The organism is Paenibacillus sp. Y660, from assembly GCF_057221575.1.
In genome coordinates this window covers 1-115,343 of sequence record NZ_JBXBBJ010000013.1, presented here as the reverse complement: position 1 = coordinate 115,343, position 115,343 = coordinate 1, and the positions used below count along the sequence as shown (strand labels likewise).

The window sequence follows — 115,343 nt, the reverse complement described above, 5'->3', positions numbered from 1 at the left end:
ATCAGACAACCAAATACGGCCTTTCAACGTTCAGGAGGTTCATCGATGAGTTTGACAACTTGTAACGTACATTTCTCACAGCAGTCTAATAATATCGTATATTTGTCCAGCCCTCTGCTAAAGCATCTGAAGCTTTCAGGCAAAAAGTCGGTACACCTCAAGCTGGGCAAAGAAGTGATTACAGCTGAAATCAAGCAGCTGAACCGGCCAGGCAATCATTTGTACTTGTCGTCAGGAATAAGGCAATCGATTAAAGTGCCGAAATCCGGAAATGTATATGTGCTTAACAACGGCGACAATGAGGTTCAACTTGGACCGCTTGTCGGCATACTAAGCGATAATGGCGTTCGCTCGGAGAGCAATCCGTTTGGCGGGCGAACCAATTTCATTAAGCAGATTATCCGCACAGGGGAGCACAAAGCCTACCTTTTCGGCTTCACTCCGCATGATATCAATTGGCAGCAGGATACCGTCAACGGCTATTTCCTTGATTCGCAGGGCAGCTGGTACCGCAAGATCGTACCGCTTCCGGATGTCGTATACAACCGGCTTCCGAACCGCAAGACTGAAACCTCCGCATCGATTAATGCGCTCCGCGAGCGCTTCGTACGCCGGAAAATCCCTTTTTTCAACTGGAGCTTTTTCAATAAGGCCGACGTTTACAAGCTTCTGGATAAAGATCCTGAAGCGCTCGTTCATCTGCCGGATTCCGCTTCCGGCCCAACCATGGAACAAATAAAGGAAATGCTCGAACAGCATCAGTTTATTTATTTCAAACCAACCGCAGGCAGCCTTGGAATAGGGATATATAGGCTGACCTATCATCCAAAGCGCGGTTATTTCGCACGCTACCGCAAAGGCGGCCAAAACGTGCTGCTTCGCTTCTCGACCTTCAACAGCTTGATGCGAATGCTGCAAACGAAGCATGGCCATAACTTAAGCCACTATGTCGTCCAACAGGGGATCAGGCTCGTGGAAATCGATGGCTGTCCGCTCGATTTCCGCTTTCATATGCATAAGAACGGCAAAAATGAATGGGTACCAGCCGGCATTGGCGCAAAGAAAGCAGGCCGCGGGAGCGTAACGACGCATGTGAAAAACGGCGGCTCGCTTATGACGCCGGAGCAGGCGCTTGAGAAAACGTTCGGCGATCAGTCGGGTGTCGTCCTTGAAAAAGCGAAACAAACGGCCATTAAGCTATCAGAGGCTATCGAACGGAATTATCCGCATCGATTAGGCGAGCTGGGACTCGATATTGGTATCGATAAAGATGGGGAAATATGGATGTTTGAAGCCAATGCTAAGCCAGGCCGGTCGATTTTCAAGCATCCTGCGCTTCGCTCGGAGGGTCGGGCATCGATATCTTACATTTTTGAGCACTGCATGTACCTTAGCCGTTTTCATGGCGAAGGAGGTAACAGCTGATGGACAGCAAGCATTCAGAAGAATATGAAATAAGAGGAATGCGAGCTGGCAGGACAGTATTGGCTATTTTAACGATAGATGATGATGTTCAGCTCTTCCGAGGCAACCGCAGCAACTTCGCCGATTTGATTCGAACCGGTCAATCCATGGGGTTTATTGTCTATGTATTGACGGTAAAGAATCTGCTGCTGACAAGAAACAGCTTAAAAGGCTTCGTATTCAATGCAGAAAATGACAGCTGGCAGCAGCGTCTGCTTCCTTTCCCCGACATTATTTATAATCGGATCCCGCAGAGGGAAGATGAAGAGCTGCCTGCCGTCAGGCAAAAAATCGATGCATGCCATAAGCATCCGCATGTGAAGCTCTTTAATCCGTCCTTCTTCAACAAATGGGATCTCTTCGAATGGCTGCGGCTCTCTAAATCGACCAAACCCTATATTCCGACGACTCGCAAGCTGATTACGGTAACGGGTCTTGGCCGAATGATGCGCAAGCATTCTTATCTTTATTTAAAGCCTGAGAGCGGGAAAGCCGGCAAGGGCATCATGACGATTAATGTAGAAGCCGAAACCACGCAGCCCTATCTCTTAAAAATACAAGAAAACAAAAAGAGCGCCACCTATCAATGCTCATCGATCAATAAGCTGTGGAGCCGTATCCAGAAGCAAAGCGGAGGGGAAGCCTACATTGCCCAGCAGGGCATTGACTTGGCTTCCTTCAACGAACGAAGATTTGACCTTCGCGCGCTCGTGCAAAAAAACCAGCGCGGACAGTGGGATATTACAGGAATTGGCGCACGGATAGCCGGCGTCTCAAGCATTACTACCCATGTGCCAAGAGGCGGCATGATCGAGGACCCTGAGAAGCTGCTTGTCCATTCATTTAATGAGGAGCAGGCGCGTAAGCTGTTAATAAAAGCAAAAAACACCGCTGTGCTTATTGCCAAACAAATCGAGCGCGCCTCAGGGCAGCTCTTGGGTGAGATGTCGATGGATTTAGGTATAGACAGCCTAGGAAATATGTGGTTTTTTGAAGCAAATTCAAAACCAATGAAATTCGATGAACCCCATATTCGTCAAAAATCGTTGGAGCGCATTTTTCATTACGGAGCTTATCTGGCTAGAATGAAAACGGAAAAAGCGGGAGGCGCGTAAATTGGAGCTGGAGCTGCTTACACCAGACGTTTGGTTAATGGAGCAAAAACGACTTATCGGCTTTGCCATTCGTTTCGGGGATAAGCGGCTGGCTGTCTCTACTATTCATGCGCTTCGCAAGCTGGACAGTTCCCTGCTTAGAGAAACTCACGATGGGACGTTTGGTGCAGTTGCTGTGGTCGTTAAGCACAGCAGCCGCATCGCCGGCTTTGGCTTTGCAGAAAACGGCGGCGAGGAAGCCTGCATGGTCGTCGTTCATCCCGAAGCAAGGAGCCTTGGAATCGGGAGCGCTATCGTAAAAGCGATGATTGCGCGCCTCGGCAAGCTTACCTGCAACGTAGCAACTGACAATACAGCCAGCATGGCGCTCTGCTTCCGCCTTGGCATGTCTGCGGTATCCATGCACAGAGGACCTACAGGCAAACCGACGCTCCGATTCGTAAGAAACAACGACCATAATACAGATGCCGCGCCTAGTCCATTTATAGCAATTACAGCAATGCAAGATGGATCGAAGGAAAAGCAATGATATGCATGCATTCACCTGCCAAAGGAGCAGCGCACTCGCGCGTGCAGCCTTGCAGGTTTTTTTTCTTTCTCTCATTAGAACCCGAATGCGGCAGCTTAAGGCCCGTTACTTTGATTCGTAGCCGTTCATGCGCAAATGAGCCTTGAACATGTCGCTTGTAGAAGGCAGCTCCTCCGCTTTGGGCCATTTTTCAGTGTCCCATACGCTTGACTCTTTGAGAGCCCGCGGACAATGGATGAAGCATTCCTGTACTTCTACAACGACTGCGAGCGCAGGCGTTTTGCCGCTCCATTCCATCTGGTCGATAAGCTCGGCATTTGTCGTTAGCGTTGTCCGCCCGTTGATGCGCAGCACCTCCTGCATCCCGGGAATGACAAAGAGCATGCCGACTTGCGGATTTTCCAGCATATTCAGCAAGGAGTCGATTCTCCGATTGCCCGGCCGCTCTGGATAGATTAGACGAAAATCGTCGAGCGGCTTCACAAATCCGGCATCGCCGCCGCGAGGCGACGTATCGCAGCGACCTGCGGCATCCGACGAGGATAAGAAAAACAAGGGGGATAAGGATAAGAAGTGACGGACATGCTCCTCCATTTGCGAAACGGATTTTTTGACAACCGCTTCGTGAGGCTCTCCGACAAGCTCCTTCAATTGATCGGGAGATACAATAAGATCGGTATTCCATAACGTTTGATTCACGAATACTCTCCTCTGTCTTCCGCTCTAAGCAGCAAATTCCGATGATTATCGCTCAATCAGATCGCTTTGAAAACGGAAGTCCTTTCCTCTATTGATCCAGCAAACGAGTGAGCTCACGGAAATCGGCAATCAGCACATCTGCTTCGTCAAGCTCTGCTTTGCGTCCGTACGTCGCATATGCGCAACCGATCGTTTGCAGCCCGTTGCCCTTTCCAGCCTCGACATCCGATGAGCGGTCACCGACCATCCAAGCCGTTTTAACGCCATGATCCTTCAGCAGTCGCGCCACTAGATCAACCTTGCTTGCCGTTGCGTATTCTCCCGCGCTGTACAAACCGTCAAACAGCTCGGCAATACCTCTATGACGTGCCACACCCTTCACATATTCCTCCAGCCCGTTGCTTGCAACGAACAGCTTCACCCCGCGATCCTTCAGCCCTCGCAGCGTCTGCTCGACGTAGGGGTAGAGCTCGCCTTCACCACGCTCCAAGCCCTCAAGCTCGTATTGAAGCAGCAATTCATCGGCGCGCTTCCGCGCAGCTTCCGTACTATCCGGCATAACCTGGCGCCATATGTCCTCCAGCAGCATGCCTAAGCAGCTAAGCAAGCGCTCGACGGGCGGTGTCTCATGCTCATAAAGCCGTTCCTCCCGAAGCGTCTCGAACACGCGGTGATGAACCGGCACAAGCAGCGTATCCGTTTCAAACAACGTTCCATCCATATCAAATATTACAGCCTCAGGCACTCGAAGCTTAAGCTCGCTCATCATTGCAATCCCCCTTCAAAGTCTGCTCTTATCATACTGGAATAAGGGAAAGCATCGCAAGCTTGAAGACTGGCAATGTGCTGATAAACGAATCTCTCTGGACATTCGCATATAGACATCTATCCTTGCGGCGGTGCAAATAGCTTGGACGTTTCGCACGGAATAAATGCTACAAACAAACAAGCTCTGATCTGCGTAAGCTGACATTAACGGAAAGGAGATGATAGATAAATGACAAATGAACGTTTGGTTATAACACTGCTTGGAAGCGGCGGAGGGGTCGGCAAAGCAGTTCTGGCTCTTTTGGAGCAGGTGCTTCAAGATACGAATGCTCCGCTTCACTCAGCTCTTGCGAGCAGCAAGATCCATTGTATCGACGCAAAGCCTCTGCAGCTGGATACCGATTACATCACCTATTGTCCGCAGCTGGCTAGTCATCTCGTGCTCCATCAATTCGATTTGCAGGATACGGAAAGATTCAAGCAGCATTTGGCAGATACTGCTTCTGTTCTCGTCATTGACGCTTCTTGGGCAGATACGATAGCCATGCTGGAATGCTGCAATGAGCTTGCTATTGCATATGTGAACACCGCGCTTGAGAGCGCGGAGGTGGATCGCCGCAACGAGCTCGAAGGATTCACGCTCATCGAGCGTTATGCAAGATTCAAAGAAAGCAGAAGCAGCTTCACCAGCCTCAAAGCGATCATAGGGTCAGGCATGAATCCGGGGGTCGTTCAATGGTTTGCGATTTCGCTCATGCAGGAGCAGCCTGACAAGCTTCCGCTCGCTTGCTACATTGTAGAAACAGACAACAGCTTTTATGCCGATCGGACGATGCTGCAGCCTAATACGGTTTACAGCACTTGGTCGCCCGAATGTTATTTAGATGAAGCGATTTTAAACTATCCGATGTATGTCACCAACCACATGCCTTTATTTCTGTACAGGCAAGTCTATGAGCAAACCTTCCTTGTAAGACTAGGTCTCACGAGCTTCGAGGGCTGTCTTATGCCGCATGAAGAGGTGCTGTCGCTTGGCGAGCGCTTCCCATTCGAGCTTGGATTCATTTACAAGGTCAATGAAGTGACGACCGATATTTTGCATAGTCACTTGAACGATGCGGATGAGCTGTGGGATTGGAAGCATCAGCTGCTTGATCCAAGGGACGCGGAGCTGGAAGGCTCGGACTTGGTTGGCGTGCTGCTGGTTTACGATGATCACGAGCGCTATTTATTTAACGTAATGGAAAATAAAGAGATTTTTGAGGCGTATGGAACGAACGCAACGTATTTTCAAGTTGCATGCGGCCTCTATGGCGGCATTTGTTCCTTGCTGCTCGGAGAGGTGCCAAAAGGCGCCCACTGGGTAGATGAGCTTTCGGACGATGGGATAAAAGCATATGGCGACTATATATCTTACTTTATGAAACCGTTCGTTCGAGGCACCAATGATAGCTCCGATGGCTTGCTGCTGCAGCGTTTGCGAGAATGGAACAGCTAAAATACGTTACAAGGCTTGCGGCTGCAAGCCTTTTTTTCTCATACACGCATTCCCGAGATTAGCTTCGGCTAAACAGATAAGCCGGCAGCATGGCTATTCTCCCGATCGCATAAGGTCCGAGATAAGCACCGCTTGCCAGAAATGCTGGGTTCTCAAGCACGCGATGCACCTCTGTCATAAATACAGTGCTATGCGCAAGCGTCTCCATCACAGCATCTGCTGCAATAACAAAAAATAAAAAAGCGGCGACGACTGCTATTCCGTCTATAATTCGGCTCGCTGCTCCACTCATTCGGCTGACCCCTGCAATTAAGGCTGCTCCTATTGCCAGCGCTGCTCCAATCATTATCATCACACACCTTCACCTCTATTGTTAGGTTCGGTCATTTTCTGACGGCTTAAACATAATCTCAGCTTATGAAAAACAGCAGATGTGAATAAATAGCGAGCAACTTGTTTACATATAATAACAGATGGAATCTATTTAAATGATGGATGGAGTGGTGTCTTATGAAAAATAGCTTTAGATGGTTGAACGTCATTGGCCTCGCCGCCGTCCTTGCGGTGAATGGTCTTGCGCAGTGGCTCCCAATTAACGGCATAACGACAGGAGAGCTGTCTGCCAAGTATCCGGTGCTGATCACGCCTGCGCCTTATGCGTTCTCGATTTGGTCGATTATTTATTTGCTTCTAATCGGATTCATCGTCTATCCGTTCAGGCCGCAATCGGCTAACAGCAAAGCTATGCAAAGCATAGGTCCGTGGTTTCTAATCAGCTGTATTCTTAATATCGCTTGGATTTTCGTCTGGCACTATGAGAAACTGACGGCAAGCGTGTTCGTCATGCTTGGCCTGCTCCTATCGCTAATTGCCATTTATACCGCAGTTGGGAGAGATAAGTCTGCACCTGCCCGGGGCGAACGCTTTTTTGTGCGGCTTCCATTCAGCATATACCTTGGCTGGATTTGCACGGCAACTATTGTGAACATCTCTGTTGCTTTATATGCCGTTAAGTGGAACGGCTTCTCGCTTTCCGACATCGTTTGGACAGTTGTCATGCTGGCGGTTGCAAGCCTGCTCGCCCTCGCTATCGGCTTTAAATTTCGAGATGCTGCGATCCTTCTCGTATTTATCTGGTCATTTATTGCGATTGCCGTGAAGCAGGGCCAGCAGTCTGAGGTTGCGCTCACAGCACTGATCGGCGCGGCCGTCTTGGCGGTTGCAGCCGTCGTTATTTGGATACAAGCCTACAAAAGGAATTCGGCTGCATATTGAAAATTAGAACCGAATATGTCACACTGTGTGGTGGGTATCAGGACTAATTGCCCCTTGCAGGAAAGGACGTGACGGTTCACGTATGACAAAATGGCTGCTTCGTTCGATGACAGAATTAAGCTCGCGCAAATGGATATCCAGCATAACCGGAAAATTCGCGCAATCGGCTGCCAGCCGCCCTTTTATTTCCCGTTTCGCCAAGACATACGGCATTAAGATCGAGGAAGCAGAGAAGCCTCTTTCCCAATATATGACATTGAATGAATTTTTCACTCGTCGGCTGAAGCCCGGGCTTCGGGAGGTGCACGCAGGAGCAGATTCTCTCATAAGCCCCGTAGATGCGCTTATCACCGGTGCCGGACCGATAAACAGCGGCACGATCGTCAATGTAAAAGGTCAGGACTACACGATAGACGAACTGCTCAACCGTTCTCCGCGAACGGCTAACTATATGAACGGCTATTATATCGTCCTGTATTTAAGCCCAACGGATTATCATCGCATACATACGCCAATTAGCGGACGAATTGTGGAACGCGAGCATGTTCTTGGCAGAGTTTATCCCGTAAACGACTTTGGCCTGCGCCATATGCGCAGAGTGCTTAGCCGCAACGAGCGGCTGATTACCTATATGCAGCATTCCGCAGGGGAAACAGCTGTCGTTAAAGTCGGCGCGATGAATGTGAGCAGCATTCAATACGTACAGCCGCTGAAGCCCGATATGGCAAAAGGCGAGGAGCTCGCCTACTTCGAATTCGGCTCGACTGTCGTGCTGCTGCTGGAAGATGGAACGTTTACGCCTCGCGAAAATGGCCTGCTGGGCATGAAAGTGCGAATGGGCGAACGGCTTGGCTCCCTTCAAGGCGACTAAAATGAGCAGCAGAGCGATTACAACGCTACGCCATCGGTTATAGATCTAGAAAATAGACTTATCATGAAAAAATGGCGCTGCAGGAGTGAACTTCCTGCAACGCCATGCCGTTTTTCCTTTGCAAATATGCCTACCGAATCTCTGACGGGCTGCGGCCCGTATACTGCTTGAATTGCCGGCTGAAGAAAAAAATATCGCGATAGCCGAGCGCGTCCGCTACTTCCGTTACGTTCATGCCTGCATGCATGAGCAAATGCTGCGCTCGCTCAATTCTCGTACGAATCATATACGTTTGCACCGACATCCCGATCAGCTCCTTGAACTTCATCGAAAAATAACGGGGCGAGAGCTGTGCTCGCATCGCCAAATCCTCTACACGATGCGCAATACTCGGGTTTTGCCGAACAAAGTTGGCTACCTCGTGAATGGCCTCGGTCAGTTGATTGCTTGCCTTCTTCTCCACCGGCAGCTGCTTATCCTCTCTCAGCAAATGAATCATCAGCTGCTTTAGAACAAGCTGCGCTTCCTCCTCCGCCGCATAAGTCTGTACAAGGAACAGCCTCACATAGCGCGAAAGCATATATTCAAAATCGACAGTATCGCTAAATTGTCTATAACGATTCGGTACCGCATCGATCGCTTCGTTGATGGCAAAATGAATATAGGATAATACGAGCGGCTTCTGCGGGTTATGTGTAGCGCTTGTGTAATCGTTTGGACGGAACAGGAAGCAGCTCCCCGGTCCAACCTGATAAAGGGTGCCATTGACTTCAACTTCCCCCTCACCGCTCCATACGTAAAATAAATCAAAATTGGCCATCGGCTTCTCGCGTCTCGCCCATCTCCAGCCCGGCTCGCATACGATTTTGGCAAACGCAGGTAACAGGATGAACGAATCAGGCGAAATGTGCAGCATAGGGCAACCTCCTGTGCTAATCTATGCCGTTATCATACAACAGCACCAAACTTTTGTACAAGCTGCCCTAAAATTACGAAAAAATTTGCTTTGAGATTGGTTTGCAGCTTAAAAAAAATGTTATAATAGCACCCGACAAGCGTAAACGGCTAACGCCTAATTATACTCATTTTAAATGAATGATTTCGGAAGGATGGAATAAAGTCCATGAACCCACTTGCTCAGCAGTTAAACGAGACGTTGAAATCGGAGAGTCCAAACGTCTATGCGATGTTGTCAGCCTTAGGCAAAGCGATTTATTTCCCAAAAGAGGGCATACTCAGTCAGTCCGCCGAAGCGAAAACAAAAGCAACCAAATTTAATGCTACTATCGGTATTGCAACAGAAGGCGGACAGCCGATGCACCTTAAGGTCATCCAGGATACGCTCTCTGCCTACAATCCGAAAGATATATATGAATATGCGCCGCCTGGCGGCAAGCCCGAGCTTCGTGCTGCTTGGCGTACGAAGATGATTAAGGATAACCCTTCCCTTGCCTCCAAGAGCTTCGGCAATCCCGTTGTTACTAACGCACTGACGCATGGCCTTAGCATCGTTGCCGATTTGTTCGCAGATGCAGGCGATGCTGTCATTATTCCAAACAAAAACTGGGAAAACTACGAGCTTACTTTCGGTATCCGCCGCGGAGCGGAAATTGTAGAATACCCGCTCTATAACGACCAAACTCGTTTCAACAGCGCTGGCCTGCGCGAGGCATTGCTCGCTCAGAAGGAAAAAGGGAAAGCGATCGTCGTGCTGAACTTCCCGAACAACCCGACAGGCTATACGCCAGGACCGCAGGAGGGCGATGAAATTATCGCTGCGATTAGCGATGCGGCAGAAGCAGGAATCAATGTTGTCGTGGTAACCGACGACGCTTATTTCGGCTTGTTCTTCGAGGATTCCTTGCAGGAATCACTATTCTCCAAGCTTGCCGACCTTCACCCGCGCGTTCTTGCCGTAAAGGTGGACGGCGCAACGAAGGAAGAGTACGTATGGGGCTTCCGCGTCGGCTTTATCACATACGCTTCAGCATCGGCATCCGTTTTGACTGCGCTTGAGCAAAAAACGACTGGCATTATTCGCGCGACGATTTCCAGCGGTCCTCATCCATCGCAAACATTCGTACTGCGCGCATTGACTTCGCCTGAGTTCGAAGCTCAAAAAGCAGAGAAGTACGATATTATGAAGCGTCGCGCTAACCGCGTCAAATCTTTGCTCGACAGCGGCCGTTATGGCGATGTATGGGGCTACTATCCGTTCAATTCCGGCTACTTCATGTGCCTGAAGCTGAGCGATGTGACTGCTGAGGCGGTACGCGTTCATTTGCTGAACCAGTATGGCATCGGTACGATTGCGCTAGGCGAAACTGACCTGCGCGTTGCCTTCTCCTGCATCGAGGAAGAGAACCTCGAAGAGCTTTTCGATACGATTTTCAAATCTGTTAATGAAGTGATCGCTCAAAAGGGATAACAGGCTGGCGCCGTCCTCCGGCGACAATCTCATAGCTTCCTTCAAACTCAAAAACCCCCTAAAGCAGCTTGTCTCTCGGACGATGCTGCCGTAGGGGGTTTTTCTATCTTTAATCCTCGTCTTCGTCCATGCTGAGCTTCTTGCGCAATCGAGATGGCCGAATAGCCAAATACACAATCGCCAAACCCGCCGCTGCGAGCGCCGGCACATAAACGCCCGAGATGACTAGCGGCAAAGCAACAAATACCCAAAGCACCGCCGTACAAATCAGCATAGCCATACGGTCAACCTTTAAATATTGCAGGGTTCGCTGCTTCTCCGGCAGTGGATATACATGCTTCCAAACCGAATGGCGATGGATATGGCGCAGACCGCCAAGCTGAACGGCGATCAAGCCCATAAAAATAATAAAAGTGATAACACTGCCGTAGCCGGAAAGCGATACAGCCTCGGCAAACCAATACGTGATCAAGCAGCCGAGAAAGAGTAGACGCAAAATAATTCCGCCCATCTCCGTCCGAAACATGGATGCCGTATAGAGATAAACAAACGTATTTCGATTCGAATAGCGTATTAGGCGAAGTACCCATGTCAAATAGGATCTTTTTGAAATACTCGACGGAAGGGTCGGTACGTCAATGAATAGTCCAAAAAAAACATAATAGCGCTTGCGCGTCCTTGCTTCCTCATCAATCAGCCTCTCCCAAGGAAAACGATGTTTGCTGGGCAGACGATAAAGCAAGCGGTAAAGAGCGACAACGAGCAAAGTAAATAGTGCGGCTTGCCATACGGGACAAGTGAGCCATGCCGTAAGCAGGATGGCTGTCGCAATCCAGCGCAGCGCGCGCATAAGTCGTCTCATGCTTGGCCAAGTCATTTGCCGCTCTTTCCATGCCCCCCACACATTGCCAAACTTCAGCGCTGCTGCAATAACGGCAAGCAGCCAGCCTCCGCTTATGGCAGGACCTTGATTATAAATCGGCATGTAAAGAAGGAACACGAGTGCTGCGAGTACGAAACACGCCCTTGTAGTATAGCGGAACGAGCGTCGTAAGTAGTCTGCCATCTGCGCTTCACGCGGCATTAGAAATACGGTATCGCCTAATGCAAGCCAAGTGCGAAGCGGACTCCAGCATAATACAAGCGTTAAAGCAATAACGCCGACGGCGGCAAAGGGAAAGTTCGCCGGCATATGGCGAATCAAGTTTATGTAGCCAATAGCAGATGAGATGACGAGCAAGGACATAAAAGACGGGAAGCCGCTCTGCCCCATATAGCGAAAATAAGGCAGCGTTTCCTCGCGGAACGCTTTTGCCCTTTGCTGCCACATCTTCTCAAGCTTAGGATCAGAGGTCATTAGGCTTGGCCTCCAGTGACAAGCTTGTAGAAGGCATCCTCCAAGGAACCGCCGCGCAGATCCATCCCAGCAGCTTGCCTGACGTCCTCCAGCGTGCCTAAAGCAACTATTTTACCGTGATGCATGACGATAAACCGGTCGCAATACGTTTCGACTGTGGATAAAATATGCGAGCTCATAAGAATGGCAGCGCCCTTTCGCTTTACTTCGACTAGACGCTCAAGAAGGGAGCGAATGCCAAGCGGGTCAAGCCCTAGAAACGGCTCATCAATGATGTATAGAGGCGGCTCCGCAAGCAGCGCATTCATAATCATAACCTTCTGCTTCATGCCTTTGGATAAGTGTGAGGCAAATGCTTTGCGCTTAGGCATCATTTGAAACTGCTTCAGCAGCTCATCTTCCCGTGCTTCATACTGATCATCCTGTACACTATATGCCATACCGGTTAGGCGCAAATGCTCCTCTACCGTCAACTCATCGAACAGCACCGGCGTCTCCGGCACGTAAGCAAATGCGCCGCGATAACGGTCCGTTTCTTGCTCCAGCGTAACGCCATCAACCTTTACCTCGCCGATCTGCGGCTTCATTAAGCCAAGGATATGCTTGATCGTCGTACTTTTGCCTGCGCCGTTCAGACCGATAAGGCCTACCATTTCTCCAGCCTTCACCTCAAAGGAGATATCGTGCAGCACAGGTCTTTTTGGGCTATAGCCGCCAGTTAAACCATTTACCTGTAAAATAGGTTCCATCCTATCACCTTCAACATTACAATTTAGTTTTTGCTAGTAAACAGCATACCGAATAATTCGCTTAATATCAAAAAAAAGACATCACCATAAGTGGTGATGCCTGTTTCATCTCGTAATTATTTGAATTCAATCGATTTAGCAATGTTATTATCGCCCTTCACCTGTACATACTGACCAGCCTTCAGCAGCGAAGCATCACCGATAAGCTCAACGTTAGCATCAACGTTATAAATGAGAGTAACGGTTTGTGAGTTTTCGACGCGGGAGATCGAGATCGTCGCAAGCTTCGCTTGCGGGTTGAACGTTAGTGTATTAATATATCCAAGCTCAGAGAAGGATGTATCGACAGGAGCCGATTTCGTAACCTCAATGAAGACCACTTTATTAAGGTACGTGCGTACCAGCACTTCATCGCCTGCGCGCAATGTGCTGAGGGGCGCCTTCTTGTCATCGCGGAAAATGAATACATTCGAATCAATTGCAAGAGCCGTTTCCGTATTGTCGGCTTTTACTACCGTCAGGCTGCCATTCGCAGGAGCTGCCTTCAGCTTGCCTGTAATCGCCTGCGCGTCATGATCCGGCATTTCCGTATCCGTTCGATCAAGCAGCGCTGCCAGCTCTGCACGGGAAACCGGTTGGTTTGGACGGAATGTTTTGCCGTGCTTGTCCTCGTAGCCGGTAATGATCCCTTTCTTAAGAGCAAGGGCTACATAACCGACGGAACCTGCAGGAATTTCTTTCGCATCCTTGAAGTCCAGCTTCGTATTATTGAGAGCCTTCGCTTCATCCTCCAATTTAAGCGCTTTAACTAGAAGAATCGTCGACCACAATCTTGTTGCGTTTGCCTCCGGTTTTACTTCCGTTTCCGTTTCCGAGAACAAATCATTCTCCAGAGCGACAGCTACATAACCGACAGCCCAAGGATATTTTCTTTCAATTTTGTCAGCGTCCTTGAATTGCAGGTCCGTATTCATTTCCTCTGCCGACTCGGCTTGAGCGCGAAGACCCATCAATCTTACAGCTGCAGTCAATGTTTCAATGCGGCTGATTTTTTGATTCGGCTTAAACGTGCCATCCTCATAGCCTGTAAATACACCCTTCGACGCCAGTCGCATAATGTATTCCAGTGCCCATTTCAGGTCATCTTCATCTTCGAACTTCCATGTTACTTTAATATCATCATCTTTATCTTTCTTATCTTTCTTATCTTTCTTATCATTCTTATCATGCTTGTCCTCATGACGGCCTTTATCATCATCACGATCTCCGCCATGCCCCTTACCTTTGCCGCCATCTGCAAAAGCTGATGTTGCTCCGCCTGCAAGCATTAGCAGCGCAAGCGAGGAAATTGCTGTCTTTTTCCACATTGTTTGTTTCATTAAGAAAGCCACACTCCTTTTTTCGATTGCGGGTTTTGCCGCATTTTTTACCTTCGCCCATATGTTTCGGGTAAGGCTAATCGATTTAAGAGGGTGGCTGTCAAAAATAAATTATTTTATTGTTCCTTCTCTGCTTCTCGTTTCGCTTTCAACCATTTTGGCGCGCCTTTGTTTTTGCCTTCGCGCTTGCGCTCCACCTTCTTGGGAACGGGCTTAGCTGCTGGCTTTGGCTTTGGAGCGGCGGCGATGCCTTTAATTGCCGCTTCAGGCTTCGCTTCCTTCACTGCAGAAGGAGCCTCCTTGCGCTCGCTCGATCGTTTCGCCTGCTGTACTTCCGAGCGTTCGGCCAGCTTCGCTTCATGACGAGCCGCAAATGGGCGCGTAGCCTCTCTTAGCTCTTCCTCAGTCAGAAGCTTTCCTCTAAACATCGTCCTCTCCGACAATTCTATGCCGAGCTGCTTCCGGAATTTCTCCATAATAAACAGCTCCTGCGGCGTCACGATCGACACGACCGTACCAGCTCGTCCCATCCGGCCGGTACGACCCGCACGGTGCACATAATGGTCTGCATCTGCCGCCGGATCAAGATGAATAACGAGCGTCAGCCCTTCGATATCAAGGCCGCGGGCCGCAACATCCGTCGCAAGCAGAAGCTGGCAGCGCCCATCGCGAAAGCGTGCCAGCGTTGCTGCGCGGCGCTGCTTATCGGCATCGCCATACAACGCTTCAACGGTGAAGCCTTCATAGCTAAGCTTCGATTCCCAGTTCGAAATGTTGTCGGTATCATTGAGGAAGAGCAGCGCGGATGCCGGGTTCAGCAAACGTATAAGACGCCTTGCCGTATCGGTCTTGTCCCGTTTATCGCTGACGATATAATAATTGTCGATCGTCTGCGAAACGCGGTGCTCCGGCGTAATTTGGATGCGTTCCGGGTTTTTCATCCAGCGTCCTTCGAAGCGGGCCATTTGCTCCGGATACGTCGCGGAGAAAAATGCGATTTGCCGATCTTTCCCCACGCTGTGCAAAATAATTTCGACCTCTTTCGTCGAGCCGAGCTGGAACACCTGATCCGCTTCGTCAATAACGACGTTATTGACGTCATTCAGCCTAAGCTTGCGCAGCTTAAGAAGCTCATGTATGCGTCCGGGCGTTCCGATAACAAGCTGAGGGCGAAGCTTCAGCTTCTCTACCTGACGTTTCAGCGCCGCTCCCCCAATCAACTGCTGAACGCGTATGTTGATCGGCTCGGCATACGCTTCAGCTACGCGGACGATTTGCATGGCCAGCTCTTGCGTCGGCGCCAAAATAACCGCCTGTATCGCGTTCGAATGCGAATTCAGCTTCTGAAGCAGCGGCAGCAAGTAAGCAAGAGTCTTGCCGGTGCCCGTCTGCGATCTTGCAGAAACATTGCTGCCTCCAAGCAGAATCGGTATCGTCTCCGCCTGTACATCGGTTGGCTCAACTATTCCGTTTGCCGCAAGCTTATTCGCCAGCAGCTCATTAATGCCTATCTCATTCCAAGTATACTTGCTCATTCTTTAATCCTCTCTCATTCAAGCCTTTATTTTCGATTGATCAAGCCGCCGAATAGCAGGTCGATTGTTCGGGGCAGCAATTGATAAAGCTTTATACCGACAGCAGCCGTTTTGGGGAGGTCCAGCTCAGCCTTCCTCCGCTCAATCAGACGAACAATTCGTTTGACGACATATTCTGGCTTCATCATAAACCAATTTACATTTTTTAAGTAAGAGCCGGAAGGATCAGCCAGCGAGAAAAAAGGCGTATCGATCGGCCCCGGATTAACTGCCGACACCTGAATCCCATGCTCCCGCAGCTCCATCCGAAGCGAATTCGTAAAGCCGAGCACGGCATGCTTCGTAGCGGTATAGCTGGTCGACTTAGCGGTGCCTATTTTCCCAGCCAAGGAAGCTATATTTACAATTTGTCCACTGCCTTGCTTCACCATATGTGGAATGACAGCCTTTGTACAGCGAACGATTCCCATGTAGTTCGTATCCATCATTTTCTCAAAGCTTTCCACATTCATGTCCATAAAATACTCGAATTGGCCGTAACCCGCATTGTTCAGCAGTACATCTATTTTCCCGTATTCCGCAATGACGGCTTCTACCGTCTTCATCACCTGCTCATTATCGGTCACATCCATCTGATAGCAGGAATGCTTGCCCTTAATAGCGCTGGAAATCTCTTTAAGCTTCTGGGCGTTGCGTCCCGTCAGCACAGGGATCGCCCCGCGTTCAGCCAGCCTTATTGCGGTTAACGCTCCGATTCCGCTTGAAGCACCTGAAACAAAAATCACTTTGTCCTTTAACATCCAACATCACCCATTTACAATTTTACTTGATTGGTACTACAGACGCAAAAAAAGCTCCCTAAGGAGCCATTTCTGTGCTTAAGATGCGATTAATACTTGGATGTCAAGCTCTCCGATGCCTTCCATAATAAGCGGAATCGTTAGCGCCTTCTGCGCGGAAAAGCCCGCTGATTGAGCAGACTGGATAACCTTAGGAGGCGTAATATCGACTCTCACCCCTTGATTAAACAGCATCGTACTCGCATTTCCGCTGATCATGTTGCCAAGCTCAGAAATAGCACTCTTCACGATTTCGTCGATTTCAGAAATAACGTATCCGCCCATCATCGCAGAAACCATTTTCATCGCTACCTCTTCGCTAAGCCCGAATACAATGTCTCCGTTCATCTGTCCGTTGAGTCCAATTTGAATCCAAATATAGTTCTCTACAAACTTGATATCCTTGAGGCCTAGTTCTCCGGTCGCAGGACGTATTTGAACGACTTGCTCTATCACGATTTTTGCAGATTCAAGAAACGGATTTATGTACTCTGCCTTCATAATGAAGATACGCTCCTTTTCGACAAAATTCGCGCTTTGTCTAATTTAATTTTCATTATACTTAATTAACTAGGACAAGTATACTATAAATAAACAATATACATCTAAAGAACTATATTTTTTTATTGAAAATTGTAGAATGATGGTAGGAATGGAGGTGGCTCTTCTATGCCTAACGTATGGGCTCATTTTATATTTGGACAGCTAGTACTAGAAAAGCTTGGCGAAAGCGAGCTTCTGCAAGCCGTTGAGCAAAAAAACATATTTAATATGGGCTGCCAAGGTCCTGATTTTTTATTTTACCATCGTTTTTTCCCGTGGCAGCGCAGCTTAGCTCTTAATCGCCTCGGAACAGAAATGCATAATCAAAATTGCGGCCCTGTGCTCGTAGAAATGTTGGATTGTGTCAATGGCCGAACAGCCTGCCCTAAACATCCTGATTCCTCCATCCTATACATGCTTGGCTTTGCCCTGCATCACATTCTAGACCGGAACCTGCATCCTTACGTATTCAGCAAATCAGGCTTTCGCAAATGGGATCATCAGCGATTTGAAATTATGATGGATACCGTAATCGCAAAGAAGCTATGGGGCGTTGATACGTGGAAAAACGCTGTATGGAAGCATATCGATACGAAGGGTGCCTTTCCCCCGCCGATTGTAGACGCCTTCGAATCCGTTGCCGCAGCCTATTACGCGGAGCTGGCTCCGCATATTCGCCGCGAGGATTGGAACCAAGCCAACCGTGATTTTACGGCGGCGCAGCGATTGTTCCATGATCCGACAGGCATTCGACAAAGGCTGACCTTCGGTCAAATTGAGCCATTCGTGTACAAAAGAGGCGCGCAGCCTTTTGATGTACTAAATGAAGGGGAGCAGCCTTGGCTTGATCCGGTAGATGGCAGCACCTATCACCATATGAGTGTATGGACGCTATGGGATAATGCCATGTCCGAAGCGCTTGAAGTCATAAGCGCCATCCTTATATGGTTAAGGGCTCATGAGAGACCTCAGCATACGAAGGAAGATCGCATCCATGTCCGGCAGCTGCGTGAGGAAGCTATCGCTTTAATCGGCAACCGCTCCTATGAGACTGGCTTAGCTTGCGATTCAGGTGCCGCGATCGGCTATGCGGATACGGTTTGGGCTGATCAGCCCGGCATTACGAAGGCTCCTTAGTTGCATAAAGGAGCCTCCTATTCCTTTTTCCAACTTATACGGCTTTACTTGTCTGGCTTCTGCGATAACGAAGTCTGATCAACCGCAGCCGTTCATACAAAACATCGACTGGCTTATTAAGCTGAGAAGCTTCCGATGATCCGTATACCTGCTGCAGCACCGGCTTCAAGTACTTATCACCTACTTGCGTAAGCGCCTCCCAAACGAGCTGCTGCTCATCTTCCGGCACCTCAATAAGCGCCCTCGTAATTAACGAGTCAAGATTATAGCCCTCCAGCTCGAGCTGCTCAATCCGGTCCATCAGCTCGCGCCTTGACAGCTCCAGCTCTGCGCCCAACTGCTCAAGTGTACCGCCATCCTGGGCGGTTGTCAGAATATGTTTTTTGGCTTGCTGCCGGTCCATCTGAGCTTTATATTTGGTTTCCTTTTGTTTGTAAAGCCACTGCGTGTACGCCGAGTAATCCAGCTTCTCCTCCACCCATTGCAGTGGAAATTCCGTTTCGCGATTAGCTTCATTCGTGATCTCAAGCACTTCTAGACTATAGGAGGCGTGCTTGGAGCTTCCCCAGCCAGGTATTTGTGCGAGCTCCTCCGCAGTCTTCGGTACAAAAGCACTGATCATCCACAATATTCGATTGGTTGCAACAAGATAAGCAGACCGTTTCTCTGCCGCCGCTTTGGAACGGCGCCATTCGCGAAGCGCTTGAAAGAGCTCTTGATTGGCATGCAGCTCGCCATAGCATTGCAGCATCATTCCGAAGCTTCCTGACGAAGCGCGGCGATCATCCAGCATGCCGTCTATGAGCGGTGTATACCCTTCACCCATAACCCTTGCGATGCCATGCCGAAAGGCTATGATCATTTCCTCCCACGATATGCCTTCAAACCAGGTTTGCGGGTTGCCGCTGGCCTCTTCTCCCTCCACCCATAATACTGCCCATATGCCTTGACGCTCGCATATAGAAAGCTGCGCACTCACGATATGATGATCATTGCCAGGCTTCTCGAACGTGTTCATAAAAACGATTTGCATGTTTGCCTCAATCCTCCAATAAAGTAGATAAATTGCGAATGTATTGAACGGCCGAGGAGTGCCGGAAAACAAAAAAAAGCACCTCCTCTGCCTATGGCAAAGGAGGTGCTTTCCTCTCACGTTCAATGATTCGATTGCTTTCATGCTATCATAATGATTTCTTTATTACAAGTATTTTGTTGTTGTATAATGATTGTAATAACGGAGTGGAGGCTATACAACATGCTGTTGCCAGATTTTGATTTTATGTCCGATTCAACTGAAGAAACATCTACAAGATATGTGACATTTATCGGACCAAGCTTGAAACGCTTTGATCTTGCCATCACATCTACCAGCCGTTTCTACGGCAAAAAGCTGGTTACCGATTTGCAATTCGGTAAAACAGCCATAATCGGCCCTGATGACTTGGAAGAAGAGGGCTATCTTGAATATACGTTTAAGCTGACGGAGGAAGAAGCTGCTGAGCTCGCTCAATTCTTATACTTTGTTGTCGGAACGGTGCATTTTACCGATTAATCAGGGTACACTGAAATGGTAATACAATACCATTTCAGGAGGAGTTTACTGATGGATCGGTTTATTCATGAGAATCGCCAGCCGTATACAGATGTATCAACAGTAGAATCGCAGCGTAACGATCTAATACCGGAGGAATTCCCGGATGGTCCTTATGGCTCTGACCTGCGGATGGAATCTTTAGGCAAGAGCACCCCATGGCGTATTGACCAGCGGCCGCCAAACCGCTTCGACTATGAGAATCGAGAGCTTCATGCTGATTTGCCGCGTGACTATCCAGGAGAGGACGAGTATGGCCACACTTTTCCTGAGGTGCATGACGAACCGTAAACACAACAAGCTAAGCCCTTGGCTTTGCATGCATTATGCATGCAAAGCCAAGGGCTTTTTTTTCATTGCAAAGCTTGATTGGAATAAGCAATTATCGCACACTGCTCCATCCCACATATCATTCTTTTATGATGCTGGGTTAAGCTCCAGGTCATCCTCTTCGTCGCGATTAAACGCTTCACGATCGAATTCTCCTTCGGAGTTCGCTACAAGGAGCGCCGTAACAGTAGTTCCTGTTGCGTTAACAGCTGTACGGCCCATATCGATCAAGGATTCTACAGCTACAACAAGCGCAATACCTTCAAGCGGAAGTCCTACTGCAGTCAAGACAACAGTCGTAGAGATCGACGCCGGACCAGGCACGCCTGCAACACCGATCGAGGAGATGACACTCACGAGAACGATAAGGACATAATCCGTTGCAGAGAGCGAAATGCCATATACTTGAGATACGAATACCGATACGACAGCCGGCCATACGCCGCCGCAGCCGTTAAAGTTCATCGTCGCGCCTAGCGGAGCTACGAAGCTGGCGATTTTTGGAGACACGCGAAGTCGTTTCGTAATGACCTCAAGGTTGATTGGCAGCGTAGCAAAGCTGCTCCGCGTCGTAAAGGCTACCGCTACGGTTGGATAAGCTTTTCTAAAAAATTTCAATGGATTAACCTTCGCAACGAACGATACCAAGCCGCCGAATACGAATATAAAATGAATAATTAGCGCAATATAGCTTACTGCAATAAGCATCGCAAGCGGCTCAAGCGTTTCCCAGCCGTATCTTGCAGCCATAACCGCAATCAACGCGTATACGCCATATGGCGTGAAGCGAAGAACAAATTTAACAACTTGGTGCATAATGACTGTCGCCGATTGAATGAATGCTTTGAACGGCTGCACCGAATCTGGATTTTTCGCTCCAACCTTAACAATGGCAATGGCAATAAATAGGGCAAAAATAAGTATAGGTACTACTTTACCGTCCGCAGCATCGCTAATTGGATTGGATGGCACTTGATCTAAAATAACTTTGAAGAAGCTTGGAACCTCGCGAGCCTCAAAATTCTCAGGCTTTGTTAATTCAAATCCTGCTCCTGGGTTAATGGCCGATGCCACAAGAAGTCCGATAATGGCCGCTACCCCTGTTGTCGCTAAAAACCAGCCGATCGTCTTTACGCTAAGCTTGCGTAAAAACTCAATATTCGTAATGGAGATGATGCTGTTGATAACGAGAACAAACACGAGTGGAATTACGATCATGCGAATTAGATTGATATAAATGGAACCGATTGTGCCTACGCCCTCAGTGTCCAGCTTGAAGTTGTTAAAAATAATACCAGCTACAAGGCCAAGTCCAAGCGCAATTAGCACCCTTGTTCCGAACCCAACCCGTTTCTTGGCCAAGAAGTAAAGTCCCCCAAGCAGCACAGCCGAAACAACCAGCGTAATCCAGTTTGTTTCAAACGCTGTCAATAAATTATTTTCCATTATAAAACAACCGTCCTCTCTGTCTAATCTTATAATTGTACAGCACATATGAACTTTGAAATTAATAATAAATAATTCCGATAAAATTACTGCGCTTTACTTGGAACAATATATCATCGTTAATTAATTCGTGTCAATATCATTTTTTTCAAAACAATCATTGGAATATTCCTATTATTTGAATTACTTCGAGATACTACAATATACTCCGATAAAATTGATCTATTCATTGCTATGGCCAGCACATCAAAAAAAGACGCCCTACCACTCCAGCAATAGCTGGTTGATAGGCGTCTCTATTAATATTTATTAATCTCAAAAAGGCAGGGAACAACAAGCGCATGCTCATTCCAATTCCACTTTTAAGCTTCCACTATTTTATAATTCGGCTTTACGTTATTGAAATCTTTGTTCTCGCCGCTCACCATGAGGCCCATGCCCCAATCGAAATGGGTATTCTCCGTCGGAATATCAGCTGCATCACGGTATTGGAACAAAATATTTCTGCGCGTTCTTTCGCTTCGGTTCACATCCGAGCCATGAATGGTCAAATAGTTGAAGAACAATACATCTCCTGCTTTAGCCGGACATGGTGTTCCTGAGGAGATCGGATGCTCCTTATGATTTAGGTAATGCTTGCCCACATGCGGCAGCGGCCCCTGCAGATGTGAGCCAGGAATGACAGCTAAGCAGCCGTTCTGCTCGTCCGCATCATCAAGATGAACGCTTGCGGCCAGCATAGAATGATCGCGATGCGGAAAGTAAGGGTAATCCTGATGCATCGGGAATGCTGCGCCATTCGCTGGCGGTTTTACAAGCATTTTGGAGTGGTGGAGCTGTACATTGGGGCCGATGATTCCATTCAGCGCTGCTACCATATTCGGATGTATGACGGCACGTGTGAAGGCAGCATCATGGTAATGCACATCATGGAATCCTTTCAGCACAAGCTTCTTAAGCTGCTCAGGCGGCAGGAAATCGCCTTGCCATGCATGGTTTTGTTCGCCTTGGGCAGCTGCCGCTCGCTGGATGATCCGCTCGACTGCCGCTCTCATTTCCAGCACCTCTTGCTCATTAAATACGCCTCTTACAAGCAGGTAACCATTTTCTTTGTAAAATTTCACGTCATCGTTGACGATCATGCTCATTCTCCTTATCCTATAATTAGTTTGAATATGGTTTAATTATAGATAGGATATAGTGATTTCGTATTTGCCTGCCGACGACAACTTTTTGCACAATTACGCCATAGGAGCTGATGTTTCATATGTACAATTGGCCTAAAAGCGAAGTACGACTTAATCGCTACGCTCGCTTGCTGCAGGGCGAGAGCTTAACCATTCATGTCTATTACTGGGGGTCGGTGCAGAATCTAGCCGCAAACGCTGTACATAAGCATTCCTTTTTTGAGGTTTGTTACGTGGCTGGCGGAACGGGGATTTATGAGGAGGGGCAAATCGCTTATCCTTTGCATGAAGGTGTTCTTTTTTGCTCGCGTCCTAATATACGCCATCAAATTCGGAATGTAGACCAATTGGATTTATTGTATGCAGCCTTTGAGCTTGATGAGAAGCTGTCGAAGCCGGATGAATTCGACTTTTATAATCACGCCTTAAACACCGGGCCAATTTGGATGGAGAACCAGCAGCATTCCCCGACTGCGGAAATTTGACGCTCTTTGCTCGTTCCAAGCGACGAATGCTTCGCCGTGCCGATTGCGGTGCTTCAGCAGCTGGCACACGTCTTAATTCTTACGTTTCCTACGATCGTAGGCGGAAAGAACCGCAGCTCAGAAACCATTTTGCCCGCTTCCAATGCAGCTATTCTCATAAGCCGAGCCAAGCTGTATATACGCGATAATCTAGGAGGCGCTCTTACTTTGTCAGAGGTTGCCCGCTATATCAACGTTTCGGAGCGGCATTTGTCCAGGCTGTTCTCCCAAAGCGTGCATGAATCGTTCTCCATGCTCGTTAGACATGAGCGAATACGCGCTGCTGAGCAGCTTCTGTCGCAAACGGCTATTCCAATCAAAACCATTGCTGAGCAATGCGGCTACTCGTCGGTTCATTATTTCTCCAGAGCGTTTGCCGAAGCCAAGGGCATTCCACCGGCCGCTTTCCGGGTGGCTAGCCGCAGCAGCAGCCTCGAATAGCTGGTCATTCCTGCTCACAGATCATGAATCGTGATTTCGCTTCGAACCATAAAGCGGGCATTAATGCCAGCTTGCCCGATGCCTTTTGAAATATAATAGGCTCCGTTCTGATCGGTATGCAGCCCTTTATATATCCCTTTAACGGAAAGCGGGCCTTTGGGCTTTAACGCAAAAAAGAACGGCACGTTCAGCTGCTTGCCATGCAGATGACCGGCCATTAAATAATCGTAGGGACGCTTAATAATAAGCAGCACATTCGGGTCATGCGTGATAACAATAGTTGGCTTGCTTCTGTCGATCCCCTTGAAGGAAGGACGGATGCGGCTGTGATGCGTGCAATCATCATCAATGCCGACAAGCTGAAAATCATCAAGCACAATGTTTTCATTCCGGAGTACGAGAATGCCATGCGCCTCAAACAGATCAAGCAGCCGCTTTAGGCGCGGGAGCTCATAATCATGATTGCCAAGCACCGCATAAACAGGGATGCCGCTTCCCGCAATCACTTTAAGATAATAGCCCACGCGCGGGAGGTAACGTTCTTTGGAGGTATAATCGCCAGTGAGAAATACAAAGTCCGGCTTAGCCGCCTCAATCTCTTCCCGAATGCGCTTCGCGCTTATGCGAAGCCGGTCTACATGCAAATCACTAATTTGCAATATGCGTTTGTTGATACCGATGGAATGGGTGACCTTTTCGACTTTGAGCCACTGAGTTGGGAAGATAAGGAGCAGATATAAGAGAAGCACGAATGCTGCCAATGTTAGTATAATAGCCAAATGCGCCCTCCTGATCGGTCATTCTACTTACTTTAAGTAGTGATATTTTTGCGCTGCAATACTAAGTATATAAAAGATGCTGCTATAAAGCTACTTGGAGCTGATTGCCCAGCAGGCTGCTGAACAGTCCCTTCTTGTCCTCGGAAAGCATGAGGAAATGACCTGCCTGCACGATTTTCCCATTATCCAGTACGATAACCTGATCCGCATTCCGAATGGTTGTCAGCCGGTGGGCAATGACAATGACCGTCATCCTGCCTTTCAACCGCTCGATTGCCTCTTGAATCTTGGCCTCGTTTAAGCTGTCCAGCGCGCTGGTCGCTTCATCGAGAATAAGAATGGACGGCTTTCTTAAAATCGCTCTAGCCAAAACGAGCCTTTGCCGCTCACCGCCTGATAATCGTATGCCACGATCACCGATGACCGTATCCAAGCCTTGCGGGAGCTTGCGAGTAAATTCAGCGGCTGAGGAGAACTCCATCGCTTCCCACATTTGCGCTTCGCTTGCAAGCGGATCAATCATGAGCAAATTATCTCTAATCGTTCCATGAAAGAGAAACGGCTCCTGCGGAACATAGCTGATCGATCTTCTTAGCGACAATAGCTCTGCACCCGATAACGCCTTGCCGTCAATGAGCACTTGACCGAGCTCCGGCTTCATAAGTCCCATCATCAAATCGATCAGCGTGCTTTTGCCAGCGCCTGATTGGCCTACAATCGCGGTCATGCTGCCCGCAGCAATCTGCAAATTAATCGCTTCGAGCGTAAAGTCAGGCTGCTGCTGATCATAACGGAAATAGACCTGCCGGCATTCCAGCTGCTCCTTAAGCTTAAGCGGTGAAATATGCTCTCCGCCCAGCTCATCCACATCCATTAATTCCTTAGCCGCATTGCAATCCTCCTGGAGCTCCATTAACGCTTTGAAGGCCGGCAGCGATGAAGCAACTTGCTCCATATTCGCTTGTATTCCTGTAAAGCGTGGCCAAAGCCGTGAGAAAATAACCATTATAAGCAGCAAATAGCCGCCTTGGTTCTTAAAGAGCATCACTGAACCAAAAACAAAAACAGCGATCATTATAGCTGAAAACAGCTTGTAAAGGAGCTGCGAATTACTTCGCACCTTCGAATTTTCATACCGTTCATGCGCGATCTTCTCGGACCAATCCAGCAGCCAGCGATAGCGGGACGATTCAAGCAAATTGCTTTTTATATCCTTCATGCCGTTAAAGTGATCGGTAATGCCGGATAAATAGCTTTGCGCCAGCTCAGTCGTGGCTGTGCCTATTACTCTGGCTTGCTTAATATATCTTCTTGAGAGGAATGCTACAGCGAGTCCGCAGCATAAGACGAACAAGGTCATTTTGACCGATAAAAATAAAGCTAATCCGATTTGAATGATCGTAAAGGCAACAGAGGCGATCAGCTGCAAAAAAAGAAAGGCTCCGTTTGTGACGCGAGCAAGCTCGCCGGTTAACGAATTAATGAGATCCGTCTTCCTTCTCTTCATAAAAAAGCCCCAATTCACTTGCAGCAGCGCCTTATAAACTTCTAATCGTATTTGATTCACAAAGCCCGTATGGATTCTAATTTCCCTTAAGCTTAAATTGCGTCCAATTATGCCTTGCGCGGCAACAAGCAGAATGAATAGGGCTAAAATAATAAATAGCGCTCTTTCTTTAGGAAGCTCTTGCAGCGTTGATAACAAATGAAGACCGGGGATTGAAGCCAGCGGAATATCTACAATGCCAATTACACCAAGCAGCGGAGCTAATAATAGAATGCCTGCGCCATCCAGAAGACCAACGAGCATCATCAAGGTGAGATTGATATAGAGCACCTTCCCCCCGTAGGCATGCAGCTTTCTTGAGAAATATAATAGATGATTCATCGCTTCATCACTTTCCGTATTTAATAATGGACTACTTTGGCAAAAATGCCGGTTACCGCAAATCGATCCATCTCTTCCGCGCCTGTAACGTACAAGGAGCCGCTTCGCAGCCAGGCGTGCGCAATCAGCTTCCCCGCCTCGTCCTTCGCCGTTCCGAGATATAACGTACTGCTGATGCCTCGTCTCTCCAGCATCTTCATGCCGGCTAGCGCACGAGCCAAGCATTTGCTGTCCCAAGGCGTATGGCTGCTTGCAATTTGAATGGCGTGGCGTATATGGACAAGAGATCGTCTGCGCTCTGCAGAAGTCTCGCTCTCCGTTTCTTTCATATATTGCCCCAGCGTTGGCGCAATCTTCGAGAATGGCTGGTGGATAATTCGAATTCTGGCCCAGCCGAGGAGCAGGGTTGCTTCAATTAATAGTAGGACGGTTTTGAAATCCAAAGAAAGCAAAGCTCTCAATCTCAACATTTTTCCCATAGGCTCACCGCCTATCTATTCATGAATAAGAATAAGCCGCTCTTCTAACAGATGGGTAAGAAAGGACAGCACCTGCTCCTCGCACATTTCCTTCTCCACATCAAATTGCTGAAGGAGCCCCTCTATCACCTGCGATATCGTAACAGGCTGCTTAATCAAATCCCAAATCTGGCTTCCCATAACGCCAAGATTATAGTATTTTCCATTCTCAATGCTCAAGATGACCTTCTCTCCGCCCATATCGCTTACAATATTGTTATGATCTTGAACGACGAGTTGTTCCATCAATAAAGCTTGAATCGTAATGGCTTGGCTTTTTGTCATAGGTTATTCCTCCGATTGTATCGTTTTTAATATGAGCTCTACGAGCTGTGGTGCCGTAAAGCCTGCAGCTGGTCTTTCTAAACGATAGACTGGCAGTTGAGAAGCGAGCGAGGCTGAATGTGTAAAATGCCACCGCGTAAGTCCCATCCGTTGCACCAAAAACTGCCGATAGGTATGCTGGAACAAAATATCCAGACGCTCTAGCTTCTGAATAGGATGAATGCCAACCTCATCTGCATCCGATTCCGATTTCACAAGCTCGAACACGCCTCCCAGCGGCATAGGGCTGCTGCAGAAGTCTGCCTCAACCGGGATACAATATTTATTTTCCCTGCCGTAAATGGCACGAAGCTCCTCATTATTTACGCCGAAGGCGTCTAGGCTTTGCTGCCAAAGCTTCTGCTGGGGGTATGCCGGTATTACGAGCGGAGCTTGTTCCGAAGAGAAAGGTGACACCGCAATAACATCATCGCTAAGCAGAGGGTAGCCGCGGTTTATGAGCGCCGACGCTAACGTTGATTTCCCCGCGCCTGAATGGCCTACAAATGCATAAGCTTTGCCATTAATCGCGATAGCACTCCCATGCAAAGGATAAATGCCGCGCTGCAGAAGTACTGCACCTATACAGGTGCCAAGCACGTATAACCGGTTCAGATCCTCATCGGCTCCCTCAGCAGGAGAAATGGTGATCCGATTGCCATCTTCTATCCGAAATAACGCTGCTTCCGGCATATATACCGTAACGTTGCGTTCCTCCACCACAAAGTCGTAAGGCTCGAGTAGAACGATATCTTTCAAACAGCTATCGATAATAATCTCCAAATCGAAATGCTCAACGATTTTGTTGATTGGGGTTAGCTCAGGCAATGGCAGCTCGCTTTCAATCGCAAGCCCAAATGCGCTGTATGCCATTTTCGTCTTCGTTGCCGCCAATGTCCTCACTCCATTAATCTGTTGATAAAAGCTAGAAAGCCCTTATACACCTTATGTATAAGGGCTTCCTTCACCAATCGAATCCATAATGCCTTAGCTAGTAAAACGCGGCTTTTCAGAATTTTGGCCAGGTACGTAAGCCTCGTCTGTGAATGGACCATTTGTCGTGGAAGCCGCAGTCATATGTACATGAAGGACCTCTAGCTCAGGTTTATTCCATTGTTTTTTCGTTTGCATATCTTGTCACCTCCCTTCAATCGAATTTTTTCAAAAAGCGAAATACGATAAGGCTGCGCATTAATAATCTATAATTCGGATCAACCGCATGCCTCGGCTGTGCGCCTTCCTCAAGCCTCGACAATGCCGATCGGATTACCTTGCCATCAACAAACTCCATAAATAAGCGATCTTCGCTCATTTGCCGCAGCTCATCCTTAAAGGCTTGCCATCTGGGAAGCATGCGATGAACCCAATCTGCTCCTTGTACTCCATGCGTGCGCTGATTAAGCCTCACCTGATCAGGCAGCAGCTTATCGGTAGCACGCCTGATTAGAGCGCGATCCATCCCATTCTGGACGTACTGGCTCTCCGGCAGAGACAAGCAAAACCGAATGACCCTTGCATCATTTGTCGGGTCGCGCTTCCAGAGACCATGTCTAAGCGACAGCTTCGTTGAGAGCGTATTGCCTGCGTTCCAGTGAAATACTTCATCGAAATGGATTTTTCTTTCCTCGTACACATCCTTGGCCGCAAACCATCCGGATTGATCGATGCCATGCTCGCCAAGCCGATTAAATACATCGGTCCTCCTCGCAAATTCGGGATTGATCACCATTGGATAATGGTACGTATCCTGGGAAGGCCGCAGCTGTTCAATAAGCGGAAATGCCGCTCGGCTGACGTTAGAGAATACATGCGCTCGGCCAGAGCCGATATTAAGGCTGTACTGACGCATTTCCCGCAGCAGCCTGATCCATTTCATTTTTTTGAGCAGCGTTGCGTAATAAGGAATGGCCGATCCCCATGAGATCGATAAATTGCCTCTGCCTCCATTTAGAAGCACGCCTACTCCCTGCTTCTCTGCCTGCTCGAACATGCCTCTCATCCAGAAGGAATTCTCAAAAAACTTATAAGGCATTTCCATAATATTTAGAAATCCGTCGATCTCGGAGTAGGAATCTCTCCCTTGGAAATCGAGGTAGTGATCCTCAATCCCTCCGACATGCTCGACAGTTGATTCAATAAGCGGCCTTTCATTCGGCATCATATATTCGGCTGTGTAATCGATAAAATCGGATGTCGGAACATAGCTGAACGTATGCAGCCTTTTATCTTGCTTGCGCAGCGCCCTTGAAGCGAAGCTTACGATCGAGCCGGAATCCAGTCCGCCGCTGAGTTGTGCGCCTACTTGGCGATGCGTCCTCAGCCTTGACGTAACGGCTTGCTCGAACACCTCTTGGAACGCCTCTACATATTGATCATCCGTTTTGAATCGAACGCGCTCACAAGGTCTAAACTGATAATATCTTGCTAGGACTATCCGCTCATCCTTGATCGTAATACTATGAGAAGGCGGAAGCTGCTCGATATTGCGGTAGACTGTTGTGGAAGCATCTGCCGCGTCTACCATGCCCACGATAGCTAGAAACTCGGCTAGCCAATCTTCATTCAGCAAGTGCTCCGTTCCAGACAGCGCAAGCAGCGGCTCAATCGTTGTGCAAAAGGCGAACCGTTCCGCATTCCTGTGATAATACAAGGTGCGGCCGCCCGAGAAATCTCTAGCGCCAAACAGCTTGTGATTGCGGCGATCCCAAATCATAAATGCAAAGTCGCCAGCCAAGTATGCAGGCGCATGTTCGCCCCATTTGTCGTAAGCAAGCAAAATCAGCTCGCTATCCGACATCCGGCTCCGTCGATGCTGTTCTACCTGCAGCAGGCCAAACAGCTCTCCCCGATTGTCAATGATCGCATCCGCGGTTATGACCAGCCCTCTTTCGGAATCAACATATGGATTGCGCTCGCCCACCGACTCAGGAGTAATCCACTGGTTATGGCAGCCTAGAAATATATGATCCTCATGCCAGGCCTGAGCCGAATCGCAAGGATACTGAGATAAAGCTTCCATTAAGGAGCCGCCTTGCCTCCATGCATGACTTCCTTGATCAGTTAGAAAAATGGCTGCGATGGCGCTCATCGATTCCTCCGGCTAGATATCAAAATTGTTCGATATGAAGAACGATTTTCGAAAATCATTTGTTGAATTTAAAGTTCTTAATAGAGAACATAACTGCATATTACACCTGATATTTACCTTTGTCAACCAATATTTCAACGATATATTGCAAATAATCGCAAGGTTTTGTTCTCTATTGAAAACAACTTGTCGATTTATCGCTTCGCCATCATTTTACGTCCAACACTACTTGTTATAGAACTAAATCAAGCTGTTATTCAACCAAAAATATCCACTTATTCATGATAATAAGTGGATACTATAATAGGAAATAAAAAAATAAATCATGTTAAAGGTTACTAGCTATCGCTACTAACATTTTTTCGTTATAATAGTAATTGTCTACAACGATGTGATAACGGAGGAGTTTCTTATGATCGGAGAACGTATTCAGATGCTGCGCAAGAGAAAAGGCCTTTCCCTAACAGAGTTATCTCAACGGGCGGGCGTCGCAAAATCTTACTTAAGCTCCATTGAACGAGGGCTCCAGCAAAATCCTTCGATTCAATTTCTTGAAAAGGTAGGCGCGGTTTTAAACGTAACCGTTGAAGAATTTCTCAATAACAACGAAAAAACGGATCGCACCCCCGATCACCTTGACAATGAATGGGCTGACTTAGTTAGAGAGGCAATGGCCTCTGGCGTAAGCAAGGATCAGTTTAAAGAGTTTCTAGAATTTAATAAATGGAAAATTAAGCGCGAATAGCGCTTTTTCCGCTTTTATACAGCTGTTTCCTGAATATCATCCTTCTTGCTTTCCTCTAGGGCTAGCAGCACCTTCCTCACATCTTCCTTACTGAACCCCAAAGAACGTGCATTCATGATTAATGCTACCCACTCCATATCCAAGTCCTGATTGTCATCGGAATTTATAAGTACCATTTTCCCATGTCCCCCATTCATTTTGGGACGGTTGCACCACTGACTCCATGCGTTTAAGGTGCCCAGATACTAAACGCATTTCAACGTCTCCCTATGCTTGTCATTCACTTATATCTGTATTATAAATCACCAATTATGCGCATGCTGTCGCTTCATGTCTTACTAAAATGATAGATAAATACATTTTTTGTCGAATGTTTTCAAGCAATGTAAAATGACATAGAATTTATGTACTATACTCCGCTAGGTTTGATCAGCTAGGTTTGATCAGCTAGCTTTGAAAATGGCAATTTTCCCTATTGCGCCGCTTCTATGTACGAAGCCGCTGCCAGCTCAGACATCAAATAAGGCTCTACTTCAAAACCGTTCGGATTCGCATATTGCCACCGCCACGAGTCTCTGCACATCTCTTCAATGCCGCGAATAGCAGCCCAATCCAGTTCCTCGTTTGCCTTATGCGTATCCGCATAGCAAATCGCAATATCGCCTGGTCTGCGGTCTACAATTGTATACGGAATGCTGCGCCCGGATACCTTCTCGAATGCAGCAATCATCTCCAGCACGCTATAGCCGCGGCCGGTGCCAAGATTGAAAATATCTACGCCTGATTTAGTCATCATTTTTTTCAGTGCCTGCACATGTCCCAGCGCCAAATCGACGACATGGATATAATCCCTTACGCCAGTGCCGTCTACAGTAGGATAATCACTTCCAAAAACGTTCACTTGCGCAAGCTTCCCAACTGCTACCTGCGTGATGTAAGGCATCAGATTGTTTGGAGTGCCATTCGGATTCTCACCAATCCTTCCGCTAATGTGGGCGCCCACCGGATTAAAGTACCGCAGGATCGAAATGCCCCATTCCTCATTCGACACTGCTAAATCTTGTAAAATTTGCTCCAGCATAAGCTTTGTTCTGCCGTAAGGATTAGTCGCACCTAGCGGCGAGGCTTCTGCAATAGGAACCTGCTCCGGCAAGCCGTATACCGTTGCAGAGGAGCTAAATACTAGTTTATGCACCCCGAATTTTTTCATAACCTCACATAGTATTAAAGTGCTTGTAATATTCGTATGGTAATAGGACAATGGCAATTGAACCGATTCGCCAACAGCCTTAAGACCTGCAAAGTGAATGACCGCTTCTATCGAATGCCTGGCGAATACACCCTCCAGCCCGCCGCGATCCATGAGGTCCATTTTGTAAAACGTGAACGTTTTGTTCGTTATTTCTGCGACTCTGTTTAATGAGATGTGGCTGCTGTTGGACAGATTATCGACGATAACGACCTCATATCCCGCTTCAAGAAGCTCTATGCATGTATGACTTCCGATATAACCTGCACCGCCAGTAATTAAAATCGCCATTTCATTATCTCCTCCAAATATTCATTATAAGGAACATATAATTCTTAATTAAGAACATGCTATCAAATAAATTCCCTGCAAGACGAACAAACTGCAGGGAAGTATTTTCTTCTTCAGCTTCTAGAATTAGGCGCTCCCTAAATCCGTATTATCCTCTAACCGGATATATGGTGCCGTTCCGGTTACGGTTACTCCTCTAAATACAGACTTCGCGACGATTGCCGATTGATTATGACGCAGCCAGTTGAAGTTGAGTTTACTATTTTCAAAGTAGGAGCTCGAGATAATTGCCTTTTTCGTATTGTCAGCTTTTCCAACAGAGGCATTTATAAAGGTAGATCCCGTTACAAGTGAATTCCCGTCCATTACGATTCCTAGATTTTGAAACAGCCCGTTGCGCATAGTAACCTGCCTCGTATACTTCGCATCGTTTGAGCCAAGCTGAATATCGGTATTGCCCAAAAGCGGAGTCTTAGCCCGTATAAACTCACTATTGCTAACATGACTGCCTTCAAATCTAGCGGAGCCTTCAATGAGCGTCAATCCATTTACAATGGTCGGGCGGCCCGCATAATCTTGTGGAACCAATATCGACAGATCGTAGTTTTTTACCGTTATATTTTCTAATACAGCACCTGCAGCGAGCAGATTAAAGTTCGGGGCGAGCGTGTTATTCGGGCGCCAATCCCGCTCTACCGTTATATCTGCCAAATAGCATCTTCCGTAATTATATCGGCTGACATTAAATCCTGGTGTCCCTGCATCTGCAATGATTGCCGGCGCGCCTCCCAGCGTCTCGGAAACCTGAAAGCCGAGTGAAGTAACGTTTACGGTGTAATACATCTTATCGACGCTGATTCCAGTCGGAACCTTACCGATCCATTGCTCAAACGATACTTGTGCTCCATTGCCCACGCCATGCGCCGTTTTAAACGTGAAGGTGCCAGCAGCAACATTTACGGCAGGCGATCCAAAATAGCCATATATGCTTGAGCCATATACCGAGCCATCCTTGACCTGACAATCCCGAACGACTGCTCCCCTTACATCAAGCAGCTTTAAATTCCCATTTCGAATAACGGCCCCGTTCACGAAGTTATCGCCTTGTACCCATAGCTCGCATCCATGAAATGAATTATTAACATATTTGACATTCGGAAAATTCGGATTCGAGCTCACTCCGCCAATGTTAGAGCCTTCAAAGGTATTTCCGTCCAATAAGACATTGGTGCCGTCTGCATTAACGAAATGGCCGCGCACGTTATTATAAATATAATTATCTTCAATATGAATGCGGTAGTTCAGCTCCAGCCCGTTAGGACGATCCGCTCTTTTGTACGGAATATTGGTCTCACTATACATGGATTCGATATCGATGCCGAACATAGGCGGCGTACCGTTTCTAAAATTCGTCGTGACTCCGTCGTCGGCATACCCGATATGATGAATTTTATTTCTGAAAATATGGGTATCGTTTGACGCGCAGATGGAAATGCCTTGTCTTCTGCAATGATGGATATGACAATCATGAATAAGAACATTTTGACCCATTTGGTCCTGTGTATATAAGGCGGGATCAAGCAAATACTTCTCATAACCGGTTAAAATTCCATCTCCTGTACAATCCGAAATTTCCATTTGTCCGATTTCGATTTGATTGGAACCAAACGATCCAATTCCATAACCGCTTTCATGCGTATAAAATGAACTATCTACCTTGGCCCGAATATCAGCAATTTGACTATCGGTTAAAGGCGATGTTAGCTGTATAGCAAATATCATTTTATTGTTTTTACTCAAATCCTTATTTTCATTAAGGAACCATCCTCTTCCACCTGCGCCGGCAGGTGCAAAAACGCCGTTCGTCCGAGATCCAACTAGCGCAGCATTTGAAATAGTATCTTTATATTGATAGAATTGATAGCCAGCTGCACCCACCCCCGGAATGCTCCATAGTCTGAAGCTTGCAAGAAGACCTGGGTTTGCATAACGATCAATGACCTCGCTGCGTATCCAGTTCGGGTTATTATTCAGCGTACCGTCAGCATTTACGCCGCCTCTGACAAACTTCACCGCAATCTCGTATATATGCTCCTTTTTGTCGCCTACCAGCTTGCCTCCTGATACTTTTGCATTATTGATCCCTCTCATTTCAATAATGGTGTAATTCGGGGAGGAATTACCCTCCAGCTTAATGACGCAGCCCTGCTCCAGCTCCAAATGAATGCCGCTCTTCATGTTGATAGCTACGAGAGAACTTGGATCGAGTCCGACCGTATAGCTCCCCGCTGGTAGTATGACATGGATAAAGCCTTCAGATTTTGCCCAATCGATAGCATCATTAATTCCTTTGGTCGTCTCTGCTGCATTCATGCCCGTGTTGCTAATATTGAATCGAGCTAGTTCTATTCGGTAAGACCCATGTAGATTCATAGCCTTCACCATCCTTTTACTTCATCGTATGTAGCTTGTCAGTAAAAGGTTACTCGTTGCGGCCAGCCTCCAGTCTATGACGGCGTTTCATAGTCTTCCTTAGGATTGTTCCTGCGCTTGGCAGTTTGTTTAATAGATTTAGCACAATTCCTAGCAAATATTTGAATTGCTCCGTTCGATGGAAAACCAAAATATATATCCCATTTACGAGTACGAGACAAATGATGCCTTTAAGTGAAAGCCATAATAAATGGGTTGAAGGCAGGAACTGATTAACAGCGGCCACAACACTACAAGCGATAATTCCAAGAGCGGTGTATAGGATGTAAGCCGTATAATAATGCCTTAAAGGCTGATGAAACACTTTACGATACACAAGCAGCGGCGTATACCAGAAAGGAACCGCTAATGCGCTAACTAATGTGCCAATGAATATACCGGCTATTCCCATATAATGGACAAGAAGCAGTGATATTCCGATATTGACGACAGCTTGGAATAACGGCGCATAACGATCCTCATGAAAGATCCCGGCTGTTGTTTTTACCGCGCTTAATGAATTTCGCATTCCTCTTTCATAGAAGGATAGAACCAGCACCAGTAGCACGGCATTGGTCATCATATATGCTGGGCCAATCCAAATCGTTATGAGCGGCTCAATCAATAAATAAAGGCCAATGGAGAGAAGCGAATATAACCAAAAGTTCATCAGGTAAGTCACTTTGAATATTCGATAAACGGCATCGGAGCTTTCCTTGGCCACCAAATTTCCTAAGCTGTGATACATGTTCGAGAACACCTGGTTCAGCAGCGTTCGGCATATATCGATCAGCATTTTGTAATTGGAATAGAGGCCGACGGCCGTGATGCTTACAAATGAAGAGATAAGGATGCTGTCCACACCAAAAATAAAGTAATTGCCGACATTTTGAAGAATGATCGCTTTCATATTTTTAATAAAATTGGCTTTGGTTTCGGGGTCCAGCTTGGCTTTAACCTTCTGCTTTAAGTATGGATACAGCTTATCTACTATTAAGACTAAAATAATGGATGTTAGGATGGAGAGTGCGCTTTCTACCACAAGATATAATATATAATTTTCTGTGTAATATAAAATCGCAATTTTCATGCAGGTCGAGACGATGGCCGATATGGAAAATACGGCGGTTACGATGTAATTTTTCTGGTTTACATTCAAAAAGGAATGCTTGTAAACAAACAAATAAGGAGCCGCTGTATTAGTAAGAAAAAGCATATAAATCAAATTAAGATTTTCTACACTCGTTTCCTTAATGAAGAAATGCAAGAAAGGCATAAGCGCTAAGCCGAGAAGAAGCACGACTCCAGCTATAACGAGATAAGCTTTTTTGTACAGCTCCATTAAAGCAAATATTTTAGGACGATCATTATCAGCGACAGGCTTATAGAGGTTATAAATGATGCTGGAGCCAATTCCGGCCTCTGCTAGCGTAAGCATGGCTAGAATGCTGGTGAATAGCCCATTAATACCTAAATACTCCATACCTAAGCTATTGATAAATACGGTCCTCGATACGAAGCTTAAAATGGTAATGACGAGCTGATTCCCTAGTCCGACAGTAATATTCAATAGTGAACTTTTTACCCTCATGCGAATCCCCTATCTGACAAATCCCATTGTTCCAAGCAGATCTTTGGACATCGTATTACCTTCCTAATACCTTCGAATGATTGGCAATACGAATACAGAACCCCTGTGTAAAAGGAAGAATATTAAATAACATGGAATATACGCCTATATCCTTGGTATCCCCTTGTGAGAAATCGACTGCACCGTTTCTTCTGGTCACCTTCATGAGATATTGGACCGCACGGTCCGCCCCTTCGGCGCATTCTTCAGCCAGCTCCTCGATCTGGGAGGCTTGCAGCAAAAACCAGCCTAACGTAGCTGTTGTAGAAGAATCCGCTCTTGTCTCATTTCGAGTTACCGTCCAGTTCCAATTGCCTTCAGGCCTTTGAAAATTTAGAATCGCTCGCGCGAATTTTTTCATAAAGCGCTCCAGCTTCGGCTTCGATTCATGCGAATCCGGCAGTTCGCGCCAAGCATCGCTAAGCCCGATTGCCAGCCAGCCCAGCCCTCGCCCCCAGCCGAATAAGCCTAACGGCAAAGTATTCTCCATGTGATAAGCATGGCTTGGTATGCAATGGTCACCTAACATGCCGTGCTTCTCATATTGCTCCAGCTGCTTGACAGCTAACTGCACGCATTCCGGCTTGTTATACTTTAATCCATAAGCAACGAGGAATGGACATATAAAGCCAATCGTATCGACATAGCGGTAATTTTTCATAAATTTGCGATACTGAACCGTTCCGTCCTCTCCAATATGCGCCTGAATGAGCGCCCATGTGCTGTCGAGGGCCGGCTTATATTTCTCGATGTCTATCCCTTCCAGCTTCATCACGCCGTAGGCAAGTATGCCGGAATCAATATAAGCAGGCTGCTCTCTCCATTGACCATTTGCATCAAATTTTGTATGGAGAAACCGTTCGATCTTGCTTGTCATTCCTTTATCCGAACCGTTCTTCAAACACTCGCTCAGTCCGAGTAAAAGGGAAGCCTCCTGCCAATGCTGAATCACGCTTTTCGAATAATTGCCTTTCAGCATGTCGATGGCTACCAATCTCACATTATCCGTTACTTTAACTTTGGGTGTATGATTAAGCCAATTAGCGCCGATATGCGTAATGGATTGATTCCATTCTTGTTTGTTTCTGTATCTTCCGATGTGAATTCTACTCACCCAATCTCTGCTGATCGGCATAATATCAATACAAATAATAATAACGGTTATCGCCAAAAAAATAGCTGCTGCAATCTCTAACAACGTATTCACTCCTTCATAAACCTTTAGATCAATGCATACAGCTTTTCAATTTCCATCTCGGTTCCATAGTGTTCCTTGGAGAGCTGTCTCACCAAAGAATCTCTCAGCTTCTCGTCATCGATCAACAGCTTTATTCCGTCAGCTAGTGCTTCTGCGTTCATGTCAACGATTAATCCGTTTTGGTTATGTACGATTTGATCCTTTGCCGTACTGAAATTCGTAACGATAATCGGTTTATTCAAAATCTTCGCTTCATCAATAGCGATGGATTTCCCCTCAAAGCGCGAGGATTGAACATAAAGATCCGCCTCTTTCATATAGGGGTATGGATTTTCCTTGATTCCCAACAAGTGAAAGTGACTAGCGAGCTGATGCTGCACAATGAGCTGCTCCAGCTTACTCCGATCTTCCCCTTCGCCTATGACATACCATTTCACGTTATACCCTTTATCCACCAAAACCTTGCAAGCCTCTATAGCCATCTCAAAGCCTTTCTGATAATTCAAACGCCCGATAGAAACGATTTTAATCCCATTAATCGGTGCAAAATCCGTATCCTCTTCTGACATATCATGAATCATGGCAGGCGAAACAATGTTGTGGATAACTTTTACCTTTCCACTATGCTGTGGGAACCTTTGTATTAATACTTCTCCGCAGCCGTCCGAGACTGTGACGAGATGATCCAGCTGCGCAAAGTAAGGAGCATCCAAATATGGATCCATCCGCAGCTTGTCGTAATCATTGTGGATAAACCCGATTTTTTTGGCTGCGTTTGCCTTCTCGATGCTGAAATAGACCGGATTTTTCTCCAGAAACCCAATTGCCGCATCATATCTTTTATGAAGCACCGGCAACGTTTTAGATAAATATTTCCACACTCTTTGCTCGCATCTTGCTGGATTCTTTTCTGTAAAAAAGATGTATCCCGCTCTCAGCCTTGCCAAGGCTAAGTCGATTTTCCCCTTTTTTAAGCAATCCATAATCGCCAATTTCATAGACATATCGAAATAGCGGTAATGAACGGGCTCTTCCAGCAGGTTTACAGCGCTCGGAACTTTGCTCAAAAAAATCCCTTCGTGCTTGAACAAATAGAGATCCACTTCAAATCTAGCGTAATCGATCGTTTGCAATAGCGAGAGAAGCGACTTCTCGGCACCACCGCAGTTTAGATTATTCATGACAAACAGCAGTTTCATTTTCAAGGCATTTCCACCTATCCAAAAATTTTATACACCTTATGAATCTCTTCTTCCGTACCTAGATGGAGACCGGATAAATATTGCGTCAACCTTGAACGCGCTTCTTCGTCTTCGATCAGCTTCGAAATGCCTGCTGCAATGGCGTCGACATTCAAATCAACGATTAGTCCCTCGACTCCATCCTTAATTTGGTCCTTTGCTGTGCTGAAATTGGTAATGACAATAGGCTTCGATAATATTTTGGCCTCGTCAATCGCAATCGCTTTTCCTTCAAACCAAGACGTTTGCACATAGATGTCCGCCTGTTTAAGATAGGGGTACGGATTTGCTTTCAAACCAAGCAGCTTAATATTTTGTTCCAGCCCTTCCATTGCAATCAGCTGTGTTAGGTTCTCCCTTTCTTCCCCTTCGCCAATAATATTCCACTGAAAGTTGAAGCCTCTGTCCAGCAAAATTTTGCAGGCTTTTATCGACAGCTCAAATCCTTTCTGCGTATGCAAACGGCCAATCGACAAAATAACGATTTCGCCGCTCTTGCGGTCATAGACATCTTCCTGAACCAGATCTGCGAGCTGATTGATCAGCTTTGGCGATACAATATTATGAATGACTTCAACTTTCGTTTGTTGATTAGGAAATCTTTGTTTTAAAATATGACCGCATTCCTCAGAGACCGTAACAATATGATCCATCTTCGCAAAATACGCCTGATCGAAATAAGGATTCATGCCCAGCTTGTCATAATCGTTATGAACCCACCCTATCTTTTTGACGGCATCGACCTTCTCCGCGCAAAAGTATATCGACGTTTTTTCCAAAAAACCGATAGCCACGTCGTATTTCTTATCAATGACGTCCATGGAACGAGCGATATACTTCCACCCTTCCTGCTCATTGACACTAACGCTTTTTGACAGCCTGCTTTTGTAGCTGAACATGATACGGCTAAAGGCAAGTCTCGTATTTCGCTTGCGCAGAAACTGTGATACCGAAGGCAAAAGAGGCTTAATAAAACGATGATAGCTTTCAGATAATGGCAAAATCCGAACATGCTCAGGCACCAAGTCCATAAATATGCCTTTGTGGCTAAACATAAACAGGTCAACATTGTAGCGATTAAAGTCAATTTGGGTAATCAAATTGATCAAGCTTCGTTCTGCACCGCCAGCTGAAAGACTTGGAATAACAAATAATAAGTTTTTTTTCATGCTCACCTCAGGCCAGACCGCATAAATAATCGACCGCTTTATAAGACATCTTCTGAATGCCTGGAATTTCCTGCTTGAGCTTCTTAATGAGCGCTTCCTCTTCTCGAACCATTTCGTCGAACTTCTGGGTCAAGAGGACGCTGTTCGATATTTGCTCGATACCAAGCACCAGCTTTTCTTCGCCAAAAATATCTTTTGCTATTCCCTTGGACTTCACGCTGTACCCAAGCACCATAGTCGGTACGTAGTTCGAGTATGCGGCAATGGTAGCGTGCGTACGAGCGCCAATAAAGAACCTCATCCTCGCGATATAGCCTTTATACTGAATCGCTGTTAAATGATCCGGTAATAGGATAACTCTTCCCGTATGCTTATATGTCTCGTAATAGCTTTTCAACACTTCATAATCATTGTTTCCATCTATAATAACGTGTGGAGTTAAAGCAATCGTCATATCGGTTTTCTCCAAAATATGCCGAATCAGCTCATCAATCGCAGCCTGTGACTGTTTATTTCGTTTCCACACAAGCGGACTGAAGTTAAGTCCTACTGTATTCCCCTCCTGCCAGCCCTTTGGCAAATCCAGCTCTTCTTTTTCCATCGTGAATGCGGGGTCAGCACATAGCTTGACGTTCTTGAGTCCCCTTCCAACAAGCATATTGTAGGTCAGCGATTCACGGGATAAAATGAGATCAAAGAGCTTTAAATCCTCCAGCTTTCTCTCCGACATGTCTTCTTCCCCGATGGAGCAGCCCCACAAGACAAGCTTCTTGCCCTGCTCCTTTACTCGCCTATCAATTTCATACCAGCCTGGCTGCTCGCCATAGCAATAGTTGTCTCCGCCGATCGATAAACAAACATCCATATCTTTAATATTTTTTATAATATTGTGATGAATCTTCCCAAGCGCATAGGATTCATCCTGGTACAGCTTTACCTTTAATGAAGAGAGGAACCAGTCATACGAATATTTTTTTATTTCTAGTTTAGATCCATCGTATATGCCGTCCAGCTTGCCGATCACTTGATCGGTTTCCGGCTGATCAGATGCTAGATACACCTTGGCATCCTTTATCCGCTCCTTTAGAATCGCTGTGGAAGAGCGAACGATCGCTTCACAGCCTCTATTCAAGCTGCCATTATGAGCAAACATCATTATTTTCATATCATTATCCCCCGCGCTTTTCTATTTCTGAATCTGCTGTATGCTGTCAATAAATAAATGCCCAGCCATGATTTTTGAGCAATCAGAAATAATAATGTTTTTTGGTAATGACCTAATTCTCCATTCATTTCGTTAACGTAGACAGGCAAAGCTTCCCTTACATCCTGATGCAAAACCATTCGTTTCACATAATGAATCTTGTCTGCGAATCGCATATTAGATGAAGGCTCCAGATAAATATGGATGTAGGCCATTACGCTGTGAATCAGCTTTATCGCTTTCAATTGCTGGATGCTTGCTCCGTTCATGACGTTCAGGTAACAGGATGGAAGCTCTGCCGCGTATACCTCGACCGCACGACCGAAATAATCTTTCGCTGCAGCGTTTCTAGTCGCGCTCTCGGCTGTCTCGCGGTAATGGTAGCCGGTGTAATCGATATATATCAGCTTCCTTGCATGGCTAAAGAAATAAATATTAAATATCCCATCCTCGCCAAGCGCAACCTTTGCTGGAAATACAATTTCATGCTCTTGAATGAGTGCGTTCCGGTATATTTTGTTGCAGGCAGTGTTTAATTGCTCGCTCTTCAAGAAGAAGGGCAATATTTGTTTTTGAATATCGGCAGCGCCAAGAACGGCATCAACGGGGAATGGATATTTCGTAATCAGATGATGCCCATTAAGCTCACTTTCAAAGTTTGAGATCACAACATCGCAATCTCCAGATTTAGCCGCAGCGTAGAGCCTTTCATACATATCCGGCTCAATATCATCGTCTGCGTCAACGAAGCCGACATACTCTCCAGCAGCGGCCGCCAAGCCAGCATTTCTAGCCAGGCTGACTCCCTTGTTGTCTTGATTAATGAGAATGATCCGGGCATTATTTTTCCGATAGCCTTCAATGATTTCCTTGCTATTGTCTGTCGAGCCGTCGTTTACAAAAATAAGCTCGCAATCTTCTATAGTCTGCTTCAAGAGAGAGTCTATGCAACGTTTAATATAAGGCTCAGCATTGTAGACTGGAATAATCACACTTAGCTTCATACTCACTTTGCGATGCTCCTCTCAAAGGGCTGAAACAGGCTATAAAGCTTATCGAGCTCATGGCCATTTCCATAATCGACTTCTGCGCAGTTTCTGGATAGCCGCTCCCTAAGCTCCGGATCTTGATAGAGCCTTGCTATCCCCTCCGCAATCCCCTCAACGGATAATTCGGAAATAACGCCGTCAATCTCATTAAGGACTTGGCTGCTGGCAGTCGAATAATTCGTTATGACAATTGGCTTTCCTAATATTTTTGCTTCCGTAACCGTCACTGCTTTCCCTTCGTATCTGGAAGGCTGCACATATACATCGCAAGCTTCAATATAGGGATACGGATTGATTTGCTTGCCAAGCAGAATAAAACGATCCTCCAGTTTATATTCCGCAATCAGGCTTTGAATCATCGCTTCATCTCCGCCGTAGCCAACAACGTACCAGACGATATCGTCATAGCCTTGATCGACAAGCAGCTTGAGCGCTTTAACGGCATTATCGATTCCTTTCGCATGAGACAGTCTGCCTACTGTGAGCAGCTTAAAGCGCGTATCCGAATCCATCGGGTTAACAGCCAGCTTCTCGGATGCCATCGTTCTAATGAACTCGGGCGACATCATGTTCTCGATTACGATCGTCTTGTTTCTTAAAGTAGGATACTTGTCTAAAAATGATTCTCTGCACGCATCGGAAACAGCGATAATATGGTCAAATTTATTCCACATCTTTAAGTCCATCGAACGAAGGGTATGTACTGTAGAAAAATCAGTATGTATCCATGCACATTTCTTGTTGGCTTTCACTTTGTCTGCTACAAAATAATGAGGCCATAGATAGCTGATCGCCACATCATATTCAGCCGTTGACTTCGGAAGGAAAGGCAGAGCATACTTCCACATGAGCTGCTGCTGAATATAACCCGATTCTTGTACTTCCTTCATACGGCCTATGATACGCGCATGAATTTTAGATAACAGGCGAGCAATGCCTAAATGCAGCTGCTTCGATAGCAATAGGCTTCCAATGCCCTTTCTGAAACTGGCATATTGCGGAATCTCATCGAGAAGCCTCGCCTTATCATTTAGAAGCGTCATGAAATCTCCCTTATGCCGATACAGCATTAATTCGACATGACAAGAATCATAATGGAGCTCATCCAGCATGCCAGCAAGGCTTCGCTCGACACCTCCGACCTCCATATCATAGGAAGCAATAAGCCATTTTTTCATCGTTTTCTCCTTACTTAAAAAATCAATCTTTGGCAGCTGCAGCATTGGTTTTCATCTTCCTCCATCCCCATAACAACGGACGAAGCGGAAAATACAAGACATGCAGCGCCTTAGGAAGCGGAAGAGTCTCCGCATCCTCCGGATAAGGGAACATAAAGCTTGCTATAAACTGTATTTTTTGCAGTACCGTCAGCAGGGTGAAGAGATACCGTTTATGGTAGCGGCTTACTTCTTCCGGTATCGGCGGGGAGTGCAAATTGACCAGCCGATAAATATAGAACATGGCATCCTCCGCGAGCCAGTGCGCTTTCCTGCCCGCAAGCAGCGGCTTCATCTCATTGCGAAGCGGCAGCGACAACAAGCGTGCTGCGAGCAGCAGTGCCTGCCCGCCAATATGGGAATAGCTATGCTTCCGAAGCAGCTTAACAAGCTTCGGCCAATCCAGCTTCTGATTAACGAGCTGCTTGATGTCAAGCAGCCAGCGAAGCCTTGACCAGCCGTGCCGAGCTCCGTGGGATACCAGGAACATAAACAAATCTTCTCTTCCCAGGTAATAAATCGGACGGTTGATCAATGCGCTCTTGCGCTTGCGGCTCCAAAGATCATTAAAGCTTGGCTCCTTTGACGGAGCTGGATTCAAACGCCAGTGAAGCTCAACCTTAATTCCTTTTTTCGGATGCACAAAGGTCGTATGATGATGTCTCCACTTCCAATCATTCAGTACCGAAACGATATATTCATCCTTCACGTACCCAAGGGATACTAGTAGCGCTTCTGCATGCTCCAGCTCCTTGAGCGGAATGAGGAGATCGAGGTCACAAGAAGTGCGCAGCGATACATCTCCATACAAATCGGCAGCTATGACCGGTCCCTTCAAAAACAGCGAACGCAATCCGCGCTCAGAAAATTCCTTGGCGAGCTGCTCCATCTCTCCACTGAGCGTAAGCATCTGCAGCGTATTGCGATAATAGTCACGTTGAAACATTTGGGTGACAAATATCGGGACATCCGCTGATTTCAGCTCCTGAAGCTTGCGATTGACAGTAGGAAATACCCGATGATGCCTAGCTAGCTCGATAAATCGGTCCCAATCCGCGTTTTGCAGCAGCTCCTGATAATCAAAGGACAGATCAGCCTCATCGTCTGACGAGAGAAAGGCAAGCATTAATCGCAATTCGCCAGAGAGATCTTCATTATGGAGAGTGACGTTGTTATTCATGAATATCTCCTTCATACTAATTAGCCAATAACGAACAAAATACTTATTTTGTTCTATAAAACGAACACAAGTACAGATTATCACCTCCCCTAATTTCTGTCAATCATCATTGCATATGTTCACTATACTTTTACAAAAAAGGATATGCATCTGATAGAATGGAAGAGTCCATTGCCATGATTTAAAGAATTAGGAGGATGAAAGCTGATGCAAAACATTATTGTATATGGTGCTGGCGGTCATGCGAAGGCCGTCATTGATACGATTGAGAAAACGGGCTTATATCGAATCGCAGGCTTGCTGGATGACAATCGACCGGCAGGTACTATCATTTATGGCTACGAGGTTTTAGGCGATAAAGGCTGGCTTGCAGCTAACCTGGATTCCGTAAGCGGCGGCATCGTTGCAATCGGAGATAACTGGTTTCGATCTAGACTAGCTGCAATGATCTCTGACATCCATCCGCGCTTTGCCTTTATTACAGCCATCCACCCTTCAGCCTCTATTGCAAGGGGCGCTCAGATCGGAACTGGATCCGTCATTATGGCAGGCTGCGTCGTAAATAGCGATACAACGATTGGCGAGCACTGCGTTCTCTATTCCCAAGCAACGGTCGATCATGATTCCTCGCTCGGCAGCTTCGTCACGCTGGCTCCTAAGGCAGGTACAGGAGGCGGCGTCAGCATTGGCGACCATTCCGTTATTTCGATTGGCGCGAATATTATTCACGGCAAAACGATTGGCGAGCATACCGTTATTGGCGCGGGCTCTACCGTCTTAACCGATATTCCGTCTTATCAGGTCGCATACGGCACGCCAGCGAAAGTCATTCGTGCAAGAGAGAAGGGCGAGCGTTACCTGTAGCCCTGGGCGTCTATGCCGATTGAACGGTTTTCACCGCTGCTCGATCGAAGACGCTATTCATGCAATCCACGACTCTTACCTGATCCAAGGAAGTCATGCTCGAACCTGACGGCAAACAAATGCCGCTTTGGAACAAACGCTCGCATACGGACTCGCCGCCTTCGTGGGCGTAGAACCTGCAGCCTTCAAAGAGCGGCTGCAAATGCAGCGGCTTCCATAGCGGACGAGCCTCAATGTTGGCAGCCGTCAAGGCATCCAGCAGCTCCAAGGTCGTCGTATCCATCTCATGCTCGTCGATGACGATCGCTGTCAACCATCGATTGGAGTTTGTACCGGCTAACTCAGGCATAAAGCTGATGCCCGCGCGATTCGAGAACGCTCCAGCATAGTTTTCATATACCGCTCTTCTTGCGGCTACCCGTTCATCCAAAACCTCTAATTGCGCTCTGCCAACACCGGCTAGCAAATTGCTCATCCGATAATTGAAGCCCATGCTGCTGTGCTGATAATGTGCGGCCGCATCCCGGGCTTGCGTCGCAAGAAAGCGCGCCTTGCGCAGAAGCTCTACATCATCTGATACGAGCATCCCGCCGCCCGAGGTCGTAATGATTTTGTTCCCGTTAAACGAGTAGATGCCAAACTTGCCAAAGGAGCCGCTTTGCTTGCCCTTATAGGTGGACCCCAGCGATTCCGCAGCATCCTCAACGACAGGCACCTCATATTGCTCGCAAAGACTCCTTATTTCGTCCATCTTCGATACTTGCCCGTACAGATGAACGACGATTACTGCTTTGGGCAGCTTCCCCTGTCGATTCGCATCCTCAAGGGCTTGCTGGAGCGCCTCTGGCGACATATTCCACGTATCCGGCTCGGAATCAATGAAGACGGGCTCTGCCCCGCAATAACGAATTGGATTCGCGCTCGCCACAAACGTAAAGCTTGAGCAAAATACGGTATCCCCTGCACCTGCGCCAAGCAGCTGCAGCGATAGATGGATAGCTGCTGTTCCAGAGCTGACCGCTACCGCATCCGCAGTGCCGACATAGTCTGCCAGCTGCTTCTCGAAAGCGTCTATATTCGGACCAAGCGGAGCTATCCAGTTGGATTCAAACGCTTCATCGATATAATTTCTCTCCTTCCCGCTCATATGAGGAGGGGATAAATATATTTTTTTCATTTCATTTCCCGACACTGTGCTACACATCCTTTATCCTTTTTTTGAAAATAAAAAGCCACCCCCCAAGCAGATTCGCTGCTTGAGAAATGGCTTTATCCTTCACTATGGCTTGTCGTTCCTTGAAACATAGGCATCGTCACATGATTGGCATTCGATACGCCCTCGGACCGAATAACCTTCTTCACCGTCAGCAGCAGAATCTTTAAATCCAGCGCCAAGCTTTGATTTTCCACATACCATACGTCACGCTCAAATCGTTCTTCCCACGAGACATCGTTTCTGCCGTGAATCTGCGCCCAGCCCGTTATGCCCGGCTTGACCAGATGCCGCTTCGCTTGCTCTTCATTGTAAAGCGGCAAATACTCCATAAGCAGCGGGCGGGGGCCAATGAGGCTCAGCTCGCCTTTGATGACGTTAATCAGCTGAAGAAGCTCATCCAGGCTGAATTTGCGCATGAGGCTTCCGAAGGCAGTAAGCCTGAGGTGATCGGGCAGCAGCTGACCCAGGCTATCCTTCTCCGACGTCATCGTTCGAAATTTATAAACATAAAAGGGAACGCCGTGCTTGCCAGGACGCTGCTGCTTAAATACGATTGGCGAGCCAAGCTTAATCCTAACCAATATTGCGGTCGCAGCAATGACAGGAGACAACATCACTAGCAAAAAACTAGAAACAATAAGATCAAACAATCGTTTTATCATCGGTATGGACTCCTAATTTCAAACTATGAGCTTATTCGTTCGATGACAGCAGCTGTCTCATCCTTGAGATCATCTTGGGACCGACAACCCGGCTTACAACTCTCTTTACGTCTCCTCTAAGGCGAACATGGGCAGGAAGCCAAGACTGGGCAAAGTGATGAATGCTATAGCTGTCATTCGTGATGTAATTTCCTCCGTTAATATAGTCATAAGGGCTAAAATATGTTCGTGGATAGAAGGTAACGCCATTGCGCAGCACTTGATATTCACCGTTCAGCTTGAGGCCATGCCGGCTGCAAATTTCGGTAATGACCGCCGTATTGGTCGTCATATCAAGCGAGCCGTCCGGACGCAGGAAGCTGCGGCTGCCGTAATCATCAAGCAGCTCTTTAATCCACGGATGCCCCTTTTCCGCTCCCATCGTTCCGGATTGCAGAAAAGTCTGATCCTCAAAGCCAGAGAACGCTTCATGCTGAAGGAGCGGACTCAGCGGCTTAATGACCTCAACATCCGTATCCAAATAAATGCCGCCATGCTTGTAAAGCGCATATAAACGAACATAATCGCTGACGAAAGCATATTTTTTTGCCTCATAGGCCTCCTTCACATAGCGATTGGACAAAATATCGAAGCTGTCCTCGTTCCACTCCATCACTTCGTAATCGCCTAAATGCTTTTGCCAGCTGCGCATGCACTTTTCAATCTTCCTTGGCTTCTCGCCCCGTCCGAACCAGCAATAATGAACGATACGAGGGATTTTACTTGAAGCATTCATTTACATCACTCCTAAAACGGCCATTTAATATAATCACTTTTGTAATCCAGTCCGAGGGCAATGACGCTTTCATAGAAATAAAATAAGAAATAAAACACTAAAATCACGATATAGATAAGCTTCTGATCCTTCTCGCGAAACACTTTGATCAACCATGCGATTAAAATAAGCTGATATAAATTGAAATAAATAGCCATTCTTGCGAAAATCCAATTTTGCGTAGCGATTATCATCAACACAACGCCTACCAGCGAGACATTCACGATAATATCGGACTTCGGAAATAGGCTTCTCAATTTTTCTCTGCCAAAATAGGCGATCACAATCGGAATAATCCAGACGATTGCTCTAAGGATGTTGGCCCCGCCTTCATCAAACGATGCATAATTGCTGTACTGGGTGTCCTTAATCGCTGTGAATAGCAGCTCGGAAAATTCGTTGAAGCCCACGACAATAAGAACGGCAAGTCCAAGGAGCATAGCGGTCGATCTCGTCCATGCTTTGCGGCGCACGATAAAGTAAATCGGAATCATAATCAACGAGCTTTGATGAATGAATGAAGCGAGTACAACGATGAGTATGTATGGCTTCCACTTGCCCTCTAATAGAAACTTTGTCGCCGTCATTACGATTGCAGCTGCCAGAAACTGCCTCATGCCGTTCATTGAAATGGTGTACGTACCCGTTGTTATGTATAAGAAGATGCTAAGCTCGAACAATCTCGTATATTTAAACAGCACCATAACGATAAGCAGATTGGTCACAATGCCAGTCGTTAGTATCAGAATTTGCGGATCATTCGAAATCTGCTTCAACAGCATTTGCAAAATATTAAAGCCGATATCATTGCTGCCCTTGATAGACTCCCAGGTGAAATCTTCCAATGTATAGCTGTGCATATACAGATAGGTATCTCCAATATTCGATCGCAGCCCGGATACCAATGCGAGCGTAAGTGCAGCTACAATAGCGAGAAATCTGTTCGGTATGATCGGCGAAGGGGCGATCCCTGCTGGTACTGAAAAGTATCTGGCCGCTAGAGAGACTGAGAATACGAAAACCAGCGTCATCCACAGTATCGACATTTTATTCGTCCCTTCCTATAAGATCATTTTGAAACTGCCGCCTCAATGATTTTGCTTCACTACCGTCGCTTTATTCGTGTTCTGAATGTAAAAGTAAAGCAAAACGCCAAACGGAATGGCGAGCAGCGTCACCCATTTGCGAGGCGATTCCCTCAAAAAGTGTTTGTTGCGAATGATCAAGCTGCTGGAAACATAATGAATGGCCTCGCGGATTCTGCCTTTCCATGACGGCGCATAAGCCATCGCCGCTTTGCGAAAGAAGGAGAAGCCGCGCGGATTTTTTTTGTACTGATTAATCATATTCAAGCTTGATCCATCCTGCCGATATTCAACGATGCACAGCACCTCATTCATAATAAGCAGCGGATAATCCTGATCGATAAGGATGTATTTGTAGGATAACGGACAGTACTTCTCACCGGAAAATATCGGATACGGCGGATATTTTCTCGTTATTTCTGAACGGTAAACGAGCTTTTTGTCGCCTTTCACATGATGCAGGGCGTATAGATCCGTCAGCGTTGAAGATTCCAATCGCTCAGGCATTCTGGTGCCGATAACCTCGTAATTCTGGTTCACGTCCAGCCCGACAATGCCTGCAAAACGGTCATTTCCTGCCGTTTGCCAAAACCTCGTTATTTTCTCTACGGCGTCGTCTGCCATGTAATCATCCGAATCGATGCAAACATTAAGCTCCGTTTCGATTCGTTCATAAGCAGCATTATGCGCGCCATGCATCCCCTGATTTTCTTGATAATGATAGCGGATGGATATAAGATTCTCCGCTATCCAGCCTGCGACAAGCTCCCTCGTTTGATCCGTAGAGCCATCGTCAATGATGAGCCATACAAAGCTCTTGTTGCTTTGACGTTTCAGGCTCTCATAGCAAAGATGAAGCGTGTAGGCCCGGTTATAGGTAGGTGTAAACACAGTCAACATCGGCTTCAATATTATTCCCCCCTTTACCCAAAAGCGGATTTGGACACGTGATTCATATAATAGTCAGACAGCCATTTCGCCATAGTGGACGTATCGTATCCGTTCTTTCTTAATAGCTCTGCTGTATCGGCATGCTCGCGGGACGTACTCAAAATTTGCTCGGCCCAATGTTCGGCAGATTGCTTTAAGCTATTGAAGTGAAGCCTGCCAGTAACGTCGGTCTCCTTCGTAATCGTATCGGAAATGACGCATCTAAGACCGGCTGCCTGAGCTTCAATCAGTACAACCGGCAAGCCTTCAAATAAGGAAGGAAACAGAAAAATATCGATTCCTTGCAGCAGATCCGCTACATCATTTCGAACGCCAAGCAGCTTTACATGTTCTGATAACCCTAATCTTTCTATTTTCTTCTCAATCAATGGCCGAAGATGTCCTTCCCCTGCAAGGACCAGCATCGCGTTCGGCTCCCTGTCATGAACAGCTTTAAAAATATCGATCAAAAAATCATGGTTTTTCTGTTCATTAAATCGTCCAATGTGGCCGATGACCAAGCGATCTCCTGCGGAGAGCTCGGCTCTAATGGCATCACGAGTGCTCGAATTAAAAGAGAACTGCTTTACATCAACCGCATTATTAAGCACAATCACTTGGCCGGAATCTGATATACGCTTGCCGAACAGCCATTTGCCTGCGCTTTTCGAACAGGCAAAGTAGCTGCTCGGATTATCCTTTATCGCAAGCCTTGCATACATGCGGAAGGGCAGCTTGATGTCGAGCCCGAGATCGCTTAAATGGCTATGCATAATTCGGCAAGGAACGCCTGCTTTCTTGGCAGCCTTTAGGATGAAGCTGCTGTTTTCATTAATATGGGCATGCACTACCTGATAATAAGGATGCTCTTTAAAAAATAAGTCCAGCTGCTTAAAATAGGGCGAGTAATTCCCTGGCTTAATTTGCGGCAAACGATAAATTTTCCCGCCTAATGCGATAATTTCTTGATCATAATGACCTTCCTCCGCGCGATGAACGATAAAATCAAACTGAATTTTGCTTCGATCCATTTGACGGTAGTAATTCATCAGCATGGTTTCTAATCCGCCGCGATTCATGACCGTTGCCACTTGCAAGATTCGAACCGGTTTCAACTGCAATCCTCCCCGTATTCCTTTTTCGCATCCAATTGATCGCAGTCAGCATGAAGTAAATGGCGAGCGAAAATTTTATTTTTGCGCATACAAAAAAAGCCTTCCATATGAAAGGACTGTAGCTTGTATCGAACTGTTTAAAAGACTGATTGATCTTATCGCCATGCAGCAGCTTACGCAGTGCCTTAAGCTTCTTCCCAAAGGAAGCGGCCTTTCCCTCACTCATAATATTAAGACCGAGCCCTAATACATTCATGCAAATCCGATTGTTGAATGCTGTTCTATACTCCTCGTCCAGCTGCTTTTCTGTTATAAACGATTGAATAGCGGCATAGAGCCGATCGAATTTATAGGGCAGCGCAGGATTATACGTGGATGTAATCGACTCTGTATTCGAACGCCAATAATGGTAGAGCGGCCGATTAAGGAAAACGAACGATTTGGCATAATAAAAGGCATGAATGTTAAACAACGTATCCTCATTGCTGCCGATGATATCGAGATCCATAAACTTCAGCCCATGATCCTTAAGCAGTTCAGCCCGGTAAAGCTTGGACCAGACCGTTCCCCATGCATCCAAATTTTCAGGACTAGCTAATTCTCCTTTCAGTGGGCCGACAAGACGCCTTAGCATCTTCGATTGAACCTCATCAGAGCGATACGTTTGCTTGTCTGGCATATCGAATCGTTTTTCCTTCGAATGCGTCTCAAACTCACGGACATAAGTGCACATCGCGATATCGCTGTCTTCCTGGGCAGCCGCAAGGTACAACTGCTCATACATGCTCTCCTGAGCCCAATCATCAGGATCAACAAAGCCGATGTATTGTCCTCTTGCCGCCAAAACGCCATCGTTTCTAGCTGCGGATACGCCGCCGTTCGCTTTATCAATGATCGTAATTCGCGAATCTTGGCGGGCGTATTTGTGCAACAGCTCCAAGCTGTAATCGCGTGAACCGTCATTAACCGCAATGATCTCGATCTCTCTCAGACTTTGTCCGAGCAAGCTTTGAAGGCATCGGTCCAAATAGTCCTCCATATTATATATAGGCACGACGATACTGACTTTGGGATTCATTTTGTTCCCCCACCATAAACGACTTGTAAATTTCGCTTAGCTCCTGCTTGACCTGTATTAAGCTGTACTTCTGCACAAGATGTATGCTCTGCATGCCCATTAACTGCCTTAGCTCAATCGACTCGCTTAGCTGCTTCAGCCTTTTTGCAAATAGTTCCGTGTCATGAGGCGCAACCACATACCCGTTCTCGCCATCGCGAACAAGCTCCGAGTGACCTCTATTCGCCGTTGCCACAATCGGCAGCCCGCAAGCCATCGCCTCCATAATATTGACCGGCAGCCCTTCGCGCAGGCTGGATGCAACAGCGGCATCGCACATCGGCAGCAGACTTTCGATATCGCTCCGATAGCCTAGAAAATGCACCATGGAGCCAACGCCAAGCTGATGCGCCAGCTCTTTGCACGTTTCAAGCAGCGGCCCCGTTCCAGCTAGCAGCAGCCTCGTATGAGGCATCTGCTCTTTGATCGCAGCAAGCGCATGGATCAACAGCTGATGGTTTTTATTTTTGTTGAATTCAGCCGCATAGAAGAGGAGAAAATCATCTGTTCGAAAATCAAGCTCCTGCCTTAACCGCCATTTATCGATTTTTTGAATAGGCTTATATTGAATCGTATTTACGCCGACGCCATGAACCTTCGCAATTTGCTTCGCTTTGAAGCCCTTGGAGACGGCAAGCGCATAATCCTCATTATTAATCGTAATGAGACAGTCCGTTAAACGAGACAAACTCTTCTCAATCGGATAATAGAGCATCCAGTTCAGGAGCGAGGCTCCTTTGCAGAAATGGAAGCCATGCGCCGTATAAATGATTTTTGTGCCTTGTTTTCTAACACTCGATGCAGCAAGCCTAGCAAGCACGCCGCCCATCGGCGTATGACAATGAATCATTTTATAATTCTGCTGCTTAATAATGGCCTTCAGCTCTTGATGAGCCTTGATATTGTTCAATCGCAAGGGAGATCGCTCAATCGCCAAATTAAACTTCTTGTCAACAAAAGGGAGGTTCAGCTCGCCCTTTGCGGCGACATGAACCTCCCATCCCTGCTGCTTGAACCATTCCATAATAGGCAGGTGAAAAGCCTTAAAATGATAATCAACAGTAGCGCAAAATAATATTTTATTCGGCATAAGTTTACCATCCTATACTAGAATTATTTTCTAGCAGCTTCTTGTTCAACCATTTGAGACAGATAGTTTAACAGCTCGTAGCGCAGATCCTCACGCTGAAGCGCGAATTCGATCGTCGTCTGGATAAAGCCCATTTTCTCGCCAACATCATAACGCTTGCCTTCGAACTCGTAGGCATAAACCGCTTCGGATAAATTTAAAGCCGCAATCGCATCAGTCAGCTGTATTTCGCCGCCCGCGCCAGGGGTTTGATTGCCCAAAATATCAAAAATCGCAGGGCTTAATATGTATCGTCCCATAATCGCCATATTCGACGGCGCCGCTTCCCTTGCAGGCTTCTCAACCAAATGCCTAACTCGGTGGAAGGAATCCTCCATCCGTGTTCCGTCTACGATCCCGTAACGGGAAACCGCCTCTTCCGCTACACGCTGAACGCCGATGATCGAGGTGCGATATTGCTCATATTTCTCAATCATCTGCTTGATGCAGGGCTTCTCCGCCGAGATGATATCATCGCCCAGCAGCACGGCAAACGGCTCATCTCCGATGAACTTGCGAGCGCACCAGATGGCATGCCCTAGACCCTTTGGCTCCTTCTGGCGAATATAATGAATATCTACCATATCAGCCGACTTGCGAACCTCGCTCAGCAATTCGTATTTATGCTTAGCCTCTAAAATTTGCTCAAGCTCAATCGAATTGTCAAAATGATCCTCAATCGCTCGTTTTCCTTTGCCGGTCACGATAATAATATCTTCAATACCCGATTCGATCGCTTCCTCGACGATGTACTGAATGGTAGGCTTATCGACAATCGGCAGCATTTCCTTCGGCATTGCTTTAGTTGCAGGGAGAAATCTAGTTCCGAGTCCCGCGGCTGGAATAATGGCTTTTCTAACCTTCATAGCATTTTGCAACTCCTTCGTCATTTTAGCCTGTTACTGAAGCAAATTCTGGAAGCTCTACGATGTTGTTCGCAAGATCGAGCAGTCTAACCCGTAGTTCCGCTTTGCTCATACTGTCGTGAATGGCAATCATTTCTTCAATTTGCTCAAAATAAATCTCAAACGATTTGCCTATATAAATTTTCGGATATACCTGCTTCTCGTTCATTTCATTGTCCTTGAGCATTTCCTCAAAGAGCTTCTCTCCCGGTCTAATGCCCGTGTACTGAATGCCGATCTCCTCGACCGTGTACCCCGACATTCGAATGACATTTTGCGCAAGATCGGTTATTTTGACCGGATCTCCCATGTCGAGAACGAATATTTCGCCGCCCCTAGCCAGCGCGCCGGCTTGGATAACCAATCGCGATGCCTCCGGTATCGTCATAAAATAGCGAACCATGTCAGGATGCGTGACCGTTACGGGCCCGCCCTTCTCGATTTGCTTCTTAAACAGCGGAATAACGCTGCCTCGGCTGCCCAAAACGTTGCCGAAGCGAACCGCTACAAATTTGGTCGTGCTGAACCGGTCCAAATGCTGTATGACCATTTCCGCAATTCTTTTCGTCGCCCCCATAACGCTGGTCGGATTGACCGCCTTATCGGTAGAAATCATGACAAACGTATCGACGCGAGCCTGGCTGGCCGCTCTTGCCGCATTCAATGTGCCCATCACGTTATTTTTGAACGCTTCCTCTGGATTTCTCTCCATTAACGGCACATGCTTATGTGCAGCCGCATGATAAACGACCTGAGGACGATGAGCCTGCATGACCGCCATCATTTTATTCGCATCCTGCAGGTCTGCGATTTCGGTCACAAATTCGATGTTGGTGTGCCCGTAGAGCTCCCTCAGCTCCATCTCAATGGAATAGATGCTGTTCTCCCCGTGTCCAAGCAAAATAAGCTTCTCTGGCAGAAACCTAGAAACCTGCCTGCATACCTCCGAGCCAATCGATCCGCCCGCTCCCGTTACCATCACGACCTTCTGGGTGACATAACCCGAGATACTTTCGATATCCAGCTCTACAGGCTCGCGGCCTAATAAATCCTCGACCTGTACATCACGAAATTGGCTGACCGATATTCTCCCCGTAGCCAAATCCTCAAGCATCGGTATAATTTGCGTCTTTGCTTTCGTTTTCGCGCATTCGCTAAAGATCGTGTTAAGCTGTTTTTTGCTTAGTGACGGAATCGCAATTACTATATTGTTGATGTCATGCAAGGTCGCTATCTTGGCAATGCTCGCAACGCCGCCTAGCACAGGCAATCCCATAATATCGAGATTATGCTTGTTGATATCGTCGTCTATGAAACCCATCGGGATGAGCTCCGTGTCGCTGTTGCTTAGCAGCTGCCGAGCAAGCATCGTACCCGCTGAGCCTGCTCCAACGATCAATGTGCGCTTTCGCAGGCCGGCATGCTTATTGTAGCTGCCTCGAAAGATTCGCCAGCAGAGCCTTGAGCCTCCGATCAGCATCATATGAATCATCCAAGTAACGGCGAGCAGACGCATAAACACATCCCCCATCACCAGCTGCTGAATGACGGCCGCTGCAAGAATGGAGAAGGAGACCGACTTCGAAATGATCAGCAGCTCCCCGACGCTTGCATATTCCCATGCCTTCTTATACAGCTTGTAATAGAAGGAGAAGAAATGATGACTCAATAAGAGCGTGATCGAGCTGATCACAATCGGTGTCGTTACCACATCAAGCGAAGCGCTAAGTAAAAATCGGCTAAAAAAGATGGCGGTAAACACGATCATGGAGTCGATTAAAATCAATAATGACAATCTTTGTCGGTACGTCAAAGCCATTTCACCCTTTCCTGTCATACATCAAATAAAGTTGATGCTAATAATCGTTAGCTCTCGCCAATATTCGAGAAAGTTGCTGTGACACTCCTTTAGAGTGTTTAACTAAAAGGCTTTGAACAAAACCGTTTAGTTGAATACTCTAATGCAGAATCCAGGGCATTCAACCCCTCCTCACACCACACTCTTGACGACTCGCGTCTAAGGTTTTCGTAACCCACAGCATGGCCGAGTGCCTCCATTGATAACGGTGAGGAGACATTACCGAGTGTGACTGTCCTTATGAAAACAACACTGTGCTTTATAAAGAACAGTCGTCCCGTAAAAAAAGCGCTATCCGATTGCGATCATCAAACGCTCTTTTTGTTAAGTATGACGCCTAGAATATTCGCTTTTGCGAACATCAAAGCACGTTTTGCTTCAATGGCATGCTCTTGCTGTGTTTTACCGCTCTGAAGCAGCAAGAGCACTCCATCGCATTTGCCTACAAGCGCGTTCGTATCCGGTACACCAAGGACAGGCGGACAATCGAGCAGCACCATATCGTATTGCTCGGATGCGTATTGCATCACATCGATCATAAGCTGAGAATCCAGCAGCTCTGTCGAATTATAGAGGCGCTGGCCGCTCGGCAAAATATCCAATCCTTCGACCTCGGTATTGTAGATGGCCTCGCGAATTTCGAGCTGCTGACCCAAGACGTTCGACAGCCCTGGAGAAGTTTGTACATTAAAAATTTTGTTGATGATCGGATTTCTGAAATTCGCGTCGATAATAAGCACGCGGTCGCCGCGCTGCGCCATGCATACGGCGAGGTTGACGGTCGTAGTCGATTTCCCTTCGCCCTCTGAGGGGGAAGTGACAAGCAGCGATTGAATCTTGCTGCCGTTTGAAGCATAGTGAATATTGTTCCGTATGGTTCGATACTGCTCTGAAATAGAGCCATGAGGATTAATATAAGCAAGCAAGCTTCTATTTACATAAGACTTTGACACCTTTTGCCGTTCACGAACCAATGGTCTCACCCCGCGCAACAATGCTTTTTTGTTTCTTCAAATGTCTGGCATAATCTTTTCGCTTCATTTTGGTTACTTGACCTAGCATCGTTAAGCCGAGCAGCTCTTCAATCTCTCGTTCCGACTTGATAGAATCATCAAGAGAATCAAGCAGAAAGACTAAGCCAATGCTGAAAACAAGACCTAATATAAATCCTGCGATCAGCAGCGTGTTGCTCTTCACATTAATAGAGTAAGGATTTTCTTCCGCCATCGTTAACAGCTGGATGTTCGATATGCCCAGCGTAGCTGCTGCTACTTGCCGGTATGCTTCAACGCTGGCATTGGCAATTTCAGCCGCAAGCTTTGAATCGCTGTCCACAACCGATATGAGCGTTAAAAGCGAGCCTTCCACACTATCCACTCTGATTTGACTTCTTAACTGCGAGACAGAACGATTAAGCTCTAGCTTTTCTATGACCTTGTTCAGGACGATAGGCTCGCGAAACATCACCTTTGCCGTACCCATCATTTCTGGCGAAGCAGAAACAATGACTCTCGCGGATGCGGTATACATAGGCGTTTCCGGTCTAGAGTTATAAAGCCCTGCGAGTACGGTAACGATCACCGTGATTAGTACAACCATCCATAAACGCTTTCTAACCGTAGAGAATAAAGCTTTAAGATTGATCTCTTTGACCTTTACTCTGTCATTCTCGTTTCGCAATGCTGGTTGATCCTCTAACCGCTTTCCATCCATTCGCACACCTGCTTAATATGTTTGTTATAAAGAACGATAACACAATATTAGTTCTTTATATAGAACATGTCAATACACGTTTTCCTTTTTTTCGTTCGCCTTCAGTTATCGATATGAAGAATGATAATATTTGATGTTTTCTTTTTCTCGCTCGAGTATACACTCGTCTCCGCAATGCTTTCCTTCCACATGTTCGATCGGATTAAATCCTTTAAAGCTTGGAAATCACCTTTGCTCATGCCCTCATCAACCGCGTCTTTAATAATGGAACGCCATTCCTCATCCAGCATTTCAGCCTCATGAATTTTTGGTAAATGCTCTTCTCCAAGCAAATATTCAATGTTAGAATCCAAAGGAGCTGCTATTTTTGCCATTACCTGAAGAGATGGGTTATTCTGCATATTGCGTTCAATGTAGCTTAAGTAGGACTTGGATACGCCTGCTAGGTCGGCAAGCTTCGTTATCGAATAGCCCTTTTTTTCCCGTAGACTTTTAATCCGTTCCCCAATCATAAGATTCTCCTTCGGCCAGTTTAGATCCTAACGATAAGCTTAGAACTTCAACCAAAATGTAAGGCGTTATAACAGACAATATAGCTATTGTAGTTCTTTAAAAAGAACAGGTCAATACAATTCCAGTTTTTTTCCTTAAAAATCCTTTACAGAAAAAATAAAAAACACCGGATATCGGTGTTTTTCATGCGCATCGTGAGAACCGTCATTCTGCGTCATTAGTTGTTGTCTTCCTATTCCTGTTCCTGCCCTTGCAGCTTTCGCAAATAATCGTCCAGATTATCGAACCTCTCGTTCCAGATGCGGCGGAATGATTCAAGCCAGTCATCCAATTCAATGAGCGGCTGATGCCGCAGCTTGTAATATCGCCGATTGGCGCTTGGCTGCACCTCAACAAGCCCCGATTCATGCAGGACGCGAAGATGCTTCGATGTTTGCGGCTGATTAAGCCCGAGTCGATCGGCAATTTCCCCAACAGTGAAAGTGCCGCTGCGCAAAAGCTCGACAATTTGAAGCCGGTTTGGCTCGGCAAGGGCGCTAAATACCGTTTCATTCATTTCCAAAACCTACTCCAAAAACCATTATTGTAACAAAATAAATGACCATGAGCTGTAAGCTCATTTGATATTAATTGTAATCATAAAAAGATCTCCCTATTCCGGCATTTTACCGCATAAGGAGATCACTCTCGCTTATCCAATAAGCGATATCAAGCTTTTAAATTCCAGCTCTTCAAACTTCACCAATACGCTTTCGCGCTTATACGCCCAGCAGCAGCCATCCAGCTCGGCCGACACCGGCACATCGCAGCGAATCGTTGCCAAATCGCGGGAAAGATGAAGCATATCAAGATCGGCTTCGATTTTTACCCTTATCGATTTGGACACCGCCTCTAAGTTAGCAAGCAAACCATCGATGGAGCCATGCTCTTGAATAAGCTTATGAGCCGTTTTCTCGCCAATTCCTTTTACGCCCGGGTAATTGTCCGCTGTATCACCCATCAGACCTTTGATGTCAATAATTTGAACGGGGGTAAGCTGGCGTTCCTCCATCAACGTCTCTGGCGTATACACCATATAGTTCCCGATCCCCTTCTTCATGATGGCAACCGAAACCCGGTCGTCCACCAGCTGAAGCATATCATGATCGCCTGTCACGACAAAAATTTGCGCTTGATCCTTAAGCGCAGCAGCAAGCGTTCCGATGCAGTCATCCGCCTCATAGCCCGCAATGCCAATATTCGGCACGTCGAAGCTGGCGACAACCTCCTTCACCAAATCGAACTGTGGAATCAGATCTTCCGGTGCGGCCGGACGATTCGATTTGTAGCCGTCATACTGCTCCGTGCGAAAAGTTGTGCTGCCCATATCCCAGCAGCAAACAACATGCGTCGGATTAAACGTATTGATCGCATCCATGAAATATCGTACAAAGCCATGTACAGCATTTACGGGTACGCCAGCGCTCGTTTTGCGTACGCTGCCTCCGAACGAAGTAGCAAAATAAGCACGAAACAATATCGCCATACCGTCTACCAATAGCAAGCGTTGTTCACTCATCAATTAAAACTCCTCTCTAAACTATTAATCTCATTTCTATCGTTATTGCCCGCGAATGAACCTTCCAATACGTTCAGCCGCTTCCTGCAATCGCTCCTCGCTTTCAACGAGCGCGATTCGCACATAACCTTCGCCCTCGGAGCCGAACGCTTCGCCCGGAACGACGACCACGCCGGTCGCCTTAAGCATTTCCTGGGAAATTCGCCTTGAAGTCCATGGCTCGTCCATCGTCCACTGCATGGGAGGAAGCTGCGCCCATACGAACATGGTCGCTTTCGGAGCTGCAACGTCCCAGCCCTCTGTCCGAAGCGCATCCAGGAATATGTTCCTTCGCTTCTCATAAAGCTTGCCTGCTTTAGGCATCTCCGTATTTGATATCGCCTCTTGCAGCGCTATTATGCCCGCCTCTTGAATAGGATCAAATACGCCATAGTCGATGTTTGCCTTTAGCTCGCGGAGAGCACCAACCGCCGTCTTATTCCCAGCCAGAAAGCCGATTCTGCACCCAGCCATATTAAAGCTTTTGGATAAGGAGTGGAATTCAACAGCTTGCTCGATTGCGCCCGGCACCTCCAAAATGCTTGGCGGCTCGCAGCCGTCAAACCCCATTTCGGAGTAAGCCAAATCATGCACGACCAGTACGCCATGCCGGCGTGCTTTATCCAGCAGCCGCTCGAAAAACGCTAAATCAGCTACAGTTGATATCGGATTATTAGGATAATTCAGTAAAATAAATGTTGCGCGATCCCAATCCGCATCCGGAATAGCTTCGAGATCTGGCATATATCCATTCTCCTCACGGAGCGGCATTAGCTTAGATTCCACGCCCGCAAGCGCCAAGGATGCGGCGTATATCGGATAACCGGGATTAGGCAGCAACGCCATGTCGCCAGGATCGCAAAGCGCCATTGCAAGATGAGCAAGCCCGTCCTGTGATCCTAGCAGCGTCACGATCTCGCTCGCCGCATCCAGCTCAACATTAAAGCGATGCTTCATCCAAGCAGCGGCATGCTGACGAAAGGGCAGTCCGCTTCTCGTTGCTGGATAAGCATACATATCGGAGCGCAGCGCTGCATCGCTAAGCGCAAGTCGTACGGCAGGCGTCGGCGGCTGATCCGGACTGCCGATGCCCAGATCAATGATATCGAGGCCGCTTTCCACCGCAGCCAGCTTCCATGCCGCCACTTCAGCAAAGATGGAAGAGCCAAGCTTCGAGAGCCTATCTGATCGCCATTTGGTTTGCGACATAAGTCCATTCACCCTTTTTTAGTTGTTCCAAGCCTCAGCGTACTGCTCTTCCTTATAGCCTACCGTTACCTTCTTGCCATCCGTTACGATCGGACGCTTGATCAGCATTCCGCTCGACGCTAGCAGCGCATATTTCTCATCCTCAGACATGCCGGCCAGCTTGTCCTTCAAGCCAAGCTCTCTATATACGTCACCTGATGTGTTAAAAAACTTTTTCAGCTCTAAGCCGCTATTCGCCACAAGCACCTTCAACTCCTCGGCAGTAGGCGTTTGTTCAACAATATCACGGGATTGAACGACATTCCCTTTGCTTTGGAGCGACTTAACCGCAGCCTTGCAGGTGCTGCATTTAGGATATTGAATAATCGTTAATACGTTTTGTTTCACCATACCATGAAATCCTCCAATGTGCTTATACCATTTCTTGTTTATTCAGATAGCGCCTGCTCCAAGCGCACAAGCTCCGGAGGCAATGCTGCCTGCCATTCCACCCACTGCTTCGTGATCGGATGAGTGAAGCCGAGTATTTCGGCATGCAGCGCTTGACGGCTGGCTGCCGTCTCCCAATCCTCTACTGCGCCAATCTCGGGTCCATACATCTTATCTCCGATTAATGGACAGCCGAGATGCTTCATGTGCACGCGAATTTGATGCGTTCGCCCCGTTTCCAGCTTTAGGCGCACGGCAGTCGCTCGTATGCTGCCCTCTGCAGAACCGAAGCTCGATATCGTCTCGTAATGCGTAACGGACGGATACCCCTCCGGCGTTACGATACGGATATGGGGCTGGTCTGGGTCCCGGTCAATCGGAGCGTCAACAGTTCCTTTGGCTGGTGCCGGGCTCCCGTACACATAAGCGCGATATAGCTTCAGGAAGCCGTTCGCCTGCATCTGCTCGGACAGCTGCTGATGCACGTAAGACGTTTTTGCGACGGCGACTAAGCCTGATGTTTCTTCATCCAGACGGTGTACGGGACGAAAGCGCACCCGCTCTCCCTTCTGCTGCCAATGATAAACGACGCCGTTGGCCAGCGTACCCGTGTAATGACCATGCGTCGGATGAACGATCATGCCTGCCGGCTTGTTGATAATAAGCAGATCGTTATCCTCAAATACGATTTGTATCGAAATAGGCTGCGGCAAAATATCCTCGGATACTTCCCGCTCCATCCGTACGCGAATAATATCGCCTGCCGCGACCGGTGCCGTCGTATAAGCACGTACTTCGTTAACGGTAAGCCCATGCTCCGTCAGCTTTACTTGCGACAGCAGCTTGCGGGATACGCCGAGCTGCCGCTCCAGCACCGTTCGTACCTGCTTTCCATGCTCCGCTTCACTAACGATGGCCACCAGTGGCGGATAATAGAGCTTTTCTAGCGTTCCCATCATTTTTTGGGCTTTCGAAACACTTCCGCGCTTCGTACATATTCGGTATCCGGCACGCCAAGTTTCGCATTTGCTGCTCTAGCAGCAGCGAAGAAGAAGTCGGACAGACGGTTTAAATAGGTTTGCACCTCAGCATTAATGGCATGCTCTGCAGCCAGTGTGACGACGCGGCGCTCCGCACGGCGGCATACCGTTCTGCATATATGCAGCAGCGCAGACACGGAGCTGCCCCCCGGCAAAATAAATCGCGTAATTTCCGGCGCCTCCGCCGTATATTGATCGATCCAGCCTTCCAGTCTGGCAGCAGGCTCCGATCCTATTTTGAGCGGCGCTCCCTCTACGGCATAGGCTAGATCTGAGCCGCAGTCAAATAGCTCCTGCATGATATCGATCAGCCAGCCGGCCATTTCCGCCAGCTCCTCATGCTTAGCCGCCTCTGCGGCCGCATACCCGACGAAGCCGTTTAATTCATCAATCGTTCCGTACGCCTCAACGCGAACGTCATCCTTGCGCACGCGTCCCCCAATCAAGGACGTCTGACCGCTATCACCTGTTCTCGTATATAACTTCATCCTCTTCGGCCTCCTCTTCCACCTGATGCTCTTATTCATGCAAACAGCAGGCCGGATATACTCCTGACCTGCTGATCGTTAAAGTGTACTTACTTACCCTTGCTTCAAGCGGTGGACAAAATTCCCTATTCGATCTAACGCTTCGGTCAGGTTCGTAACAGAGGTCGCATAAGAACAGCGAAGATGTCCTTCGCCGCCAAGACCAAATACGTCGCCAGGCACCGCCGCAACATTCGCTTCATCCAGCAGCCGCTGCGCGAATTGCTCGCTCGTAAGGCCTGTCGATACGATCGATGGAAAAGCATAGAATGCGCCCTGCGGCTCATGGCATTCGAGACCGATGTCGCGGAATCCCTTCACAACGAGGCGGCGCCGCTGATTGTAAGCCTCAACCATACGGTCCTTCTCTTCCAATCCGTGCCGAAGCGCTTCAAGAGCGGCATACTGCGCCATAATCGGCGCGCACATGACGGTATATTGGTGAATTTTCAGCATCGCTTCCATAAGATCGGGATGACCGCAGGCATACCCCATCCGCCAGCCTGTCATCGCGAATGCCTTCGAAAAGCCGCTAACGAGTATCGTTCGATCCTTCATGCCGGGCATTGCCGCAAAGCTGACATGCTTCTCGCCGTAAGAAAGCTCTGCATAAATTTCATCCGAAATGACGATGAGATCGTGCTCTTCCACAAGTTTCGTAATAGGCAGCCAATCCTCATAGCTCATCGTACCGCCAGTCGGATTGCTTGGATAACAAAGAATAAGTACTTTGGACCGCGGCGTGATGACAGCTTGAAGCGACTCCGCCTTCAGCTTGAAAGCATCCTTCGCGTATGTCTCGATGCCAACCGGCTTGCCGCCGGTAAGCGCCGTAATCGGAGAATAAGAAATATAACAAGGCTCCGGAATCAATATTTCATCCCCTGGCGCAATCAATGCGCGAAGCGCAAGGTCGATCGCTTCACTTCCGCCGACCGTCACCAAAATTTCATTCGCGGGATCATACTGCACAGCAAATTGGTCATTCAAATATTGGCCGATCGCTTCGCGCAGCTCCGGCATGCCGGCATTGGACGTATACTGCGTCTTGCCTATCTCAATCGCGTGTACCGCTGCTTCCCGAACATGCCATGGCGTAACAAAGTCGGGTTCGCCTACGCCAAGCGTAATAACATCCTTGCGCGTACTGACCAAATCAAAAAACCGACGGATTCCCGACGGTTTAATGCCGCGCACGAGCGGGGACAAATAATCAGCCATCGATTGATTCTGCACAGCTGTGGAGGGTTGTTTACGTTCATCTTTAATCATTGCCGTCACCCTTTTTTCACGGCGAAACCATCAACCGATGATCACCTTCGCGCTCCTCGAAGATAATGCCGTCTTGTTTGTATTTTTTCAAAATAAAATTGGTTTTGGTCGATAATACCTTGTCGATCGGCGATAAGGTGTTCGATACAAAAGAGGCAACCTCTTTTAAGTTTTTGCCTTCAACCTCGACCAATAGATCATATGCTCCCGACATCAGGTAGACGGATTTTACCTCTGGATATAAATAAATGCGCTCGGCGATTCCTTCGAATCCGCGACCGCGCTCTGGTGTAATTTGTACTTCGATAAGTGCCGTTACCTTCTCATCGTCAAGCTTGCTCGAGTTCACGACTGTCGCATACTTTACGATAATATGGTCATCCTCAAGCCTCGCTATCGCTTGCTTTACATCCTCTATTGGTGCGGCAAGCATCGTGGCGATCAGCTCCGCATTCCTTCGCGCGTCTTCCTTCAGCAGCTCCAGCACTTTCAACTGTAATTCGGTCATTGTATAACTCCTTCCAGTACGAGTGCGATTATAAAGAATATTTTACAACTTTTTTGAATCCCGTGCAATCAAAGCCTGAAAGGCAAATCCTCCAATTTCCTTATAAAAAAAGACCCCGAAGGGTCTTTACATGTAATATTGTTGATTGCTTTGCTGATGCTGGCCGGATTGCTGTTGCGCATTCGGCGTATACATCGATTGTGTTTGCTGCTGGCCTAGCGTTTGCTGCAAAAACTGAGCCGTCTTTTGCTTCGTTTGCTGATACTCCTTCATTTGCTTGTCCAGCTCTTGGCGAAGCGCCGGCGACGATGTATTGTACATATTCGCTTGCTTCATCGCCTCGAACAGCTGGCCTTGCAGGGCCAAGGTGCTGTCCGTTAATTTCGTGAACAATTGACGAATATCCGGACAGGTTGACTCCGTTGCCGCTGTCGCGTACTCACGCACAACTCTTTTTAAATCACTTAGAATCGTACCTGCCAAATCTTCCTCGGTCAAAATCGATTGCTTTTGCTGCTGATACATAGCGACTTACCTCCTAATCATTATTGTCGTTGCGATTGGCGTTTATTGCTGCGGCTGTGTTGGAGCTATTTGCTGATGATGCGAAATAGCATGCAATAATGAGTCGTAATGCTGTTGGTGGGTATGCAGCATTTGCGTGCATAGGTTTACAATCCCCGGTGTAGTGCCCGTAGCGATTACTGCTGCGCATTGTTTAATCAATAGATCCTCGTTAGACATTGAGTCAGCGATGTACTCAAGCTCTTTTGCCGTAATTGGCTGCATCTTAGGTCTTCCTCCTCTAAACTAGGTTCGTAAGCACATGCTATTCCATTTTTTTCGTGCCAAACGTATTATGAGCTAATTTTCCTTTATTTATGTGTCTTCATTCAACGTGAAATTACCGGAATGAATCAAATTAAATGTAACCTCAATTTTCAGCTGATCGGGCGTAGGATGCCATTCCTTTCCTTTGCACGCTTCCTTCCAGTACGCCTGATGGTAACGATACAATTGATGCTCCAACTTAAACAAATCCATTCCCTTCGTTAATCCCTTACGATACGTATTCTCAAGCTGAAGCTTGACCCTCGCTTCTATTGAAGCAACAATCTCCTCCTCATTTATGCTTTTCAAAATTTCTGCTACCGCCCCTGACAACTTTACCTTTAAAACAAAGCTTGGCGAACCCTCTTTGAAGCTCGTACGCAATTGGCTTTTTGAGGAGCTGACGGAAATCGCCGCGTTCCCATGCTTACCTTCTGCTTTCATTATGAAATGCTTGAATTCGGGATTGACCCATCGCAAGCCGGCAGCTTCTTTTTCCGAGAGATAGCCAACATAGTTAAGCTCCTTAAATGCGAATAATCCCTCAATTATTTGAATTTTCAGCGGTATTTTCTTTCGTTTCCAATAATGGTCATTGGCCGTCAATGCGGCGATCGTAGTCACCATCGCTGGCTCCTTCAATGACTGCACCGCCGTCTGCAGAGAGGAAGGACGAATAAAACTCCTTTGGCCATCAAGAGGCTGCGGCAAATACATGACACTATTAAGAGGAGATTGGTCATAAAAGGTATCTGTCGTAAAAATCTTCTGGATCGGTGCTCTAGTCCCATATATCAAAGACGTATACCGCGAAGCCCGTTGGCGATTCAAGCCGTCCATGATGTCATCCATCCTTTCCAGCGCTCTGGCGTGCACAACGACCGTTTTTAGATGGTCCAAGCTTAAAATGGATTGGCTGGATTTCGTAATATTGTTTATCGCCAGCAAAATAGAATCGCCCTTGCCTTTGCCGATCCATACTGGATTAGGGTCACGCTGCTGCGATTCTGTCTTCGCTATGAGCCCAAATTTCATCGTTTGTGCATAGATTTCATACTTCCCATCTTTATAGTCGATACCGAGAGCGGAGATGTAGCTAGTATCCTGTAAATTGATTTCATCCCAGCAGCCTTGAAGCAGCATGGACCCAAATAAAATGCAAATCAATGCAGCCCTTTTTCTCCAAATGTTAACCTGCGCAGCTTTATATCTCATTTGTTCCCCCTGTTGCTCTTAAGCTTCCATGGCTTTTGCATAAGCGCTGGTATCAGCTTCTTGAAGCGCAGCGGCGCTAACGGCTCTAAATAAGGATGTCCAAATGATTCTAGCGTGCACAGGTAGATGAGAACGGCAAACATTCCGACAAAGAAACCAAATATTCCTAGAATCGACGATAAAATAAGCACCAGGTAGCGAATGACGCTAACCGAGCCGCTTAATGACTGATTGACCAGAGTAAAGGTGGATACCGCTGTCACCGCAGCAATGACGAGCATAGTCGGAGAAGTCAAGCCCGCACGGATAGCCGCATCGCCTACGATTAACCCGCCTACTACCGATACGGTTTGCCCGACTGCCCTTGGAAGCCTGACTCCCGCTTCGCGGAAGAGCTCGAACATCGTCAGCATAATAAACATCTCCATCGTAGACGACAATGGCAGGCCAATTCGAGATATAGTTACAGTGGCAAGCAGTGTAAACGGAATTTGATCTGTGTTGAAGGCCGACAGTGCAATCCATAAACCCGGCAGGCTGATTGCACAAACAAGTCCGATCAGCCTTAACAAACGTTCCAGCGAAACATAATAATACGGTAAATGAGCATCCTCTGGCGATTTGATCAGCAGCAATAAACTGCCTGGAGCAATAATGGCTGATGGAGAATCATCAAGCAGGATCGCAACCTTTCCTTGCAGCAGCGATTGCACGACATAATCAGGCCGCCCGACATATTCAACTAGCGGAAACAAAGCTAGCCGACGGTCGGATAATAGCTCTTCTAATTGACTACCTCCAACTACAGCAGGAATATCAATATTATCGAGGCGTCTTTTCGCTTCCAATACAAGCTCGTGCTTCGCTAGTCCCTTCATATACATAAGAGCAACTTCTGTCTGGGATTCTCTGCCGATCCTAAAATATTGCACATGCAAATCAGGCGTTCTGAGACGCTTGCGAACTAAAGCTACATTCGTTGACAAATTCTCGACAAAGCCGTCGCGCGGACCTCTGATCGAGACCTCCATCGTCGACTCTTCCGGAGTCCTTCCAGGTTGGCTGGAAATATCGAATTCAAATAAACCATTAAGATTTTCTAACGATAAGATGACGCTGCCCGCAAACAGTCTAGCATATAAATTACTGCCATTATGTCCACATTGCACTCTGCTGAATAACATGCTTGGCTTATGTACGTCACCTTCTTCGGCTCCTGGAAGCAAACGAAGCTGTTCCGCCCATTTCTCGAGCTGCGGCAGCAATCCGAGCTGCATCTGTTGGTTGTCGATCAGCCCTTCACAATAAAACATAATGACTTCCATCGGCCCATGAACATCAAGTGTAAGCCTATATTCAATGACATCATTACACTCCTGCAATTCGTTCCTGAGCTGATCTATCGGTATGTCATTCCAATCATTTTTACCATGCTGCTCATTCCGTTCCTCATGAATCATTACTGTTCTGCCTCCTCGGAGCCGATAATTGCTGTTCTACTTTTATTCCCTTGCTTCTTCTGAAATAGGGTCACAATCCAAATCATACTGGTAAGGGACATTATGATTATTCCTGTATACGTAAAAAAGGCGACCATATAATGTCTAAACTCAAGCATATGGTTAACGCCAACGTAAGAAACAACGAGAATGATCACGCCAAGCAGTGTCGGTGAAATCCATTTTCTTTTCAATTGTCGCAAGGGTCCAAATTCAGATAAAATGTGAATGCAAAGCGCTAGCCGGATAAGCGCGCCTGACATCCATTGGAAGATCGCAAAAAAATCAACATGCTCGAAATATTTTCCGATGGACACCAGCCGCCATTGCGAAAATGCTGGATAACGCATCTTCTCTGCTTCGACAGGTCCAAATTCTGCTATCGCTCCCATAACCGGCCCTATTGTCAGCATTGACAAAAGCAACACAAGCCAAAAGAGAGGCCAGCGCTTGATTTTTCCTTTTATATGATGCTGAATAAGCATAAATACAAACAACTCGCTGGAAGAGGTAAGCGTATATAACACTCCTGTAACCAAAGGAGCAGGTCCATTCTCGAGTATCGGCAATAAAAAATGATAATCTTTGTGCGGCATGTTCGCAGACATGACAAAATCGCCTAACAGCACAACGATCGGCAGCAGGATGCAGCTCACGTATGCAATCGTGCGGAGGCCTGAGACTGATGCAAATAGGCATAGACCTAGAAATACAACGCAAACCACAAGCGAAGGGGTATTGGGCAAATAGGTTGTGGCCGTCCAAGAGACCATCGTAATTAGCGTTTCAAAAGCAAGGGCCAACTGCATAAGCAAAAAAACGCCCATAAGAAACCATGACAAAAATCGTGGAAATCGCCCCATCAGCCACTTATCAAGAGGCATTCCATTCATCCGGTTTAATATGCCGCATAGTGGAATTAATGCCCATGGGAGCACAAGCATAAGCCCGATAATCACACATATCCATGCATCGCGCTTTGCGGCAAAAAACAACATAGGGACAATCAGGACATGATTTACAAGCCCGACTGACAAAACAATTATCATAAAAGATGCCAAAATACCAAAAGGTTTCACTTTCATGCCAATCACATCACTTTCATACCACTCACATTGTTACCTTGCAAATTAATATTTCCAGAACTGATCATCAAAATGCATGGAAGATTCTTTTTTTCGACAAAATTTTGTAAAAAAAAACTATGCTCAAGCCTTTATGGCTGAAAGCACAGTCTGATTGAATTAGGGGATATGCACGGTTTTCACATGGTCAAAGTGTAAGAAAACAGCGTTTCCGCTTGCATTCGCAAGCTCGATCATACTCTGATCGACGCTTTTCAATACACCGATCTTATTTGAATTTTCGCCTAAATCAAGCACGACGAATTCACCGACTAGTTTGCGCAGCTGTTGATCGAGGGTTCTTGCTAATGTTATCGGGGAGGGTCTAAGAGGAAATTGCTCTGGCGTTAACGTATACGGTGTTACGTTCGGATTATAGGGAATCAAATACTTCATATGGTGAAGAGATACGATGACGGTATGATAGACAGGTGAATAGAAGACAAAAAAGTCATTCATAATGGTAGTTAAATAACCGTGTATGGACTGATTCCCGGTAATATAAATTTCAGAGAACATGCCCTTGGCATTCATTAGTATTTTGCGATAAGAGATTGGCTCGTTATAAGGCTCAAATGGCAGTTCAGGTATTTCAATATTTTCTTCTTCTTCCCGCGTAGAGACGCGAAGCTGCTGTAAGTGGATAAGCGGAATATACAAAAATTGAGTTCCGTTGTGCAGCACTAAAATATCTTGACCAAACTCGATCAACTTCCCTCGTATTGGTGCCGCTTTTCCTGAAATCTCTAATTCGACCTGCCGATCCAGCAGCGGATGACGGTTTTTCATGCGATCAACCTCCTTTCATCCGGTAGATAGTGGAACCAGGCAAAGGTCAAGACCTTTGCCTGGCAAATCAGCAGTCTTATTTCACGGAACGGCGAGCTGTTTTTGGAGCAGCTTTTACAGAAGCCGCATTTGCACGGTTTCTGCCGCCGCTGCGGTTGCCTTGCGATCTGCTTTTGTTGTTTTTGTTGCTTTTGTTGCCGCCGGTTCTGTTGTCGTTTTTATTGTCATTTTTGTTGTCGTTTTTGTTGTCGTTTTTGTTGTCGTTTTTGTTGTCATTTTTGTTGCCGCCTGATTTACTGCCTGCAGCTTTAATCGTTTTAATATGATCCTTCTGAATTTGAATAGCTTCGTTGCCAGATACCAATAAAATCGAATCTTTATTTACTTGGGCGATAAAGCCTTCTACTTTCTCCGGTCCGCCCGAGTTGATTTGAACGAATTGTTGATTGAAAGCGCAAATGACATCGTTGAAGTTGTTTGCATCGACTAATGTCGGCTCACGGTGACCGCGGCTGCAGTTTTTCCCGCTTTTGTTTCCGCCGCTTTTGTTGCCGCCACTTTTATTACCACCGCTTTTGTCGCCGCCGAATTCAGTAATGCTTTTTACATGGCTGGTAGCAATATATACGATGCCTTCTCTAGTTTTTAATACAAGATAGTCGCTTTTTACGGCAAGCAGTTTGCCTAGCAGTGAGTTCGGTCCTCCGCGGTTGATTTTCACAACTTTGCCTACCAAACTGCGTAAAAAATCTTGACTTTTGCTATCGCAGCTCTTGTTTCTATTACGATCACTAGCGCCAGCAACGAATTGATAGTTACAACTATAACTCATAAAAAAATCCCTCCGATAATTTCATTTTTAGTAGTTTCAAGCATTCCTTCAAAAACGACGTGTTGACCTTGTCACCAACATCATATTTGTATCGCTGCTCACCCCTCCTAACCTTCATTCATAGCATCTATCATGAGATACGTTATGTAATATATTTATATGTATACCGTATTGCAGTGGTACTAGATTAGTATCTATTTATTAAAGAATGAGCGCATAACCGTTACGAATAATAGACTCCAGCCATAGAATATACTATCTTCATTAATAGGAGGAATTTGATTTGGCCAAAAATAAGAACAGTAAACAAAAGCAAAACAAGAGAGCAAGCTATAGGGTGGCTGAATCAACAGATGTCAGCCAAATGATAGGCGGGCTGACGAGCGGCAATCGTACGGCAGGAGTTCGTACAGGAGGCAATCACAGCAACGGAAGTCTAACAGGCGGGAACCGCACGGACGGCAATCGAACGGACGGAAGTCTGACAAGCGGGAACCGCACGGACGGCAATCGAACGAGAGGCAATCTTACGGATGGCAACCGAACGAGAGGCAATCTTACGGATGGCAACCGCAGCTATGGCGGCTTCCCGCTCTTTCATTTTGAAGGCAGCGAGCTAACCCCGAGCTTCGTTTGGGAAATCAAGATTTAATAAATAAATGTGACCATCTAGGCAGCAGCTGAATACGGTAAATAAGATCAAAAGCCTATCGTCTAACGGTAGGCTTTATCTTTTGCCTCGGGAGATGGTTAGATGGCTACTGAAACCTTGCCTGCACGCACCATACGCATTAATGCTTCAGATCTTCAAGAGATAAAGAGCAACGCTTGGGGGCGAGCCTTCAAGCCTGCAGAGCTGGAATTGGACGGACAAACCTATAAAGCGGAATTCGGCTTGCGGGGCGGTCATACGCGCAATTACTCTAAAAAATCATACGAAGTGCGGCTCGAGGGCGGCAGAACGCTGCATTGGAACGCCGAATACGACGATCCATCGATGATGCGCAATGCACTCTCGTTTTACTTTTTCAATAAAATTGGCGTTCCCTCGCCTGAAACCAATCACTTCTGGCTCATTATAAATGGCGTTCCGGAAGGCGTTTATTTGGAAATCGAAGCCGTCGATCAGCTTTTTTTCGAGAAAAGACGCATCGGCTACCGCTCGCTTCTATATGCTGTCAACGATAGCGCGGATTTCAGCTTAACCGATCCCATCTCTAAAGATAAGAAGCCATCGCTGTTCGATGGTTATGAATTAATGAAGGGAAAGACGGGGACGAAGAGCAGGCTCGTATCCTTTGTACGCAATTTAAACCGAATGTCAGGGAAAAATCTAGGAGTCCACACCGTAAAGCGGCTAGACGTGACTCAATATCTAATGTGGCTTGCCGGTGCCGTGCTAACTGGGAATTATGATGGGTTTGACCAGAACTATGCGCTGTATGAGCATCGTACGAGCGGCAAATATCGAATCATTCCATGGGACTATGAGGGGACTTGGGGGAGAAATTGCTATGGGAAACCATGCGGCAGCGATCTCGTGCGCTTGCAGGGCTATAACAAGCTGACCGAGAAGCTATTCACCTTTCCGGCATGTCGCCGCAAATACCGCTCTATCGTTAGGAAGCTGCTTCAGAACGCCTTCACAGTCGAGAAGCTTGGCCCTGTTATTTCACAGATGCATGGCCATCTTTCGCCTGCCATTCGCAGCGATTATACAAGAAAAGCAAGCTATGACACCTTTTTATCGGAGCCTTCCTTCATTCATAATTACATTCAAGAACGAAGAGAAATATTGAAGCATTCGCTGCGGGAGTGGGAATAAACCGCTCCCGAGCGACATTTTCAAAAAATATCCATGCTCAAATAACGCTCACCGGAATCCGGCGCTATACAAAGCACGCGTTTGCCAGCGCCAAGCCGCTTCGCAATTTGCATGGCTGCCCATACGGATGCGCCGGATGAAGGACCAAGCAGCAGCCCTTCTTTGGTCGCCAATGCTCTCATTGTGGTTAAAGCATGCTCGTCTGATACTTGAATGATTTCATCGTATATGGATGTGTTAAGAATAGCGGGAACAAACCCCGGACTTGTGCCGACCAGCTTATGCGGACCTGGCTTGCCGCCGGACAACACGGGAGACCCTTGCGGTTCTACTACAGCAACATATAAATCCGGAAGCTGCTCCTTAAGCCTCTCGCCTGTTCCGGTTATCGTCCCGCCAGTGCCAGCTGTGGCAACGAATGCGTCTAGCCTCCCGCCGGTTTGCTCCATAATTTCGAAGGCTGTCGTTATTCTGTGTATATGCGGATTAGCTTGATTTTCGAACTGATTGGGAATATAGCTGCCTGGATGCTGCTTATGAAGCTCCTCCGCCTTGCGGATCGCACCAGGCATTCTCTCTGCAGCAGGTGTCAGTACAACTTCTGCTCCATAGGCCTGAAGCAGCTTTATCCTCTCCAACGTCATGTTGTCAGGCATAATCAAAATCATCTTATATCCTCTTGCTGCTGCATTCATCGCCAGCCCAATGCCGGTATTGCCGCTCGTTGGCTCAATAATGGTGTCGCCCGGCTTGATCAAGCCCCGCTTCTCCGCATCATTAATGAGCGAGAAAGCCGTTCGATCCTTTACGCTTCCGCTTGGATTAAAGCGCTCGAGCTTGACGCATACCTCGGCACTGTCATCCCCCGGCAGACGATTTAGCCGAACGACCGGCGTATTTCCAATTAATTGCGTTATGTCCGATACGATTCTCGGCATTTCTCGTTCTCCTTCTTTTTTGCTTATGCCTGCTGCTCCTCTAAGAACGGCTTCATAAACCACCAGCCCGCAATCGGTACGACACCAACCGCAAACAACAGCCAAGTGATCGCAATAGCTGAATGGTTCTGCGGCAGCACAATTAAATACGACGTTAAGCCGATAACTCTGCCAATGACGAGTCCCGCCTCGCGAAGCACGATAAACTCCTCGCGTTCTCTCGCGCTTTCCTCGGATTGGCCAATGAGATCAAATACTCTGGAGGTCATCGGTATAATGTAAAGCGGCATAAATAGGGACGTGCCGATGCCAAGCATTAACAAGGTCGCGAACGATACCTCCCAAAACAAAGGCAAAATAACGACAGCAATCATAATGACGCCAATGAGCATCGAAAGCTTGCGATTGCTTTTTTTAAGCATTTTGCCAACAATCCAAAAGCTGACTAGAGACACTAGTGATGTAATGAGCGCAAAGGTGCCCAGCTTGCTCTCGTTTTGTGTCGCTACATATACAGTCAAGCCGACTAGGAACATGAACACGCCCTCGCGTACTCCCTGCGCAGCTATAGCCGGAAGCATCCGGCGCCAAGGATTCCCTTTTTGCATAAGCTGCTGCAGCCCATGCTTCCAATTATAAATGCCCTGAACTTTCCGCTTCTTAAGCCAAAAGCTAAGTACAACGCTAATCGAAAATATAACGAGCGATATGGTAAAAATAAGCCGATAGCCCTTTTCCCCTTGCATCGATGTAATAAGCAGTCCTGATACCCAAGGCGCAACGATGCCTGCTGCAGAGCCAAGCAAGCCAGCCCAGCCGTTAAAGCGGTCGCGGTTATCCGGGTCCGTCACTTCGAAATATACAACGTTAAATGCGATCCAAAAAAAGCCCATTGCCATCCCGTTCAAAATGCCGAGCGGTATGTAATACGCTTTTGCTTGCTGCCCGAGCAGCAGTACTGTGCAATAAAAGACGCCGGACAGAACAATTCCTATGCGGAGACTGTTCATTTTGTTATGCTCTTTCACCCATTTGCCAGCGACCCAGAACGTTAAGCCGCTCATGACATATTGGCCTAAAGTGAACCAGCCGATTAACATATACGATTGGCTTGCTTTCCATAGATATATGGGCACAAACGTACCGGATAGCGCATTCGCTACGCCATAAAGGGCTTGAACAATGAGTAAAAGAGCTGCTTGTCCATCCAAGCTTTTTGCCAAAGCTTTAGCCAAAACGATTCCTCCTTCCTCAGGGCAAATCATGGCTTCCCATGACCAGCCGATCACAAATCAGAATTTCGTTTTGTAAGGTTCCCTCTTTGGCAGTTGCCCATGCGCCCTTTATTCCAAGCACAATTATTCGTCCGGAGTTAGCCGCTTGATCATTTGCTCGCGATCGCCGAGGCTGAGCAAGGAAGAAGTGTGGTAGCAAGCCGGACAGACATACAGGCTGAGCTTGAATGGAGTCGTTAATACGGGTCCGCCAAGAGATGGGGCAATTCTAGGCTCAAACTGTTGATCCCCTACCGTCTGTACGCCAGCCTCGATCATATACGATCGGCAAACCGGACATTCCGGTATTTCTTCTTGATCATCAAGCACGCGCTGGATAGTCTCCTCTACTGCAAATCGCGCGGTATCAGCGCTGCGATAACCATCGCCCTGCTCCAGCCAGCGCTTATGGTTCGGGTCATCCGAATAATCGTTTTCCTCTTCCTCTTCCTCTACAGCCTCGTCCTCCGACCATTCATCCTGCTCGAATTCGCCATTTTGCTTAGCGGCCCTGCGGGCATCGTTGATTTTGAGCGCTTGAACAGAGCGTTCATGCTCGTCAGCCTCAACTTCATCTTCATCGTAGCCAAGCTCGATTGTCCGATAAGCGCTCAGCTCATTATCGCAATGCGGACAATGCGTTTCCGGTCCAATCTCTTCATCCCATACAATTTCCGTTAAACACCACGGACAAATCAAATGCTCTTCCATTGTTTGTCTTCCCCTCTAATGATTCATAATATAAACGACGCCAAAAGCAAAAAATAAAATAGCGACAACGATTAAAATTCTCCATAAATATTTCAAAATAGGTCCCTCCGTTATATAATGACCGTTGCTCCAATGACGTAAGAGAGCGACACCGAAATGATCATCGCGATAAGCCCAACCGCACGGTTATCGCGGGCGATTTCATCATCTATCCGGAATACAGGCGTTAGAAACTCGAATAAAAAGTAAGCTGCCATCAAAATGACAAACCCGAAGGCTCCCCAGATGAGGCTCTGATAAACCGAGTCATTCGACTCGATCGAGAAGCGAAAAATATTGCATATGCCGAAAATTTTGCCGCTGGTTGCCATAGCCACGGCCAAGTTCCCCTTCTTGATCTCGCTCCAGCATTTGTATCTGGTCACAAGCTCAAAGCAAGACAAGAACACAATGAGAGAAAGCACCGTAACCGATACATAGACAAGCGAAGCAGCGTAAGGATTGCTTAGCAGGTTATCCACTTCATTGTTCATTCAAAGCTCCCTCCCATCAGTCCTTTTCGCTGCGCTCTATTTCAGCTCAGCAACGGTAACGCCAACGCCGCCCTCGCCGTAATTGCCTAGACGATAGCTCTTCACATGGCTATGTCTGCGCAAATATTGCTGTATCCCTGTCCGAAGCACGCCAGTACCTTTACCGTGTATGATCGCCACTTGAGCAAGGCCTGACAGAAAAGCCTCGTCAAGGAAACGGTCAACCTCTAGAATCGCCTCTTCCAGATTCTCACCGCGCAGGTCAAGCTCCATCTTGAAATTATCATCTTTCGAGCGCTTCAAGCTTGCCGCAAGCTTCGGCTGCTGCACCTTTGCCGCAGCATTTGATTTCAGCAGCTCCAAATCATCCAGCGCTACCTTCATTTTCATAATGCCAAGCTGTACAGTGGCATCTGAGCCATGAACCTCTACGACGGTGCCCTTCTGATTCAAGCTGTACACCGTCACTTCATCGCCTGCTTCGATCTTGGCCGGCTTTGCAGCGGACTTAGCTGCTCCCCGCTTCGATTTTTGCAGCTCAGGGGCTGCTTCATCCAGCTTGCGACGGGCTTCAATGAGCTTATGCTCCTTAACCGAGGCCCCTTCCTCCATTGCAAGCTTGCGCAGGTCGGCGATGATTTGCTCCGCTTCGCGCTTTGCCTTCGCGACAGCCTCGCGTGCTTCTTCCTGCGCTTTTAGCAGCAGCTTATCCTTCTGCTCCTCGAATTTCATTCGCTCTGCTTCATGACGCGCTCGAAGCGTCTCCATCTCACGGCGGAGCGACTCAGCCGTTTGACGCTCGGTTTCTGCGCCTAGGCGATTTTCCTCGAGCGAGGCAATCATATTTTCAACCCGTTGGTCCTCTTCGCTCACTTCGCCTCTTGCATGATCGATAATGGAACGCGCAAGCCCTAGCCTTTCAGCGATGGCGAAGGCGTTGCTTCGACCCGGAACGCCAACGAGCAATCGATAGGTCGGACTTAATGTCGCCACGTCGAACTCCATGCTCGCATTAATGACACCCCTGCGATTATAAGCATATGCCTTAAGCTCGCTGTAATGCGTCGTTGCTACAATTCGGCTGTCCATCGCATGGACATGCTCCAATATGGCTATGGCAAGCGCAGACCCTTCAGCCGGATCGGTTCCAGCGCCAAGCTCATCGAGCAGCACTAAGCTCTTTGAAGTCATGGAGCTTAATATGCGAATAATGTTTTTGAGATGGCTGGAAAATGTACTAAGGCTTTGCTCAATACTTTGCTCATCGCCGATATCGGCATAAATCGCATCGAATACGCAAAGCTGGCTGCCATCCTCGGCAGGCACAAATAAGCCAGACATCGCCATTAGGCTCAGCAGCCCGATTGTTTTCAAGGAGACGGTCTTGCCGCCCGTATTCGGTCCCGTTACAATGATTGCGGTATACTGGTTGCCCAGCTCCACATCAATAGGCACAACCTGCTCCGGTGCAATTAGCGGATGTCGGCCGCGCTTCAGCTTCAGAAAGCCTCTGTCATTCATTCGCGGAAGCGTCGCCTTCATGCCATGGGCAAGCCGCGCCTTGGCATACGCAAAGTCGATTTGGCCAAGCAAATCGAGGTTGTATATAAGATCCTCAACATAATCCGAAGTGAGCGCGGTGAGCTTCTGCAATATTCTCTCGATTTCCCGCAGCTCGCCTGCCTTCAGCTCCCGCAGCTTATTGTTCATCGCGACGATTGCTTCCGGCTCGATGAACAGCGTAGCGCCAGATCCCGATTGATCATGCACGATTCCGCCAAAGTGCGAACGGTATTCCTGCTTGACAGGAATGACGTACCGATCATTGCGCAGCGTAACGATCGAATCCTGAAGCATCTTCTGAACCGATGAGGAGCGGATCATCTGATCCATCTTCTCCCGAATGCGCGATTCCCCGTTCCGCAGCTCCCGTCTAATCGACGCCAGCTCTGCGCTGGCGCTGTCCATAACCTCCGCCTGATCGTCAATACATTCAAAAATCGCATCCTCAAGCGGCTTATGCTCGCTGATTTGGTCCGCGATCGCATGGAGCATCGGGATCGGATTATCTTCATGCAGCAGGCTGATATGCTTCTTCACACGGCGACCGCCGCGTGCAGTAGCCGCGATGTCCAGCAGCTCTGCCGGATTAAGCGTACCGCCGATCCGCGCACGGTGAAGCGGCGCCGAAATATCCACAACGCCGCCAAATGGCGCGCTGCCTTTCAGACGGTCAGCCGTATAGGCTTCATCCGTAGCCTGCAAAATTTGCTTAACCGCTTCCAAATCGGATACAGGCTGCAGCGATTCTGCGGCCGCTTTGCCAAGCGATGTTGCCGCATGCTGTGATAATCTATGTATGATTTTAGGATATTCAAGTGTATTCAAAATTTTAGTGTCCAACAAATAACACTCCTCTCGCCTTCCTATTATAGCCGAACCGCGTCCTTCATGCACGGGCTGAACAATCGTTTCATACATAAATGATGCTCAATTGGTCACAATATTAACGAAAGAGCTGTTTTACGATGCAACTTTTGCATGTACCACCAAAGGTAAGTGCTTCAGATTAGCTTTGAATCGGCTTGCAGCCGCGCAGCCGCGAAAAAGAAAAGAAGCTGCATGAACGGCAGTTTCGATTCGTAAATTTTAGGAGGGTTTATACTATGACATTTTTGGGCCATGTTGTTCGGTTTATCGTAGCCGCGCTGGTGCTTATGCTTGTCGGGTTTATTGTACCTCAATTTAGCGTTGGTGGATTTTGGAGCGCGTTTTTCCTTGCTCTTGTCATCGCTGCCCTCGGCTGGATCATTGAAGGCATATTTGGCAAAAGGGTTACTCCTTTCGGACGCGGGATTGTTGGCTTTATCGCCAGCGCTGCCGTAATATGGATCGCCCAATTTATCGTCGGAGACGTTACGGTAACTTTGCTCGGCGCCATTTTGGCTGCGCTGGTTATTGGGATTATCGATCTGTTCATCCCAGTCAGCACCCCTTATGAATCTGGCAGACGCAACCACAACTAGCTCAGCCTTCTAAATTAGCAGCAGCAGCACAAGCGCACAAGCCCTTGATTTGCCCGGCAACGGCGGTCAAGGGCTTGTGCGCTTGTACAGCATTCTTTACGGGATTTTCTCGCTTTTTCACATGTTCTTCATTAGTTTGTCATATCGCTGTCACTGCATTTTGGCCAAAGTTGAAGTACAATGGATATGACCAAACGAAATTACAAAGCTTTACAATCGAAAGGGGTAGCAAACAAATGAAAAAATGGTTACTATTTGCAAGCGCAATGTGTCTTGTATTCGTTATCGCGGCATGCGGCGCGAACAGCTCCAATGAAGAGAATAAGGAAGCAAATACAACTGTTGCAGACAGCGGCGCTGCATCGTCTGACCTTGTTATAACTGCATCCAACTGGGAGTTTGACCAGAAAGAATATAAAATCAAAGCTGGAGAAACCGTTAATCTTAAGCTGGATTCCGTTGACGGCTTGCACAGCGCGCTAATCAAAAAAACGGATTATGAAATTACACAAGGCAAAACCGTTGCTGTAAACATCAGCGAGCCGGGTACTTATGAAATGATATGCAATATACCTTGCGGCGCTGGCCATAGGGAAATGAAAACGACGCTAGTCGTTGAATAAAACATTTAATTTCAGGCTGCTCGAAAGGTCCAAATGGACCTTCCGAGCAGCCTTTATTTTTTGATTTCTTGGTCTATTTTTAATAACATACAGGACATATTTCATATTCGCTTATATAATCTTTATTTAACAATCAACAAAAAAAGTCTAATACCCACCCCTCTTCCCCTCCCGCTCTCCCTCTGATAAGATATTCACAATATGAACAGCGAATGGAGGACTGGTGATGGGAGCACTGCAAAATCGAGTCGCCATTATTAGCGGAGCTGGGACGGGATTAGGCCGAGCAGCAGCCATTTCTTTTGCAGCGGAGGGAGCAGATGTCGTCCTGCTGGGAAGACGCCTGGCTAAACTGGAAGAAACCGCATTGGTCGTAAAAGAGAAAACGGGCAAAGCAGCGCTTGTGCTGCAAACAGACGTATCCGACGAGCAACAGGTACAGGAATCGATTTCTGCCGCCACTGAGCACTTTGGCCGCATCGATATTATATTGAACAATGCAGCCGTTTTAGAGCAAGGAACCGTGCATGAATTATCGTCCGATGAGTGGCAAAATCAAATCGCTATCAACCTAACAGGACCGTTTCTGCTGACGAAGGCTGTTCTTCCGGCTATGCGCAAAGCAAAATACGGACGAATCATCAATATAACCTCCGGCCTTTCGTGGAACGGAGCAGGCGGTTACGCAGCATACAGCGCCGCTAAAGCCGGACTTGAATCGTTAACCCGCACATTGGCCGATGAAGAGCATGAGCACGGCATTCTCGTTAACTTATACAATCCTGGCACGCTCCGTACCGAAATGCATGCAACGGGCAAAGATCCCGCAATTGTGACCCCCGATCTGCTAAGGCTAGCCAGCTTGTCTGCCCTTGGCCCTACCGGAACAATCGTCTCTTATGGCTAATCTAATAACGATAAAAAAACCGCATCCAACAAGCCGGCCATTGCCAAAGCTTGTTGCTGCGGTTTTTGCTGTTTATTCAGACTAACTGTGTTCGATAAGCTCAATCCATTCGTTATATTCGGTTTGCAGCTTCGAGTATTCATTTTTCAGCTTATGATGCTGCTCGAGCAAATCAGCATGATCCTCGGCGAGCTTCTCCGCGGAACGCGTCGCTTCATCCCGCTCATACGAGAGCGACTCTAACGCGCTCGCTGCTTCGTCGCGCTCGTGAGCCAGCTTCTCGGCTTTGCGCGCAGCCTCATCACGCTCTTGCGCAAGCTTAGACGTATGCTCGCTCAGCTCTTCCTTCAGCTCGGATGCTGAAGCGGCTTCCTGCATCGCTTTCTCCAGCTGCTCGCGCAGCGCTTCTTCGTCCGCTTCACGCGACCGCTTCTCTAGCTCAAGCTGCTGCGCTTCCGCAGCCGTCTGCTCGGCATATTGCTGCTGCGCTTGCAGGCGCTCGCTGAGCTCCCGTTCGCGGGCTGCTGCTGCCTCCAGCTGCTGTGAGGCAATGCGCTCGCGCGCAGCCGTAAATTCAAGCTGCTCGGTCAGCTCTTGCTCCCTCGCCTCCAGCATCTCAAGCTCGGCCTTGTAGGTTTGCTCGCCGTCTGCAGCCGAAGCGGCTATTTTCTCGATTCGTTCAAGCTGCGCTTGCAGCTTCTGAATCGCAGTCTCATAATCATGCTGCTGTTGAAGGAGAAGCTCCTCTTGGTTGGCTGTAAGCTGCTTTAACTGCTCATCGTAGGAAGCGGCCAATTGCTGCAAGCGCTCCTCGCGTTCGTCCGCCATCCGGCTGCGTTCCTCTTCCTGCTTCGCGGCAAGCTCGTTATAACGCTCCTCATACTCATCAACCAGCTGTTCGGAACGTGCCGCTTCCTTAGCGGCAATCACCTTCGATTGCTCTTCAAAATCGCTAGCCAGCTGTTTATTTTGATTTTCAAATTGAATGGCCTGCTCAAGCAGTTGTTCTTCATATTGATCCGCGAGACGTTTGGATTGCTCTTCAAGCTCCGCGTCCTTCTGCCTTGCCAGCTCATCATACTCGCGAGCAAGCTTTCTATCCTGCGCTTCGCGCTCGGCTGCCTGCTGCTTCGCCCGCTCCTCGTATTCATAAGCAAGCTGCTTCGATTTCTCCTCAAATTCATGAGCGAGCTGCTTGCTCTGTTCTTCGTATTGAACGGCTTGATCCAGAAGCGACTCTTCATATTGATGAACCAGCTTCTGAATCTGCTCCTCATGCATCGCGGCAAGCTCTTTATCCCGTGCATCCCGCTCGGCTGCGAGACGTTCATACCGTTCATTGCTTTCCGCGGTAAGCTGTTTAAACAGCTCGTCATTTTCAGCTTCTACGACCCGGAGCCGATCCTCCTGCTCGAGGCGCAGCGAGCTCACAAGCCCGCGCTTCTCTTCCTCAAGCGTCCGCAGCTGCTGCTCATGCTCTTCATTCAGCAAATCCCGCTGCTTTTCAAGCTCAGCGCGCAGCATATGCTGCTGCTCCTCGATATGAGCTTGGTGAATCAGCTCATTCTCTTCCTGCTCCAGCTGCAGCTTCAGCAGCTGCTCCTCGAGCTGAAGCTGCTGCGAGCCTTGCTGCTGCTCACGCTCCTGCGCCTCTTTGAGGCGCAGCTGCAAATCCGTTGCGCGCTTATCTGCAGCAGAAACGTGGCTCCGCTCGTGTGCAAGCTTCTGCTCCAGCTCCTGCACCTGAGCGCTCGCTTCGCTATTGTGCGCTTGCAGCTCTTCAAGCTTGCTGCGCGTATCATTCAGCTCGCTTTGGACAAGCTGCAATTCGCTCTCGCGTTCGCGAACATCCTGCTCTAGCTGCGCAAAGGAAGTTCGGAACGTTTCCTCCTGCTCCATCGCCTGCACGAGTTGATCATCCGCAGCCGATAGACGCTGCTCCAGCGCCTCCTTATCAGCCTTCCAGCTTTGCTGAAGCTCGGCTACCTGCGCCTGAAGCCTGCTTCGCTCCTCCAGCCAGCCGTTTCTGCGGCGCTCAAGATCTGCGCGAAACGCTTGCTCAGCCTTAGCGGCTTCAGCCTTCCAAGCCTGCTCGCGCTCCTCGCTCTGGCGGGCAAGGGCAAGCTGCGAGGATTCGGCATGGGCCAGCCAGCTCAGCTCTCGCTCATCCCATTTGCCCTGCCAGCTCCCTTCAAGCTGCGCTAGCAACGACTCTTTCTCCTCCGCTGCCGTTAATAGCGACGCTTCATGCTCTGCGGTCAATGCGGCTAGCTGCCCATCCTTCTCGCTTCTTAGCGCCTCTATTTCTTCCGCTCTCACTCTTTCGAGCTCATTGATTTGTATTTCCTTATCCAGCTCAAGCTCCATTAATTGGCTTTCTTTCGCTTGAAGCAGCTCTGACAACTCCGATTCCATTCTGCTCCGAAGCTCAGTCAGCTCATTTTCCTTAGCGCGTGCAAGCTCCAGCAGCTGTGCATCTTTTTCCTCGTTCAGCGCCCGCTCCTCTGATTCCTTCTGATTTTGCAGCGCTGACAGCTCGCTATCCATTCTGATCTGAAGCTCGGCAAGCTCTGTATCCAATCTATTCTGGAGTTCGGTCAGCTCGGTTTCCTTAACGCGTTTCAGCTCGTCCAGCTCGGCTTGCTTCTCCGCTTGAACACGCGCCAGCTGTTCATCCTTCTTCGACCTAAGCGCTGCGATCCGCTCCACATTTTCTTGCGTAAGCCGCAGAATCGTTTCCTCCTGCAGCTTGATCGCTTCTGCTGCCGCCGCTTGCTGGGCGGATGACTGCTCTGCCGCAAGCGCAAGCAGCTCGGCTAGCTCCGCTTCAGCAGCCTCCTTTGCCTTTTGCAGCTGCTCGCTCGCCATTCGCTTCGTCTCGTCTAGTTCAGCTTGCAGCGAGACTGCCTGCTCGCTTATTTTCTCCAGCTCCGAAATCATGAGGTTAAGCTTTGCTTCCTCCTCTAGGAGCCTTGTATTATCACGCCGCAACCGGAAAACTTCCTCCGTTATTTGAACGGCTGATAGCACCGCCAGCTTCGGCATATCAAGACGCGGATAGCCCTTAGCCAGCTTTTTCATGCTTTCGTCGATTGCCGCAGCAACCCTCTTCATATATTCCACGTTGGAATGACCTTTTAATTTATATTGAACTCCATATATATCAACCGTAACAACTGTTTGTTCAGCATCCATTAAGGCGAATCCTCCTATTGTCCAAGTCGAGCAAGCGTAAACGGCTGAACGTAGCATTTGGCTTCAAAAGCTCGTTTCGCGTTGAAATACCGCATAATAATCGTTGAAATAACAATTATGCCTTGTATTTACAAGGAAAAAGCCGCATCAATAGCTCACTAGGAACTATTTCGATGCGGCTTTGGAGGTTTCCTGCCTACTTGCGTAATTCCGCTGCAAAAGATTGTTCTAATTGTAAAACAACCTTCCCATGCAGTTCCGTTACCTCTTCATCCGTCAAAGTACGCTCGCCATGACGGTAAACAAGCGATAGCGCTACGCTCTTTTTGCCAGCTCCAAGCTTCTCTCCGGTGTATACGTCAAAGACGCGAACGGATTCAAGCAATTCGCCTGCAATCTCCCATGCAACATTGGTTAGCTTAGCAGCCGCAACCGCTTGGTCAACGACTACCGCGATGTCGCGCTGCATAGCCGGATAACGAGGAAGCACCTTGTATTCGATCTCCGAATCAGCCAGCTCATAGATCAAATCAAGACCGATCTCAAGCACATACGTATCAGCTAGATCCGCTTCAATCTGAAGCGCAGGATGCAGCTGTCCGACATAGCCGATCACTTCATTGCCTTTAGGCGTATGAAGGCGAACGGCAGCCGTTCTGCCAGGGTGGAAATGCTCAGGCTGAGCCGCTTCATACGTAACACTTGCCGTTAAGCCAAGCACAGCGAATATCGTCTCCAAAATGCCCTTAGCATCGTAGAAGTCTACCTGCGCCGCCTTCGCGTTCCATTGTGACTCTGTGCGATTGCCGGTTAGAAGCGCAGCAAATCGATGCTTCTCATGAGGCAAGCGCGTCAGCTGCTCTTCATCGGTGTGAAATACGCTGCCGATTTCAAACAGCGCTGCTGATTCATTTTTACGGTTGCGGTTATAGGCGGCTGTTTCGAGCAGTTGTGCGACAAGCGTCGTGCGCAATACGCTGCGGTCTTCGCTCATCGGCATCGCAAGGCGAACCGGATTCGTATGCTCTGCAAGCGACGGGAACAGCTTCGTGCGCTCAGGTCCCGTGAAGGAATAGCTGACCACCTCATGCAATCCAGCATCCGATAGGCGCTTGCGCAGCTCTCGGCGAATCGCCTGCGGCTTCGTCAAGGAGCCCGGCACGACATCGCCATGAATATGCGTAGTTGGAATTTCATCGTAGCCGTGAAGGCGTGCAACTTCCTCAATCAGATCAACCGCGCGCGTAATATCGCCGCGGCGAGTCGGTACATTTACCGTAAACACATTGCTGTCAGACAGCTCATATTCAAAATGCAATCGGCCAAAAATCGTCTGAACCTCTAGTCTTGAAAGCTCTGTGCCGAGATAGCTGTTAATTTTGTCCAAGGAAACCGCCACTTTGGCTGGCTTCGCCTCTCCTGCCGTTACTTCTACGATGCCTTCCGCAACTAAGCCTTCCGCAAGCTCTGCGATAAGGGAAGCAGCTCGGTCCAGCGCAGGGATTACTCTCGCCGGATCAACCTCTTTCTCGAAGCGGATGCTCGATTCCGAGCGAAGTCCAAGCTGACGCGACGTTTTTCTTACGGTGCCGCCATCAAATTTTGCCGATTCAAGCAAAATATTAACCGTCTCGCCCGTTACCTCGGTGCTCGCACCGCCCATCACGCCCGCAAGCGCGATCGGCTCCTTGCCGTCGGTAATAACAAGCATATGCGGCTCAAGCTTGCGCTCTTGGTCATCCAAGGTTACAAGCGTTTCGCCAGCTTTCGCTAGTCGCACATCGATGCGTCCGCCCGGAAGGCGGTCTGCATCAAAGGCATGCAGCGGCTGTCCATACTCGAGCATAACGAAGTTGGTAACGTCAACGACGTTGTTGATCGGACGAACGCCGGCAGCGATCAGACGATTTTGCAGCCACAATGGGGATACGCCGATTTTTACGCCTTTAATATAACGAGCCGAGTAATGCGTGCATTGCTCGGGCGCGCTGATGCTGACTTTTACTAGAGCGTCTGCGCGCTCGGTTGTGTGATGAATAACAGCGCTTGGCAAACGAACCTCGCGGCCAGTCAAAGCACCGATTTCATACGCTACGCCGAGCATGCTAAGGCAATCCGAACGGTTCGGCGTCAGATCCAGCTCAAGCACTTCATCGTCAATAGCCAGCACATCATTAATAGATGCGCCAATTTTCGTTGCGGCCGGAAGGACAAGAATGCCCTCCTGCTGCTCCTTCGGAAGAAGCTTTTCGTTCAGGCCAAGCTCCTTCGCGGAGCAGATCATCCCTTGGGATTCTACGCCGCGCAGCTTCGCGCGCTTGATTTTGAAATCGCCGGGCAGTACAGCTCCAATCAAAGCAACCGGAACAAGCTGGCCCGCATCGACGTTTTTGGCGCCGCATACGATTTGAAGCTCTTCGCCCGTGCCAACGTCCACCTTGCACACGTTCAGCTTATCCGCATCCGGATGCTTTTCCTTCGACTTCACATAACCGACTACGACACCGGTTACGCCCTTGTTGCGAGATTCGACAACGTCGATTTCAATGCCGCCGCGCGTCATCTTCTCCGCAAGCTCTTCCCCGCTGAATCCGGATAGGTCGATATATTCATTTAACCATTTATAGGATACATTCATCTCTCTTCTTCCCTTCTCTCATTGCTACATTCTTGCGAATTGGCTTAAGAAACGCAGATCGTTCGTATAGAAATGACGAATATCGTCAATGCCGTATTTCAACAACGCGATACGCTCAACGCCCATGCCGAAGGCAAAGCCGCTAACCTCTTCAGGGTCATAGCCGCCCATTTCGAGAACGCGCGGGTGCACCATGCCGCAGCCCAAAATTTCGAGCCAGCCCGTGTGCTTGCACATCCGGCAGCCTTTGCCGCCGCATTGCACGCAGGTTACGTCAACCTCTGCGCTTGGCTCCGTGAAAGGAAAGAAGCTCGGGCGAAGTCTGATTTGCGCTTGTGCGCCGAACATTTGCTGCACGAATTGCAGCAGCGTGCCTTTCAAATCGCTCATTCGAATGTTTTTGCCGATGACAAGGCCTTCGATCTGATTGAACTGGAACGAATGCGTCGCATCGTCATCATCGCGGCGGTATACCTTGCCTGGACAAATAACTTTAACCGGCGTTTGGCCGTTCATCGCCTTCATCGTCCGTACTTGTACTGGCGACGTATGCGTACGCATAAGAATATCATCCGTTACGTAGAACGAATCCTGCATATCGCGCGCGGGGTGGTTTTTCGGAAGATTCAGCGCCTCGAAGTTGTAATAATCCGTTTCCACCTCTGGCCCCTCGGCAATCGTATAGCCAAGACCGATAAATACGTCCTCGATCTCCTGTGCGACCTTGTTCAAAGGATGCACGGAGCCAGTCGGAAGCTGCTTGCCTGGAAGTGTGACGTCAAGCGTTTCCGCCAAAAGACGGTTATTCGTCTCGGCTTGCTGGAATGCCTCCTGCTTCTCGTCAATGACCGACTCAATTGCGGCGCGAACATCGTTCGCAACCTGACCGATTACCGGGCGCTCTTCAGCGCTAAGTCCGCCCATTCCACGCAAAATTTCGGTCAAAGCACCTTTTTTGCCAAGATATTTGACGCGCAAATCATTTAACTGCTGTGGGGTATCTACATGCTGCAGCTCCTGCAGCGCTTCGCCGCGCAGTCCTTCCAATCTTTCCTTCATTCCTCTTCGCCTCCATATCATCATCCCTAAATCATGACACAAAAAAAGGCCCTCTCTCCCTAAAGGGACGAAAGAACCGTGGTACCACCCTAATTCGGATTACTCTCCAGCTGTGCGCAAAAACCACATATGGTTGTCGCTTGGGTCTTTAACAGCGGATTGCAATCCCTTAGCCCCATAACGGCGGGAACCGGACCTTCCCTACTCGCGCCGTGCGGCATGCCGACATGACGGTTCAGGTGTCTGCTCCGGAGTGAACTTCTGCAGCCTGATATCACAAAGACGCTCTCAATCTACGGCGTCTTCTCCCTGTGCGAATGCACTGCTTACTTTTCTCCATCATCGCTTTACTTTGGATTATGAAACATTAATCTTTATTATATGCAATCAGCAGAAGCGATGCAACTGCAAAACCCGCTTTTTGTTATGAATCCATACAACCTTCATAAATTGTATCTTATTGCTGAGCATGCTGCTGGATAAAAGCTAATATCGGCTCGGGCTGCTCCAAGCTATGCGGGTGATGACCCTCCCGGCTTCATGATCAGCTTAGTTGTCCCGCCAAACTTATGATGTCGCCATTGCAACAGATCCAAGTATTATTTTACGAAAATGTTCACTCAAACGACCGGCATCTCGCCTATGCATTATTCTTTAGTATAGACCGTCTCTTTTAAGTATCTACTTTTGAGCTGATTCTTCCCAAAGATGGAGGTGGAAATTGGCGCTGGAAGAACTACCGCTTTTTGGCAGCAAAAAACTGCCCAGCAAGATCATCGTTTTTTTTCGATCTTCTGAACAGCTAAGTATCGCCTACACGAAAGTTATACGAATTCTTCTCAGCCTCTCGAATACATTCTAATGCGGCAACTACAGCTTCCGCTACGTTTCGACTATACCTTGCTCAAAAGCGTATCGCGTCAGCTGCACCCGATTGTCGAGATGAAGCTTTTGCAAAATGTTTTTGAGGTGATTTTTGACCGTGTGCTCAGACAAGCTAAGCTCCATTGCAATCTCGCGGTTAGATGCCCCCGTCGCAACTCGCTCGAGCACCTCTTTCTCCCGTTCCGTCAGCGGAGTTGTTATTACGTCAGCATCCTTATCAAGCGATTGCAATTTGCTCGCCGGCCGCTTCACCGCCTGCGGCTTGCTTGCCGAGAACTCCTGGAGCAAGCGGAAGGCAAGCTCCTTCGACATCGGCGCCTCATCCAGCGAAATCGCGCGCAAATATTCCATCCATGCGGATGGTGCTAGATTTTTAAGCAGATAGCCCTGCGCCCCACGCTTGATCGCTTCAAACAAATTCGTAATGTCATCGGATACCGTAACCATGACAATCTTCAAGGACGGCATAAGAAGCTTGAGCCGATGCGTCGCTTCAAGTCCGCCCATGCCAGGCATATTGATATCCATCAGCACCAAATCCGGCTTCAATTGTTGAATGGCGGCTATCGCCGACTCGCCGCTATCCGCCTCTCCTACAACGCCAAAGGAGCTGTCGCTCATGACGATATCGCGCATGCCTTCCCGCCCGTGGGGATGATCGTCTACCAAAAAAACACGCACCTGCGCCGTTTGCTCCGTCATTTCGATTTGCTCCCTCCAATGATTTCAACTAGAGTGCCCTGCGGCTTCGCCTGCTGCACCGTCACGTTCCAGCCCATCGCCTCCGCCCGATCCAGCATCATTCTGACGCCGTATTTCCCTTTTCCATAAAGCTTCTCCTCCGCGGCGCCTATGCCGTCATCATGAATCGAGCAGCGAAAGTCGCTTCTCTTTCCATCCGAACGGATCCTGCCTTCCCCTTGGATAACGATATGTCTCGCATTCGCATGCTTCTGTGCATTCATTAGCGCTTCGCGCATAATGGCAAGCAGCTCGACCTTTTGCTTATAGGTAAGCAGTCCTTCCTGCACCTGCCATTTCACAGCCGTTTGAATGCCGCCGGTCTGCTCCATTTCTTCCGTTAAATGATGAATGCTCTGCATCCAAGACATATCCGCCGGCAAAGGGGAATGCTGCAAATTGGCAATAGACTGCCTCACGTCGTCATAGACATGACGAACGGTTCTTCTAATTTGATCCGTCGTTTGCTTCGCATCTGTTTCGGTCTGCACCCGCTCCAGCTTGTCCAGCTTAACCGAGAGCATGAACAGCGATTGAGAGATGCCGTCATGAAGCTCTCGAGCAAGCTGCTCCCGCTCCTCGAAGGCTGCTTTAACGATTCGTTCCCGCTGCAGCGTCTCCTGCATATGCTCAAGTCTCGTGAACAGCGATCGCAGCAGCGTCAGTGTAATAATAAATACAAATATCGGTGCAAGAACATTGCCGAGCTCCATAGAAATGAACGGAAGCAGAAGCGTATGGCGCAAATATTCCCATAATCCAATCGCAACGGTTGGAATCCAAAGGATAAGCCATTTTAACCATTTATAAGACATGTCCGCTTCTCCTTCCTTAATCATTAATCATTATGAAAAGGGATGATCTGCTTCGTTTCCGCACCAGTCTGATCCGTAATAAAAAGCTCCGCCGTCCATACGCCGCGCGTAGGCAGATCAACCCTGCCCGATGCATAGTCCGTTTCAATAAAGCCCGGGAAGGATAAAAAATCTTCGCCGCTGTCGCCTAATAGAGGCACCTCGATGGCTGGGCGCTGCGGATGATCCACTGCCCAAAGCAGCATTCGTACGGATGTTGGTGCGCCAAGCTGCTCAGGCAGCCATATTTTCACCTCTACGCGGTTTGGTCCGGGCCCATTTGGCGTAATATTAATGGTGTAATGCAGGTTCTCGCCCATTCGATGATAGTTCAGCGGTTCCGTGTCGGGTACGGGACTAACATAGGTGAAAATACTTGCGATTATGAGCACAGTGGTCATTAATACCCCATCCAGCTTCAGCAGCTTGCCGTTTGGCAGCTTCCCCTGCTTGGCTCGCCTATGAAGCAGAAAGCCTGCGCAAGCGATGAATAGTACCAAGACAGCTTTGACAAGCAGCATGAGGCCCCAGCTCGTATAATACAAATATCGCCAAGATGGCAGAAGAAGAACCGTCATCAGCATTCCGCTCACCGTCAGCAGCAATATACTCAGCCACGCTGCCTTCGTAAATCGCTCCGCGAATCTTCCCGCTTCCTTGCGGTCAGCCCGCCAGAATAGCAGCAGCAGCGTCAAGCCCCCGGCCCAAAGTGCAGAGCTTGCGGTATGTATAAAGTCGAGCACGATTGCAAGCGTATTGTTAGGGAGCGCATTAACATGTCCGTTGAAGCTTTCCGCGGCAGCGAGCAGCAGCGCCCATATGATTTTGAAGGAATCAGACAACTTAAGAACGACAAAACCCAGCAGGGAAAGCACAATGATCGCAAGCCACGATCGTCCTGTCGACGTTTCCGCAAGCAATCGAACCCACTCGCTTGAACTGCTGCCTTCATACCCCTTCAGCAAATAGCTGACATGTACGAATACAAATACAAGGACAGCAAGCAGCAGCCCCCTTAATATATAAATCCCCCACTTGTTCAACAGGTTGCGCGAGATGTCGCTTGCATCCTTCGAAAATGCTGCGGACCAAAGCATAAAGCCAGCCGCCAGCATAAACGCGAAATAATATATGGCTCTTACCGCAAAAAATAAAACCTGCTGAACCGTGATGCCTACTTCAGGGCTTGCTGCTTCCGAATGATTGTGACCAACCTGCTTATGCGGGTCAAAGGAGGTCGATGCCAGATTGGCTGTCTGCTGCGCAAAAACAAGCTCCGGTGGAATCAACATGGATGCACTTGCAGTGAGGATAAGAACCAGTATGCTGACTGATATTAAGCTCGCCCGCTTGAGGGACGAAGATAGATAATCGTTAGTTTGAAGAAGAGCAGTACCCAATGATGTCACATCCCTCTAAGTCATTCTGCTCTAGTGTACTAGACCGCTGCGAAAAGAACAATTGCATTAAAGCGCTCAAATAAAGCTTGGTTTATCGAGCTGACGCGTATAGCGAAATGCGTTAAAGCCCATTCTACTATTAAAATTGCAGCAGGAAGGATGTGATGATCAATGAAGAAAAAAGATTATCGAATCGCAGAGCTGAACAGTCAAAATGATGCGCTGGATGCTATTCGCAAGCTGGAGCAGCAATTGTCTGAATCATACGGCTCGGATGTCGCGCTTATCGCTTATGCCGCAGACAATGAAGAGGACAAAGGTTAATAGGATTTAAAGGAAAGGCATGCTCTAAGTGTGAAGACGAAAAGGGAGCATGCCTTTATTTATTATGCTTGTGCAATTTTTCGTGCGTAAAAATCCGGCCAGTACTCTTCTTCTATCGATGGGCAGCCCCTGCTCGTATCCCGCACGTAGAGCCCTTGCAGCAGGGCTATTCAAGTATTATTTTACGAAAATGTTCGCCCGGCATCTCGCCTATGGATTATTGTTTAGTATAGACCGCCCCTTTTAAGTAACAACTTTTGAGCTGATTCTTAACCGCATCCCCTACCCCATGTTTTGGTTTACTCGTTCCAATATGTTACAGTAAGGTTCAAGCGCAGCCGTCTATCCAATATCCTGCGGTAGAAGGTCGTTCCGCCAGGACAGCATCTCAATCTCATTCCAAAACACAGAGGAGGTCGTTTAGTTATGGCAAGCCAAACAGGAGCCATCGTACAGCAATCCTTAAATGCTTTAATGGGAGACAGCACTTTTTTACCGAATTTGCAGGAGCAGGCACGGGAGCAAGCTTTTCTCTCACTTGCCGCCATTCTATCTACACCTAACAAAGTACATAAAGCCTTTTTGCGTATAACGGTCGACAACGGCAACGTCGTGCGAATTCCGGCCTATCGGATTCAGCATAACGATACACTCGGACCCTATAAGGGCGGTATAAGGTTCCACGAATCGGTAAGCGAAGACGAAGTAACGAATCTGGCAGCGCTAATGACGCTCAAAAACGCTCTGCATGAGGTTCCTTTCGGCGGAGGCAAGGGTGGCGTCGTCATTAACCCCCGCACCTATACTGCGAAAGAGCTCTATCTCATTTGCAAAAAATATGTTCAATACTTCAGCGATGTGCTTGGACCGGACAAGGATATACCAGCTCCTGATATGGGCACCGGCGAGCGCGAGATGGACTGGATGATGGCTGAGTACAAAAGCATTCATCCCGGTCAGCCTTACCTCGGCAGCTTTACCGGCAAAAGCGTCATCAACGGCGGCTCGCTCGGCCGAAGAGAAGCAACCGGCAAGGGCGTCTATTTCACATTCCGCTATATGCTGCATGATTTCCTTAAGGAGCAAAGAAGCTGGCTTGCTGGGAGCATGAACCCGTTCGTGCAAACCGCGCTTGCCCATGCGGAAAGGCCGCTCTCGATCGCGGTGCAAGGCTTCGGCAACGTTGGCTCTGTCACTGCGATGGAAGCTTACAAATGCTCATATTTGCATAATAAAGTAGTCGCTGTAAGCGATCGAAACGTAACGCTCTACAACCCAGATGGACTTTCGGTTCCAGCCTTGCTTGAGTATGCCGCGCAGCATCAAGGGGATTTGCCTGCAACCGAGGCCGCATTAGTTGAGCTTGACTTAAAGGCGCAAATTCTCGGCCGCGAGGAAGTGCTCTATTTGGACGTTGATGTGCTCATTCTTGCAGCACTGGAGGAGCAAATTCATAAAGATAATGTCGAGCGAGTAAAGGCGCCAATCATTGTTGAAGGCGCGAATGCGCCAGTCACCGGTGACGCGGATGAGGTGCTGACGGCTAGAGGAACGATTATTATACCGGATATTTTGGCTAACGCCGGCGGTGTAATTGTCTCTTACTTTGAATGGCTGCAGGGACGGGAAACGCAGTTTTTCAGCGAAGAACAGGTCTATAAGATGCTCTATGATAAAATGCAAAAAACGTTAAACGGCATCCTGCCAGCCTTCTTCGGCGATCCGCTCCCGCTTCGTCAAAATTGCTACAACCACGCCGTCATGAAGCTCTCCACGGTGCTATACCGCCAGGGCAAGCTTTATTAATTAACGCCAGCCGATCAAAAAAAGGGCAATCCCACAGCAGCGAAGAACTGCTTGAAGGATTGCCCTTATCTTTACCTTTTATATATCCACTCTACTCCTGCACGTAACGATTAATGACCTCAACGAGCAAATCATTCAGCAGCTTCACCTCATATTCACCGACCGCCGGCTCTAGATGATCGCCGCCGATGCCGCTATCGTCAGTCAAAAATAAATAGGTGCCGCCAGTCGCTGAAGCCATGAATCGCATCAAATATTCGGTTTCCACGCTTACGCCGCTCGAAGCGACCGGAATAATCCGTATCCCCTGCTCCGCCGCGTCCTCCGTAAGCTTCTGCATCTCGTCAATAATTTGCCCATCATCATGCGGCGGCGCATCGAGCACAAGGAACAGCAAGCGCGCCCGCGCCTCCTTGCTCCACTCATGCTCATGAAGGGCATCCTCTAGCGCTTGATCGACTGCCTCCGGGAAGTCGCCGCCACCCTCTGCCTTTTGCTTGCTGAATTGATCAGTCACTTTATTAATGTCCGTCGTAAAAGGATACGGCTTTACAATATAATCGTCATGCTTATCTCTATAAAAGTTTGCGCTGATGCGAATGCCGAGCTGATTCGCATGCTCATCCGATACGCGCCTCACAACATCCTTAAGCTCTGCCTCCAAATAGTTCAGCTCATCCTCCATGGAACCGGTCGTGTCAACCACAAACATGATGTCTACCTGTTCCGACAGCTGATCAGCCTTGCCCAAGTCGACTTTGATGCTGCCCTGCTCCGGAATTTCCAGCTGCTGCGTCGTTTTGCTTTCCTGGCCCGACTTCACTTTTACCGTATACCCGCCTAAATTAGCGGTGTCCCTCTCAAAAAGCCCCGCATAGACGAAGGCTCTGCCCTCTGTATTCGTGCGTGCTTTCCAGATCGCCTGCTTGCCGGCGAGCAGCTCCACACTCGCATCCGATACCGCTTTGCCATTTGCCGTTACGACAACCTCCAGCCGATCAAAATTCCAGAACTGCCAAGCTCGCTTGCTGCTGTCCCCCTCCTGAGAATTAAGCAAGTTGCCGAACCGCTCCCAAGCCGCAAGATCATCCCATTCGCCAGCTGTCAATTGCCCCGCCTGCACGTCTTTGTCCGGATTTTGGTGAATCCGCTTGCCGCCCTCCTTCTCTCTTACCGGCTCCTCGCCAATTGCTCGATTATCGGTGCCCGCGTTGGTTTTTGATTTAGGCGACTCGTCGCTGGAGGATTCTCCACGATCCGATGTATCTCTGTTGCCGCTGCTCAATGAATCGTTCGAAGAGGATGAGCAAGCGCCGAGCATAAGCATCATTACAAGCATGACCGCGACACCCCAGCTAAAGCCCCTTCTTTGTCTAATTGATTTCCTGAGAAAATGACCCACCTTCATTCCTTCAGCCCCTTATGTTTGTATTTCCTAATCTGACGAATAATGGTTGTGGAATGTTGCATAAATAGGCCAGTAACATTACAATCGTTAACAGACATGCATCGAGCGCGAATATTGACTGCATTAAGCTTTATACAGGAGGACTTCACCTTTGGAAACATTCGAACTGATCGCATTTGAATTGACCTATCAGCAGGAGACGATACAGCTATCCTTCACTTCCGCCGAGCTTGTCAGAGTTACCGAATATGGCGATCGCCTCTGGTACGTTGACATAAACGGCGTAGGCGACCGGGAGCTGCTCGCGAGGTTTGGCAGAAACGAGGATATTGGCATCGAGCTGACAGCTGTCGCAAGCAGCGGTCAAACCTTTCAGGGAAAAGGGTACTTCCATCCCAACGAGCCGCATCAAGCGGCAGCCGTCCGCGGCGATGGCGAGCTGCTTGAGCGATAGTTTGCCGCAAACCAAAAAGCACCGTTAAATCTCAATCGAGACTTAACGGTGCTTTTTCGTATTTATTATTATTTGCCGTGAGCGATCTCAGGTGTCGTAAGGCGATCGTAGAACTCAACGCCCTTGTCTTTGTCTTCGGAATCGCGAAGCGCCATCGCGGATCGAGGATGCTCATCCAAGATGCCCGTAATCATGTACGGGATGATGTAGCCCCACTCTTCCTTCTCGCGAAGCGGAACCATATATTTCTCGATCATGTCGAGTACAGGACGGATGTTGTATTTCGTATTTTGAAGCTCAGCTACAAGCAGCTCCGTGTTGCAGTTGCCGGCTGCGCGGCCCATGCCGTAAACGGAAGCATCAAGAAGCTCAACGCCTCTTTCTGCTGCGAGCAGGGTGTTGGCGAAAGCAAGCTGAAGGTTGTTATGCGCATGAACGCCAAGACGCTTGTTAGGCAGATGCTGACGGAACTTGTCAACGAGGTAGCTCATATCGTTTGGCTTCAAGCTGCCGTAGGAGTCAACCACGTATACGACATCAACAACGCTAGCATTGATTAGCTCAAATGCTTCAACGAGTTGGTTTTCCATCACGTTCGAGAGAGCCATAATGTTCAGTGTCGTTTCGTAGCCGCGATCATGGAATACTTGAACAAGCTCCAGCGCTTTGTCTACATCCTGAATGTAGCAAGCTACGCGAATCAGATCAAGCAAGCTTTCGCTGCGCGGCAAAATATCGTTTTCATCAACGCGGCCGATATCAACAAGTGCAGAAAGCTTTGTATTTCCTTTGTTCGGAATCACTTTTTTCAAGAAATCATCGTTCAGGAAGCGCCAAGGGCCTGCGCTATCCGCACCTTTAAGCAGCTTTGGCGAGTTTTTGTAGCCGATTTCCATATAATCGACGCCGGCTTCATTCAAGCTTTCGTACAAATGTTGAACGAACTCGACACTAAAATCCCAATTATTTACGAGTCCGCCATCGCGGATTGTGCAGTCAACAATTTTACAGTGGCTCGTTTTAGATTGCATGCTTAGATACTCCTTTAATGTGAACATGAGTTCATTTTTTCTCATCATACTTGAAAAGGAACCGGAACGCAAAATAATTTTGTCGTTTTATGGCTGTTTTAAAAGCTTTTCCGCTTCTGCCCGCAGGCCTTCGCGAAACTGTTTTATAGACGCTAATTCCGCTTGTTCTCCGTCTTTCACCGCGATTACTTGATCGCCCGATTCAGCGAGCACATCCAAGAACTGCGCAACTAGGCGTCCCGTCACGGAATCCGGTGCTTCCGCTGCCGTTTTTTTATAGCTCGCCTTCACTTCATCAAGCAGTTTAAAGGTGTCAGTATCATGAATTGGCGTATTGACCAGACCGTTTATATACATGGACATATATTTGTTCACATATTCATTCTGAACGGCTTCCCGCTCTGGCGAGTCCTTGTACTTCGTAACGAATGCTTCAGCGAGCAGCGCCCTTGCAGCCAGCTCATCCCATGTGATAATCAGCCCGCCATCCTTGGCCGCAGCTTTATCGGATTCTTCTGCCATCAACCGGGTGTATGCATTCATCTGCTCCGACACCGATTTCCCATAATGAGCCTGCACACTGTAATCGACGACGGGATAAATAGATCCTTCCACCATCTCAAGCTTATAGCCGCCTTTGTATGCATGCTGTACGAGCGCACGCACCGCCTCATCTTTAATCGCTAAAGCAGTATCCTCCGTTATAGGCCAAGCTTCCTTCAGCAGAACCTCTTGTTTATTCGATGTGAAAAAAGAATTCGTTAGGTATTAGACGATACGCAAGCTTAAAATGTTCTCGACAAAAAAAGCCGCTCCCTCGCTTATTGCGCAAGAAACGGCTTCTCTTCATTTATGATTATCAGTATTTATTTCACAAGCGAACGCTTCTCTTGTTCAAAATGACCCGATCGACTCTTTTTCGTTTGAATATATTTTTCGTTATAGACCGAGGAATTGCCCCATAGCGGTACTCTTCCAGCCACGTTCATGCCTGATTTGCGCAGCGCATCCACTTTGCGCGGATTATTCGTAATGATCGACACCGGCAAGACGCGCAGCAGCTTGAGCACAGCGATCGCATCCGTGTAATCACGCGAATCGTCCGCAAAGCCCAGCTCTGTATTGGCGTCAACCGTGTCGAGACCATCCTCCTGCAGCAAATAAGCAATCGCTTTGCTGAACAAGCCGATTCCACGGCCCTCATGATTCGCTAAGTAAAATAAAGCCCCAGACCCGTGATCGGTTATCATGCGCATCGATTGCTTCAGTTGAAAGCCGCAATCACATCTTGCGCTTCCGAAAATATCGCCCGTATGGCAGATGCTGTGCATCCGAATGAGCGCATCCTCGTTATTTTCAAAATCGCCGTATACGAGAACGCTCGACTGCTGAAGCTCCGCATAGGAGAAGCGATTCAAATCCTCGACAAGCTCCTCCGGTGACTTTTCCTCGCCAGCTTCCTTGCGCAGCCAGCTATACCAATGGAACTTCTTCGTTTCTCCGTCCAGTTCAAGCGGCAGATTAACCGGTCCAATGACATAAATGTCGTCGTTTCCGCTTTGCGTTCGTTTTAATTTATCTTTAATAATAGCTGCAATATTAGGTTTGATCATATTCGTTCACCTTCTCATATAGTATATACGATTAAAATTGCATCGATAAGTAGCTCAGTGTGCCGAACTCATAGCTTCGATAAATGACTTTCGGCGCCGTTTCCACATTGCCGCTTCCAAGCGCTATATATAATGGAACAAAATGCTCTGCGCTAGGTACTGCTATTTTAGCATGCGGGGCAAGCTGTTCATACTGAAATAGAGAATTTATATCATAATTTTTCATTTTTTCTATAAGCCACTCGTCAAATTCAACTGCCCAGCTCTCGGGCTCCTTCTGTCCCCAATTCACCGCCCTCAAATTATGAACAGTTACGCCGCTGCCAATCAGCAAAATATTTTGAGCGCTTAAGCTGCGCAGCGCTTCGCCAATTCGGTATTGCTCCTCGGCGGAGCGATAGGGATTAACGGAAACCTGAACGATTGGAATGTCCGCCTTCGGAAACATATGCTTCAGCATCGTCCACGAGCCATGATCCAGTCCACGCTCTGTATCATATGCACACTGAATGCTGCTTTCGCTAAGCAGATGGCCAACAAGGGCAGCTACCTTAGTGGAGCCTTTAGCAGGGTATTTAACCTGGTACAGCTCATCCGGAAAGCCGTAAAAGTCGTAAATCGTTTCGTATTCATCATCCTTGGATGAGATCGTAACCGCCTCGGTCTCCCAGTGCGCGGTGAAAATAACGATGGCGTCAGGTGCAAGGCCCGCTCCAGTTTGTTTTAAAAACTGACTATATTTATTTTGCTCGACAGCGAGCATCGGTGATCCATGTGCTAGAAATAACGGATTCAATAGGGTAGTGCCTCCTTGAATATTCAGTTACTATTTGTAACTAATTATAGTTTTATAACTATAGATAGTCAAGTAATTAACTTTATTCAGGTGTGCTTGTATAAATAAGATATTAAGGTTATACTTATTGGAAGTAAAAGAGGTGATATGCATGGAACAATCTAACCTTTGTCCCCGTTTCCAGAATGGAATGGACATCATTAGCAAACGTTGGACCGGCCTAATCATATTTCAGCTTTTGTCAGGCCCGCAGCGTTTCTGCGCCGTTCAGTCCGCTCTGCCGATCAGCGGCAGGCTGCTGTCGGAGAGATTCAAGGATTTAGAGAATGAAGGAATTGTCGACAGGCATGTCTATCCTGAAATTCCTGTTCGCATAGAATATTCATTAACGGAGAAAGGCCGTGCACTCGAGCCCATTATCCGTGAAATACAAGTGTGGTCACAGGATTGGATAGAACTGATTACAGAAGCCTGATCCGTTTGAATGGAACAAAGGGAATATCCCGCAAGCGGCCGTTGCTGCTTACAGGATATTCCCTTTGTTTATCCTTACATTCGATGTTCTTTACCCGCCATCCGATTCGCTACGATAAGCACATCCATATGGCGTCCTGCCTGCAGCAGCTCGCGAACGATATTGCCTCGGAGGATCGAGTACCAAGCTCTACGGTCTGACTGCCCAATGATAAGCTGCGTTGCCTTCGCGCGGCTCGCAGCTGTGAGCAGCGTGCCTGCAATATGCTTCCTGCTCTCCGCCTTGGACATTTCGAACACGCCGCCCAGCCGTTCAGTCAGCTTCATTAAAGCATCCCGTTTGTTTATAGCCCCGCTCGTCCAAGGAGCTCCGTGTTCTACATAATGAACATGCCACTGTGCTTTCAAGCGATAGGCGATACGGAAGCCGCGGCGGATGAGCCGCTCCGCATCAGCATGAATATCGACGCCTACGAATATAACCTCTCTTCTGCGTAAAGCGCCGCGCAGCGTTTGATTGCGGTCCCAAGACTCGAGCCGCTCGTCGACATCATCAGCCAGCTCACGCAGCGCAAGCTCGCGCAGTGCGATTAAATTACCGGTCGTAAAAAACGCGCCAAGCGCTTGCTCGACTTTATCCTTCGCATAGATTTTGCCCTCGCGCATACGCTGCTGCAGCATTTGCGGCGTGACATCGATCAGCTCTACCTGATCAGCCAGCCGAATAATTGCATCCGGCACCGTCTCTCTCACCCTGACGCCGGTTACCTGCTCAATCGCATCGTTCAAGCTTTCAATATGCTGCACATTCATCGTCGACACGACGGATATGCCCTTCTCAAGCAAATGAATAACATCCTCATAGCGCTTCTTTCGCAAACTGCCCGGCACATTCGTGTGAGCCAGCTCATCAACCAAGACGACATCCGGATTTCTGCAAATAATCGCTTCTACATCCATCTCCTCAAGCTTTGTCTCGCGGTAATGAATCATTTGGCGCTCGATAACCGGCAGCTCGGCAATCTGCACGGCTGTCTCCTCGCGTCCATGCGTCTCCACCATGCCAACGACGACATCCACTCCTTTGCGCAGCAAAATGTTCGCCTCAGCCAGCATGCGATAGGTTTTTCCAACGCCAGGCGCAGCCCCGATATAGAGGGTAAAATGTCCCCTGCGCATCGACTCCATTTGCTCCTCGCGCTCTTGCTGACTGAACCTATGGAACAATGCTTTCCGCGAATCGCTCCTTTGCTTGACCGGCAAAATCCGCTCGCCTTCATGCTCTGCGCGATCTGCCATTAGAAACAAATCGATCTGCCTAAGCTTGCGCAGCATGCTGTCTACAATCGAGCCCTGCCACAGCTGCTGCCATCTGCTCTGCTTGGAATGTCCCATTACGATGCGCGTAACCTGATGCTCCTCCGCATACTTGACAAGGGCGGACGGCAAGCGCCGCCGGCTATGCAGCGGCTGCTCCTCGAAGCTTCCGCCTACCTTAGCCGTCAGCTTTTTTATAGAAGCTCTAAAAGCTCGCTCCTCCTTGGACCACTTCTTTTGCGGATGGATAAAGGAGACGACAATGATATCCCCGTTGAGCCTTCTCGCAATTTGCTGTCCTCTGCGTACATACAAAGAGCCATTCCAATGATACTGGGCCGTAACCAGAATGCGCTCAGAGGCGCCGGAGGGACCTGTAAGTCCAAGCTCCTCGCGATGCTTCTCAAGCGATTCATTAACCCCCTCTGCGACGAGGCGCAGCGCCAGCTCTCGCAGCACGGCCAAATTTCCGCGCAGCGATATTGCCGGATCAGGCTGCAAGCCGAGCTCCCCCTCCTCAAACCGCGCAAGCATCGTTTCGGGAGAGACGTCGATCAGCCTAACCTCATCGGCGAGTTCGAGCGTATGGGCAGGCACGGTGCACGGCGTGCGAATGCCGGTCCATTTTAAAGCAATCTCATCGACACCCTCCAGCTCGTACACGTTGATCGTCGTAATGACGCTTATGCCCTTGCTGAGAAGATGCAGCACATCCTCCAGCCGTGTCTTGAACGGCGCGCCTTCGCGGTTGCGGTGAGCGAGTCCGTCAACAAGAACCACCTCGGCATTCCGCTCAAGCAGCGCGTCCAGATCCAGATCCTCCTGCTCCGCTCCATCCTTGGACCAATGGATACTTTGCACCCGCTCGAACGATTCCGCCTGCTCAAGCGTTTCCGCACGCAGAAGCGTTGCCGCGCAGAGAACCACATCGATCCCGTCCTGCTTCAGTTGACATCCTTCACGCAGCATATGGTACGTTTTGCCCGAGCCGCTCACTGCGCCTATTAATATTTTCAATCTTCCCTGATGCAGCTTTGCTATGGAGAGCAGCAGCTCCTCAGGCGTCTTCCTCTTTAGCGGAGCCATACGGCTATCCCCCCAGCAATGCAGACAATGCTAAATTCAGCTTCAGCACATTTACCCTTTCATCACCGAACACGACTAAGTCGCGGCCTTCCGTATTCGCTTTGACCAGCTGCTCAAGCTCGGAAATGGACACAGCTGTTAGCTTGCTGATTCTGTCGATCTGTACAACAGCGGATTGCGGCGTGATGTGCGGATCAAGCCCGGAGCCTGAGTTTGTAACGAGCGCAATCGGCAGGTCGCTAATCGGCACATCGGGATTTTGCGTCTTCCAAGCCTCGATTGAGGCTTTCATTCTCTCAAGCAAAGCTGGATTCGATGGACCAAAGTTGTTCGAGCCGGAGCTCGCCGCATTATTGTCAATGCTCGATACCCGTCCTTGGAACCATTTAGGATCAGTGAAATTTTGACCGATCAGCTCAGAGCCTACCACTTGCCCGGAGCTGTCCTCAATAAGGCTGCCGTTTGCTTGCTTCGGGAACAGCAGCTGGGCTGCTCCCGTACTGACCAGCGGATAAATAATACCGCAAAGAATCATAAACAATACGCTTATTCGTAAAGGTACCAAAAAGGTTGATAACTGAAAACGCGAACTGCTTTTTATTTGATCATTCATATTCGTATTCCTTCTTTCATTATTTCGTATTAAATCCACAAATGCACAGCAAAGTCGATAAGCTTAATTCCGATGAACGGGACGATGACGCCGCCTAGTCCATAAATGAATACGTTGCGGCTAAGCAGTCTAGCACCGCTCATCGGCTTGTAGGCTACACCTCTAATAGCAAGAGGGATAAGCAGCGGGATAATGATGGCGTTAAAAATAAGAGCTGACAGGATCGCAGAGAGCGGAGAACCCAAATTCATAATATTGAGCACGCCCATCTCCGGAATCGCGAGCATAAACATCGCTGGAATGATCGCAAAATATTTGGCAACGTCATTCGCGATACTAAACGTTGTTAGAGCGCCTCTCGTCATTAGCAATTGCTTGCCGATGGCAACAACCTCGATGATTTTGGAGGGATCGGAATCCAGATCTACCATATTGGCTGCTTCCTTCGCGGCAATCGTTCCGCTGTTCATCGCTAGGCCAACGTCCGCTTGCGCAAGCGCAGGCGCATCGTTTGTGCCGTCGCCCGTCATCGCAACCATCTTGCCGTCCGCTTGCTCGCGCTTGATAACGGCAATTTTGTCCTCCGGCTTGCTCTCGGCAATAAAATCATCCACTCCCGCTTCTCGGGCAATGGTAGCAGCCGTTAGCGGATTGTCGCCCGTACACATAATTGTTTTGATGCCCATCTCGCGAAGCTGCTCGAATCTCTCTTTCATCCCCGGCTTCACGGTGTCCTTCAAATAAATAACGCCAAATATTTGGCTGTCAACCGCTACCGCGAGAGGCGTTCCGCCTAATGTTGCGATCGTATTCGAAATATGCTCCAGATCGGAAGGAATACTGCCCCCTTGTGCCGTTACCCATTTGCGAACAGCATCGACAGACCCTTTGCGAACGTGGCGTCCATCCGTCAAATCGATGCCGCTCATCCGCGTTTCTGCTTTAAACTCTACAAACTCGCCGCCTTCGGCAAGCGATGCGTCATAGCTCACGCCCTGCTTCTTCATCCATTCGAGCACGGATCTGCCCTCTGGCGTTTCATCCTTTAGCGAGCTGATCGCTGCCCATTCCGAAAGCGTCTGAATATTGCTGCCTGTGACGGGAACAAGCTCGCTTGCCATCCGGTTGCCGAATGTAATCGTACCTGTCTTATCCAAAATCATCGTATTAATATCGCCTGCTGCCTCAACGGCTTTACCTGACATCGCCAGCACGTTGAACTGGGTAACCCGGTCCATGCCCGCGATCCCAATCGCGGATAACAAGCCGCCAATTGTCGTCGGAATGAGACAAACAAGCAACGCGATTAGTACAGGTATTTCTAATTGAATATCCAAATATTTAGCGATAGGCTGCAAGGTTACGACGACGATTAAAAAGATGATCGTCAAGCTCGTCAGCAGCGTATTCAGAGCGATTTCGTTTGGCGTTTTTTGACGTTTTGCCCCTTCAACTAGTGCAATCATCCGGTCGATAAATGACTCGCCCGGCTCGCTCGTCATCCGCACCTTTATCCGGTCGCTGACTACCCGTGTTCCACCCGTTACAGAGCTGAAATCGCCGCCCGCTTCTTTAATAACAGGAGCCGATTCTCCCGTTATGGCCGATTCATCTACCGAAGCCAAGCCTTCAATGACCTCTCCGTCGCCGGGAATCATCTCGCCTTGGGAGACGATAACGATGTCTCCCTTGCGCAGCTCCGTCGAGGAGATGACCTTTACAGAGTCGCCGACCAGCTTGTTCGAGCTCATTTCCTGCTTGGATTTCTTAAGTGAATTCGCTTGAGCCTTGCCCCTGCCCTCCGCAATTGCCTCGGCAAAATTGGCGAACAGCAGCGTAAACAGCAAAATGAAAAATACCGTTACATTAAAGCCGATTCGCTCCTCCGAATCAAAGTAAGCGGGGAACAACGCCATCAGCAGCACGATAAATGTACCTGCCTCAACGACAAACATAACCGGGTTTTTCATCATAAGAGCTGGATTTAATTTGATAAAGCTATCAAGCACAGCGCGCTTAACCGCAGCTGCGGGCAGCAGCTTCTTCTTCTGGTTACTATTCATTATCATTCACCTCATCCGTTAGCGGAGTGTCAAATATTCTGCGACCGGCCCAAGCACGATGACCGGCAAAAAGGTTAGCGCACCGATTAAAAGCACAGTGCCGATTAATAATCCGGTAAATAGTCCATTATCCGTGCGGAATGTGCCAATCGTCTCCGGCACAGGCTGCTTGCGTACGAGCGAACCCGCAACTGCCAGCATCGCGATTATTGAAATATAGCGGCCCATCAGCATGACAAGCCCTGTGCTAATATTCCAAAATGGCGTGTTGTCGCCTAGTCCCTCAAACCCGGAGCCATTGTTCGCTGCCGAGGATGTAAATTCATACAGCACTTGACTTATGCCATGGAAGCCCGGATTTGTGATGGCTCCTTTGCCTAGATCCGTCATAAAGGCGATTGCTGTTGGCACTAGTATAATGAAAGGATGGGTAAGAATAGCGACCGCAATAAGCTTCATTTCTCGCGGCTCTATTTTTCGACCCAGAAATTCCGGCGTTCGTCCGACCATTAGCCCGCATATGAACACGGCGAGTATCGCATACATAAGCATGTTGATAAGTCCGACACCCTTGCCGCCAAAAACGACATTCAGCATCATCTCGCCAAGCGGCACCAAGCCGCCGAGCGGCGTAAGCGTATCATGCATATTGTTAACGGTACCGGTCGTCGCTGCCGCTGTCACCGTTGTGAACAATGCGGATTGCGCGATGCCGAACCGTACTTCCTTGCCTTCCATGCTGCCTTGCGAAGCATCGATTCCAAGCGCGCTTATCGCTGGATTGCCTGTTTTCTCCGACGTGTAGGCTACGCTCAGGAACACGAGGAACAGACACATCATCGCTGTGAACACAACCCAGCCTTGCTTTTTGTTTTTGGCGAATAGGCCGAAGGTGTAAGGCAGTGCAGCGGGCAGCGCCCACATCGATAAAATCTGGATGACGTTCGTCAGCGGATTCGGATTCTCAAAGGGATGCGCCGAGTTGGCGCCAAAAAATCCGCCGCCGTTCGTTCCCAAATGCTTAATCGACTCCAGCGAAGCGACAGGACCAATCGCAATTTGCTGCATCGCGCCCTCTAGCGTTTTGACGGTCAATGTCGGATCAAGCGTTTGCGGCACTTGAAGGGCAACGAGCACAAGCGTGATGACAAAAGCAACCGGAAGAAAAATTCGCGTATGCGCTTTGACAAAGTCCTCGAAAAAGTTGCCGATCGCTTGCCCTTGGCTCGTAATGCCGCGGACGAATGCGATCGCAACCGAGAAGCCCGTAGCCGCTGACGTAAACATCATCATGATGACCGCCATTTGCGAGAAATAGGATAAGGCGCTTTCCCCGTTGTAATGCTGCAGGTTCGTATTCGTTATAAAGCTGATGACCGTATTAAACGTAAGCGTCGGCTCCATGCTCCCCATCCCGTTCGGATTAAACGGAAGCGCGTTTTGCAAACGCAGAATCAAATAGCTGAAAGCTACCAATATGATATTGGTTGCGATAAAGCTAAGGGCGTACATTTTCCAGCTCATGTCCTCTCGCCGCTTTAAACCTATGATTTTATAGATAAGCCGCTCAGAGCCTCCGAACACCTTGTCTAAGCGATTATGCTCATTCGAGAATACGTGATAGACGTAGGTTCCTAATGGCTTAACTAGCAATAACAGAATCGCAATGACGATCAGCAATTGAAAAATATCCATCGTAGATGATCCTCCTCCATTAAAACTTTTCCGGATGAATTAAGGCATAGATGAGATAAACGAAAACAAATAAAGCCATAACCATCACGATAATCATTCGCTTCCGCCTCCCGTTTGGTCGATTACGCTGCCGCACCAAGTCAAAAATCCGTAAAATAAACCAAAGCAGGCCAGCAAAGCGATGATCATATAAACATCCTGCATATTGAATTCCCTCCTGCATTATTTGTGACTTAAAAGAAAACCGACTTCACCGGTTTGCGAGTATACGATATGGTCCGCACCGAGCCCCTTGTAAACGGCCCGCGGATTCCACTGCTGCGTGATCACGTAGATCGGCTTGGTCGTCCAAGTCCGGCAGCAATGGACAAAGCGGCAGCTTAGTGCAAAGCTGCTCTCGAATATGAAAACATCTTGAATCGGATAATGCGGCGGCTGCCAGCTTTGGCGATCATTTGTATTGATATAATGCACGCCTATGATCCCTTGCTTGCGGAGCTGCTTCTCCTCCTGCTTGCTATTTGTCAGGACGATAAATTTCATTTGATGAAACATTAAAGTTCGAATAAATGATTTGCCGGATTCGTTGTATCCAGCTACGATAATATGCTCTTCCAACAACTTGCTTATCCTCCATTTGGTAAAAAAGGCAACAAAAAGAAGCCTTGGGATAAGAGGAACCAATCCCGCGGCTTCTTATGCCCGCAGCTAAAATAAGCCGCGGGAAGCGCGATGGCTGTTGCCTCTCTCGAGTACACTTACGAGGTTAGCTGTCGGATTCGGGCCTTGAGAGTTGCCCTACGCCTGGCTGCTGCCAAGCGATTCACCCCATGAAGCAAAGAGCGTACATACACGCCTTTTCTTCGTTGGTTCCCCCGTTCCTGCTGCTGCAGGATTCAGCAAATTAAAACCATTTCAAGCAGCTGCTCTGTTTTTGGGCAGCAAAAAACCACAGAGGCTTATGACACTCTGTGGTCGACATTAATCGATCACAAGCTTCATCATTCCTCTCTAATCCACGCTTACGAGGTTAGCTGTCGGATTCGGGCGGTGAGAGTCGCCCTACTTTGACCAGTATCCATGGCACCAGTCAAAGATTCACCCCTGCTCTACGGCCGTTCGACTCTCACATCGAACATGCGCAAAGCTCATTTATTGGTTCCCCCGTTTTCCGCATTCACGGAAACTCAGCGATCAGCAAATCGAAACTTATTAGTAAATCCTGTATCGAATCTTACTCCTCGCTATCGCCACTGTAAAGAGAGCCCGCTGGCGAATTTAGCTAATTTCAGACCCCCAGAACGTTTCGCAGCGCTTACATAGAATTCGATCTCGATATATCTCACTATTTCTACGTTTTACTCCTATTTTCGAAAATAATGATATGCACCCACAAGCCACTTTTCAGCGGAAATAATCAGATTTTTCTAAAGAGGAGAATAGAAGAGAATAAACGAGTTATCCAGCGAATTATGCTTTTTTTATAAAGATATTGATAGTTTTTCTTGTAAAATGGCTAAAGGATGCCATATCCCGAAATACAACTGTTTTACAATGATCGCATTCGGGTTTACTATAGACGGCATGCCTGATTATGGCAGTTAACCTCGAAAGCGAACTGGAGGAGAGATTACGAATGATCACGCAATCAGAAGCCATTCATGAAACAATTCCAGTGAATCTAGTAGAGCAGCTGTGGGAACTCCCGTGCTATCCAAGCCTGTTTCGATGATAAAGGACGTGCGAGTTTTTTATTTATTTGCAGCCGCAGCCTTGAGCTTGACGGATTCTCGTTCATCTTGTTCAACCGGTAAATCCGAATGGGATGAGACTGTTTTATTCAAACAAGCAATCTCGTACATATCATTGTTTTAATTCGAAAGATTTACAGATAAGCAATTAGGGATTATAATGAAGAGTACACTATTAACGCTGAATTTTTCGAATGAAAAAGCGGGGGAACCAACGCTAACGTTTTCTAACGTTTTGCAAGGGGTGAATCCAGGGATTTGTAACCCTGGTAGGGCATTCTCTCTAGCCCGAATCCGACAGCTAACCTCGTAAGCGAACAAAGGAGAGATTTTTTCATGTTGACCAATTGTGCAAATCATTTGCACCTTTTCACGGAACAGACCCCTTCTTTATCCGTCACACGAATCGAGCTATTCGTCATCCCTGCTCTCGCAGTCGATTCTGCAGGCCACCGCATTTGTCTCCGTTTAACAAGTGATCAAGGATTCGGCTGGAGCGAGCTGTTTGCGAGCGACACCGAAGATTCGATTGACTTGGAACGATGGAGCGATCTGCTCCAAAGCTTTATCGGCAGCGTCTCTCTTCCGCCTCTACACCATTTTCAATACGACAAAACGGATGAGGACGGACGTATTCTCGACCTATTCGCCTCTGCAGTCAATCATGTCCTGGCACAATCCGCCGATTCGTCTCCGTACAACAGCGATCTTGAAGAATCTGTTTTGCGTCAACGTTCTGTCTCCTATGTTTCTTTGGATTGACTGATTTCATGACCAAAAATAGACAGTCCAGAACAAGCACTAGGTTCTGGACTGTTTATTTTTCAGGCTCTATATCCGGGATCCCTCCAACTTCTGCAATACCCAATCCAGCAGAATCTGACTTCCCTTCTGCGATCCAAGTGAACCATTAACGATTAAATCCGCGTACCAGCGTGTCGGCTCTACATACCGATCATGGGTATGTCTCACCAAATCCAAATATTCGCTTATCGCTTCATCCATGGAGTGACGCTCATTCGAAAATTTCCCTAATCGTCTTGCGAGCCTTTCATCGGACTGGCAATCCACAAACACTTTATAATCAAGACATTCTCTTAGCTGCGAAAAATGGAACAGCAAAAAACCTTCAATAATGATTACGTCATCCTTATCGGACAAAGATTCATTGAAATCCTCTAATACCTAATCCAGATCAACAGCAGCCGGATCGTTAAAATCTTCATAAGCTTTGCCAGAAAATGAAGCAACCGTTATCGGCCTTTCCTTCTTATAATACTTGTCCATATGTATGACTTTTACTTTAAAATGGCTAAGGCCGTGGGCAAGAAATTTACTCAATGTGGTTTTCCCGCTGCCAGACCCGCCAGCAATGCCAATTGCAATCGTAGAGCGCATGACGACCCTCTCCAAGCATTTCGAATTTACTCCTATTTTAATACAAGATGGATGGATTGTCCTCTTACGTGCAAGCAAGAAGACCGATCTACAAGGCAGATTGTGAGAACTCATTTTTTAATCGATTTATAAGATCCGAAAGTTGAGTTAGATAGTCAGGAGATGTAACAGCAACTGTAGTAAAGTAAAAGTGTCGTTTTTCAAGCTCTTGATTCTCAGGGCTCCACTCTGTTAAAAACTCCTCTGATTTTAAGATTTCTTCAGTCAATACACGTTCTCTCCAAAGCAACAATTGAATCTCATTAAAGATATAAGAATACCCTGTTTCTGAATCATGATCTCTAACATATTGGGTTTCCTTATCTATTTCTTTTACCAGCTCATCAGCCTTAGTTCTAAAAACATCAATCCCATTATAAAGACAGACAATTTCGGGTACATCATATCGATTGCCAATCTCAATAAAATTAACTTTGTTATCTGAATCATACCCGAACTTTGTAATTAACTGTTCAAAATAGCTAGGGTTATATGGATTATCTGAGCTGCGATAATTAGCGTAATCCTTAAAAGTTTCTTGTACTTCTCGTTCACTCATTCCCAGCTTAAATGGGCCTATTCCAACCTTTGGCGTTATTATTATAGGTTCCATTATGCATCCTCCATTCCGAATTAAATTAAACAGCTTTGATTATTATAATCTCTCTAGTATCTAATTTAAAAATCACTAATGAGGCTTATAGATTAAATAGTAGCAAAATAAAAAGACCTTCCCTCTCGCAGTCTACGCTGCGTAGGGAAAGTCCTATTGATTTTGCTCGCTCTATCTGACTAACCAACCGCCATCTACAGCAAGAATATGGCCATTCATATAATCAGAGGCTGCGGATGCCAAAAATACCGCCGGCCCGATCAAATCCTCAGACGTTCCCCACCGTCCTGCTGGTATCCGTTGCAGAATTTGGGCGCTGCGAATAGGATCTTCGCGAAGTGCTTCCGTATTGTCCGTGCTCATATACCCTGGAGCAATCGCATTAACCTGCAGGCCTTTGCCAGCCCATTCGCTAGCCAGCGCTTTCGTAAGACCGGCAACCGCATGCTTGCTGGATGTATAGCCGGGAACGTTAATGCCTCCTTGAAAGGAGAGCATTGATGCAATATTAATGATTTTGCCGGAGCCCTGCTCGATCATATGCTTGCCCGCAAGCTGGGAAAGGACAAAGACAGAATTGAGGTTCACGTCGAGCACATCCTGCCAATCCTCATAGCTATGCTCAGCAGCAGGAGTCCGGCGAATAATGCCAGCGTTGTTGACCAAAATATCGATGCGTCCCAGCTCATCAACCGTGCGTTCGATAATGCCCGCAAGCTTGCTGCGATCTGAAATATCGGCTTGAATCGTAATCGCTTTCCGCCCCAGCGCCCGCACGGCGTCCGCTGCTTTAACAGCCGGCGTGCTGTTCGTGACAAGCGCCACATCGGCGCCTGCTTCAGCTAGTCCAAGCGCAATTGCTGCGCCAAGTCCACGGCCAGCGCCTGTTACGACCGCTGTTTTCCCCGTTAAATCAAACAAACCCATCGGTTATGTCCTCCCTCTCGTACGCTTCCCGCTTTCTGGAAGCTCTGCCTTCAACATTTGTATGTGAAGCGCCTCATATTTCGCCGCAACTTCGGACGTAATCCCGTCATCAGTAATGATAAAATCAATTTCGCTTAATTCGGCAAACGTAATTAACGCGCCTTTGTCGAACTTATTATGATCTGCCAGACAATAGACGGTTTTGGCGTTCTCCAAATACAGCCTCTTCAGCTTCGCTAATTCCTCTGTAAAGATCGTAAGCCCGTATTCCAAATGAATGCCCGTGGTGGATAGAAACAGCTTATGGACATTCAGCCGCTTGATCCACTCCTGCGATTCCGCGCCAATGAGCAGATTATTGTGACGGTAACCGCCGGGAACTACGAGCCTTACCTGATCCTTCAGCGTTAGCTCGCGAATAATGAGCAGATCATTCGTAAGCACGGTTACAGGCATATTCGGAAGCCGCTTCGCCATCTCTAGCGTCGTGCTGCCCGCATCAAGCGCTATAATGTCGTTAGGCTCAATGCAGGAAAGCGCAAGCGCGGCTATAGCGGACTTCTCCTGTTGATGTTTGCTGTTCGGGAACTGCAAAGGATAAAGGCTATCCTCGCCCTCCTGCTCCAGCACTGCTCCGCCGTGCGTACGTTTGAGCAGCCCCTTCTCCTCCAGCTTCTCCAAGTCCTCGCGAACCGTCTTTTCTGTAACGCCGAACTGCTCGCTTAGCTCTGAAACCTTAACCGCGCCAAGTTGCTCTAATTTTTCTATAATTTTACGATGCCGTTCAGCTGCCAGCATAGCGCACCCCCTGTAGCGAATGTTTCTATTTTAGCTCGCTTGCAGGTACGGCGTCCATGTCTGTAAATGTATAGTTCTCGCCCGCCATCGACCAGCAGAACGTATAGTTGCTTGTGCCAACGCCGGAGTGGATCGACCAAGGCGGCGAGATAATCGCTTGCTCGCTTGCTACAACAAGATGTCTCGTCTGCGAAGGCTCGCCCATCATATGGAATACTCGAGCGTCAGCATTCATATCAAAATACAAGTAGGCTTCCATGCGGCGGTCATGAACATGCGAAGGCATCGTATTCCAGACGCTTCCAGTTTTGAGGCTGGTTACGCCAAGCATAAGCTGGCAGCTTTGAATGCCGTCTGCATGAATGTACTTGTAAAGAATACGTTCATTGGAAGTCTCTTGTGAGCCAAGATGAGTCGGGTTCGCTTCCTCCATCGTCATCTTGCGGGTCGCAATTTCTGCATGCGCAAGCGCGGAACAGAAGTAAAGCTTCGCAGGGTTCGCTTTGTCGACGCTTGAGAGCAGCACTTCGCGTTTCCCTTTACCTACATAAAGCACATCAAGCTTGTTCAGCTCGTATACCTCTCCATCCACGGATATCGAAGCCGGCCCGCCAATATTCAAGAAGCCGATCTCGCGGCGCTCCAAGAAATATTCGGTTTTCAGCGTTGCCGCATCCTCCAGCTCAAGCGCTTCGTTCACCGGCAGCGCTCCGCCTACAATCATCCGGTCATAATGTGAATAGGTCATTTTAAGTTGATCCTTCTCGAACAGGCTCTCGATCAAAAACTCGCTGCGCAGACGTTCCGTATCATATTGCTTCACATCAGTAGGATTAGTAGTATGGCGTATTTCCATTGGATAAAAGCCTCCTAAAAGTTTTTATAGCGCAAAGCTTGCATCGCAAGCCAGCGCTTATGGTTTGTTATTGTTCGTTTTTATAATATCACACATTTACGAACATAAAAAGAACATTTTAAACAAACCTTCAAGGCTCTATCCCATCATTCTGCTAGATAAATGCACAAAAAAACCTCTGATCGCATCATTTGCGAAGAGGCCTTATTGGATTCTATTTAATTAAGCTTCCAGCGTCGATAGGCATAAAGAGACACAATCATAAACATTCCGTATACCAACGTCGTAATGAATAGGTTCTTAGATTCCGTCACTAGCGCATCGCCAATCATTGTGAACAGCAGCATCGCTGGAATTTTGCCAATCGACGAGGCAGCAGCGTCAGCTTGCCAATGCTTTGATAACGGTGCAGCACCTTCATGCCCCACTCCTGATAGCCATATCGGATAGGTGCACTCCCGAGTAATAGATAACTCTAGCGTACCATTAATGAGCGTATATCCATCAAAATAGTTGTGTCGAATTAAAGAAAGCAGCATTCAGCTCTTGTTGAGCGACTGACCGTAAACGATGTGAAAATGAAGATGCTTCGAATCCTGATATTTTCCAAGATTCGTTATAACTCTGCATGCGCCATGCTCGGATACGACTTGGGACGCTACTTTTTTGACGATATCCATCATCTCCAGAAGAAGATCGTTATCATGATCCTCTAAAGTCACCAATGATGAAATATGTTTTTTCGGTATCGTTACAATGTGCACGGGATAGAATGGACGGGTGTGGTGGTAGGCAAGCACATGCTCCGTCTCCATTACCTTCTCTACAACAGTTCGACCGCTTAACACTTCTTCGCAATAAAAATCTTCAGACATATACGTGCACCCTTTCGTTAAAAGATATCTTTTTGCAGGTTTTCCACCTGAAGCAGCTCGTTAGCAGCGCACTCGCTAACGCAGATATCGGACCGACCGTTTCATCCGTCGTCTCCATTTGCAGCACATAGCCAAACGGCACCGCGCTTTGCGCACCGCAATACCCAAGCGCTGCGCATAACGGCAGCCACAAAACGGCCCCATATGGAAAAATTTCATGCCGGCGAAGCCGACCACAATAATGAGGAAACCGGTGGCGATGCCCGCCGTTCTCATATGGGCAATCGGCCGCTGTCTCCATCCGCGCCTTTGTCCAGCCATTAATGCGCCAGCAACGCTGCCTGCGCCTACTGCGCCAATGAGCAATCCGAACCTCTAAGCGCAATAAAATCCAGCCAGTTCGCAAAGTCGGACAGCAGCTGCCCGATAAACAGCTGGCGAAAATGTCTTGCCCGCAGCGGACTTCAAATTGGATCATTCGTTTGTTGTTGCTTCATCTTGATAACCTCCGGTATGCGATCCAGAGAAAGTATGGTTCTGAGTGTCTTGTGACCATATAGCATACAAGGTATAAACAACCTCTTTGGGAAGGTTTGTGAAGATCACCAATATTAGTTTACTAATATCTGCTTGATCATAAACACTAACTAGATTTATACTCATAATGTCCTCCATATTTGCTAAAGATTAGATTACATTGTTTTATTTATTTCTATGTACAAGATGGGCGAAGAAACTAGGCAGTATGTCTTAAGATTGAGTCACCCTGAGATGCAGGCTAGAGATTATGGAACAGAAATAAATGCGGTCAAACACCCTTATTGTGGACACTGCACCTCTTATTCGATGTCGATCGTAAAATTGCTTTAATTTGCTGCCATTTACTCTAAAATGAACGTTTCGAACTTGATCAGACTTTAACTTTTTTCGGCATCACCATTCCTTGCTTGACTGCCTCCCTATATTCATAAGGGGATAAGTCATAGATGCTGCCATGAATACGGATAAGGTTATAATCCTGAATAAACTGACTCACAATCTCATAAGCCTGTTGATA

At 47.9% G+C, this 115,343-nt stretch carries 115 protein-coding genes and 4 riboswitches (1 of these 119 running past the window's edge); of the genes, 25 read left to right on the top strand and 90 right to left on the bottom strand.

The annotated features are described in order from the left end of the window. The 4 genes in view from AC2TDN_RS16150 to AC2TDN_RS16135 are tightly spaced (at most 1 nt apart) and all read left to right on the top strand, a layout consistent with a single transcriptional unit that may run on beyond the window. Positions 1–49, top strand: partial view of a YheC/YheD family endospore coat-associated protein gene (locus AC2TDN_RS16150; protein ID WP_484688892.1) — the 3' portion only. The gene continues 1,175 nt to the left of window position 1, outside the view; 49 of the gene's 1,224 nt are visible here — the last part of the coding sequence; the start codon falls outside the window, past its left edge; its stop codon occupies positions 47–49. After that, entirely contained in the window at positions 46–1,425 is a 1,380-nt protein-coding gene (locus tag AC2TDN_RS16145; protein WP_484688890.1) for a YheC/YheD family endospore coat-associated protein, read from the top strand. The genes AC2TDN_RS16150 and AC2TDN_RS16145 overlap by 4 nt, the downstream gene beginning before the upstream one ends. Beyond that, positions 1,425–2,579, top strand: a complete 1,155-nt coding sequence (locus tag AC2TDN_RS16140) for a YheC/YheD family endospore coat-associated protein (RefSeq protein WP_482066370.1) — start codon at positions 1,425–1,427, stop codon at positions 2,577–2,579. The genes AC2TDN_RS16145 and AC2TDN_RS16140 overlap by 1 nt, the downstream gene beginning before the upstream one ends. Position 2,580: 1 nt before the next feature. Then, entirely contained in the window at positions 2,581–3,108 is a 528-nt protein-coding gene (locus AC2TDN_RS16135) for a GNAT family N-acetyltransferase (protein ID WP_484688887.1), read from the top strand. Between the two features lie 105 nt (positions 3,109–3,213). On the opposite strand, the gene AC2TDN_RS16130 is transcribed toward AC2TDN_RS16135, so the two are convergent. Further along, a complete protein-coding gene (locus AC2TDN_RS16130; RefSeq protein WP_484688885.1) occupies positions 3,214–3,807 on the bottom strand; it encodes an MSMEG_1061 family FMN-dependent PPOX-type flavoprotein in 594 nt (197 codons plus the stop codon). 88 nt (positions 3,808–3,895) lie between these two features. Continuing rightward, positions 3,896–4,576: an HAD family hydrolase gene (locus AC2TDN_RS16125; protein ID WP_482066367.1), complete on the bottom strand. Its 681-nt coding sequence runs from the start codon at positions 4,574–4,576 to the stop codon at positions 3,896–3,898. Between the two features lie 228 nt (positions 4,577–4,804). Between AC2TDN_RS16125 and AC2TDN_RS16120 the strand changes: the two genes are divergently transcribed. Next, positions 4,805–6,073 carry a Rossmann-fold NAD(P)-binding domain-containing protein gene (locus AC2TDN_RS16120; RefSeq protein WP_482066366.1) on the top strand — a complete coding sequence of 423 codons (1,269 nt, stop codon included), beginning with the start codon at positions 4,805–4,807 and terminating at the stop codon, positions 6,071–6,073. Between the two features lie 58 nt (positions 6,074–6,131). On the opposite strand, the gene AC2TDN_RS16115 is transcribed toward AC2TDN_RS16120, so the two are convergent. Further along, on the bottom strand, positions 6,132–6,428 hold the full coding sequence (locus tag AC2TDN_RS16115) for a hypothetical protein (RefSeq protein ID WP_484688882.1): 297 nt from the start codon (positions 6,426–6,428) through the stop codon (positions 6,132–6,134). A gap of 155 nt (positions 6,429–6,583) precedes the next feature. Here AC2TDN_RS16115 and AC2TDN_RS16110 point away from each other — a divergent pair, with 155 nt between their 5' ends. Together AC2TDN_RS16110 and asd are read left to right on the top strand one after the other, a co-directional pair. Then, a complete protein-coding gene (locus AC2TDN_RS16110; protein WP_484688880.1) occupies positions 6,584–7,348 on the top strand; it encodes a tryptophan-rich sensory protein in 765 nt (254 codons plus the stop codon). A gap of 82 nt (positions 7,349–7,430) precedes the next feature. Then, positions 7,431–8,219: an archaetidylserine decarboxylase gene (gene asd / locus AC2TDN_RS16105; RefSeq protein WP_484688878.1), complete on the top strand. Its 789-nt coding sequence runs from the start codon at positions 7,431–7,433 to the stop codon at positions 8,217–8,219. A gap of 130 nt (positions 8,220–8,349) precedes the next feature. On the opposite strand, the gene AC2TDN_RS16100 is transcribed toward asd, so the two are convergent. After that, complete coding sequence (locus tag AC2TDN_RS16100; RefSeq protein ID WP_484688875.1) at positions 8,350–9,135, bottom strand: helix-turn-helix domain-containing protein; 786 nt, start codon at positions 9,133–9,135, stop codon at positions 8,350–8,352. Between the two features lie 207 nt (positions 9,136–9,342). Here AC2TDN_RS16100 and AC2TDN_RS16095 point away from each other — a divergent pair, with 207 nt between their 5' ends. Continuing rightward, entirely contained in the window at positions 9,343–10,647 is a 1,305-nt protein-coding gene (locus tag AC2TDN_RS16095; RefSeq protein ID WP_484688873.1) for an aminotransferase class I/II-fold pyridoxal phosphate-dependent enzyme, read from the top strand. A 109-nt stretch (positions 10,648–10,756) separates the two neighbouring features. Here AC2TDN_RS16095 and AC2TDN_RS16090 read toward each other — a convergent pair whose 3' ends face one another. The 6 genes from AC2TDN_RS16090 to AC2TDN_RS16065 all read right to left on the bottom strand — a co-directional run bounded on the left by AC2TDN_RS16090 (position 10,757) and on the right by AC2TDN_RS16065 (position 17,007). After that, positions 10,757–12,004: an ABC transporter permease gene (locus AC2TDN_RS16090; RefSeq protein WP_484688871.1), complete on the bottom strand. Its 1,248-nt coding sequence runs from the start codon at positions 12,002–12,004 to the stop codon at positions 10,757–10,759. Next, entirely contained in the window at positions 12,004–12,753 is a 750-nt protein-coding gene (locus tag AC2TDN_RS16085; RefSeq protein WP_482066359.1) for an ABC transporter ATP-binding protein, read from the bottom strand. The genes AC2TDN_RS16090 and AC2TDN_RS16085 overlap by 1 nt, the downstream gene beginning before the upstream one ends. A gap of 116 nt (positions 12,754–12,869) precedes the next feature. Then, positions 12,870–14,132, bottom strand: coding sequence for an S-layer homology domain-containing protein (locus AC2TDN_RS16080; protein WP_484688869.1), 1,263 nt, complete (start codon positions 14,130–14,132; stop codon positions 12,870–12,872). 116 nt (positions 14,133–14,248) lie between these two features. Continuing rightward, positions 14,249–15,667 carry a DEAD/DEAH box helicase gene (locus tag AC2TDN_RS16075; protein WP_484688867.1) on the bottom strand — a complete coding sequence of 473 codons (1,419 nt, stop codon included), beginning with the start codon at positions 15,665–15,667 and terminating at the stop codon, positions 14,249–14,251. Between the two features lie 26 nt (positions 15,668–15,693). Next, positions 15,694–16,467 (bottom strand): SDR family NAD(P)-dependent oxidoreductase, encoded by a 774-nt coding sequence (locus AC2TDN_RS16070; RefSeq protein ID WP_482066356.1) that lies wholly within the window; start codon positions 16,465–16,467, stop codon positions 15,694–15,696. A 78-nt stretch (positions 16,468–16,545) separates the two neighbouring features. Continuing rightward, positions 16,546–17,007, bottom strand: coding sequence for a chemotaxis protein CheX (locus AC2TDN_RS16065; RefSeq protein WP_053374694.1), 462 nt, complete (start codon positions 17,005–17,007; stop codon positions 16,546–16,548). A gap of 168 nt (positions 17,008–17,175) precedes the next feature. On the opposite strand from AC2TDN_RS16065, the gene AC2TDN_RS16060 reads away from it, so the two are divergent. Then, positions 17,176–18,186, top strand: a complete 1,011-nt coding sequence (locus AC2TDN_RS16060) for a zinc dependent phospholipase C family protein (RefSeq protein ID WP_482066355.1) — start codon at positions 17,176–17,178, stop codon at positions 18,184–18,186. Between the two features lie 34 nt (positions 18,187–18,220). Here AC2TDN_RS16060 and AC2TDN_RS16055 read toward each other — a convergent pair whose 3' ends face one another. Then, positions 18,221–19,219, bottom strand: a complete 999-nt coding sequence (locus AC2TDN_RS16055; RefSeq protein ID WP_482066354.1) for an HRDC domain-containing protein — start codon at positions 19,217–19,219, stop codon at positions 18,221–18,223. Positions 19,220–19,441: 222 nt separating this feature from the next. Between AC2TDN_RS16055 and AC2TDN_RS16050 the strand changes: the two genes are divergently transcribed. Continuing rightward, positions 19,442–19,738, top strand: coding sequence for a DUF3055 domain-containing protein (locus AC2TDN_RS16050; RefSeq protein ID WP_482066353.1), 297 nt, complete (start codon positions 19,442–19,444; stop codon positions 19,736–19,738). Between the two features lie 51 nt (positions 19,739–19,789). Further along, a complete protein-coding gene (locus tag AC2TDN_RS16045) occupies positions 19,790–20,068 on the top strand; it encodes a hypothetical protein (protein WP_482066352.1) in 279 nt (92 codons plus the stop codon). 126 nt (positions 20,069–20,194) lie between these two features. On the opposite strand, the gene AC2TDN_RS16040 is transcribed toward AC2TDN_RS16045, so the two are convergent. Next, complete coding sequence (locus AC2TDN_RS16040) at positions 20,195–21,553, bottom strand: dicarboxylate/amino acid:cation symporter (RefSeq protein ID WP_482066351.1); 1,359 nt, start codon at positions 21,551–21,553, stop codon at positions 20,195–20,197. A gap of 362 nt (positions 21,554–21,915) precedes the next feature. After that, on the bottom strand, positions 21,916–22,695 hold the full coding sequence (locus AC2TDN_RS16035) for a phytanoyl-CoA dioxygenase family protein (protein WP_482066350.1): 780 nt from the start codon (positions 22,693–22,695) through the stop codon (positions 21,916–21,918). A gap of 125 nt (positions 22,696–22,820) precedes the next feature. Between AC2TDN_RS16035 and AC2TDN_RS16030 the strand changes: the two genes are divergently transcribed. Continuing rightward, entirely contained in the window at positions 22,821–23,225 is a 405-nt protein-coding gene (locus tag AC2TDN_RS16030) for a cupin domain-containing protein (RefSeq protein ID WP_484688861.1), read from the top strand. 6 nt (positions 23,226–23,231) lie between these two features. Continuing rightward, positions 23,232–23,705 (top strand): helix-turn-helix transcriptional regulator, encoded by a 474-nt coding sequence (locus AC2TDN_RS16025; RefSeq protein ID WP_484688859.1) that lies wholly within the window; start codon positions 23,232–23,234, stop codon positions 23,703–23,705. A 14-nt stretch (positions 23,706–23,719) separates the two neighbouring features. On the opposite strand, the gene AC2TDN_RS16020 is transcribed toward AC2TDN_RS16025, so the two are convergent. The 7 genes from AC2TDN_RS16020 to AC2TDN_RS15990 all read right to left on the bottom strand — a co-directional run bounded on the left by AC2TDN_RS16020 (position 23,720) and on the right by AC2TDN_RS15990 (position 30,302). Next, positions 23,720–24,484 (bottom strand): metallophosphoesterase, encoded by a 765-nt coding sequence (locus AC2TDN_RS16020; RefSeq protein ID WP_482066348.1) that lies wholly within the window; start codon positions 24,482–24,484, stop codon positions 23,720–23,722. A gap of 82 nt (positions 24,485–24,566) precedes the next feature. Continuing rightward, the gene (locus AC2TDN_RS16015) at positions 24,567–26,372 is read right to left on the bottom strand and encodes an ABC transporter ATP-binding protein (protein ID WP_484688856.1); all 1,806 of its coding nucleotides are present in this window, start codon (positions 26,370–26,372) and stop codon (positions 24,567–24,569) included. A 20-nt stretch (positions 26,373–26,392) separates the two neighbouring features. Next, a complete protein-coding gene (locus AC2TDN_RS16010) occupies positions 26,393–26,851 on the bottom strand; it encodes a lasso peptide biosynthesis B2 protein (RefSeq protein ID WP_484688854.1) in 459 nt (152 codons plus the stop codon). Positions 26,852–26,866: 15 nt separating this feature from the next. Beyond that, positions 26,867–27,175, bottom strand: coding sequence for a lasso peptide biosynthesis PqqD family chaperone (locus AC2TDN_RS16005; protein WP_484688852.1), 309 nt, complete (start codon positions 27,173–27,175; stop codon positions 26,867–26,869). 3 nt (positions 27,176–27,178) lie between these two features. Next, positions 27,179–28,108: an aldolase gene (locus tag AC2TDN_RS16000; protein ID WP_484688850.1), complete on the bottom strand. Its 930-nt coding sequence runs from the start codon at positions 28,106–28,108 to the stop codon at positions 27,179–27,181. A 93-nt stretch (positions 28,109–28,201) separates the two neighbouring features. After that, positions 28,202–28,345 carry a paeninodin family lasso peptide gene (locus AC2TDN_RS15995; RefSeq protein ID WP_482066343.1) on the bottom strand — a complete coding sequence of 48 codons (144 nt, stop codon included), beginning with the start codon at positions 28,343–28,345 and terminating at the stop codon, positions 28,202–28,204. 16 nt (positions 28,346–28,361) lie between these two features. Beyond that, complete coding sequence (locus AC2TDN_RS15990) at positions 28,362–30,302, bottom strand: lasso peptide isopeptide bond-forming cyclase (protein WP_484688848.1); 1,941 nt, start codon at positions 30,300–30,302, stop codon at positions 28,362–28,364. Positions 30,303–30,714: 412 nt separating this feature from the next. Between AC2TDN_RS15990 and AC2TDN_RS15985 the strand changes: the two genes are divergently transcribed. Then, positions 30,715–31,047, top strand: a complete 333-nt coding sequence (locus AC2TDN_RS15985; RefSeq protein WP_482066341.1) for a helix-turn-helix domain-containing protein — start codon at positions 30,715–30,717, stop codon at positions 31,045–31,047. 14 nt (positions 31,048–31,061) lie between these two features. Here AC2TDN_RS15985 and AC2TDN_RS15980 read toward each other — a convergent pair whose 3' ends face one another. The 11 genes from AC2TDN_RS15980 to AC2TDN_RS15930 all read right to left on the bottom strand — a co-directional run bounded on the left by AC2TDN_RS15980 (position 31,062) and on the right by AC2TDN_RS15930 (position 44,947). Further along, positions 31,062–31,223, bottom strand: a complete 162-nt coding sequence (locus AC2TDN_RS15980; RefSeq protein ID WP_484688845.1) for an anti-repressor SinI family protein — start codon at positions 31,221–31,223, stop codon at positions 31,062–31,064. 16 nt (positions 31,224–31,239) lie between these two features. Further along, a riboswitch (cyclic di-GMP riboswitch) is annotated at positions 31,240–31,321 on the bottom strand. Between the two features lie 198 nt (positions 31,322–31,519). Continuing rightward, the gene (gene galE, locus AC2TDN_RS15975; RefSeq protein ID WP_482066339.1) at positions 31,520–32,587 is read right to left on the bottom strand and encodes a UDP-glucose 4-epimerase GalE; all 1,068 of its coding nucleotides are present in this window, start codon (positions 32,585–32,587) and stop codon (positions 31,520–31,522) included. Positions 32,588–32,713: 126 nt separating this feature from the next. After that, complete coding sequence (locus AC2TDN_RS15970) at positions 32,714–35,020, bottom strand: right-handed parallel beta-helix repeat-containing protein (protein WP_484688841.1); 2,307 nt, start codon at positions 35,018–35,020, stop codon at positions 32,714–32,716. A 49-nt stretch (positions 35,021–35,069) separates the two neighbouring features. Beyond that, a complete protein-coding gene (locus AC2TDN_RS15965) occupies positions 35,070–36,650 on the bottom strand; it encodes a lipopolysaccharide biosynthesis protein (RefSeq protein WP_484688838.1) in 1,581 nt (526 codons plus the stop codon). Between the two features lie 55 nt (positions 36,651–36,705). Beyond that, positions 36,706–37,887 carry a glycoside hydrolase family 88 protein gene (locus AC2TDN_RS15960; protein ID WP_484688835.1) on the bottom strand — a complete coding sequence of 394 codons (1,182 nt, stop codon included), beginning with the start codon at positions 37,885–37,887 and terminating at the stop codon, positions 36,706–36,708. Between the two features lie 23 nt (positions 37,888–37,910). Beyond that, positions 37,911–39,092, bottom strand: a complete 1,182-nt coding sequence (locus tag AC2TDN_RS15955; protein WP_484688833.1) for a glycosyltransferase — start codon at positions 39,090–39,092, stop codon at positions 37,911–37,913. 11 nt (positions 39,093–39,103) lie between these two features. Then, entirely contained in the window at positions 39,104–40,297 is a 1,194-nt protein-coding gene (locus tag AC2TDN_RS15950; protein ID WP_482066333.1) for a glycosyltransferase, read from the bottom strand. Between the two features lie 7 nt (positions 40,298–40,304). Beyond that, positions 40,305–41,462: a polysaccharide pyruvyl transferase family protein gene (locus AC2TDN_RS15945; protein WP_482066332.1), complete on the bottom strand. Its 1,158-nt coding sequence runs from the start codon at positions 41,460–41,462 to the stop codon at positions 40,305–40,307. Further along, positions 41,459–42,505 carry a glycosyltransferase gene (locus tag AC2TDN_RS15940; protein WP_484688926.1) on the bottom strand — a complete coding sequence of 349 codons (1,047 nt, stop codon included), beginning with the start codon at positions 42,503–42,505 and terminating at the stop codon, positions 41,459–41,461. The genes AC2TDN_RS15945 and AC2TDN_RS15940 overlap by 4 nt, the downstream gene beginning before the upstream one ends. 2 nt (positions 42,506–42,507) lie before the next feature. Then, the gene (locus AC2TDN_RS15935) at positions 42,508–43,728 is read right to left on the bottom strand and encodes a glycosyltransferase (protein WP_484688827.1); all 1,221 of its coding nucleotides are present in this window, start codon (positions 43,726–43,728) and stop codon (positions 42,508–42,510) included. Between the two features lie 22 nt (positions 43,729–43,750). Next, positions 43,751–44,947, bottom strand: a complete 1,197-nt coding sequence (locus AC2TDN_RS15930; RefSeq protein ID WP_484688824.1) for a nucleotidyltransferase domain-containing protein — start codon at positions 44,945–44,947, stop codon at positions 43,751–43,753. A gap of 207 nt (positions 44,948–45,154) precedes the next feature. Here AC2TDN_RS15930 and AC2TDN_RS15925 point away from each other — a divergent pair, with 207 nt between their 5' ends. Continuing rightward, a complete protein-coding gene (locus tag AC2TDN_RS15925; protein ID WP_482066329.1) occupies positions 45,155–45,811 on the top strand; it encodes an acetyltransferase in 657 nt (218 codons plus the stop codon). Between the two features lie 10 nt (positions 45,812–45,821). On the opposite strand, the gene AC2TDN_RS15920 is transcribed toward AC2TDN_RS15925, so the two are convergent. From AC2TDN_RS15920 to AC2TDN_RS15785, 28 genes are all read right to left on the bottom strand, one after another. Continuing rightward, positions 45,822–46,988, bottom strand: a complete 1,167-nt coding sequence (locus AC2TDN_RS15920) for an aminotransferase class I/II-fold pyridoxal phosphate-dependent enzyme (protein ID WP_484688925.1) — start codon at positions 46,986–46,988, stop codon at positions 45,822–45,824. Positions 46,989–47,080: 92 nt separating this feature from the next. Continuing rightward, a complete protein-coding gene (locus tag AC2TDN_RS15915) occupies positions 47,081–47,686 on the bottom strand; it encodes a sugar transferase (RefSeq protein ID WP_484688923.1) in 606 nt (201 codons plus the stop codon). A 34-nt stretch (positions 47,687–47,720) separates the two neighbouring features. Next, positions 47,721–48,464: a glycosyltransferase gene (locus tag AC2TDN_RS15910; RefSeq protein ID WP_484688819.1), complete on the bottom strand. Its 744-nt coding sequence runs from the start codon at positions 48,462–48,464 to the stop codon at positions 47,721–47,723. 11 nt (positions 48,465–48,475) lie between these two features. Continuing rightward, positions 48,476–49,549 (bottom strand): EpsG family protein, encoded by a 1,074-nt coding sequence (locus AC2TDN_RS15905; protein WP_482066327.1) that lies wholly within the window; start codon positions 49,547–49,549, stop codon positions 48,476–48,478. Between the two features lie 42 nt (positions 49,550–49,591). After that, positions 49,592–50,497: a glycosyltransferase family 2 protein gene (locus AC2TDN_RS15900; protein WP_484688817.1), complete on the bottom strand. Its 906-nt coding sequence runs from the start codon at positions 50,495–50,497 to the stop codon at positions 49,592–49,594. Positions 50,498–50,511: 14 nt separating this feature from the next. Next, positions 50,512–51,633 carry a glycosyltransferase family 1 protein gene (locus AC2TDN_RS15895; protein WP_484688815.1) on the bottom strand — a complete coding sequence of 374 codons (1,122 nt, stop codon included), beginning with the start codon at positions 51,631–51,633 and terminating at the stop codon, positions 50,512–50,514. After that, positions 51,524–52,711, bottom strand: coding sequence for a glycosyltransferase (locus AC2TDN_RS15890; RefSeq protein WP_484688813.1), 1,188 nt, complete (start codon positions 52,709–52,711; stop codon positions 51,524–51,526). Before AC2TDN_RS15890 ends, AC2TDN_RS15895 begins: the two co-directional genes overlap by 110 nt. After that, complete coding sequence (locus tag AC2TDN_RS15885; RefSeq protein ID WP_484688811.1) at positions 52,674–53,840, bottom strand: glycosyltransferase family 4 protein; 1,167 nt, start codon at positions 53,838–53,840, stop codon at positions 52,674–52,676. Before AC2TDN_RS15885 ends, AC2TDN_RS15890 begins: the two co-directional genes overlap by 38 nt. Before the next feature lie 23 nt (positions 53,841–53,863). Next, entirely contained in the window at positions 53,864–54,745 is an 882-nt protein-coding gene (galU, locus tag AC2TDN_RS15880) for a UTP--glucose-1-phosphate uridylyltransferase GalU (protein ID WP_484688809.1), read from the bottom strand. A 25-nt stretch (positions 54,746–54,770) separates the two neighbouring features. Next, positions 54,771–56,597 carry a polysaccharide biosynthesis protein gene (locus AC2TDN_RS15875; RefSeq protein WP_484688807.1) on the bottom strand — a complete coding sequence of 609 codons (1,827 nt, stop codon included), beginning with the start codon at positions 56,595–56,597 and terminating at the stop codon, positions 54,771–54,773. A 353-nt stretch (positions 56,598–56,950) separates the two neighbouring features. Next, the gene (locus AC2TDN_RS15870) at positions 56,951–57,616 is read right to left on the bottom strand and encodes a CpsD/CapB family tyrosine-protein kinase (protein WP_484688804.1); all 666 of its coding nucleotides are present in this window, start codon (positions 57,614–57,616) and stop codon (positions 56,951–56,953) included. Next, the gene (locus AC2TDN_RS15865; RefSeq protein WP_482066320.1) at positions 57,606–58,355 is read right to left on the bottom strand and encodes a YveK family protein; all 750 of its coding nucleotides are present in this window, start codon (positions 58,353–58,355) and stop codon (positions 57,606–57,608) included. Before AC2TDN_RS15865 ends, AC2TDN_RS15870 begins: the two co-directional genes overlap by 11 nt. Positions 58,356–58,456: 101 nt before the next feature. After that, positions 58,457–58,867, bottom strand: coding sequence for a helix-turn-helix domain-containing protein (locus tag AC2TDN_RS15860; protein ID WP_482066319.1), 411 nt, complete (start codon positions 58,865–58,867; stop codon positions 58,457–58,459). Between the two features lie 233 nt (positions 58,868–59,100). Further along, a complete protein-coding gene (locus AC2TDN_RS15855; RefSeq protein ID WP_482066318.1) occupies positions 59,101–59,424 on the bottom strand; it encodes an ArsR/SmtB family transcription factor in 324 nt (107 codons plus the stop codon). Between the two features lie 135 nt (positions 59,425–59,559). Then, positions 59,560–60,426, bottom strand: a complete 867-nt coding sequence (locus tag AC2TDN_RS15850; protein ID WP_482066317.1) for a 5'-3' exonuclease — start codon at positions 60,424–60,426, stop codon at positions 59,560–59,562. Between the two features lie 42 nt (positions 60,427–60,468). Further along, positions 60,469–61,674: an aminotransferase class I/II-fold pyridoxal phosphate-dependent enzyme gene (locus tag AC2TDN_RS15845; protein WP_482066316.1), complete on the bottom strand. Its 1,206-nt coding sequence runs from the start codon at positions 61,672–61,674 to the stop codon at positions 60,469–60,471. 18 nt (positions 61,675–61,692) lie between these two features. Continuing rightward, positions 61,693–62,064 carry an arsenate reductase family protein gene (locus tag AC2TDN_RS15840; RefSeq protein WP_482066315.1) on the bottom strand — a complete coding sequence of 124 codons (372 nt, stop codon included), beginning with the start codon at positions 62,062–62,064 and terminating at the stop codon, positions 61,693–61,695. 38 nt (positions 62,065–62,102) lie between these two features. Continuing rightward, positions 62,103–63,062, bottom strand: a complete 960-nt coding sequence (locus AC2TDN_RS15835; RefSeq protein WP_482066314.1) for an RluA family pseudouridine synthase — start codon at positions 63,060–63,062, stop codon at positions 62,103–62,105. Beyond that, entirely contained in the window at positions 63,059–63,631 is a 573-nt protein-coding gene (locus tag AC2TDN_RS15830) for a cob(I)yrinic acid a,c-diamide adenosyltransferase (RefSeq protein WP_482066313.1), read from the bottom strand. Before AC2TDN_RS15830 ends, AC2TDN_RS15835 begins: the two co-directional genes overlap by 4 nt. 93 nt (positions 63,632–63,724) lie before the next feature. Further along, a complete protein-coding gene (locus AC2TDN_RS15825; protein WP_482066312.1) occupies positions 63,725–64,942 on the bottom strand; it encodes an aminotransferase class I/II-fold pyridoxal phosphate-dependent enzyme in 1,218 nt (405 codons plus the stop codon). Positions 64,943–64,958: 16 nt separating this feature from the next. After that, positions 64,959–65,450 carry an Lrp/AsnC family transcriptional regulator gene (locus tag AC2TDN_RS15820; RefSeq protein WP_482066311.1) on the bottom strand — a complete coding sequence of 164 codons (492 nt, stop codon included), beginning with the start codon at positions 65,448–65,450 and terminating at the stop codon, positions 64,959–64,961. A 126-nt stretch (positions 65,451–65,576) separates the two neighbouring features. Continuing rightward, positions 65,577–65,975: a spore coat protein gene (locus AC2TDN_RS15815; protein WP_482066310.1), complete on the bottom strand. Its 399-nt coding sequence runs from the start codon at positions 65,973–65,975 to the stop codon at positions 65,577–65,579. Positions 65,976–66,017: 42 nt separating this feature from the next. Continuing rightward, positions 66,018–66,239 carry a hypothetical protein gene (locus tag AC2TDN_RS15810; RefSeq protein WP_482066309.1) on the bottom strand — a complete coding sequence of 74 codons (222 nt, stop codon included), beginning with the start codon at positions 66,237–66,239 and terminating at the stop codon, positions 66,018–66,020. 90 nt (positions 66,240–66,329) lie between these two features. Then, entirely contained in the window at positions 66,330–67,496 is a 1,167-nt protein-coding gene (locus AC2TDN_RS15805; protein ID WP_482066308.1) for a Ger(x)C family spore germination protein, read from the bottom strand. Further along, positions 67,493–68,956 (bottom strand): spore germination protein, encoded by a 1,464-nt coding sequence (locus AC2TDN_RS15800; RefSeq protein WP_482066307.1) that lies wholly within the window; start codon positions 68,954–68,956, stop codon positions 67,493–67,495. Before AC2TDN_RS15800 ends, AC2TDN_RS15805 begins: the two co-directional genes overlap by 4 nt. After that, positions 68,956–70,080, bottom strand: coding sequence for a GerAB/ArcD/ProY family transporter (locus AC2TDN_RS15795; protein WP_482066306.1), 1,125 nt, complete (start codon positions 70,078–70,080; stop codon positions 68,956–68,958). Before AC2TDN_RS15795 ends, AC2TDN_RS15800 begins: the two co-directional genes overlap by 1 nt. 159 nt (positions 70,081–70,239) lie before the next feature. Continuing rightward, positions 70,240–70,908 (bottom strand): DUF2642 domain-containing protein, encoded by a 669-nt coding sequence (locus AC2TDN_RS15790; protein ID WP_482066305.1) that lies wholly within the window; start codon positions 70,906–70,908, stop codon positions 70,240–70,242. 76 nt (positions 70,909–70,984) lie between these two features. Further along, on the bottom strand, positions 70,985–71,740 hold the full coding sequence (locus tag AC2TDN_RS15785; RefSeq protein WP_482066304.1) for a hypothetical protein: 756 nt from the start codon (positions 71,738–71,740) through the stop codon (positions 70,985–70,987). Between the two features lie 283 nt (positions 71,741–72,023). Between AC2TDN_RS15785 and AC2TDN_RS15780 the strand changes: the two genes are divergently transcribed. After that, positions 72,024–72,392, top strand: a complete 369-nt coding sequence (locus AC2TDN_RS15780; RefSeq protein WP_482067178.1) for a hypothetical protein — start codon at positions 72,024–72,026, stop codon at positions 72,390–72,392. A 102-nt stretch (positions 72,393–72,494) separates the two neighbouring features. Then, complete coding sequence (locus tag AC2TDN_RS15775) at positions 72,495–73,565, top strand: CotH kinase family protein (protein WP_482067179.1); 1,071 nt, start codon at positions 72,495–72,497, stop codon at positions 73,563–73,565. Between the two features lie 20 nt (positions 73,566–73,585). Here the strand turns inward: AC2TDN_RS15775 and cysK are convergent, their stop codons facing one another. From cysK to AC2TDN_RS15750, 5 genes are all read right to left on the bottom strand, one after another. Continuing rightward, positions 73,586–74,503 (bottom strand): cysteine synthase A, encoded by a 918-nt coding sequence (cysK, locus tag AC2TDN_RS15770; RefSeq protein ID WP_482067180.1) that lies wholly within the window; start codon positions 74,501–74,503, stop codon positions 73,586–73,588. Between the two features lie 23 nt (positions 74,504–74,526). After that, positions 74,527–75,738 carry an MFS transporter gene (locus AC2TDN_RS15765; RefSeq protein WP_484688786.1) on the bottom strand — a complete coding sequence of 404 codons (1,212 nt, stop codon included), beginning with the start codon at positions 75,736–75,738 and terminating at the stop codon, positions 74,527–74,529. Positions 75,739–75,861: 123 nt separating this feature from the next. After that, the gene (locus AC2TDN_RS15760) at positions 75,862–76,488 is read right to left on the bottom strand and encodes a hypothetical protein (RefSeq protein ID WP_484688783.1); all 627 of its coding nucleotides are present in this window, start codon (positions 76,486–76,488) and stop codon (positions 75,862–75,864) included. A gap of 110 nt (positions 76,489–76,598) precedes the next feature. Next, positions 76,599–77,021, bottom strand: coding sequence for a DUF350 domain-containing protein (locus AC2TDN_RS15755; protein WP_169086878.1), 423 nt, complete (start codon positions 77,019–77,021; stop codon positions 76,599–76,601). 36 nt (positions 77,022–77,057) lie between these two features. Next, complete coding sequence (locus tag AC2TDN_RS15750) at positions 77,058–79,424, bottom strand: endonuclease MutS2 (RefSeq protein WP_482067183.1); 2,367 nt, start codon at positions 79,422–79,424, stop codon at positions 77,058–77,060. 263 nt (positions 79,425–79,687) lie between these two features. On the opposite strand from AC2TDN_RS15750, the gene AC2TDN_RS15745 reads away from it, so the two are divergent. The 3 genes from AC2TDN_RS15745 (at position 79,688) to AC2TDN_RS15735 (ending at position 81,577) form a co-directional block, all read left to right on the top strand. Further along, on the top strand, positions 79,688–80,047 hold the full coding sequence (locus tag AC2TDN_RS15745; protein ID WP_482067184.1) for a phage holin family protein: 360 nt from the start codon (positions 79,688–79,690) through the stop codon (positions 80,045–80,047). A 236-nt stretch (positions 80,048–80,283) separates the two neighbouring features. After that, the gene (locus AC2TDN_RS15740; protein WP_482067185.1) at positions 80,284–80,670 is read left to right on the top strand and encodes a cupredoxin domain-containing protein; all 387 of its coding nucleotides are present in this window, start codon (positions 80,284–80,286) and stop codon (positions 80,668–80,670) included. 226 nt (positions 80,671–80,896) lie between these two features. Beyond that, positions 80,897–81,577, top strand: coding sequence for an SDR family NAD(P)-dependent oxidoreductase (locus AC2TDN_RS15735; RefSeq protein WP_484688780.1), 681 nt, complete (start codon positions 80,897–80,899; stop codon positions 81,575–81,577). Positions 81,578–81,658: 81 nt separating this feature from the next. On the opposite strand, the gene AC2TDN_RS15730 is transcribed toward AC2TDN_RS15735, so the two are convergent. The 6 genes from AC2TDN_RS15730 to AC2TDN_RS15705 form a co-directional block, all read right to left on the bottom strand. Then, positions 81,659–84,772, bottom strand: a complete 3,114-nt coding sequence (locus AC2TDN_RS15730) for a hypothetical protein (protein WP_484688778.1) — start codon at positions 84,770–84,772, stop codon at positions 81,659–81,661. Between the two features lie 196 nt (positions 84,773–84,968). Continuing rightward, the gene (pheT, locus tag AC2TDN_RS15725) at positions 84,969–87,410 is read right to left on the bottom strand and encodes a phenylalanine--tRNA ligase subunit beta (RefSeq protein WP_484688776.1); all 2,442 of its coding nucleotides are present in this window, start codon (positions 87,408–87,410) and stop codon (positions 84,969–84,971) included. A gap of 24 nt (positions 87,411–87,434) precedes the next feature. Beyond that, positions 87,435–88,469, bottom strand: a complete 1,035-nt coding sequence (pheS, locus tag AC2TDN_RS15720) for a phenylalanine--tRNA ligase subunit alpha (RefSeq protein ID WP_484688774.1) — start codon at positions 88,467–88,469, stop codon at positions 87,435–87,437. A gap of 882 nt (positions 88,470–89,351) precedes the next feature. Next, positions 89,352–90,056: a response regulator gene (locus AC2TDN_RS15715; protein WP_482067190.1), complete on the bottom strand. Its 705-nt coding sequence runs from the start codon at positions 90,054–90,056 to the stop codon at positions 89,352–89,354. Next, entirely contained in the window at positions 90,053–90,910 is an 858-nt protein-coding gene (locus AC2TDN_RS15710; RefSeq protein ID WP_482067191.1) for a sensor histidine kinase, read from the bottom strand. The genes AC2TDN_RS15715 and AC2TDN_RS15710 overlap by 4 nt, the downstream gene beginning before the upstream one ends. Before the next feature lie 23 nt (positions 90,911–90,933). After that, positions 90,934–92,241 carry a copper resistance D family protein gene (locus tag AC2TDN_RS15705; protein WP_482067192.1) on the bottom strand — a complete coding sequence of 436 codons (1,308 nt, stop codon included), beginning with the start codon at positions 92,239–92,241 and terminating at the stop codon, positions 90,934–90,936. A gap of 279 nt (positions 92,242–92,520) precedes the next feature. On the opposite strand from AC2TDN_RS15705, the gene AC2TDN_RS15700 reads away from it, so the two are divergent. Continuing rightward, positions 92,521–92,673: a hypothetical protein gene (locus AC2TDN_RS15700; RefSeq protein WP_482067193.1), complete on the top strand. Its 153-nt coding sequence runs from the start codon at positions 92,521–92,523 to the stop codon at positions 92,671–92,673. A 426-nt stretch (positions 92,674–93,099) separates the two neighbouring features. Further along, positions 93,100–94,479, top strand: a complete 1,380-nt coding sequence (locus AC2TDN_RS15695; protein ID WP_482067194.1) for a Glu/Leu/Phe/Val family dehydrogenase — start codon at positions 93,100–93,102, stop codon at positions 94,477–94,479. A 91-nt stretch (positions 94,480–94,570) separates the two neighbouring features. Here the strand turns inward: AC2TDN_RS15695 and AC2TDN_RS15690 are convergent, their stop codons facing one another. Then, positions 94,571–95,818: a VWA domain-containing protein gene (locus AC2TDN_RS15690; RefSeq protein ID WP_484688771.1), complete on the bottom strand. Its 1,248-nt coding sequence runs from the start codon at positions 95,816–95,818 to the stop codon at positions 94,571–94,573. A gap of 220 nt (positions 95,819–96,038) precedes the next feature. Between AC2TDN_RS15690 and AC2TDN_RS15685 the strand changes: the two genes are divergently transcribed. Further along, positions 96,039–96,341, top strand: coding sequence for a hypothetical protein (locus AC2TDN_RS15685; RefSeq protein WP_482067196.1), 303 nt, complete (start codon positions 96,039–96,041; stop codon positions 96,339–96,341). 68 nt (positions 96,342–96,409) lie between these two features. Here AC2TDN_RS15685 and AC2TDN_RS15680 read toward each other — a convergent pair whose 3' ends face one another. From AC2TDN_RS15680 to AC2TDN_RS15665, 4 genes are all read right to left on the bottom strand, one after another. Beyond that, positions 96,410–97,372: an aldolase catalytic domain-containing protein gene (locus AC2TDN_RS15680; protein ID WP_482067197.1), complete on the bottom strand. Its 963-nt coding sequence runs from the start codon at positions 97,370–97,372 to the stop codon at positions 96,410–96,412. Between the two features lie 87 nt (positions 97,373–97,459). After that, positions 97,460–98,038, bottom strand: coding sequence for a hypothetical protein (locus tag AC2TDN_RS15675; protein ID WP_484688768.1), 579 nt, complete (start codon positions 98,036–98,038; stop codon positions 97,460–97,462). Positions 98,039–98,238: 200 nt separating this feature from the next. After that, positions 98,239–98,985: a GTP cyclohydrolase II gene (locus AC2TDN_RS15670; protein WP_484688766.1), complete on the bottom strand. Its 747-nt coding sequence runs from the start codon at positions 98,983–98,985 to the stop codon at positions 98,239–98,241. A gap of 31 nt (positions 98,986–99,016) precedes the next feature. Further along, positions 99,017–99,781, bottom strand: a complete 765-nt coding sequence (locus tag AC2TDN_RS15665; RefSeq protein WP_484688764.1) for a DODA-type extradiol aromatic ring-opening family dioxygenase — start codon at positions 99,779–99,781, stop codon at positions 99,017–99,019. Positions 99,782–99,932: 151 nt separating this feature from the next. On the opposite strand from AC2TDN_RS15665, the gene AC2TDN_RS15660 reads away from it, so the two are divergent. Next, complete coding sequence (locus AC2TDN_RS15660) at positions 99,933–100,256, top strand: winged helix-turn-helix transcriptional regulator (protein WP_482067201.1); 324 nt, start codon at positions 99,933–99,935, stop codon at positions 100,254–100,256. Between the two features lie 74 nt (positions 100,257–100,330). Here the strand turns inward: AC2TDN_RS15660 and AC2TDN_RS15655 are convergent, their stop codons facing one another. The 6 genes from AC2TDN_RS15655 to AC2TDN_RS15630 all read right to left on the bottom strand — a co-directional run bounded on the left by AC2TDN_RS15655 (position 100,331) and on the right by AC2TDN_RS15630 (position 107,650). Continuing rightward, entirely contained in the window at positions 100,331–102,658 is a 2,328-nt protein-coding gene (locus AC2TDN_RS15655; RefSeq protein WP_484688761.1) for a histidine kinase, read from the bottom strand. A gap of 4 nt (positions 102,659–102,662) precedes the next feature. Further along, complete coding sequence (gene kdpC, locus AC2TDN_RS15650; protein ID WP_484688760.1) at positions 102,663–103,271, bottom strand: potassium-transporting ATPase subunit KdpC; 609 nt, start codon at positions 103,269–103,271, stop codon at positions 102,663–102,665. Positions 103,272–103,300: 29 nt separating this feature from the next. Next, on the bottom strand, positions 103,301–105,334 hold the full coding sequence (kdpB, locus tag AC2TDN_RS15645; RefSeq protein ID WP_484688758.1) for a potassium-transporting ATPase subunit KdpB: 2,034 nt from the start codon (positions 105,332–105,334) through the stop codon (positions 103,301–103,303). A gap of 18 nt (positions 105,335–105,352) precedes the next feature. Further along, the gene (gene kdpA / locus AC2TDN_RS15640; RefSeq protein WP_484688756.1) at positions 105,353–107,029 is read right to left on the bottom strand and encodes a potassium-transporting ATPase subunit KdpA; all 1,677 of its coding nucleotides are present in this window, start codon (positions 107,027–107,029) and stop codon (positions 105,353–105,355) included. Positions 107,030–107,048: 19 nt separating this feature from the next. Beyond that, the gene (gene kdpF / locus AC2TDN_RS15635) at positions 107,049–107,108 is read right to left on the bottom strand and encodes a K(+)-transporting ATPase subunit F (RefSeq protein WP_484688921.1); all 60 of its coding nucleotides are present in this window, start codon (positions 107,106–107,108) and stop codon (positions 107,049–107,051) included. 143 nt (positions 107,109–107,251) lie between these two features. Further along, a complete protein-coding gene (locus AC2TDN_RS15630) occupies positions 107,252–107,650 on the bottom strand; it encodes an NAD-binding protein (protein ID WP_484688753.1) in 399 nt (132 codons plus the stop codon). A 119-nt stretch (positions 107,651–107,769) separates the two neighbouring features. After that, positions 107,770–107,941: riboswitch (cyclic di-AMP (ydaO/yuaA leader) on the bottom strand. 92 nt (positions 107,942–108,033) lie between these two features. Continuing rightward, a riboswitch (cyclic di-AMP (ydaO/yuaA leader) is annotated at positions 108,034–108,232 on the bottom strand. 717 nt (positions 108,233–108,949) lie between these two features. Next, a riboswitch (cyclic di-AMP (ydaO/yuaA leader) is annotated at positions 108,950–109,111 on the top strand. A 5-nt stretch (positions 109,112–109,116) separates the two neighbouring features. Here AC2TDN_RS15630 and AC2TDN_RS15625 point away from each other — a divergent pair. Then, positions 109,117–109,542, top strand: a complete 426-nt coding sequence (locus tag AC2TDN_RS15625; protein WP_482067208.1) for a hypothetical protein — start codon at positions 109,117–109,119, stop codon at positions 109,540–109,542. Between the two features lie 69 nt (positions 109,543–109,611). Here AC2TDN_RS15625 and AC2TDN_RS15620 read toward each other — a convergent pair whose 3' ends face one another. The 9 genes from AC2TDN_RS15620 to AC2TDN_RS15580 all read right to left on the bottom strand — a co-directional run bounded on the left by AC2TDN_RS15620 (position 109,612) and on the right by AC2TDN_RS15580 (position 114,764). Continuing rightward, positions 109,612–109,941 carry a uridine kinase family protein gene (locus AC2TDN_RS15620; RefSeq protein ID WP_484688750.1) on the bottom strand — a complete coding sequence of 110 codons (330 nt, stop codon included), beginning with the start codon at positions 109,939–109,941 and terminating at the stop codon, positions 109,612–109,614. 24 nt (positions 109,942–109,965) lie between these two features. After that, positions 109,966–110,292: a P-loop NTPase fold protein gene (locus AC2TDN_RS15615; protein ID WP_484688748.1), complete on the bottom strand. Its 327-nt coding sequence runs from the start codon at positions 110,290–110,292 to the stop codon at positions 109,966–109,968. After that, positions 110,267–110,830 (bottom strand): hypothetical protein, encoded by a 564-nt coding sequence (locus tag AC2TDN_RS15610; protein ID WP_484688745.1) that lies wholly within the window; start codon positions 110,828–110,830, stop codon positions 110,267–110,269. The genes AC2TDN_RS15615 and AC2TDN_RS15610 overlap by 26 nt, the downstream gene beginning before the upstream one ends. A gap of 171 nt (positions 110,831–111,001) precedes the next feature. Then, the gene (kduD, locus tag AC2TDN_RS15605; protein ID WP_484688742.1) at positions 111,002–111,757 is read right to left on the bottom strand and encodes a 2-dehydro-3-deoxy-D-gluconate 5-dehydrogenase KduD; all 756 of its coding nucleotides are present in this window, start codon (positions 111,755–111,757) and stop codon (positions 111,002–111,004) included. 3 nt (positions 111,758–111,760) lie between these two features. After that, entirely contained in the window at positions 111,761–112,555 is a 795-nt protein-coding gene (locus AC2TDN_RS15600; RefSeq protein ID WP_482067212.1) for a DeoR/GlpR family DNA-binding transcription regulator, read from the bottom strand. A 25-nt stretch (positions 112,556–112,580) separates the two neighbouring features. Next, a complete protein-coding gene (gene kduI / locus AC2TDN_RS15595) occupies positions 112,581–113,411 on the bottom strand; it encodes a 5-dehydro-4-deoxy-D-glucuronate isomerase (RefSeq protein ID WP_482067213.1) in 831 nt (276 codons plus the stop codon). Between the two features lie 218 nt (positions 113,412–113,629). Further along, a complete protein-coding gene (locus AC2TDN_RS15590) occupies positions 113,630–113,950 on the bottom strand; it encodes a hypothetical protein (RefSeq protein ID WP_482067214.1) in 321 nt (106 codons plus the stop codon). Further along, the gene (locus tag AC2TDN_RS15585) at positions 113,951–114,286 is read right to left on the bottom strand and encodes an HIT domain-containing protein (RefSeq protein ID WP_482067215.1); all 336 of its coding nucleotides are present in this window, start codon (positions 114,284–114,286) and stop codon (positions 113,951–113,953) included. Beyond that, on the bottom strand, positions 114,279–114,764 hold the full coding sequence (locus tag AC2TDN_RS15580) for a hypothetical protein (RefSeq protein WP_484688734.1): 486 nt from the start codon (positions 114,762–114,764) through the stop codon (positions 114,279–114,281). Before AC2TDN_RS15580 ends, AC2TDN_RS15585 begins: the two co-directional genes overlap by 8 nt. Positions 114,765–115,343: the final 579 nt, after the last annotated feature.

What these genes read in the sequence shown, in the direction of transcription:
- AC2TDN_RS16145 (WP_484688890.1), top strand. Translation starts at nt 46, where the DNA reads ATGAGTTTGACAACTTGTAACGTACATTTCTCACAGCAGTCTAATAAT.
- AC2TDN_RS16140 (WP_482066370.1), top strand. Translation starts at nt 1,425, where the DNA reads ATGGACAGCAAGCATTCAGAAGAATATGAAATAAGAGGAATGCGAGCT.
- AC2TDN_RS16125 (WP_482066367.1), bottom strand. Translation starts at nt 4,576, where the DNA reads ATGATGAGCGAGCTTAAGCTTCGAGTGCCTGAGGCTGTAATATTTGAT.
- AC2TDN_RS16120 (WP_482066366.1), top strand. Translation starts at nt 4,805, where the DNA reads ATGACAAATGAACGTTTGGTTATAACACTGCTTGGAAGCGGCGGAGGG.
- AC2TDN_RS16110 (WP_484688880.1), top strand. Translation starts at nt 6,584, where the DNA reads ATGAAAAATAGCTTTAGATGGTTGAACGTCATTGGCCTCGCCGCCGTC.
- asd (WP_484688878.1), top strand. Translation starts at nt 7,431, where the DNA reads ATGACAAAATGGCTGCTTCGTTCGATGACAGAATTAAGCTCGCGCAAA.
- AC2TDN_RS16100 (WP_484688875.1), bottom strand. Translation starts at nt 9,135, where the DNA reads ATGCTGCACATTTCGCCTGATTCGTTCATCCTGTTACCTGCGTTTGCC.
- AC2TDN_RS16095 (WP_484688873.1), top strand. Translation starts at nt 9,343, where the DNA reads ATGAACCCACTTGCTCAGCAGTTAAACGAGACGTTGAAATCGGAGAGT.
- AC2TDN_RS16090 (WP_484688871.1), bottom strand. Translation starts at nt 12,004, where the DNA reads ATGACCTCTGATCCTAAGCTTGAGAAGATGTGGCAGCAAAGGGCAAAA.
- AC2TDN_RS16085 (WP_482066359.1), bottom strand. Translation starts at nt 12,753, where the DNA reads ATGGAACCTATTTTACAGGTAAATGGTTTAACTGGCGGCTATAGCCCA.
- AC2TDN_RS16080 (WP_484688869.1), bottom strand. Translation starts at nt 14,132, where the DNA reads ATGAAACAAACAATGTGGAAAAAGACAGCAATTTCCTCGCTTGCGCTG.
- AC2TDN_RS16075 (WP_484688867.1), bottom strand. Translation starts at nt 15,667, where the DNA reads ATGAGCAAGTATACTTGGAATGAGATAGGCATTAATGAGCTGCTGGCG.
- AC2TDN_RS16070 (WP_482066356.1), bottom strand. Translation starts at nt 16,467, where the DNA reads ATGTTAAAGGACAAAGTGATTTTTGTTTCAGGTGCTTCAAGCGGAATC.
- AC2TDN_RS16065 (WP_053374694.1), bottom strand. Translation starts at nt 17,007, where the DNA reads ATGAAGGCAGAGTACATAAATCCGTTTCTTGAATCTGCAAAAATCGTG.
- AC2TDN_RS16060 (WP_482066355.1), top strand. Translation starts at nt 17,176, where the DNA reads ATGCCTAACGTATGGGCTCATTTTATATTTGGACAGCTAGTACTAGAA.
- AC2TDN_RS16055 (WP_482066354.1), bottom strand. Translation starts at nt 19,219, where the DNA reads ATGCAAATCGTTTTTATGAACACGTTCGAGAAGCCTGGCAATGATCAT.
- AC2TDN_RS16050 (WP_482066353.1), top strand. Translation starts at nt 19,442, where the DNA reads ATGCTGTTGCCAGATTTTGATTTTATGTCCGATTCAACTGAAGAAACA.
- AC2TDN_RS16045 (WP_482066352.1), top strand. Translation starts at nt 19,790, where the DNA reads ATGGATCGGTTTATTCATGAGAATCGCCAGCCGTATACAGATGTATCA.
- AC2TDN_RS16040 (WP_482066351.1), bottom strand. Translation starts at nt 21,553, where the DNA reads ATGGAAAATAATTTATTGACAGCGTTTGAAACAAACTGGATTACGCTG.
- AC2TDN_RS16035 (WP_482066350.1), bottom strand. Translation starts at nt 22,695, where the DNA reads ATGATCGTCAACGATGACGTGAAATTTTACAAAGAAAATGGTTACCTG.
- AC2TDN_RS16030 (WP_484688861.1), top strand. Translation starts at nt 22,821, where the DNA reads ATGTACAATTGGCCTAAAAGCGAAGTACGACTTAATCGCTACGCTCGC.
- AC2TDN_RS16015 (WP_484688856.1), bottom strand. Translation starts at nt 26,372, where the DNA reads ATGAATCATCTATTATATTTCTCAAGAAAGCTGCATGCCTACGGGGGG.
- AC2TDN_RS16010 (WP_484688854.1), bottom strand. Translation starts at nt 26,851, where the DNA reads ATGGGAAAAATGTTGAGATTGAGAGCTTTGCTTTCTTTGGATTTCAAA.
- AC2TDN_RS16005 (WP_484688852.1), bottom strand. Translation starts at nt 27,175, where the DNA reads ATGACAAAAAGCCAAGCCATTACGATTCAAGCTTTATTGATGGAACAA.
- AC2TDN_RS15995 (WP_482066343.1), bottom strand. Translation starts at nt 28,345, where the DNA reads ATGCAAACGAAAAAACAATGGAATAAACCTGAGCTAGAGGTCCTTCAT.
- AC2TDN_RS15990 (WP_484688848.1), bottom strand. Translation starts at nt 30,302, where the DNA reads ATGAGCGCCATCGCAGCCATTTTTCTAACTGATCAAGGAAGTCATGCA.
- AC2TDN_RS15985 (WP_482066341.1), top strand. Translation starts at nt 30,715, where the DNA reads ATGATCGGAGAACGTATTCAGATGCTGCGCAAGAGAAAAGGCCTTTCC.
- AC2TDN_RS15980 (WP_484688845.1), bottom strand. Translation starts at nt 31,223, where the DNA reads ATGGTACTTATAAATTCCGATGACAATCAGGACTTGGATATGGAGTGG.
- galE (WP_482066339.1), bottom strand. Translation starts at nt 32,587, where the DNA reads ATGGCGATTTTAATTACTGGCGGTGCAGGTTATATCGGAAGTCATACA.
- AC2TDN_RS15970 (WP_484688841.1), bottom strand. Translation starts at nt 35,020, where the DNA reads ATGAATCTACATGGGTCTTACCGAATAGAACTAGCTCGATTCAATATT.
- AC2TDN_RS15965 (WP_484688838.1), bottom strand. Translation starts at nt 36,650, where the DNA reads ATGAGGGTAAAAAGTTCACTATTGAATATTACTGTCGGACTAGGGAAT.
- AC2TDN_RS15950 (WP_482066333.1), bottom strand. Translation starts at nt 40,297, where the DNA reads ATGAAAAAAAACTTATTATTTGTTATTCCAAGTCTTTCAGCTGGCGGT.
- AC2TDN_RS15945 (WP_482066332.1), bottom strand. Translation starts at nt 41,462, where the DNA reads ATGAAAATAATGATGTTTGCTCATAATGGCAGCTTGAATAGAGGCTGT.
- AC2TDN_RS15940 (WP_484688926.1), bottom strand. Translation starts at nt 42,505, where the DNA reads ATGAAGCTAAGTGTGATTATTCCAGTCTACAATGCTGAGCCTTATATT.
- AC2TDN_RS15935 (WP_484688827.1), bottom strand. Translation starts at nt 43,728, where the DNA reads ATGAAAAAATGGCTTATTGCTTCCTATGATATGGAGGTCGGAGGTGTC.
- AC2TDN_RS15930 (WP_484688824.1), bottom strand. Translation starts at nt 44,947, where the DNA reads ATGAATAACAACGTCACTCTCCATAATGAAGATCTCTCTGGCGAATTG.
- AC2TDN_RS15925 (WP_482066329.1), top strand. Translation starts at nt 45,155, where the DNA reads ATGCAAAACATTATTGTATATGGTGCTGGCGGTCATGCGAAGGCCGTC.
- AC2TDN_RS15920 (WP_484688925.1), bottom strand. Translation starts at nt 46,988, where the DNA reads ATGAAAAAAATATATTTATCCCCTCCTCATATGAGCGGGAAGGAGAGA.
- AC2TDN_RS15910 (WP_484688819.1), bottom strand. Translation starts at nt 48,464, where the DNA reads ATGAATGCTTCAAGTAAAATCCCTCGTATCGTTCATTATTGCTGGTTC.
- AC2TDN_RS15905 (WP_482066327.1), bottom strand. Translation starts at nt 49,549, where the DNA reads ATGTCGATACTGTGGATGACGCTGGTTTTCGTATTCTCAGTCTCTCTA.
- AC2TDN_RS15890 (WP_484688813.1), bottom strand. Translation starts at nt 52,711, where the DNA reads ATGAATCCCAAAGTCAGTATCGTCGTGCCTATATATAATATGGAGGAC.
- AC2TDN_RS15885 (WP_484688811.1), bottom strand. Translation starts at nt 53,840, where the DNA reads ATGCCGAATAAAATATTATTTTGCGCTACTGTTGATTATCATTTTAAG.
- galU (WP_484688809.1), bottom strand. Translation starts at nt 54,745, where the DNA reads ATGAAGGTTAGAAAAGCCATTATTCCAGCCGCGGGACTCGGAACTAGA.
- AC2TDN_RS15865 (WP_482066320.1), bottom strand. Translation starts at nt 58,355, where the DNA reads ATGGATGGAAAGCGGTTAGAGGATCAACCAGCATTGCGAAACGAGAAT.
- AC2TDN_RS15860 (WP_482066319.1), bottom strand. Translation starts at nt 58,867, where the DNA reads ATGATTGGGGAACGGATTAAAAGTCTACGGGAAAAAAAGGGCTATTCG.
- AC2TDN_RS15855 (WP_482066318.1), bottom strand. Translation starts at nt 59,424, where the DNA reads ATGAATGAAACGGTATTTAGCGCCCTTGCCGAGCCAAACCGGCTTCAA.
- AC2TDN_RS15850 (WP_482066317.1), bottom strand. Translation starts at nt 60,426, where the DNA reads ATGAGTGAACAACGCTTGCTATTGGTAGACGGTATGGCGATATTGTTT.
- AC2TDN_RS15845 (WP_482066316.1), bottom strand. Translation starts at nt 61,674, where the DNA reads ATGTCGCAAACCAAATGGCGATCAGATAGGCTCTCGAAGCTTGGCTCT.
- AC2TDN_RS15840 (WP_482066315.1), bottom strand. Translation starts at nt 62,064, where the DNA reads ATGGTGAAACAAAACGTATTAACGATTATTCAATATCCTAAATGCAGC.
- AC2TDN_RS15835 (WP_482066314.1), bottom strand. Translation starts at nt 63,062, where the DNA reads ATGATGGGAACGCTAGAAAAGCTCTATTATCCGCCACTGGTGGCCATC.
- AC2TDN_RS15830 (WP_482066313.1), bottom strand. Translation starts at nt 63,631, where the DNA reads ATGAAGTTATATACGAGAACAGGTGATAGCGGTCAGACGTCCTTGATT.
- AC2TDN_RS15825 (WP_482066312.1), bottom strand. Translation starts at nt 64,942, where the DNA reads ATGATTAAAGATGAACGTAAACAACCCTCCACAGCTGTGCAGAATCAA.
- AC2TDN_RS15820 (WP_482066311.1), bottom strand. Translation starts at nt 65,450, where the DNA reads ATGACCGAATTACAGTTGAAAGTGCTGGAGCTGCTGAAGGAAGACGCG.
- AC2TDN_RS15815 (WP_482066310.1), bottom strand. Translation starts at nt 65,975, where the DNA reads ATGTATCAGCAGCAAAAGCAATCGATTTTGACCGAGGAAGATTTGGCA.
- AC2TDN_RS15810 (WP_482066309.1), bottom strand. Translation starts at nt 66,239, where the DNA reads ATGCAGCCAATTACGGCAAAAGAGCTTGAGTACATCGCTGACTCAATG.
- AC2TDN_RS15805 (WP_482066308.1), bottom strand. Translation starts at nt 67,496, where the DNA reads ATGAGATATAAAGCTGCGCAGGTTAACATTTGGAGAAAAAGGGCTGCA.
- AC2TDN_RS15800 (WP_482066307.1), bottom strand. Translation starts at nt 68,956, where the DNA reads ATGATTCATGAGGAACGGAATGAGCAGCATGGTAAAAATGATTGGAAT.
- AC2TDN_RS15795 (WP_482066306.1), bottom strand. Translation starts at nt 70,080, where the DNA reads ATGAAAGTGAAACCTTTTGGTATTTTGGCATCTTTTATGATAATTGTT.
- AC2TDN_RS15790 (WP_482066305.1), bottom strand. Translation starts at nt 70,908, where the DNA reads ATGAAAAACCGTCATCCGCTGCTGGATCGGCAGGTCGAATTAGAGATT.
- AC2TDN_RS15785 (WP_482066304.1), bottom strand. Translation starts at nt 71,740, where the DNA reads ATGAGTTATAGTTGTAACTATCAATTCGTTGCTGGCGCTAGTGATCGT.
- AC2TDN_RS15775 (WP_482067179.1), top strand. Translation starts at nt 72,495, where the DNA reads ATGGCTACTGAAACCTTGCCTGCACGCACCATACGCATTAATGCTTCA.
- cysK (WP_482067180.1), bottom strand. Translation starts at nt 74,503, where the DNA reads ATGCCGAGAATCGTATCGGACATAACGCAATTAATTGGAAATACGCCG.
- AC2TDN_RS15760 (WP_484688783.1), bottom strand. Translation starts at nt 76,488, where the DNA reads ATGGAAGAGCATTTGATTTGTCCGTGGTGTTTAACGGAAATTGTATGG.
- AC2TDN_RS15755 (WP_169086878.1), bottom strand. Translation starts at nt 77,021, where the DNA reads ATGAACAATGAAGTGGATAACCTGCTAAGCAATCCTTACGCTGCTTCG.
- AC2TDN_RS15745 (WP_482067184.1), top strand. Translation starts at nt 79,688, where the DNA reads ATGACATTTTTGGGCCATGTTGTTCGGTTTATCGTAGCCGCGCTGGTG.
- AC2TDN_RS15740 (WP_482067185.1), top strand. Translation starts at nt 80,284, where the DNA reads ATGAAAAAATGGTTACTATTTGCAAGCGCAATGTGTCTTGTATTCGTT.
- AC2TDN_RS15735 (WP_484688780.1), top strand. Translation starts at nt 80,897, where the DNA reads ATGGGAGCACTGCAAAATCGAGTCGCCATTATTAGCGGAGCTGGGACG.
- AC2TDN_RS15730 (WP_484688778.1), bottom strand. Translation starts at nt 84,772, where the DNA reads ATGGATGCTGAACAAACAGTTGTTACGGTTGATATATATGGAGTTCAA.
- pheT (WP_484688776.1), bottom strand. Translation starts at nt 87,410, where the DNA reads ATGAATGTATCCTATAAATGGTTAAATGAATATATCGACCTATCCGGA.
- pheS (WP_484688774.1), bottom strand. Translation starts at nt 88,469, where the DNA reads ATGAAGGAAAGATTGGAAGGACTGCGCGGCGAAGCGCTGCAGGAGCTG.
- AC2TDN_RS15715 (WP_482067190.1), bottom strand. Translation starts at nt 90,056, where the DNA reads ATGACGGAGCAAACGGCGCAGGTGCGTGTTTTTTTGGTAGACGATCAT.
- AC2TDN_RS15710 (WP_482067191.1), bottom strand. Translation starts at nt 90,910, where the DNA reads ATGTCTTATAAATGGTTAAAATGGCTTATCCTTTGGATTCCAACCGTT.
- AC2TDN_RS15705 (WP_482067192.1), bottom strand. Translation starts at nt 92,241, where the DNA reads ATGTTGATTCCACCGGAGCTTGTTTTTGCGCAGCAGACAGCCAATCTG.
- AC2TDN_RS15700 (WP_482067193.1), top strand. Translation starts at nt 92,521, where the DNA reads ATGAAGAAAAAAGATTATCGAATCGCAGAGCTGAACAGTCAAAATGAT.
- AC2TDN_RS15695 (WP_482067194.1), top strand. Translation starts at nt 93,100, where the DNA reads ATGGCAAGCCAAACAGGAGCCATCGTACAGCAATCCTTAAATGCTTTA.
- AC2TDN_RS15690 (WP_484688771.1), bottom strand. Translation starts at nt 95,818, where the DNA reads ATGCTTGTAATGATGCTTATGCTCGGCGCTTGCTCATCCTCTTCGAAC.
- AC2TDN_RS15680 (WP_482067197.1), bottom strand. Translation starts at nt 97,372, where the DNA reads ATGCAATCTAAAACGAGCCACTGTAAAATTGTTGACTGCACAATCCGC.
- AC2TDN_RS15670 (WP_484688766.1), bottom strand. Translation starts at nt 98,985, where the DNA reads ATGATCAAACCTAATATTGCAGCTATTATTAAAGATAAATTAAAACGA.
- AC2TDN_RS15660 (WP_482067201.1), top strand. Translation starts at nt 99,933, where the DNA reads ATGGAACAATCTAACCTTTGTCCCCGTTTCCAGAATGGAATGGACATC.
- AC2TDN_RS15655 (WP_484688761.1), bottom strand. Translation starts at nt 102,658, where the DNA reads ATGGCTCCGCTAAAGAGGAAGACGCCTGAGGAGCTGCTGCTCTCCATA.
- kdpC (WP_484688760.1), bottom strand. Translation starts at nt 103,271, where the DNA reads ATGAATGATCAAATAAAAAGCAGTTCGCGTTTTCAGTTATCAACCTTT.
- kdpB (WP_484688758.1), bottom strand. Translation starts at nt 105,334, where the DNA reads ATGAATAGTAACCAGAAGAAGAAGCTGCTGCCCGCAGCTGCGGTTAAG.
- kdpA (WP_484688756.1), bottom strand. Translation starts at nt 107,029, where the DNA reads ATGGATATTTTTCAATTGCTGATCGTCATTGCGATTCTGTTATTGCTA.
- AC2TDN_RS15625 (WP_482067208.1), top strand. Translation starts at nt 109,117, where the DNA reads ATGTTGACCAATTGTGCAAATCATTTGCACCTTTTCACGGAACAGACC.
- AC2TDN_RS15615 (WP_484688748.1), bottom strand. Translation starts at nt 110,292, where the DNA reads ATGAGTTCTCACAATCTGCCTTGTAGATCGGTCTTCTTGCTTGCACGT.
- AC2TDN_RS15610 (WP_484688745.1), bottom strand. Translation starts at nt 110,830, where the DNA reads ATGGAACCTATAATAATAACGCCAAAGGTTGGAATAGGCCCATTTAAG.
- kduD (WP_484688742.1), bottom strand. Translation starts at nt 111,757, where the DNA reads ATGGGTTTGTTTGATTTAACGGGGAAAACAGCGGTCGTAACAGGCGCT.
- AC2TDN_RS15600 (WP_482067212.1), bottom strand. Translation starts at nt 112,555, where the DNA reads ATGCTGGCAGCTGAACGGCATCGTAAAATTATAGAAAAATTAGAGCAA.
- kduI (WP_482067213.1), bottom strand. Translation starts at nt 113,411, where the DNA reads ATGGAAATACGCCATACTACTAATCCTACTGATGTGAAGCAATATGAT.
- AC2TDN_RS15590 (WP_482067214.1), bottom strand. Translation starts at nt 113,950, where the DNA reads ATGCTGCTTTCTTTAATTCGACACAACTATTTTGATGGATATACGCTC.
- AC2TDN_RS15585 (WP_482067215.1), bottom strand. Translation starts at nt 114,286, where the DNA reads ATGTCTGAAGATTTTTATTGCGAAGAAGTGTTAAGCGGTCGAACTGTT.
- AC2TDN_RS15580 (WP_484688734.1), bottom strand. Translation starts at nt 114,764, where the DNA reads ATGATCCAATTTGAAGTCCGCTGCGGGCAAGACATTTTCGCCAGCTGT.